Genomic DNA, 111,869 nt, shown 5'->3' with positions numbered 1-111,869 from the left:
ACACGCATCACTCCAACACCGGGCCTGGCGGAGATTCCGGCGGACCGGTCAGTGACCTGCTGCTGCGCGAGGTCGCGATGCTGCCCGGCACCTGGGAGCAGCTCTCTGCTCCCGAGCGGCCGCGCCGCCCGATCAGCTTCAGCGTGGATCGCGGTGCGGCGCTGAAGACCGCACACCTGGCCGCGCCGAGCGACCAGCTCAACGCGGCGGAGGTCAAGGCCGCCCTGCGCGCTCATTTCGACGCCGTCTGCGATCCATTCGGCACGCCGTCGCACCGGCTCTGCGTGATCGACGACGGAGAATCCGCGGCTGTGCGGGACACCGCCGGGTCACCACAGATCGTCATCGGCTCCGACCACGCCCACGTCGACGCCTGGTCCCTGCTGGTGCTGGTGCGGGACTTCAACGCCGTTCTGAACAACCTGCGGGCCGGCCGTCCCGCGGCACATGAGCTCCCGGTGCCGGAGTCCTTCGCGGCGCACACCATGGCGATGGAGGCCAAGCCGTTTCCCCCAGAGGAGATCGTCACCCGGTGGCGAGAAATCCTGGAGGCCGGAGGTGGAGTGATGCCGACCTTCCCGCTGCCGCTGGGGGATATCTCGCTGCCGGTGAGTGAGAAGGTCGAGGTCCGCGACGTGCTGGACTCCGCGGAGCTCAACAAGCTCGAGGCCCATGCCAGGGAAGAGGGGGTCAGGCTGATCGCCGTCGCGGTCTCGGTGATGACCCGGATCTTCCGCGAGCTGGGCGACCAGCCGCTGCGCACGGTCTTCCCGGTGCACAGCCGCGATGAGCCGCGCTGGTTCGACTCGGTGGGCTGGTTCATCACCAATGCGGTCCTGGAGAACGAAGACGACAGCCTGCGCGGCAGCTATCAGGCGGTCAAGGAGGCGATCCGGCTGGGCTCGCATCCGATGGCACCGATCATGCGGCCCTACGGCGGGATGCCCGCCGAGCCGGGGATGTTCGCGATGAGCTGGCTGGATCATCGCCGACTGCCGATCAATGTGGACGAGGCGCTCAATGCTCAGCACGTCTCCGCGGTGGTCCAGACCGACGGGGTGATGATCTGGTTCGTGGTCAACGAGACAGGACTGCATCTGCGCTGCCGCTATCCCGATACTCCACAGGCTCGCGAGACGATGCGCACCTGGCTGGATGCGGTGGTCGAAGGACTGCGTGCACCGAGTATCGTGGAGGGGTGACTACCGAGCTCTACAACACCGGATCCCCCGCGGGGGTGGACTCCCGCACGCCCCCGCAGGACATGGTGGCGGAGCAGTCAGTGCTCGGCGGCATGATGCTCTCCAAGGACGCCATCGCCGACGTCGTGGAGGTTCTGCGCGGCTCGGACTTCTACCGACCCGCGCATGAGCTGATCTACGACGCGATCATCGATCTCTACGGCCGCGGCGAGCCCGCCGACGTGGTCACCATCTCGGATCACCTGACCAAGCGCGGCGAACTTCAGCGCATCGGCGGCCCGGCGTACCTGCACAACCTGGCCCAGTCGGTGCCCACCGCGGCGAACGCCGGCTTCTACGCGGAGATCGTGCGCGAGCGCGCCATCCTGCGCCGACTCGTCGACGCCGGCACCAAGATCGTCCAGCTCGGACACACCGCCGACGGTGAGGTCGAGGGCATCGTCAACCAGGCGCAGTCTGAGATCTACAACGTGGCGGAGAACCGGCAGAGCGAGGACTATGTCTCACTCTCCGAGATCCTGGGCCCCACGATCGACGAGATCGAGACCAACTCCGCCCACGACGGGGGACTCACCGGCATCCCCACCGGGTTCCGCGAACTCGATGACCTGACCCATGGCTTCCACGGCGGACAGATGATCATCATCGCCGCTCGTCCGGCCATGGGTAAGTCCACCCTGGCGCTGGACTTCGCCCGCGCCGCCGCGGTGAACAACAAGATGACCGCAGCCTTCTTCTCCCTGGAGATGGGGCGCAACGAGATCGCGATGCGTCTGCTCTCCGCAGAGTCCCGGATCCTGTTCTCCGACCTGCGCAAGGGCAATATCCGTGATGAGGACTGGGAGAAGATGTCCGAGGCGGTGGACCGGCTCAATGACGTGCCGCTGTTCATCGATGACTCCCCGAACATGTCGCTGATGGAGATCCGGGCCAAGTGCCGCCGGCTCAAGCAGCGTCACAACCTCAAGCTCGTGGTGCTGGACTATCTGCAGCTGCTCTCCTCGGGCAAACGTGTCGAGTCGCGCCAGCAGGAGGTCAGCGAGTTCTCCCGTACCTTGAAGCTGCTCGCCAAGGAGCTTGATGTCCCGATCATCGCCCTCTCCCAGCTGAACCGCGGGTCCGAGTCCCGTCCGGACAAGAAGCCGCAGGTCTCCGATCTGCGTGAATCCGGTTCGATCGAGCAGGATGCGGACATGGTCATGCTGCTGCACCGCCCTGAGGTCTATGACAAGGAGACCGAGCGCGCCGGCGAGGCCGACATCATCGTGGCGAAGAACCGTAACGGTCCCACCCGGGACATCACGGTGGCGTTCCAGGGCCACTATGCCCGCTTCCAGGACATGGCCCGCGACTTCTAGCGGTACTGCGAGGCCTCGAGCTGTGCGGCGTCGGTGGTCTCCATCTCCGTGATGAAGCTCCAGGCGTCTGGCCGGGACCCATCGACGTCGGTCAGCTCATAGTGCTGAGCCAGCTCGAAGGAACTGGTCGACCTGGTGTTCCACCCGGCCCGCGCCGGGTCTGCGGCCAGGGCCGTGATGCCGCGGGCGAGCATCGCCGGGGTCTCAGAGATGACGAACTCATACGGCGGCACCACCTCGGTCTTCCCGCGGTTGGCCTCTGCGGCGGCGCGCCAGGTCTGCTCGGTCACCCCGAAACCGTCGAGCATCATCTCTGAACGCAGCCAGCCGGGGGAGACCGAGACGGCCGTCCCGCCATGGGGCGCCAGCTCATGGCCCTGGGCGAAAGCCAGTCGATCCACTGCGGTCTTGGTCAGGTCGAGGAAGGCGTTCTCCCGGAAGTGGGAGGCGTTGTAGCGGCGGGTCCCGTCGGTGACCTCCACCACCAGGCCGCCGGGATTGCGGATGAGCAGCGGCAGGGCGCTGTGGCTGGTGTTCAGATGAGTGGTGAATCCGGTGTCGAAGAGCTTCTTCCCCGCCGCGAGGTCGTAGTCCCACAGCGCCTTGCCGAACTCCACATAGGCTTCCCCGCCGATGTCATTGACCAGGATGTCCAGACGCCCGTGATTCTCGTCGATCCGCGCGATCAGGGCGCGGACCGCCTCGATCTCGAGGTGATCCACGATCACCGGATGCGCCGTCCCGCCGGCGTCGGAGATCAGCCGCGCAGTCTCCTCCACGGTCTCGGAACGGCCGTAGTCAGACGGCGCCTCTGGGGACGAGCGGCCGGTGCAGTAGAGAACGGCCCCGGCGCCGGCGAGCTCACGAGCGATTGCGCGTCCGGCGCCACGAGTGGCCCCGGTGACCAGCGCGACCCGCCCGGAGAGGTCGAACCGTGGGGATGCAGCAGCCGATGTGGATCGTGCGGACATGACGGGCCTCCCGGAGAAGTGATCTGGTGACTTTCAGGGTCTCAGGGATTCCCGAGATTCTCCGCCGAGGGTTCTGCTGACTCGGACGAGGATTCAGAAGGAGCCGAGGATGACGTCGATGAAGGTGAATCCCAGCGTGCCGTAGAGCAGTCCGATCCACAGTGAATGGGTTAGGGACTTCCAGAACTGGCCGGTGGCGATGAGCAGTCCGAAGGCGGCCGGGGTGCAGGCCATCGCGTAGCCGCCCACCAACATCCAGAGGCCGGTGAACTCACCCAGGGCCAGCATGTAGAAGCCCACCCCGATGGTCCAGATCATGGTGAACTCGAAGAGCAGCGCGGCGATGACCACGGTGACGACCACTGCCCAGAGATACCGGCCCCAGTCCCCGGCGATGCGCCGCAGGGCGCTGGGCTGCTTCCGCTGTGCGGACGCGGACCGGGTCCTGCCGGTTGACCGGGGGCCGCGGTTGGGCCTCGGGCTGCCGTTGGGTCGGGTGCTGCGGGAGCCGGACTTCCCCGAGGGCCGAGACGGAGCACGGGATGACCCGCCGCGCGAGCCCGCACTGCGCGAGCTCACACCGTTTCGCGAGGCTGTGCCGGCCCGTGATCCTTTGCCGGCCCGGGGAGCGGGAGAGGAGGGTCGTCGCGCCGTCGTCGCGCTCTTCTTCCTGGTCGGAACCGAGGATCTGCCGACAGGCTTCTTGGCCGCGGACTTCTTGCTGGTGCTCACAGCCTGTCAGCGTACCGGCAGTCAGGCGCGACCAGGGGACTCTCCGAAGCGGCGAGGTGAATCCACCGGGATCCTCGGGGATTCACAGCGGCTGCCCGGCGCTGGGTCAGATGCCGCCGAGGTAGGGCAGGACCAGGAGAAAGACGATCACCCCGATGCCGACGCCCAAGGTGATCGCTACGGTGGCGTCGGAATTGGACCGTCCGAGTTCAGGGGCGCGCGCGGATGCGGGTTCGGGGGCCGGGTGATCCAGCTCCCGGTGAGTGGGACGTGCGGGATGAGATGACATTCGTGCACCTCGCTTGGCAGAGCCGTACCGGGTGGATGGGAAATGCGTCCTGACCTGGAGTCTAGGAAGTATCTCTGAAAATGAGCTGGGCAGGAGGTAAACCCTGGCCGGGCAGCGCCGGAGCTCAGTGCAGCAGGCCGGCGTGCACCTGGAGATCGGGTCCCTGGTGCAGCGACTCGGTGATGAGCAGGTCCACGGCTCGCGCGGCCTGCGCGCGGCTCACCGGAGATCCCGCGCGGGACAGATCCGGGACATGGACGAAGCCGGCGGGCACGGATGCCGGGGCCGCGTGCAGCAGCGTATAGAGCAGGCTGTTGCACACGAAGCTGCCCGCGCTGAGCGAGAGCGCCACGGGGATTCCTGCGCCGCTGATCGCGGCGTGGGCGGCCTTGAGCCGCAGGGTGGCGAACAAGGCCGGAGGCCCGCCCGGCACGACGGGCTCCTCGGTGGGCTGATGCCCGGCGTTATCCGGTATCCGGGCGTCGCGCAGATTCAGGCCGACCCGCTCCAGCCGCACCGCCTCCGTGCCGGCTGCCAGGCCCACGGAGATCACCAGGTCCGGTGCGGCGACGGCCATCTGTTCGAGCAGGAGCTCGGCGCTGACGTGGAACTCCACCGGCAGCAGCGCCGTGCGCACCGTGACGTCGCCGTGGACCTCCTGGGCCCGCAGAGCGCCTCGCCCAGCGGCCTCGGAGAGCTCGGCGACCACGTCCCAGGAGGGGTTGTGGTCCATCCCGGCGAAGGGCTCGAAACCGGTCAGCAGCACCGTGCGCGTGGAGTTCATCGGGCGCACGGATCAGCGGCGCGACCGGCGATTCCGGTGCTGCGGGCGGTCTGGGGCGAGGTCACAGCGCCTGGGCGGCGGCGGAGGGTGCGACGTCGAGCAGCCGGATGCGGCGGCTGATGCGCTCCAGCGCCGCGGTGAGCTTGGGGATCGCCGCGGGGGTGATCAGCACCAGCACCGAGCCGCCGAAGCCACCGCCGATCAGCCGGGCGCCTTCGGCGCCCTGGGCCAGCGCGGTCTCCACCACGAGGTCGGCGATGTCGAAGGAGACCTCCGCGTCGTCGCGCATGCTCATATGTCCGGCAGTGAGGATGTCTCCGACCGTGGAGGCGATGTGACGCACGCCGTAGGCCTCCCCCGAGAGCAGGTGATGCAGCTTCTCGGATCGCACCATCTCGGTCAGGGCATGGTGAAGCCGACGCCGGCAGGCCTCGACGCTGCGACCGTCGAGGGTCTCCAGCTGTTCCGCGAGCCGATCGAACTCCTCGAGCACGTGGGAGACATCGGCCTTGCGCGGCTGCTCGGGCAGCGCATCACGGAGCCGGTCGAGACCCAGCAGGCGCGTCGCGGCCTCGGCGTCTGCCCGACGATCCCCGAACTGGCCGTCGGCAAGCCGATGCGCCTCTCCGGTGTCCACCGCGATCAGTCGGTAGCCGCGCAGGATGCAGCCGATGTCCAGCGGGGTGACGCTGAAGTCCCGGCAGTCCAGCGAGAGCACCTTGCCCGGGCGGGCGCGCATCGCAGCGGTCTGATCGAGGCCTCCGGTGCCGGCGCCGACGACCTCCACCTCGGCCCGCACGCAGGCGGCGGCCAGGTCCTTGCGGTTCTCCCGGGTCAGCGCGGCGTTGAGATCCTGCAGAGGATTGTCCTGGCCGAACGGAGTGCCCAGAGCGAGGAACGCGAGGATCGAGGCACATTCAAGGGCAGCCGAGGAGGAGAGCCCTCCGCCGATGGGCAGCGTGGACACCACCAGCAGATCGGCGCCGAAGTCCGCATCGACCGCAAATGCCGGCTGGGACCTGCCCAGTTCGCGCAGCGCCCAGAGCACCCCGGAGACGTAGTGGCTCCAATGCCCTGAAGCATCCCGTCCGGAGGCGGCCGCGGCGGGTCCGATCTGGTCCGGGGTCACCGTGGTGATCCCGTCGTCGAGTGAGGCGTCCAGCGTGCGCAGCCGAAGCTGGCCGTCGGTGCGCGGAGCCGCGGCGACGTAGGTGCCGTGGGCCAGGGCCATCGGCAGGCAGCGGCCGGCGTGGAAATCGATGTGCTCGCCGTTGAGATTGGCTCGGCCCGGGGCGAACCAGGTACCAGAAGCTGCCCGGCCATACTCCTGCTGGAAGCGGCTGACCAGGTCAGATTGGATCTCTTGTGGCTCGCCAGGAGCAAGCCAGACGGCATCGGTAGTTCGCACGGTGTTCCATTGTGCCAGTAACAGTGGCTTGGTGTTCCATGGGGATGACCGGCGGTGCCGCGGATTCGCCGCGGCAGCCGGAGGCGATCGCGGAGAAGGCCCACGCCTTCTGCCCCTGTTCCAAGGCCGCCCGCGGCAACACCAAGGTCGAGGTCACCGTCACCGACGACTGACGCCCTGCGCCTGGAGCGGAAACTCTGGGCTTATTGATTCAATATTGAAATACTCGACTTCGAACCCGGTCATCAGGATGAGGAGACGGCGATGAGCACCACCGAGCGCGAGCCCCAGGAACAGGTCTGCATCAACGGGCCCTACACCTTCGAGGGTCTGCGTGACGGTGTGACCCGCGCCCAGGACGGAGTCGAGATGCTCGAGCCGCGCACGGTCCCGCTGGGCGGACCGCGGGCGATGACCGTGCGCCGCACCCTGCCGCAGCGAGCCCGCTCACTCGTCGGGGCCTGGTGCTTCCTTGACTTCTACGGCCCCGACGATCTCACCGAGGCCACGCCCATGCGGGTGCCGCGGCATCCGCACACCGGGCTGGCCACCCTCTCCTGGCTCTTCGAAGGCCGGATCGACCACATGGACTCCGCCGGAAACTGGGCCACCGTGCGCCCCGGCGAAGTGGCGCTGATGAACGCCGGCAGCGGGATCAGCCATTCGGAGTACTCCTCTGCGGACACCGCAGTCCTGCACGGCGCCCAGCTCTGGTACGCCTTCCCCGATGCGCATCGATTCGTGGAGCCGTCGCTGGAGACCCATCGCCCGGAGCCGGTCCAAGGGCCGGGCTGGGAGGCTCAGGTGTTCCTCGGTGAGCTGCTGGGCCGGCGCTCGCCGGTGAAGACCTATATCCCGCTGACCGGGGCCCAGCTGCGGCTCGAGCCCGGCACGGTGCTTCAGATCGAGGTTCCCGCGGCCCACGAGCACGGACTGCTGCGGATCTCTGGCGCGGTCCGGCTCAACGGCGCCCTGGTGGGGGAGGATCATCTGGCGGTGACCGAGGTCGGGAGCACCACGCTGCGGGTGGAGGCCCTGGACGAGCCGGTCCTGGCCCTGCTCATCGGCGGAGAACCCCTGGGCGAGCAGATCGTGATGTGGTGGAACTTCGTCGGGCGCAGCCACGAGGAGATCGCGGCCTTCCGCAGCGCCTACCAGGCCGAGATGGGCTTCGAGCCACCGGCGGAGGGTTCACCGCTGCGCGACCAGGTGGGTGCGGCTGAACACGCTCCCGACGGTGACGACACAGGGGGCGACGCAGGTGACGACACAGGCGGCGCCACGGAGGGCGGCACCACTGAACGGGCGGCCCGGGCCGATGGTTCGGAGCACCAGATCCCGGTTCCCGCCGGGGCGCTGGGGAACCCGGTGCACGGGAGGCTCCGCGATGCGCTGGCCGAGGCCCACTACGACGACGGCCGGATGTTCCCGCAGTTCGGGGACTTTCCACCCGGTCAGGCTGCGCCGCTGCCGGCCCCGGAGCTGCCCAGCACGCGGATGAAGCCGCGCGGCTGAACCGGCAGGCTCAGGCGCGACAGGGTCTATCGAGCACCATCTGCTGGCGGCGCAGACGCGCCCGAGAGGCCCAGGCCGGGAAGCGGCTCAGCACGCACATGGTGAACATCGTCGACCGCGAGGCTGTGGACGAGCTTCCCGGACTCATCACTCAGGCCCATGGGCCCGTGGACGGGCTGATCAACGTGGCCGGGATCATCCAGCCCTCCGTCCCCGTGGAGGACCTCGACCTCGAGGTCATCGAACGCGTCATGGACGTGAACTTCTGGGGCACTCTGCACATGGTCAAGGCCTTCCTGCGCGGGCTCAAGGCCCGCCCCGAGAAGGGGGATCGCGATGATCGCCAAGAAGATGAATCACCTCGTGGTGGAGGGGTCCGTGAAGGCCGGCGTCTGAACCAGACAGCGCGGTCGGGGCTCTCGCCGCTGTGAAAGACTTGGGCTCGCCGACGCAGTGATGCAGCACCAGGACCAGCGAGCAGGAGGCTCAGTGAGCCAAGACCCCTTGAGCGAGGATCAACCACGGGGACGACTGAGTTCTCGCCTGCTGGCACACGGCCAGGAGCCAGACCCACGCTTCACCCTCGCCAACGAACGCACCTTCCTGGCCTGGATCCGCACCGCCCTGGCGTTCCTCGCCGGAGGCGTGGCTGTGGAGGCCTTCGCCGCCGATGTATTCGCCGATCCCTACCGCACCGTGGTCTCGGTGCTGACGATCAGCGTGGGACTGCTGATCAGCGTGGGCGCGGCGATGCGCTGGCTCAACGTGGAGCGCAGCATGCGTCTGGGGCATCCGCTGCCGATGCCGCTGATCATCCCGCTGCTGAGCTTCGCCTCCGGGGTCGCCATGGCTGTGGTCATCGTGCTGGTGGTGCTGGACTGATGTCCCCGGCGGCGCCGATGCACGCGGATCCGGGCCTGCAGCCCGAGCGCACGGTGCTCTCCTGGGGCCGGACGATGATGCTCTTCGCGCTGGTCGGAGCGGTCTTCCTGCGCTGGCTGCCGCACTACGGGTTCTGGACCGTGGGGTTGACGCTGAGCTGCGCCGTCGTCGCCGGCGCCATCTACCTCACCCAGCGGCGGCGGTATTCGCGGCAGTCCCGGGGCATCGCGGCGGAGCGGGTGGAGGCGGACGTGCCGGCGGTGCTGGTCACGACGCTGGCCGTTGTGGTGCTCGGCATCCTGGGCCTCCTCGCGGTGCTGGCCTGAGCCGGACGCCTGACCTGGACCTTCATCGTCGGCCTGAACTCCAGCTGAGTACAGGCTGGTCCCGGCGTTGGGCTGCGCGTGCTACGTTTCGCGCTCGACTACCAATGAGGAGGTCCTTGCCTTGTCGATGAAGATGATCACCACAGGTTTCGCCCTGGCCGGCGTGCTGGCCCTGGCCGCATGCAGTGATGCACCCGCCGCAGAGAACGACGATGCGAGCGCGCAGGAGCAGAGCGCCGAAGCGGGCGCCGAGAGCCCGGAGCAGGGCGCCGACGGCGAGCAGCCCGAGCTGCCTGAGGCTGACACCTCTGACGTTCCGGAGGTCGTGGCCGAGGTCAACGGCGAAGAGATCACCGGCGAGGACTTCACCGTGCTCTATGAGTCCCAGTTCCAGCAGATGGCGATGGAGTCCCAGATGACCGGCGAGGAGCCGGACCAGGATCAGCTCAAGGAGCAGACTCTGGAATCGATGATCGGCAACGAGCTTCTGCTCCAGGACGCCGAGGACGAGGGCTACGAGGCCTCTGAGGAGGAGATCGACGCGCTCATCGCCGACGCCGCCGAGACCGCAGGCATGGGCTCCTCCGAAGAGTTCATCGAGGCCTATGAAGAGCAGGGCATGGACGAGGAGCAGCTGACCGAGGACGCCGAGAGCCAGGTCCTGATCAACCAGGTGCTCGCGCAGCTGGAGGTCCCGGAGCCCTCAGAGGAGGAGCTCCGCGAGACCTATGACGAGGCCGTCGCCGCCCAGGAAGGCGCAGAAGGCGCTGAGGGTGCTGAAGGCGCCGAGGGTGAGGAAGCGGCCGAGATCCCACCTTTCGACGAGGTGCGCGATGACCTCGAGGCGGACGCCACCGATCAGGCCCGCAATGAGGCAGCCCTGGACCATGTCGAAGATCTCCGCGCCGAGGCAGACGTCCAGACACACCTGTGATCTGAGCCGGACGCCGCCTCCAGGCGCACCTGCGCCTCAGCGAAGACGGGGTCTCACGAAAGGCTGTGACTCAGCAGCCCGCAGGCCTGGGCCGCCGTGTCTTCGATCAGCTCCGGTGCTCGGCGCAGCAGATCCTGCAGCGAGGCCGCGCCCGGGGCGATCGAGAACGCGGCCGTCAGCCCCGCGGCGCGGCACTGCTCCGCGCTGAGCTGGACTGCGCCGGCGATCACCAGCACCGCCGCGTCGTGCGGGGCATAGCCGCGCACCGCCTGGACCACCTTCCCGTCGAGGGACTGTGCGTCCAGGGAGCCTTCTCCGGTGATGATCAGATCGGCCCGGGCGAGGGTCTCCTGCAGGTCCAGCGCCTCGGCCACCATCTGCGCGCCGGGAAGGACCTCGGCACCGAGCAGCACGGCCAGGCACACCGGCGTTCCGCCGGCGGCGCCGAAGCCAGGGGTCTCGCGCAGCCGCTGAGGCTCCGCGCCGCTCATCTCGCCCAGCACCTGGGCGAGGTGGCTCAGACCGGCGTCCAGGAGGCCGACCTCCGCTGCCGTCGCGCCCTTCTGGGGCCCGAACACCGTCGCGGCCCCGCGCTCGCCGGTCAGCGGGTTCTCCACATCCACGGCGATCCGCCAGCCCACCTGGCTCGCCCTGGTGTCCAGCCCGCTGAGGTCCACGGCGCTGATCTTCCCCAGGCCCGCACCGCCGGGAGCCACCGGGGCTCCAGCGGCGTCGAGGAATTCGGCGCCCAGAGCGCGCAGCAGCCCCGTGCCGCCGTCGGTGCTCGCCGATCCGCCGATGCAGAGCAGGATCTCGGTACAGGCAGGATCGGCCAGCAGTTCCCGAGCGATGAGCCCGACCCCGAAGGTGTCGGCCCGCAGCGGCTGCAGCGCCACGTCGGAGACCTGCGGGAGCCCGTTGCCCTGGGCCGCCTCGATCACTCCGGTGCGTCCGTCGGCGGAGCGTCCATACTGCGCGGTCGCCGGTCGACCCAGCGCGTCACGGACCTCCATGGTCTCCGGCGCGCGCCCCCACGCGGCGAGCAGCGCCTCCAAGGTGCCCTCGCCGCCGTCGGCGAAGGGCAGCTCGAGGATCTCTGCCGCACCGAAGACCTGGCGTGCTCCGCGGGCCATCGCCGCGGCGGCCTGCGCCGCGCTGACGGAGCCCTTGAAGGAGTCGGGGACGCAGACGATGCGCTGCACGGCAGGCACGGTGGAACTCATGGCGTGCTGATCTGTGCTGGTCCGCCGTTCTCAGTCGCCATACGTATTGGCGATGTAGACGTCGCAGCCTGCGGTGTGGGACACCGAATTCGCCACGCTGCCCAGAACGCGACGGGCGCCGCGCATGCGCTGATTGCCCACCACGATCAGCTGCGCGCCGGCCTTCTCTGCGTAGTCGATGAGCGCCTCCGCGGGCTTGCCCTGAGCTGACCCCGCGCTGATCTTCAACCCCGGAGTGCGCAGACCCCGGACCACCTGCTCGGCGATGTAGAGCGCGTTGTCGGTGCCCGAGACCACCCACTGGTCCGAGCCGCTGTTCACGTGCTCGATGGTGGCATCGGTGTGTGCGGACACGACGTGCAGCGCGACATCGAGCTTCAGCGCGAGATCGCGGGCCTTCTGGGCAGCGCGCTGGGCTGTCGGACTTCCGTCCACACCGACGACGATCGGACCTGCCATGATGTTCTCCTTCTACGAATGGTGAGCGTGACCACGGATCAGCGTACTGGAGCCTCGTTCCGAGCAGGGAGCGTCGACTGGACGTGGGGCGGGTCGACCCGGTGCGCGGATGTGGCAGGATCATCTCGAGCAGGGGGAGAGGAGCCGCTGGGTGAACGGGGCGAAGCGCAAAGGTGCCAGGCGGCCTTCGATGATCGACGTCGCCAAGCATGCCGGTGTCTCGCACCAGACCGTCTCCCGCGTGCTCAACGCCCCGGAGACGGTGCACCCGGACACCCGGGAGCGGATCGAACGTTCCATGCAGGCCCTGGGGTACCGGCGCAACAGCCAGGCCCGGGCGCTGAAGACCCAGAGCACCGGGCTGATCGGCGTGGTCAGCCAGGGCGACACCGACTTCGGGCCCACCCGGATGACCTGGGCCATCGAGAACGCGGCACGGCAGCGCGGCTACGCCACCGCGCTCAGCGTGGTCCGCGATCAGCGCGCCGAGACGGTGGACTCCACGCTGGACTTCTTCCTCAGCCACGGGATCGAGGGGATCGTGGTGATCACCCCGGTGCCGGCCCTGGCCGAGGCGGCCAAGCAGCTCTCCACCCGGGTCCCGCTGGTGCTGGTCACCTCCGGGCTGTGGCCCGCCGGGAACATGAACGTCGCCGGCATCGACCAGGAACTCGGCGCGCGCCGCGCCACCCAGCACCTGATCGATCGCGGGCACAAGTCGATCGCGCATATCGCCGGACCCATGGACTGGTTCGACGCCCGCGGTCGCGTGGTCGGGTGGCGGCAGGCGCTCGCCGTCGCGGATCTCAGCGCACCACGGATGATCCGGTCCTCCGGCTGGACAGCGGAGGCCGGCTACGACGCCGCCCAGCAGCTCTTCAGCGAGGCTCGACTGCCCGACGCGATCTTCGCCTCCAACGACTTCATCGCGCTGGGCCTGATCCGCGCGCTGGCCGAGCGCGGGCTCTCGGTGCCGGGGGACATCTCGGTGGTCGGGTTCGACGACGTCGACGCCGCCGGGTACTTCTCGCCGCCGCTGACCACGGTGCGCCAGCCCTTCGAAGAAGCCGGACGTGCGGCCCTGGAGCTGCTCCTCGACGTCAGCGACGGGCTGACCCACGTGCCGAACTTCATCTCCCCGGAGCTGATCACACGCGGTTCGACCGCCTTCCGCGACTGAGATAAAAATTTTGAGAAGGTCTTGACGCGCAAGGCGATGTTAACGTTAACATTGCTGAGACGTAGATCACGTGACTCAGGTCATGTTCACGTGCAGCTCGCGGCCATGCCCGGCCCGGAGCCAGATCCAGTGCAAGGAAGAACGGTGTTCCATGTCTGCTGCGGACGCGGTCGTCATCGGTGTCGACTACGGCACGCTCTCGGGACGGGCCCTGGTGGTCCGGGTCAGCGACGGCGCAGAGCTCGGCTCCGCCGTTCATGACTACGGCCACGCGGTCATGGACAGCCGACTCACCGCGCACCGCGGGGAGCCGCTGCCCCCGGAATGGGCGCTGCAGGTGCCCGGTGACTACGTCGACGTGCTGAAGACCGCGGTGCCTGAGGCGCTGCGCCAGGCCGGGGTCGCGGCCGAGAAGGTCATCGGCATCGCCACCGACTTCACCGCCTGCACCATGGTGCCCACCACGACCGAGGGCACCCCGCTGAGCGAGCTGCCCGAGTACGCCGACCGGCCCCACGCCTACGTGAAGCTCTGGAAGCACCACGCCGCCCAGGCCCAGGCCGACCGGATCAATGAGCTGGCCCATTCTCGCGGGGAATCCTGGATCCGACGCTACGGCGGATTCATCTCCTCCGAATGGGAGTTCGCCAAGGGTCTGCAGGTCCTCGAGGAGGACCCCGAGATCTACGCAGCGATGGACCACTGGGTGGAAGCCGCCGACTGGATCGTCTGGCAGCTGACCGGGGAATACGTGCGCAATGCCTGCACCGCCGGCTACAAGGGCATCTACCAGGACGGGACCTACCCGGACGCCGGCTTCCTCGCCGCCCTGAACCCGGAGTTCTCCGGCTTCGTGGCAGAGAAGCTCGACCACCGCATCGGCCAGCTCGGCGAGCGTGCCGGTGGGCTGAGCGCCACCGCGGCGGAGTGGACCGGGCTGCCCGAGGGCATCGCCGTCGCCGTCGGGAATGTGGACGCCCACGTCACTGCTCCGGCCGCCGACGCTGTGGCGCCCGGGCAGATGGTCGCGATCATGGGCACCTCCACCTGTCACGTGATGAACGGAGACCACCTGGCCGAGGTGCCGGGCATGTGCGGCGCCGTCCACGGCGGCATCACCGACGGGCTCTGGGGCTATGAGGCAGGACAGTCCGGCGTCGGCGACATCTTCGCCTGGTACGTGGAGAACCAGGTGCCGGGAAGTGTCAGCGCCGAGGCCGAGACCCGCGGCTTGAGCGTCCACGAGCTGCTCACCGAGAAGGCTGCGGCCCAGCCGGTCGGCGCCCATGGACTGGTCGCCCTGGACTGGCATTCGGGCAACCGCTCGGTGCTGGTGGATCACGAGCTCTCCGGGCTGGTGCTCGGCCAGACCCTGGCCACCAAGCCGGAGGACGGCTACCGCGCCCTGCTGGAGTCCACCGCCTTCGGCACCCGCACCATCATCGAGGCATTCAACGCTTCCGGCGTCCCGGTGACCGAGCTCGTCGTCGCCGGGGGACTGCTGCGCAACTCCTTCCTGATGCAGCTCTACGCCGACATCACCGGGCTTCCGATCTCGACCATCGTCTCCACCCAGGGGCCCGCGCTGGGCTCGGCCATCCACGCCGCGGTCGCCGCGGGCGCCTACCCGGACGCCTCCGCCGCCGGCGCCGTCATGGGCGGCCGCCGAAAGAACGCCTACACCCCACAGCCGGAGGCGGCCGCCGCATATGACGAGCTCTACGCCGAATACCGCGCGCTGCACGACCACTTCGGCCGCGGCGGCAACGACGTGATGCGCCGGCTCAAGGCCATCCGGCGCCGGGCACACCACCAGGAGGTCAGCGCATGAACGCCCTGCATCTGAACGCCTTCTCGGCCTCGGCCAGGGAGGCCATCGCTTCAGCCCGGGAGACCGTGGCCGGCCTGCATGCCGAGCTGCCCCGCAATGACCTGGTGGCCTGGACCGCGGGCAACGTCTCGGCGCGGGTGGACCTCTCTGAAGAGGCCGAAGAGCTCGCCGCCCACGCCTCGGAGCACGTCTCAGGTGAGACCTCGGGACTCTTCGTGATCAAACCCTCCGGGGTCAGCTATGACGAGCTGAGCCCGGGGAACATGGTGGTCTGCACTCTGGACGGGGTCAAGGTCGACGACGACACCTCCATCGGGCTCAGCCCCTCCTCCGACACCGCCGCCCACGCCTATGTGTACCGGCACATGCCCCACATCGGCGGGGTGGTCCACACCCATTCCCCGTATGCGACCTCCTGGGCCGCCCGGGGCGAAGCGATCCCGTGCGTGCTGACCATGATGGCCGATGAGTTCGGCGGAGACGTCCCCGTCGGGCCCTTCGCACTGATCGGGGACGACTCCATCGGCCGCGGCATCGTGGAGACCCTCCAGGCCTCCCGGTCGAAGGCGGTGCTGATGGACCGCCACGGTCCCTTCACCATCGGCGGTGATGCCAAGGAAGCGGTGAAGGCGGCGGTGCTCTGTGAAGAGGTCGCGCGCACCGTGCACCTCGCCCGCGCCTACGGGGAGCCGCAGCGGATCGCCCAGCACCAGATCGACGCGCTCTACGCGCGGTATCAGAACGTCTATGGACAGAAGGACCACGCATGAGCTTCCACACCCCGGCTTCCTCGCCTTTCGAGGGCAGGTCCATCTGGTTCCTCACCGGCTCCCAGGGCCTCTACGGGCCCGAGACCCTGGATCAGGTCGCCGAGCAGTCCCAGCAGGTCAGCGCCGCCCTCGACGGCGCGGACCAGATCCCGGTGGAGATCGTGTGGAAGCCGGTGCTCACCGAGCGCGACGCGATCCGCACCGCCGCGTTGGCGGCCAACGCCGATGAGAACTGCCTCGGGGTGATCGTGTGGATGCACACATTCTCCCCGGCGAAGATGTGGATCGCCGGGCTCGAGGCGCTGGCCAAGCCGCTGCTGCACTTCCATACCCAGGCGAACATGGCGCTGCCCTGGGGGCAGATCGACATGGACTTCATGAACCTGAACCAGGCCGCCCACGGGGACCGCGAGTTCGGCTACATCGCGACCCGCACCGGGGTGCGTCGGAAGACCGTGGTCGGACACAGCACCGACCCCCGGGTCCAGACCGAGGTGGGCACCTGGGCGCGCGCCGCCGCCGGGTGGAACGCGCTTCAGAACATGCGGGTGTGCCGGTTCGGGGACAACATGCGAAACGTCGCGGTCACCGAGGGGGACAAGACCGAGGCCGAGATCCGGCTGGGCACCTCGATCAACACCTGGGCGGTCAACGACCTGGTGACACGCGTCGAGGCCGTGTCCGAAGAAGAGGTGCAGGCGCTGCTGGCCGAGTATGACGCCCACTACGACGTCGCCGCTGAACTCCAGGCCGGCGGTGAGCGTCGGGAGTCGCTGGCCTACGCGGCCCGCCAGGAGGCCGGGATGCGCTCCTTCCTCCAAGAGGGCGGGTTCTCCGCGTTCACCACCAACTTCGAAGACCTCGGCGGGCTGCGCCAGCTTCCCGGGCTGGCCGTGCAGCGGCTGATGTCGGCCGGCTACGGCTTCGGCGCGGAGGGGGACTGGAAGACCGCCCTGCTGGTCCGCGCGGCGAAGGTCATGGGGCACGGTCTGCCCGGGGGCGCCTCGCTGATGGAGGACTACACCTACGAGATGACCCCGGGGAAGGAGAAGATCCTCGGTGCGCACATGCTCGAGATCTGCCCCTCGCTGACCACGTCGACCCCGCGGATCGAGATCCACCCGCTGGGCATCGGGGGCCGGGAGGACCCGGTGCGGATGGTCTTCGACACCGATCCAGGCGAGGGCCTCGTCGTCGCCATGTCTGATCTGCGCGAACGCTTCCGGCTCACCGCGAACCTGGTGGACCTGGTTCCCCCGGACGAGCCGCTGCCGAATCTTCCGGTGGCCCGTGCGGTGTGGGAGCCGCGTCCAGATTTCGCGACCTCTGCGACCTGCTGGCTCACCGCCGGGGCTGCGCACCACACGGTGCTCTCCACCGGCGCCGGAGTCCAGGCCTTCGAGGATCTGGCCGAGATCGCTGGGATGGAGCTGGCGATCATCGATGCGGCCACCACCGCCCGCGGGTTCGCCAAAGAGCTGCGCTTCAACGCCGCCTACCACCGACTTGCGCAGGGACTCTAGCCCAGCGCGCACATGACCCACTCATTCGCACCACGTGTCTACCGCAGGGGCAGGCACGAAACCCAGGAGGAAAAAATCATGCAGAACCGATCAATGAAGATGCTGGGCGTCTCGGCCGCCCTGGTTTTGGGTCTCACCGCATGTGCGGGAGGCGGCGCTGGCAGTGAAGGCGGAGACGACACCGGCGGCGGAGACGCCGCACCCGAGGACATGACCGTCGGCGTGTCGATGCCGACGCAGACCTACGAGCGCTGGCTCAACGACGGCGCGGCCGTGGAGGACGGCCTGGAAGAGCTCGGCTACAACGCGGACCTGCAGTACGCCGACGACGACATCCCCACCCAGCAGCAGCAGATCGACCAGATGATCACCCAGGACATGGACGCGCTGATCATCGCCTCCATCGACGGCTCGGCGCTGACCAGCCAGCTCGACGCCGCCGATGCCGCGGGGATCCCGGTGATCTCCTACGACCGACTGCTCACCAACAGCGAGAACGTCGACTTCTACGTCACCTTCGACAACTTCGCCGTGGGCCAGGAGCAGGCCAATGCGCTGCTCTACGGCCTCGGAATCCTGGATGAGGACTTCGAGCCCGCCGATGACGCCCCGGAGGAGACGCTGAACGTCGAGCTCTTCGCCGGCTCCCTCGATGACAACAACGCGCGGTTCTTCTGGGACGGCGCGATGGACGTGCTCGAGCCCTATATCGAGGATGAGACCATCGCTGTTCCCTCGGGTCAGACCACGATCGACCAGGCGGCCACCCAGCGCTGGGAGCAGGAGACCGCCCAGGAGCGCATGGAGAACCTGCTCACGAGCACCTACCGCGGTGAGGAGGAGCTGCACGGCGTGCTCTCCCCGGCGGATCCGCTCTCCCGCGGCATCATCAACGCCCTGCGCAGCGACGGGCTGGGAGACACCATCGAAGACGGTCTGCCGATCGTGACCGGTCAGGACGCCGAGATCGCCACGGTCTCGCTGATCGCCGAAGGCGTGCAGCACTCCACCATCTTCAAGGACACCCGCCTGCTCGCCGAGCAGGCCGTCAACGCGGCGGACACCTTCCTCAACGGGGAAGAGCCCGAGGCCAATGACACCGAGAGCTACGACAACGGCTCCGCCGTCATCCCCTCCTACCTGCTGCCGGTGGAGATGATCCTGCAGGAGAACTACGAGGAGATCCTCGTGGACTCCGAGTACTACACCGAGGAGCAGGTCGAGTCCGGCCAGCAGTGACCCTGATGTGGCGCTGAGCCCGATCTACCACTGAGCTGAGCACCGCTCAGCAGTCTCACCGGTCGGGTCCGGGGTGGAAGCCCCGGGCCCGACCTTCTGCAGAGGTCCTAAGGAGGGCCCATGAACGAGAACATCCTCGAGATGCGCTCCATCACCAAGACGTTCCCAGGGGTGGTGGCGCTGGACGACGTGAACCTTCAGGTGCGTCGGGGGGAGATCCACGCGGTCTGTGGCGAGAACGGCGCAGGAAAGTCCACCCTGATGAAGGTGCTCTCCGGGGTCCACCCGGCGGGGACCTACGAGGGCGAGATCCACTTCGAGTCCAAACAGGTGAGCTTCGCCTCGCTCAACGAGTCCGAGGCTCTCGGCATCGTCATCATCCACCAGGAGCTCGCGCTGGTGCCGCATCTCTCCGTGGCGGAGAACATCTTCCTGGGCAACGAGAAGAGCCGCGCAGGAATCATCAACTGGCACGAGGTCAATCTGGAGGCTGCGGCCCTGCTGGACAAGGTCGGTCTGCGTGAGAACCCGGTCACCCCTGTGGGCCACCTCGGCGTGGGCAAGCAGCAGCTGGTGGAGATCGCCAAGGCACTGAGCAAGAACGTCAAGCTGCTGATCCTCGACGAGCCCACGGCGGCATTGAACGACGATGACTCCGCCCACCTGCTCGGTCTCATCCGAGATCTGCGGGAGGAAGGTGTCACCTGCATCATCATCTCGCACAAGCTCGGCGAGATCGCGGCGGTGGCCGACTCCACCACCGTGATCCGTGATGGCAGCACCGTGGAGACCATCGACATGGCCGAAGCCACTCGCAACGGTGAGGATCTCACTCGCCGGATCATCCGCGGCATGGTCGGCCGGGACATGGAGAACATGTACCCGGGGCGCGATGTGACGCTGGGCGAGGAGGTCTTTCGAGTGGAGGACTGGCACGTCAGCCACCCGACGCAGCGGGAACGCAAGGTCGTCGACGGTGCCTCGCTGAACGTCCGCGCCGGGGAGGTCGTCGGCATCGCCGGCCTCATGGGCGCCGGCCGCACCGAGCTGGCGATGAGCGTCTTCGGGAAGTCCTACGGGCGCGACATCAGCGGCACCGTCTATATGCACAAGAAGCCGGTCAAGGTGGACAGCGTCGCGGACGCGATCAAGGCGGGCATCGCCTACGTCAGCGAGGATCGCAAGCGCTACGGGCTCAACCTGATCGATGACATTCGCCGCAATATCACCGCGGCGGCACTGAAGCGGGTCGCCCCGCGAGGGTGGATCAACGACAACGAGGAGATCGCGGTCGCCGAGCGCTACCGCACCTCGATGAACATCAAGGCACCGACTGTCATGTCGGTCATCGGCAAGCTCTCCGGAGGCAACCAGCAGAAGGTGGTGCTGAGCAAGTGGCTCTACACCGAGCCCGAGCTGCTGATCCTGGACGAGCCGACCCGAGGCATCGACGTCGGCGCGAAGTACGAGATCTATTCGATCATCAACAAACTGGCCGCCTCGGGGAAGGCGATCATCGTCATCTCCTCAGAGCTGCCCGAGGTGCTGGGCATGTGTGACCGCGTCTACACGCTGTCCGCAGGCCGCATCACCGGGCAGCTTCCCGTGGAAGACGCCACCCAGGAGCGCCTCATGGAGCTCATGACTATGGAGAGGGACTGAGGCATGACCGGTACATCTAATCTCATCGAGCTCATGACGCGGAATCTGCGTCAGAGCGGCATCTACATCGCCTTCGTGTTCATCGTCCTGCTCTTTACGGTGCTCACCGGTGGCACGCTGCTGAGCCCTGGGAACATCACGAACCTTGTGCTGCAGTACTCGTACATCCTGATCCTGGCGATCGGCATGGTGATGATCATCGTCGCCGGTCACATCGACCTCTCCGTAGGTTCGGTGGTGGCGCTCACCGGGGCGGTGGCCGCCGTCGTCGTGATCCGTGAGGGAATGCCCTGGTGGGTCGGCATCATCGCCGCACTCATCACCGGTGTCCTGGTGGGCATCTGGCAGGGCTTCTGGGTGGCGATCGTGGGGATCCCGGCGTTCATCGTGACCCTGGCCGGCATGCTGATCTTCCGCGGGCTCGCCATGCAGGTGCTGGACAACGTCTCGCTCTCCCCGTTCCCCAACGAGTACCGGCAGATCTCCGGCGGCTTCCTCAACGGCCTGCTCGGTGGTCCCGGCTATGACGTGTTCACCCTGCTGATCTTCGCGCTGGCAGCAGTCGGCTTCGGCGTCCAGCAGTGGCGGGTGCGGATGCGCAAGCTCGAGTACAAGCAGCCTGTGGAGGCGCTGTGGCTCTTCGCCGTGAAGGTGCTCCTGGTGACTGCTGTGATCATGGCCTTCGGCTGGCAGCTGGCCAATGCGCGCGGCATGCCGATCGTGCTGATCCTGCTCGCCGCACTGGTGCTGATCTACGGATTCGTCACCCAGCGCACCGTCTTCGGGCGCCACATCTACGCCATGGGCGGCAACCTCGAGGCCGCCAAGCTCTCCGGCGTGAAGACCAAGCGGGTGAACTTCATGCTCTTCGTCAACATGGGCGTGCTGGCGGCCATCGCCGGCATCGTCTACTCGGCGCGGTCCAACTCGGCGCAGCCGGCGGCTGGCAACATGTTCGAGCTCGACGCGATCGCTGCGGCGTTCATCGGCGGCGCGGCGGTCACCGGCGGCGTCGGCAAGGTCCAGGGCGCCATTATCGGCGGCCTGATCATGGCCGTGATGTCCAACGGCATGCAGATCCTGGGGATCGACCAGTCCACCCAGAACGTCGTCCGCGGCGTGGTGCTGGTGCTGGCCGTGGCCTTCGACGTCTGGAGCAAGAAGCGGTCATCTGTGAGCAGCTGACGCCGCTCGGAGGTAGACCCGGTGAGGCCATCGAGTGTGCGATCTGGGCAGGTCTTCCGGCCGGTCAGGCCCGGGGCAGGCCCCAAACCAACCAAAACCGCGGCAGGGCGGGGGGGGTTGGGGGGCCGTTCTCCCGGCGTGTCGGGCGGTTCCGGCCCCTGCCCCCACACTCGACGGCGACTGGGCGAGGTGCCTCACTGTGACGCCGCCTGCTTCTGGAAGTATGAGGGAATGAACATCGATTCCGCACGGCACACATCGGTAGTAGTCAGCGGTTGGGCCCCGGTCGACGAGCGGCGACTCTTCCTCGGCGAGGGCGCGCGCTTCCTGGAGACCGGCATCAGCCCGGTCCCGCAGCAGGAGCAGCCGGGCACCGCCCAGCACCCCTTCGTGCTGGTCGACATCATGGACGGCTGCCTGTACTCCACCTCGGCCGAACCCGGCGCCGGACTGACCCTGCAGGGGCGTGTCCAGGAGCCGCTCGGCGCGGTGGCCCCGGTGCGTCAGCACAGCTGCGCCCCCGACGGCCGCTGGGTCGCCGCGCTCGGCAAGGGCCTGGCCCTGCTGGATCGCTCAGCCACCGGTGAGCTGGAGGTCGTCGAAACGCTGGGTCAACCTGCCGCGGACCGGTCCTCGGTGCCGCTGCGGATGAACGACGCCGTCGCCGACCCGCACGGCCGCTTCTGGGCCGGCGCCATGGCCTATGACGGCGAGGCCGGGCAGGGCTTCCTGCTGCGCCTGGACCCCGATGGGTCCATCCACATCGTGCTCGAGGACCTGGCCATTCCCAACGGGCCGGCCTTCAGCGCCGACGGCAAGACCATGTACCTCTCCGACACCCCCACCGGGTGGATCCGCCGCTACCGGGTGGACATCTCCACCGGTGAGCTCGACGCCGGCGAGGACTTCATCCACATCAGCGAGGGCGGCCCCGACGGGATGACCGTCGACGCCGAGGACTGCCTCTGGTCCGCCGTCTGGGGCGCCTCCGCCCTGCACCGCTACTCCGCGGAGGGGGAGCTGCTCGAACGGATCCCGGTCCCGGTGCGGCAGCCCACCAGCATCGCGCTCAGCGCGGCACCGCCGTACCGGGTGATGGTCACCTCCGCCACCGAAGGCCTGGAAGAACCCGCCGACCACGACGGCCGAGTGATCACCGCCGAGGTCAGCGTGGCAGGCCGCCCCGCAGTCAGCCATCTGCGCAGCTCCGCGCAGGAGCCCCAGGTCAACTGGGCCGGGAACCTGACGTACTCCGCGGCCCGGTTGGAACGTCCACGCTCCCTGGAGGAGCTTGCCCGTCTGGTCGCTGAGTCTGCACAGGTCAAGGCCTTGGGCAGCCGGCACAGCTTCAGCTCCGTGGCAGACACCACCGGCACCCTGATCGAGCTCACTGCCATGCCGCGGATCTTCACCCTGGACGCGCAGGCGCGCACCGTCACCTTCGACGCGGCCACCCGCTACGGAGACCTCGCCGCCGCGCTGCAGGCCGAGGGATGGGCACTGCCGAACATGGCCTCGCTGCCGCACATCACCGTGGCCGGCTCGGTGGCCACCGGCACGCACGGTTCCGGTGACCGCAACCCGCCGCTGGCCTCCTCGGTGCGCAGCCTGGACCTGGTCCTCGCCGACGGCAGCGTGCACACCTTCAGCCGCGGCGACGCAGACTTCGACGGCGCGGTGGTCAGCCTCGGTGCCCTGGGCGTGGTCACCACGCTGACCCTCGACGTCGTCCCCAGCTTTGAGGTGCGCCAGGACATCTATGACGGGGTCAGCTGGGAGGGCGTGCTGGAGAACTTCGAGGAGCTCACCAAGGCGGCCTACAGCGTGAGCCTGTTCACCCGCTGGGCCGGAGAGGACTTCGGACTGGTCTGGATGAAGTCCACCGAAGAGCCTCCGGCGGAGGTGCTCGGCGTCGCCGCCCGGCGCGAGGACATCGGGCTGGCCGGAGGGCCCCCGGAGTTCGCCACCGAGCAGGGTGGGCGGTGGGGCAGCTGGGACCAGCGCCTGCCGCACTTCCGGCTGGACTTCACCCCCAGCAACGGCGATGAGCTGCAGAGCGAGTACCTGCTTCCACGCGAGCACGCCGTGGAGGGGCTGCGCAGGATGCGCGCCCTCGCCGCGGAGATCGAGCCGCTGCTGCTGATCAGCGAGATCCGCACGATGACAGCCGATGAGCAGTGGATGAGCGGCGCCTCAGGCCGGGAGACCGTCGGGTTCCACTTCACCTGGCTCCAGCGTGAAGCGGAGGTGGCCGCGCTGCTGCCACGCCTGGAGGAGCAGCTGCTGCCGCTCGGAGCCCGGCCGCACTGGGGCAAACGCTTCGCCACCACCGACATCGCCAGCTTCTACCCGCGGGTCGGGGACTTCACGCGCCTGGCTGAGAGGCTCGACCCGCAGGGCACGTTCCGCAATGCGTTCCTGAACGAGCTGCTCTTCGGCTCGGAGCCGCGCAGCTAGGACATCACCGACCGCAGGGCACCAGCCAACCAGGGCGTCGCCGACGCCGGAGAGTGAGACGCACATGTGGTTCGATACGTGGTCAGACCTGGGCCGGGTGCTGCTGATCGGCATGGCCGCCTACGCGGTGCTGATCCTGGTGATCCGCCTGTCGGGGAAGCGGACGCTGAGCCAGCTCAATGCCTTCGACTTCATCGTCACGGTGGCTCTCGGCTCCGTGCTGGCGACCATCCTGCTCAGCAGCGACGTCTCCTGGTCCGAAGGTGCGCTGGCGCTGGTTCTGCTCGCGAGTCTGCAGTTCGTCCTTGCCTGGATCTCTGCCCGAGCCCCGAAGTTCCGGACGCTCATCACGGCCCGTCCCGCCGTGGTGTTCCACGAGGGGCAGATGCAGCAGGAAGAGCTGCGCCGGAACCGGCTCTCGGCCTCGGAGGTGCACCAGGCCATTCGCAGCAGCGGCTCGGGAGACCTGAGCAGCATCGCCGCCGTCGTGCTCGAGACCAACGGCACGCTCAGTGTGATCTCGACGCAGAACATCGGTGACAGCTCAGCCCTGAGCGACCTTGACTGAGCACCCGCGCGGAACCTCCGGGTCGAAGCACCCGGGCCGAGCCGGGCCCCCGGAAGGTTCAAATGGCATTCGTTGCGCGGTGACGCAGCGCGCATTCAGGTGCCGCCGAGGAGCCCGGTTGACCGATTCGACCGAAGTTCACCAGCCCAGCTTGCGGCCTGCCGGCCGCCCCGATCGAGGTCCACGGCACCGAAGGCTCGATCGCGGTCCCACGCTCGGCCGCGCCCTGGGTCTGCATGTGCTCGAAGTGATGGCCGGGGTGTTCACCGCCGCTGAGACCGAAGCACCGGTGAACATCGCCTCCCGGGCGGATCGCCCGAGTGCGGTCCCGCTGGATCTTCGATGAGCGGGTGTCGTACTGAGGGGGGTCACCTGTAGATGACCAGGTGGTGGGCTTCTGGCCGGTTCGGTGGCATCGTGAGAGCCAAGTACGACATCAGATGCGCGTCATCACGTACCGCCCACAGTCCTGAGACCGGCCTAGGAGCATTCAATGGTTCAGCGTCAACTGCCCAAGCCGCGCGACATCGCGCCGCTGATGAAGTTCAAGAAGTTCGACTTCAACGCCTCCCGCCGACGGCTCGCCGCGGCGCTGACCATCGAGGATCTGCACAAGATCGCCAAGCGGCGCACCCCGAAGGCCGCATTCGACTACACCGACGGCGCCGCCGAAGGCGAGTTCTCGCTGACCCGGGCGCGGGAGGCGTTCCAGGACATCGAGTTCAACCCTTCGATCCTGCGCGATGTCTCGCAGGTCGACACCTCCTGTGAGATCTTCGGCGGGACCTCCGCGCTGCCCTTCGGGATCGCCCCGACCGGGTTCACCCGGCTGATGCAGACCGAGGGCGAGATCGCCGGGGCCACCGCGGCCGGGGCGGCGGGGATCCCGTTCACCCTCTCCACGCTGGGCACCACGTCCATCGAGGCGGTCAAAGAGGCGAACCCGCACGGACGCAACTGGTTCCAGCTCTATGTGATGAAGGACCGGGAGATCTCTTATGACCTCACCGAACGCGCTGGCAAGGCCGGGTTCGACACGCTGTTCTTCACCGTGGACACCCCGGTGGCCGGGGCCCGGCTCCGGGACAAGCGCAACGGGTTCTCGATCCCGCCGCAGCTGAGCCTGGGCACCGTTCTCAACGCGATCCCGCGGCCCTGGTGGTGGTATGACTTCCTGACCACCCCGCCGCTGGAGTTCGCCTCGCTGACCTCCACCGGGGGCACGGTGGGGGAGATGCTGGACAAGGCGATGGACCCCTCGATCAGCTTCGATGACCTGAAGATCATCCGCGACCTGTTCCCCGGCAAGCTGGTGGTCAAGGGGGTCCAGAACGTCGAAGACGCGAAGAAGCTCGCGGGCCTCGGGGTGGACGGGATCGTGCTCTCGAACCACGGTGGCCGGCAGCTGGACCGAGCCCCGGTGCCGTTCCACCTGTTGCCCGAGGTGGTGCGCGAGGTCGGGGAGGATCTCGAGGTGACCATCGACACCGGGATCATGAACGGCGCGGACATCGTGGCCTCGATCGCTTTGGGCGCGAAGTTCACCCTGATCGGGCGGGCGTATCTCTACGGACTGATGGCCGGTGGTCGGGCCGGGGTGGATCGGACGATCGAGATCCTGGCTGATCAGGTCGAGCGCACCATGAAGCTGCTGGAGGTGCCGAACCTCGCGGAGCTCCAGCCCAAGCACGTGACCCAGCTCGAACGCCTGGTCCCCCGCGCCCGCTGATGCTGCCCACCCTTCCCGGGTGGTTGAGTTCTCCGGTGGTTATGTTGCGACCGGATTACTCAACCGCCCGGGAGGAGTGGGGGCTCAGCGCTTGGACTTGCGGTACCCGGCGTTGCGGGCGGCGGCTTCGGTTGCGAAGCACTCCTCGGGCTTGGTCCGGGTGTAGTAGGCCCCGCTGGGCACGTGGTAGATCCCGGAGTCCGCGTTGCCCTTGACCGGGTAGCCCTTCGGGCAGTGGAAGGTCGAGGACGTGATCTGCACGCTGGTCGCCTTCTTCACCGCCGCGGTCGACGCCGAGGTGCGGGTCAGGGTGGTGTGCCCGGACTTCTTGCCGGTCACCCGCACCGAGAGCTTCTTGCCCTGGTGGGCGTTGGCGACCTTATAGGTCCGGCTGGTCGCCCCCTTGATCGAGGTGCCGTCGGCGCGCCACTGGTAGGAGAACGACGTCGAGGGCGTCCAGGTCCCGACGCTGGCCGAGACGGTCTTCCCGGTGACGGCCGAGCCGGTCACCCGAGGGGCGGAGGATCGCGCCACCTTCAGCGTGGCCGCCGAGGTCTTCGACGCCGTGGCGTATCCGGAGCGCTTTCCGGTCACCTGCACGGTGATCCGTTTTCCCTGCTGCGCGGTGCTCGGGGTGAAGGTGCTTCGCGTCGCGCCGCTGATCGCCCTGTCCTCGGCGTGCCAGCGGTAGCTCAGCGAGGTCCCGCTGGTCCAGGCGCCCGGCCTCGCGATGAGCTTCGTACCCACGGCGGCCGCACCGGAGATCGCAGGAGTGGGAGCCCGCAGGGTCTTCGCCGCGGGGCGGCTCGTGGTGGGCGCGACGGCGGGCGCGGCTGAGATCATCGACGACGCCGGGGCCCCGGTCACCTGGACCGCTGCCGGCGCGGAGGCGCTGAGCACGGAGTGGGTGAGCTGCGTCGTCGTCGCTGGGGGCGGCGCGGAGGCGCCGATCAGAGTGGCGGCCAATACGGTGGTGGTCAGGACCGTGGTGATGGTCCGCCAATGCTGGGAGGTCCCCATGGCATTCGTCTCCAGTGTGAGGCGTCCACTGCGCGGAACGGGGCGGCACCCGGATCTGCTCCTGAACAGAGTGATCATATAGTCAAACAAGCCGATATCCACCCGCCCGTGGACCCCAATCCCTCCCGGCTGGTTGAGTTTTCTGGCGGGAACGTATCCACCGGAGAACTCAACCACCCAGGATGGTGGGGCGGGCGGGGTTCTAGGCCGGTGTCGCAGGGCTTCACGACCCTGCCAGGAACCGCGTTTCATGCGACCATGGACAAGGTCTGATACTCCACACATTTCGAGAGTGAGGCGGGAGCACCGCATGGTGAATGCACCCCTGCACATCATCACCCTGGTCAAATGGGTCCCCGATGCCCAGCTGGAGCGCCGGTACGACGCCGAGGGGCGCATCGACCGCTCCGAGGGCGTGCTCAGCGAACTGGATGAATACCCGCTGGAGGCCGCGCTGCAGCTGCGCGAGGCCGCCCAGGACCGTGAGGTCCGGGTCACCGCGCTGACCATGGGCCCCGCCGGATCCAGCACCGCCGTGAAGAAGGCCCTGCAGATCGGCGCCGACGACGCCTACCAGCTCACCGACGAGGCCCTGATCGGGGCAGACATCTGGGCCAGCTCCGTGGCGCTGAAGGCCGCCGTGGAGGCCGTCGCGGGAGCCGGCGAGTTCGACTCCGGCGAGCCCGAGTACCTGGTGCTCACCGGCATGGCCTCCGAGGAGGGTGAGTCCGGCGCGATCCCCGCCCAGCTGGCTGAACGTCTTGGCGCCCACGTGGTCACCTACGCCACCAGCCTCGAGCTGGCGCCGGACCGGCTGCTCGTCACCCGCTCCGGCGGCACCGAGTCGCAGAAGGTCGCGGTGCGGATGCCCGCCGTCGTCTCGGTCACCGATCAGGCCAACGACCCGCGCTACCCCAACTTCAAGGCCATCATGGCGGCGAAGAAGAAGCCGCTGACCCGATGGAACCTCGCCGACATCGGGCTGCGCCCCGAGGAGGTCACCGCGAAGGTCCGCGTGCTGACCACCACGGCGCGCCCGCCGCGCACAGCGGGAGAGATCATCATCGATGAAGGGGACGCCGGCCTGAAGGTCGTCGAATTCCTGGCGAAGGAGCGTCTGCTGTGAGCAATGTCCTGGTCTTCTTCGATGAGCTCGGCGACGCGCTGAGCCCGGCACAGCGCGAGCTGATCGCCCAGGCGCAGTCGCTGGGCGATGTCCATGTGGCCGTCGGCGCCTACCAGGGGGATCCCACCCCGGCGCTGGCGATCAGCGACATCGGCGAGGTCTACTTCGCCGAGAGCAGCCTGCCCGCCCCCGAGGTCGCCGTGGTGGACCTGCTCGAGACCGCCGTCGCCGAATGCGGCGCCGAGGTCATCCTGGGCTCCTCCACCGCAGACATCACCGACGCCCTGGCCCGACTCGCCGTCCGGCTGGACACCGGGATCATCTGCGGCGTCGGGGCGCTCAACGGCGAGCTGGTCGCCACGAAGTCCGAGCTGGCCGGCTCCTACACCACGATGTCCCAGCTCATCCCCGCCCCGGGCCGGCCGCTCGTCGCGACCTTCAAGCCGAACAACCTCGACCCGCAGCGCGTCGACGCGCTCCTGCACGCCGGGGATCAGCCCGACGGCACGGTGCTGCCGGTGCGGCCCTCCGTCGGCGGCGTCGAGATCCTCGAACGCACCGCTCTGAGCGTCTCCGCACGCCCCGCCCTGGCCGAGGCGCGCGTGGTCGTCGCCGGCGGCCGCGGCGTCGAAGGTGACTTCACCGCGTTGGAGGAGCTCGCGGACGAGCTCGGCGCGGGACTGGGCGCCTCTCGCGCAGCCACCGACGCCGGCTGGATCGAACACGCCGCCCAGGTGGGCCAGACCGGGGTCACCGTCTCCCCGCAGCTCTACATCTCCGCAGGCATCTCCGGGGCGATCCAGCAGCGCGCCGGCATGCAGACCGCGGGCACCATCGTGGCGATCAACAAGGATGAGGACGCCCCGGTCTTCGAGATCGCCGACTTCGGCGTGGTGGGGGACCTGCATGATGTCATCCCGCAGATGATCGAGGAGCTGCGCCGGCGCAGGGGATGACCCCGCGCGGCCGCACCGCACCAGAGCCGGCCTCACGGGAGTCCCGGCACGCCCACGCTCACCACGCCGATCACGCTCGGAGAAGACACATGCCTCACCCCACCAAGGCTCGCTTCGCGCTGGGCCCCGCCCTGATGTTCTGCCCGGCCAGTCGCCCCGAGTTCTTCGTGAAGGCCGCCGGGTCTGCTGACGCCGTGATCATCGATCTCGAGGATGCCGTGATCTCCGGGGAGAAGGACATCGCCCGGAACAACATGGTGCAGGCGCTGAACTGGGGAGACCAGTCTCTCGACCCGCGGCGGACCCTGGTGCGGGTCAACGCGCCGGCCTCGGGCGAGCTGGAGGAGGACCTGCGCGCGATCTCCGGCACCGAGATCAGCCATGTGGTCATCGCCAAGGCCGAACGGACCGAGGTCCTCGACCAGGTCGCCGCAGCGCTGCCCGGCGTCGGGCTGATCCCGCAGATCGAGACCCCGGTGGGGGTGCTCAACGACCTGGCCCTGGCCCAGCACCCGGCCACCGTGGCGCTGCTCTGGGGGACCGAGGACCTGATCGCCGGCATCGGCGGGACCACCTCGCGCAACAACGACGGCTCGCAGCGCGAGATCATCCGCTTCACCCGCAACCGGCTGCTGCTCACCGCCGGCGCCGTGGGGGTGCCGATCATCGACGCCGTCTTCACCCGGGTCCCTGACCTGCAGCGCCTGGCCGTGGAGACCGAGGACGCCTGCGCCTCCGGGTTCATCGGCAAGGCCTGCATCCACCCCAAGCAGATCGCCCCGATCCGCAAGGCCTATACGCCCACCGCCAGCGACCTGGAATGGGCCAAAGGCGTCATCGCCGCCTTCGAGAACGCCGCCGGACTGGCACCCGGCGCCGGGCATCGGGCGGACCCGGAGCTCGCCGGCGCGTTCAGCTTCCGCGGTGAGATGATCGACATGCCGGTGATCATCCAGGTCCAGCGCATCCTCACCCGCTTCGAGTCCATCGGCAAAGTCGCCTGAGCCTCGCCGCACCGCACCGCCCGCCTCGCCCCACCCGCCCGCTCGCCTGAGTCTCAGCGCAGGCTCCCCGCACCGCCCGAAAGGTGACCCGCCCACGATGTTTGCAGGTTTCTACGAGGAGATCCACGAGGAGTTCCGCGAGGTGGTGCGCGAATTCGTCGCCCGCGAGGTCACCCCGCATCACCACGGCTGGGAGTCCGCGCACATGATCGACCGCTCGCTGTGGCTCGCCGCCGCGGAGAACGGGCTGCTGGGGCTCGCTGTGGACGAGGAGCACGGGGGCATGGGGCTCGGCGACTACCGGTTCCGGATGATCCTCGATGAGGAGCTGGCCCGCGCCGACGCGCTCGCGGTTTCGCTGGCCCTCCACCTCCACGACGACTGGGTGCTCCCGGCGCTGCTGAAGTTCGGCTCCGCCGATCAGCAGGCGGCCTGGCTGCCCCGCTTCATGGACGGATCCTTCGTCTCCTCGGTGGCGTTCACCGAGCCCGGCGCCGGATCAGACCTGCGCGCGGTGCGCACCAGGGCAGTCAAGAACGACGACGGCGGCTGGACCCTCGACGGGCAGAAGACCTTCATCGGCAACGGGATCTCCGGCGACGGCGCCCTGGTGCTGGCCCGCACCGACGGCTCCGATGTCCGCCAGCGCGGGACCGAGAGCTCCTTCAGCCTGTTCCTGGTCGAGAAGCAGGACAACCCCGGATACCAGCCCGGACGCCAGCTCGAGAAGATGGGGCTCAAGGCCTCCGACACCGCCGAGCTGTTCTTCGCCGGGGTGCAGATCCCCGCGGCGAACCTGATCGGTGAAGCGGGCCGGGGGCTGCAGCACGCCAAGGCGATCCTGCCCCAGGGCCGGCTCGGCATCGCCACCTCAGCCGCGGTGATCACCGCCGAGGTGCTGCGCCAGACCCGCGGCTACGTCGCCGAGCGGCAGACCTTCGGCCAGCCGGTGAGCGAATATCAGCACACCCGGTTCCAGCTCGCCGAGCTGCAGGTGGGACTCGAAGCCACCCAGCGCTATGTCGCCGCGGCCGTGGCGGACTTCAATGCCGGAGAGCTGGACCTGATCAACGCGTCGAAGGCGAAGCTCTGGGCCAGCGAGCAGGCCAAGACAGCGGTGGATGCGTGCCTGCAGCTCCACGGCGGCTACGGCTACATCCTGGACTACCCGGTGGCGCAGGCCTACCTCGCGGTGCGGCTGCTCACGATCTTCGGCGGGACCAGCGAGATCCTCAAGGAGACCATCGCCTCAGAACCGCGGTGACTCAGAACCGCGCTGATCAGCCCAGCATCCGGGTCATGAACACGCTGTTCGGATCCGGCACGTAGCTGCCAAACGGCGGGCACTCGGTGAACCCGTGCCGCCGGTAGAGCCTGCGCGCGGCGGCGAAATAGTCCTCCACGCCGGTCTCCAGGCTCAGCCTGGCGTAGCCGCGAGCACTCGCCACGCTCACCAGATGCTCCACCATCGTGTCGGCCACGCCCCGCCCGCGCGCCGCGGCGCAGGTGCGCATCGTCTTGATCTCCCCGTGCGCGGGATCCAGCTCCTTGAGCGCGGCGCACCCGGCAAGCACCTCCTCGGGGTCGAACCACGCGCTCCAGAACGTCATCCCGGGCCCGGTCAGGGCATCGAGGTCCAGCGCATGGATGCTCTCCGGCGGGGAGGTGGCATGCATATCGCGCAGGTGCTCGGCGATGAGCTCCCGCACAGCCGGATGATCCAGGGTCCCCTCGGTGATGCGCATGCTCGACATTCTGCCACCGGTGGCTTCGCAGACTAGTCTGACTTGCGTTCCATGCGCAGGTCAGCGCCTGGGACCTGGAGCACAGCAGCAGAACGGAACAGCATGAGCACAGCAGCACCCACGGCCACGCAGCGACGCCGAGGCTCCACCCTGATCTATCTCTTCGGCGCCCTCGGCGGACTGAACTGGGGCTATGACACCGGAGTGATCTCCGCGGCGCTGGTATACCTGCGCCGGGACTTCGAGCTCAGCAGCTGGGCTGAAGGCGGGATCGTCACCGGCCTGATGGTCGGCGCCGCCATCGGCGCCTGCCTCGGCGGTCAGCTCTCCGACCGCTACGGCAGACGAGCCGTGCTGCTGGTCACCGCTGCGCTGTTCCTGATCGCCCCGCTGGGCATGGCCTTCGCACCCAACGCTGAGGTGCTGTTCGCCGCCCGGCTCGTGGTCGGGCTGGGCACTGGTCTGGCCGCCGTCGTACTCCCGGTGTATCTCTCCGAGATCGCTCCGGCGCGGATCCGCGGACGAGTCACCGCCTCCTATGTGCTGGCGATCGTGATCGGTCAGTTCCTCGGGTTCGTCGTCGGAGTGGCCTTCGCCCCGGTGGAGTCCTGGCGCTGGATGCTGGGACTCTCGGTGATCCCCTCGGTGCTCTTCGCGCTGGGACTGACCGTGGTGCGCGAGACCCCGCGCTGGCTGGTCCACCGCGGCCGGGAGGCCGAGGCCGAAACGATGCTGCTGCGCGACCGCACTCCCGAGGAGGCCCGCCGGGAACTCGGTGAGATCCACGAGGTCCATGAGGCGGAGAAGCGCGACGGCGTCTCAGGCCTGCGCGCGCTGCGCCGCCCCTGGGTGCTCTCGATCCTCGGGGTGGGGTTCGGGCTGGGGGTCTATCAGCAGGTCATGGGCATCAACGCGGTGCTCTACTACGCGCCCACCACGCTGCAGAACGTCGGCTTCTCCGATGAGGGAGCGATCGGCTCCAACCTGATCATCGGTGCGCTCAACATCGCCGCGGTCTGGGTCGCGATCACCTACACCGACCGCTGGGGGCGCCGCCCGATGCTGCTGGTCGGCGCGCTGGGCACCTCGCTGGCGCTCGCGGTGCTCGCCGTGGTGAACCTGGTCATGCCGGCTCCCGACGGACTCGGCGCGCTGGGCATCGCCACCCTGTCCTGCCTGGCGGTGTTCATCTTCATGTTCCAGGTCAGCTGGGGCGCCCTGGTCTGGGTGGTGCTCGGGGAGATCTTCCCGCTGGGCGTGCGCGCGGCCGCGATGGGCGTGGTGACCACCGCGCACTGGCTGGCCAACGGCCTGGTCTCGCTGCTGTTCCCCACGGCGCTCGCCGCCTTCGGGGTGGGCTGGATCTTCGCCGGGTTCGCCGTCATCTGCTTCACCGCCTTCATCTTCACCTGGAAGAAGGTCCCTGAGACCAAGGAGCGCACGCTGGAGCAGATCGAGACCGCGTTCCGCCGAGCGGGCTGAACGGTGCAGGAAACGGTCAGGGTGATCGGCGCTGACCAGGACTGAAGGCAATCAACACCACTGCCTCGAACCGGCAAACCCTTGACAGTCGATGTGGTTCCCGCCACATAATGGCCCTCGGACAGCTGTCCGAAGTTTGCGGCGCCCTCACAGCGTCTGCAGTCCTGACGCCGCCGCGGGAGAAGAGACCACATGACCATGAGCTTCAGCCACCATACGCTGGGTCAGCGGGTGCACTTCGGCGCCGGGAACCTGACCGCCGATGTGCGCAGCGAGACGAAGCGGATGGGCGCCCAGCAGATTCTGCTCATCGCCTCGGGCAGCGCCGAGGTCGCCGCCGACGCGCTCCATGCCACGCTGCGGATCGCCCACCGGCTCGACGGCGCCCGTCAGCACGTCCCGGTGGAGGACGTGGAGCGGGCCTGCGACGCCGCGACACAGGCCCAGGCCGATCTGATCCTCTGCGTCGGCGGCGGCTCCGCCATCGGGCTCGGCAAGGCGGTCGCCCTGAAGACCCGCGCCCCGATCATCGCGGTGCCCACCACCTACGCCGGCTCGGAGGCGACCAATATCTGGGGCGTCACCGAGACCGGGCTCAAGGCCACCGGCACCGACGACGTGGTCCTGCCCCGAAGCGTGGTCTACGACGTCGAGCTGGTCCGTGATCTTCCGGCCGAGCTGGCCAGCGCCTCCGGGATGAATGCGCTGGCCCATTGCATCGACTCCTTCTGGGCCCCCCGCGCGGATCCGTTGAACAGCCTCTGGTCCGCAGAAGCCATCCGCGCCCTGAATCGGGGGATGGCGCAGCTCGCCGAGGGGTCGATCCACAGCCCCGAGGGGAGCCAGCAGCTCCAGTACGGCGCGTATCTCGCCGCCACGGCCTTCGCCTCAGCGGGCTCAGGCCTGCACCACAAGATCTGCCACGTGCTGGGGGGATCCTTCGGCCTGCCCCACGCCCAGACCCACGCCGTGATGCTGCCCTACGTGCTCGCGTTCAACCTGCCGTCAGCACCTGAGGCTGGGGAGCGCATCGCGGCGGCGCTCGGTGTCGCGGACCCGACCGCCGGACTGGAACGGCTGCGCAGCAGGGTCGACGCCCCGCGTGCGCTGCGCGAACACGGACTGAAGGAAGCGGACCTTGGACGTGCTGCTGAGCTGATCCTCGGCGTCGTCCCGGCGAGCAACCCGCGCGCGATGACTCCAGACGACGCCGTCCGGCTGATCCGCGCCGCGTGGGCCGGCGATGATCCCGCCACGCTGGCCGGGCCCGTCCAGCGCGACGACGACGCCAGATCACTCCAGTCCCAGATCAACTCAGTCCCAGATCGCAGCGGTCACCTCCATGGAAGGGCATCATCATGACGTATCTGCTCGGCTCCCACCACGTGACGCTCTCCGTCGGCAGGGCGCAGGAGGATGTGGACTTCCACACCAAGGTCTTAGGCATGCGCTTCATCAAGAAGACGGTGCTCTACGACGGCTCCATCCCGATCTACCACCTCTATTACTCCAACGCCGACGGCGACCCCTCCGCCGTGGTCACCACCTTCCCCTGGGCGCAGCAGGGCCGCTTCGGCACTCGCGGCACCAACCAGGCCCGCGAGGTGATGCTCGCGGTGCCCGCCGGCTCGATGGACTTCTGGGTGCGGCGACTGAGCTCCATGCAGATCGAACACCAGCAGTCGGAGCTCTTCGGCGAGCGGCGCCTGGCGTTCAACCACCCCTGTGGGCTCGAATACGTGCTCGTGGGCGTCCACGGCGACTCCCGCGTGGGCCACCCCGGCCACGGGGTGCCGCCGGAGCACGCGGTGCACGGGATCTACGGCATGGGCATCCACGTCTATGACCAGGACCGGATGGTGGACTTCGCCAAGGACGTGTTCTTCCTCGGCGGGGAGATCGCCGAAGCCGGCGACGTCGCCCGGTTCAAGGTCGGCTCCGATGAGTTCGGCAACTGGGTGCAGCTGCGCGGCAATCGCACCGATGATCAGGGCACCTGGCGCTTCGCGGCAGGAACTTATCACCACTTCGCCTGGAACTTCGACACCCTGGAGAACCAGGAGGCCTCGAAGTTCGAGATCGAGGGCGCCGGCTACACCGACATCTCCGAGCTGAAGGACCGCACCTACTTCAAGTCCCACTACGTGCGCACACCCGGTGGGGCGCTGTTCGAGCTCGCGGTCACCCACGCCGACGGCGGCTGGGACTGCGACGAGTCCCCCGAGGAGCTGGGCCGGAAGTTCATGCTGCCCGCGCAGTTCGAGCACGAGCGCGAGCACATCATGTCCCAGCTCGAGCCGCTGCGCGTGGACGACTGATCCGCCGTGGCCACCCATGACCAGATGGACCTCGTGCACCACGGCGTCGCCGCCGAGGCCGCACGGCTGGTGGTGTACGGGGTGCACGGCCGCACCCAGAGCCCGCAGCTCTTCATCGACCTCGCCGCGCGCCTGTCACTGGAGGGCATCTGCTGGTGGCTGCCGACGGCGGCTGAGCACTCCTGGTACCCGGGGAGGTTCATGGAACCCCGCGAGTCCAATCAGCCGCAGCTGGACCAGGCACTGGGGGTGCTGGAGGCTCAGCTCGCCGAACTCCTCCAGACACGCGGCGCAGGCGGCGCCCCGGTGATCGTCTTCGGCTTCTCCCAGGGCGCCTGCCTGCTGGCCGAGCACCTCCTCACGGTCCAGCCGGCGGTGGACGGCGCCCTGCTGCACACCGGCGGATATCTGGGCCCCCGGCCGCGCAGCTTCACCCGGGCGGCAGCACCTGGGCTGAGCGGGCTCGCGGTGGAGCTCTTCTGCGCCGATGAGGATCCCTGGGTGCCGCTGCACCGGGTGAAGGACACCGCCGCGGCGTTCGAGGGACTGGTCGGGGTGACCACGCTGAACGTCTACCGCGACGAGGAGCATCACATCACCGACGACGCCGCCGCCCGGATCCGCGAATACCTCCGCCGGCACGCACGGGACTGAGCAGCGCCGCTGCGTCAGCTCAGCTCGTGCGCCAGGCGTTGGATCGCTGCCCGGCCCACCAGGTCGCCGGAGAGCAGCGGCAGCGTGTCCACCGGGACCCCGGGGAGCAGCTCGGTCAGCGAGTCGAGGTGGCGCTGTTCCTGCTGCCGCCGCTGGGCCAGGTACTCCCCGGCGTCGGTGGGGGAGAGGCGGTTGACCACCAGACCGCCGACGTCGACGCCGGCCTCACGCAGCTGTGCGCAGAGCTCCGTGGACTCCAGCACCGGAAGTCGCTCGGGGGTCAGCACGATCACGAAGCTGCAGGCCCTGGGGTCGGCGAGGACCTCGCGCATCATCTCGAAGCGCGCCTTGCGGCGGGTCAGCACCTGCCGGATCCGCTGGTCGCGATTCGTCGGAGAGGTCTTCGCCGGGTCGTCGTCACCGTCGAGGACCCGCACCGCCGCGCCGAAGCGCTCGGCCTTGCTGCGCCGGGTCAGCAGGCCCGACATCCAGGTGGACATGATCTCTGGCAGTGCCATCAGCCGGGCTGTGTGGCCGGAGGGGGCGGTGTCGAACACGATGAGGTCGTGGGAGTCCAGGCCGTACTCGATGAGCACCGCGATCCGCTCCAGGATGGCTGATTCATGGGTGCCCGGCGAGTGGGCGGAGAGCTTCAGGTGAGCGGCCACCTGGGGGTGGAGGTGTTCGGGCATGAAGTCCCGCAGGTTGGCTCCGACCTCTGCCAGGTGCTCATCGATGGTGCGCTGGGGATCGATCTCGACGCCGCGCAGCACTCCGCCGCTGGCGTCATCGCGGTAGAGCTCCACCGGGTCATCACCCACGGCCTGGTCCCACAGGTGGCCCAGGTTGTGCGCGGGGTCGGTGGAGACCAGCAGCACCCGCCTGCCGGCGGTGGCCTGGTGCAGCGCCGCTGCCGAGGCGGTGACGGTCTTGCCGACTCCGCCCTTGCCGCCGAGAAAGATCACGCGGCGTCGTTCAATCAGGTCCAGCAGCATCTGTACCGAGTCCTTTCAGCAGCAGCCGAGTCCGTCCATCGGGGAGTGGTCCAGTCCCTGACGGGTGTGCCATTCATGCATCCGGTCCAGCATCTCGGGCAGCAGCTCCAGCGTCATCCCGGAGGCGGGGTTCGGCAGGCCCAGCGCCTCGGAGAGCACCAGCATCATGAACAGGTCTTCCTCATCGCGCTTGGCGCGGGCGAAGACCCGCCGGTAGGGGGCCACGTAGAACTCGTGGAGTCCGGCGTTGAACCGCTTCCACAGACTTGCCGGCTCGGTGGCACGGGGGTCATGGGCGCGGGGATCCTGTTCGGCTGAGCTTGTGACGGTGTCCCCCTTCCTCGCATGACTGGGTCATCTCGTGTGAGGCACCTCATGTTACGCGAGAGCAGCCGCGACGTGCCGAGGCCCTTGACGAGGCAGGCCTGCCGGACGACACTGACTTTAGCGGACACTCGTCCGCCCGATGAAAGGTGATCATGGAGATCGGTCTGCTTCTGCTGCGCCTGGTGCTGGCGCTGGTCCTCTTCACCCACGCCACCCAGAAGCTCGCGGGCTGGTTCGGCGGCCAGGGTCTGCACCGCCAGGGGGAGATCTTCGCCAGCCTGGGGCTGCATCCGGGCCGCGGCATGGTGCTCGCGGCCGGGCTCTCCGAGCTGATCGCCGCATCCCTGCTGCTGTTCGGCTTCCTCACCCCGGTCGGGGCGCTGCTGGCGGCCGGGACCATGGTGGTCGCCGGGGTGACCCTGCAGCTGAACTCCGGGAAGTTCTGGAACATCGCCGGCGGCGGGGAGTACCCCTACGTGTTGGCAGCGGCCGCCGCGGTGCTGGGCTTCACCGGCGCCGGGGCCTATTCGCTGGACGCCCAGCTCTCCGGAGAGGCCTGGACCACGCTGATCCATGAGCCTGCCAGCTGGGTGGGGGTCCTCATCGTGCTCGCGGCACTGGCGGCGGCGGTGCCCTTTGCGCTGGTGGTCCGGCGCGCCGCGGCCCGATGAGCCTCGCCACCCTCGATGCACACGACTGGGGCTGCGCTCCCCTCGAGCGCAGCCCCAGTCTTGCCCGCACGTGATCGGCGCGAAGGATCACGTGCGGGCACTGCGCCCCCTCAGGCGTCAGGACCCCGCCCCTGCGCGGCATGGGTCTTCTCGGTGCGATATTCGGTGTAGGTGTACGGGTTGTCCAGGATCTTGGTCTCGGGAACCTCGGGGCTCATCCCGGCCTCCCATTCCTGCTGGCCCAGCTCCGAGGCGATGTGCTCCACGGTCGCCTCCACGGTGCGGCGCACCTTGGCGAGATCCACATCCACCAGCTTGTGCTGGTGCTTCACGATCCGGCCGTTGACCATCACGGTGTGCACATCCCCGCGCTGGGCCTGGAAGACCACGTGTCCGTGCGGGTTCAGGATCGGGAACATCGCAGGGGAGTCGTCGTTCTTGATCAGCACGATGTCGGCCTTCTTGCCGACCTCGAGGGAGCCGATGGACTTCTCCATCCCCAGCGCCTCGGCCCCACCATGGGTGGCCCAGCCGACCACCTGGTCGGCGCGCAGGCCGAGATTGGTGCAGGTCTCACCGGTGGCATGGTGCTCGAAGTGCTCCCGCGCCCGGTCCGAGCTCAGCGTGGAGCGCATCGCCGCGAACGGATCCGCGCTCCACCAGACCGAGGTGTCCACCGAGAGGGAGACCGGGATGCCATGCTTGCGCAGCTGCCAGGAGGAGGGATAGCCCTGCCCGCAGCTGGACTCGGACTCCGCCGAGACCGAGGCCGCGCCTCCGGTGGCTGCAATGCGCTGATAGGAGTCCTGGTTCAGCGTCGCCGCGTGGACGTAGACGGTCTTCTCGTTCATGAACCCGTGCTCGTGCATGAGCCGGATGCCGTCGTCGTTCGTCGCGCCCCAGACGCCGGCGTGGGTGGTGACGCCCACGCCCAGGTCCCGGGCGACCTCGAAGGCCTTCTTCTCGGGGAACTCCGGGTCGCCCGTGACGTCGAAGGCCATTTGGAAGCCGAGCATGTCATCGCCGAGCTGGCCGCCGGAGCGAGGGATCCGGCGGTCTACGAAGTCGTGGAACTCCGGCGAGGCGGACCACTCCCAGGGCCCGGCGTGGATGTTGCCGTAGGCGAAGACGAAGCGGCCGGCGACCTCTTCGAGGGCGTCCACGGCCGCGTCGGCATGATCCACGGTGGAGAGCCCGTGGGACCAGTCCACCGAGGTGGTGACCCCGGAGTCGATGGCTTCCACGGCGGAGAGCAGATTGCCGGCGTAGATGTCCTCGGGGCGGAACTTCTTGCCATGCTCGAGGTAGTTCCAGACGAAGTACTGGGTCAGCGTCCAGTCGGCCCCGTAGCCCCGCATGGCGGTCTGCCACATGTGCCGATGCGTGTCGATGAAGCCGGGGGTGATCATCCCGCCCGCGGCGTCGATCACCTGGGCGTGCTCAGGCACTTCGAGATCAGGGCCGATGGCCGCGATGGTGTCACCCAGCACCAGGACGTCGCCCCTGGTCAAGACGCTGTGCTGCTTGTCCATGGTCAGCACGATCCCGTTCTTGAAGAGAACGGGCGCGCCAGTGCCGTTGGATGCGGCTTCAGAACTCATGTCAGCCTCCTGTGAAGATCTCTGTGATGGCCCTCACGATAGCGCGCGTTCGCACAGTGGACAAGAGTCCGATTACTTTGTGACTCCGATCTCACGGACCCCGCTCGAGGGGATCTCGACCAGGCGCGCCCGGGGTTGACGGCCCCGCCCAAGCGGTGTGAAACTGGCCAGGAGATAAGCGGACGGGTGTCCGCATGACGACACGCAGGGTGGTGACGCGGCCTGGGTGGGAATCGCAGAAAGGGGACTCCGTGATGAGCCAGCACCATCCAGATGAGACCAGCGCCCTGGGCGCGCAGCCCGGAAGCGAGGAGGCCGCGCAGGCCCCGCGGGGAGGCGGCCGGCTTCCGCTGGACGGGATCCTGATCGCTGACTTCTCCCGGGTGCTCGCGGGACCCTACGCCACCATGCTGCTGGCAGACCTCGGCGCCGAGGTGATCAAGGTCGAGGGCACCGGCGGAGATGACACGCGCACCTGGGTCCCGCCGCGTCGCCCGGACGGGGTCTCCACCTATTACGCGGCGATCAACCGCAACAAGAAGTCGATCGTGCTGGACTTCAAGGACGGCGACGATCTCTGCGTTGCGCAGCGTCTGGCCGGGCGCGCCGACGTCGTCATCGAGAACTTCAAGCCCGGCGGACTCAAGAAGTTCGGGCTGGACTACGACTCGGTGTCGAAGACCAACCCCAGCGTCGTCTACTCCTCCATCACCGGCTTCGGCACCCAGGGCGAGGGTGCCAAGTACCCCGGCTATGACCTGATCGTGCAGGCGATGTCGGGGCTGATGAGCCTCACCGGGTCCCCGGACGGCCCGCCCTACCGCGCCGGGATCAGCGTGTTCGACGTGATGGCCGGACTGCATTCGACCATCGGCATCCTCGCTGCGCTGCGACAGCGCGACCACACCGGCGACGGCGCCCATGTGGAGGCTTCCCTGATGGCCTCGGCGATGTCCGGTCTGGTGAACCAGACCCACGCCTATGTGGGCGGCGGCACCACCCCGATGCGGATGGGCAACGCCCACCCCTCGCTCTATCCCTACGAGGCCATGCCCACCGCCGATGACGACGTGATCATCGCCGCCGGCAACAACACCCAGTTCGGCAGGCTCTGCAAGGTGCTGGGGATCCCGCAGATCGCCGAGGACGAGCGCTTCGCCGACGTCGGGGACCGCACCGACCGCCGCGACGAGCTCCGCCCGATCCTGGAGGCGGAGCTGGCCAAGCACACCGCCCAGGAGCTCTTCGAGAAGCTCAACGACGTCGGCGTGCCCTGCGGCCCGATCAACTCCATCAGACAGGGGGTCGAATACGCGGAAGCGCTGGGCCTGGAGCCGGTGGTGCAGGTGGGCAGCGGCGACAGCGCCGTTCCTGGGGTCCGGCACCCGCTGAGCTTCAACACCATGACCCCGCGCTATGAGCTGGCTCCGCCGAAGCTCGGCGAACACACCGAGGAGATCAAAGCCTGGCTGACGACCGAAGAAGGGACGCAGCGATGAGCGCCGCCGAGAACACGAATCAGACGCCCAGCTACCCCACCTCGCTGGGGACCTCCACCACCGAAGAGATCAGCCTCATGGGCCAGTCCCTCTCCGAGGACCTGATGGGCAAGGTCGGGTTCGCCGAGCTGGCGTTCTGGATGACCGCCACCCGCCGGCCCACCCCCGGTGAGCTGCGGACCTTCGAGGCGGTGCTGGTCGCGCTGGCCGATCATGGCTTCACCCCCACCGCGATCGCCGCCCGGCTGACCTACCTCTCAGCCCCGGAGTCCATCCAGGGCGCGATCGCCGCGGGTCTGCTCGGCGGCGGCTCCCGCTTCCTCGGCGTCACCGAGGACACCGGCAGGTTCCTGCACCAGGTCCTGGAAGCGGACGACGGCGAGCGCAGCACCGACGCCGACTTCGACTCTCTGGCGCGGGAGGCCATCACCCGGGCGCGGGCCGCCAAGCAGATCGTCCCCGGCCTGGGCCATCCGGTGCACAAGCAGGGAGACCCACGCACCCCGCGGCTGATCCAGATCGCCGAAGAGGGCGGCACCCGCGGGGAGCACCTGCGCCTGTTCGAGGCCATGGGCCGGGTCAGCGAAGAGGTGCTGGGCAAGAAGCTTCCGCTCAACGGCGCCGGGGTCTGCGGGGCAGCCCTGGCTGACCTGGGGCTTCCGGTGGACTTCCTGCGCGGGTTCGCCCTGCTCGCCCGCACCGCCGGGCTGCTGGGGCAGATCGCGGAGGAGCGGCGGAACCCGATCGCCAACGACATCTACATGCACGTGGACCGGAATGCGACGTTCGTTCCGCTGACCCCGGACGATTCCAAGGAGAACTGAGCATGGCAGAGCTGACAGCGGTGCTGGCGAGCACCCACCACCCGTTCTACTACAAGGCCACCACCTCCCCTCAGGATCAGCGCCCGCCCTATGCCGCCGACTGGCAGCGCAAGGTCGAGGCCTACCGGGAGACGCTCACCGCCGCGGAGCCGGACATCCTGGTGATGGTCGGTGCGGATCACTTCCACCAGCTCTGGCTGGACAACTATCCGCAGTTCCTGATCGGCAAGCAGGAGACCTATGACGCCACCTTCTACAACGAGGAGCGCGAGTTCGGGATCCCGAAGTACACCCTGGCCGGAGACCTTGAGCTCTCTCGCTACATGCACGAGGAGCTGCTGGTCAAGGAATTCGACTTCTCGGTCAGTCATGAGCTGAAGATCGATCACTCCATCATCTGCCCGATCATCACGGTCCGTCCCCAGGCGGATCTGCCGATCGTGCCGATCTACACGAACATCTTCGTGCCCCCGCTGCCCTCCCCGCGCCGCTTCTACCAGGTGGGACGGGCGATCAGGGAGATCATCGACAGCTTCCCCAGCGACAAGAAGGTCGCCGCCATCGGCACCGGGCACCTCTCGCTGGAGCTCGGCGGGCCGCGCCAGTTCGGCGAGCACGGGCCGGATCCGCTCTTCGACGCCGATGCCATCGAATGGCTCTCCACCGGCAACATCGACGCGATCCTTGCCAACGTCACCCATGAGTCGATGGCCGGGGCGGGCAACGCGACCCATGGCTTCATGGACCTGCTGCTCATGATGGGCATCGCCGGTCCCGGAGTCCACGCCGACTACGTCGATCACCTGGACCTGTTCCACACCCGGGAGATGTACATGACCTGGTACCCGAACAGGACCCAGGACCAGCTCGACGCCGCCGCCCGGGCGGCCCAGACCGCCCAGGCCAGCACCGGGCCGATCTACGCCACCGATCCGGCCTGGGAGCAGTTCCGCACAGAACACACTGCCCCGGCCGTCGGCGCCTGAACGAGGAGCGAGCATGAGCAAGTACTACGTCAACAAGTTTCTCTTCACCATCGACCGGGACCCCGAGTGGGTGGCCAGCTATCGGGATGATCCACGGGCCACCGTGGAGCGCTGGGAGAAGGACGTCGGGCGCTGGCTGAACCCCGTGGAGCAGACCAGCTGGTTGGAGTTCACCGCTGAGGAGCGCGAGGCGCTGGCCACCCATGACTACGTGTGGCTCTTCGAGCACGGCGCCCACTTCTTCTTGAACCTCACCCTGTTCATCGCGCTCTTCGACGAGGAGTACGCCGCCGCCAGAGGCCCCTTGGCGTTCCAGACCGAGATGGCGCAGAAGCTGGACCACTGGACCGGACGGGACTACCCCTCCGTGGCGATGTGACCCGTGCGCAACCCTCCCCGCACAGCGGCTCACCACTGGCAGTTCAGGCCGAGTCGATCAGGCCTCCGGTGAGGCCAGCAGCGGGAGCCGTCCGACGTCGGCGGCGTCGCGCTCGCGGGTGTGGCTGGGCAGCGACTGCCAGCGGGTCCAGTCCTCGGTGACTGCGGCCGCCGCCTCGCGCAGCGGCGGCAGGTGCTTCGTCAGCAGGGTCTCCACGCTGGTCTCGGCGGCGTGCACCGTGGTGTTCATCGACGCCAGCACCCGGCCGTGGGCATCGCGGACCGGCACGGCGATCGAGCGGATGCCGCGGGCCAGCTCTTCATCGGCCAGCGCATAGCCCTGCCGCTGCACGCGGTCCAGCTCCTCCAGGAATGACTTCTGGTCCCACTGCACCACAGGGATGACCGAGGAGCGGGAGGGTTCCGAGAGTCGCTGCAGGATCGCCCGGCGCTCCATGTCCGCGAGGAGCACCTTGCCCTGGGAGGTCGGCGGGGCCGGGAAGCGGGTGCCGATGTCCACCCGCAGGCCGATCAGCTTGGGCACCGCCACCCGGGCCACATAGACGATGTCGGGACCGTCCAGCTGAGACATCGAGGCCGATTCGTGGGTGTGGGTGACCAGCGCCTCCAGGTGGGGCTTGGCCACGTCCCAGAGCCCCAGGGAGCTCACGTAGGCCATGCCCAGCTCCATCACCCGCGGGGTCAGGGCGAACAGGCCGTTCTCCGCTCGGACATATTCCAGCTCCTGCAGCGTCATCAGGATCCGCCGTGCGGTGGGACGCGCCAGATCGGTGGCCTTGGCCACCTGGCTCAGGGTCAGGCTGGGGTATTCAGGGGTGAATGCCGTGATGACGGACAACCCGCGTGAGATGGCCTCGATGAATTCGGGACTTCGCTCCGGTGACATCTGGTTCCTTTCAGTGGAGCTGGGTCTGGGCGTGATCGGCGCGGGCTTCGCGCAGTCTGGTCCAGGTCTGCACGAGCTGGCTGAACTCCTTGACCTGCACCAAGACGTGGTCCCGGGCGGTGTCCTCCGCAGTCTCACCATCTCCGGTGCCGATCGCGTTCACGATCGCGAGGTGCTCGGCCAGAGAGCGGCGCATGCGGTCCGGGGCGCGGAGCTGGAGCCGCCGGTAGGGCTGCAGCACCCGGCGCAGGTCGTGCGCCTGCTGCCGCAGATACCCGTTGCCGCAGGAGTCGTAGATGATCCCGTGGAACCAGGCGTTGGCGTAGTAGTAGCCATCCGCGTCCCCCAGAGCCTCGAAGCGCTCACATTCTCTCAGCGCCTCGCCCAGCTCCGCCAGGGGCTCGCGCTCGATGCGTCGTGACGCCAGCCGTGCGGCCATGCCCTCGAGCTCAGCCATCAGCTCAAAGCGCTCGGCCAGCTCGGGCAGGCTCAGCTCGGTCACATAGGTGCCCTGCTTGGGGCGGATTCGCACCAGTCCGGAGCGCTCGAGCGCCTGCAGCGCCTCGCGCACCGGGGTGCGCGAACAGCCGAATTCCTGCTGCAGCTTGGCAGGGTCCAGCCGCTCGCCGGGACCGTATTGTCCATCGACGATGGCGTTCTCCAGCGCATCACGCACACGCTGGGATTCCGGGACTCTGACCATGACACCTCCTGCGACGAGCATATCGCCAGGAGCAAATTGTGGCGTGGATCACGTTCATGCCCTATAGTCCCTGTTATATACATCACAGTCATTGATATACACGTAGGGAGGGATCATGGCGACCACTCAAGGCTGGCTCCTGGCCGATCTGCTGCGCAGCCTCGGCGGGCACAAGACCCAGCAGGGCGCCGAAGCACCAGCGTCCGCACCCCTCGAGCAGCTCACCGCTGCCTGCGCAGCGCTGATGGGGGACCTGGGCGAGGCGTCCATGCGAGCCGTGGCCGAACGGGCCCTGGCCACATACCGCGAACTCGACGACGACGCCCGGACCGAGTTCTTCGCGCATATGCTCCATGCCTATGCAGTGGAGCCAGACGCGCTGCGCCGCGCCTACGCGAAGTGGGACTCCAGCGAGGGTCAGGTCGAGCTGGCCGATCTGTTCGAGGCCAGCGAACCGCGGCGCCAGGCGCTGCTGCGCCGGCTCAACCACGCCCCCGACGGCACCCTGCACCTGGTCAACATGCGCGCCGACCTGCGCCGGATCCTGCGAGACCGCGCGGATCTCACGCCTCTGGACCGAGACTTCCGGCACCTGCTGAGCTCCTGGTTCAATCGCGGGTTCCTGCGCATGGAACAGGTCGGCTGGGACGCCTCGCGGGAGATGAAGAACCACCTGCTGCGCTACGAGAAGGTCCACCCCATGCGGGACCTCAACGAGCTCAAGCGACGTCTCCGTCCCAAGGACCGCACCTGCTACGCGTTCTTCCACCCCGCCACCGGGGACCTCCCGCTGATCTTCGTCGAAGTGGCGCTGGTCAAGGGGGTGCCCGGTGCCGTCGAGCCGCTGCTGACCCCGACCGAGGCGCTCTCCCCGGCCAAGGCCGACACCGCGGTGCTGTACTCGATCAACAACTCCCTGGATGGCCTGGCCGGCATCTCCTTCGGCAGCCTGCTGATCAAGCAGGTCATCGACCAGGTCTCCACCGAGCTGCCGCATCTGGAGCATTTCGTCACGCTCTCACCGATCCCCGGTTTCCGGCGCTGGCTGCGCGAGCAGGCCCGCACCGCGACATCCGCTGAGCTCGCCGCGCTTCACGTCGACCTTGCGGAGCTCACGGGACCGGCAGATGCGCGCGGCGCAGCGAGCATGAGGGGTGCGTCCAGCCCGGGCGAGCCCGCCGCCGCGGAGCTGCGCGAGCGGCTCTGCGCAGCGCTGGCACGCTACATCGCCGTCGAACGCCGGTCGGATGGGCAGCCGCTGGATCCGGTGGCCCGCTTCCACCTGGGCAACGGCGCCACGGCCTGGCAGCTGCACTGGCCGGCCAGCGGCGCGGACTACATGTGGGACCAGTCCTACGGGGCGATGATCAACTACCGCTACGAACCATCCCTGGTGGAGCAGCGCCACGAGAACTACGTCCGGCACGGGGTGATCGCCCTGGGTGACCACGTCACGGCGCTGCTTCCAGACAGCACAGACCTGAACAGCCCACACACCAGCAAAGCCACCACCAGCACAGACAGCAGCAGAGAAGACAACCGCAGCGAGAAGGGAACCTCACCAGTGGACAACCACCCCGACGGCATCTACCAGAGCTTCATCCAGCAGGCGCAGGCGCACCCGGAGAAGCCGCTCTTCCATCTTCCAGGTGGGCGCACGCTCACCTACGCGCAGGTGCTCCACACCTCGCGCCGGATCGCCACGAAGCTGATCGGCGACGGCGTCGTCCCCGGTGACCGGGTGGCCGCGCAGGTGGAGAAGTCCCCGCAGGCCATCGCGCTCTATCTGGCCACGCTGCAGGTGGGCGGGGTGTACCTGCCGCTGAACACCGCCTACACCGGGGCCGAGATGGACTACTTCATGTCCGACGCCGCCCCGCGGGTGCTCGTCTGTGACCCGAGTCAGACCGCCGAGCATGAACAGCGCGGCAAGGACGGCATCGTCGTCGAGACCCTCGGCACGTCCGGGGAGGGCACGCTGCTCGCCGCCGAGCAGGAGCACGCCGAGATCACCCAGATGCGCCCTTCAGACCCCGGCGCGATCCTCTACACCTCCGGGACCACCGGCCGCTCCAAGGGTGCGGTGCTGACCCAGGGCAATCTCGCGGCGAACTGCGCCTCACTGATCCAGTCCTGGGAGTACACCGGAGAAGACGTGCTGATCCACGCGCTGCCGATCTTCCACATCCACGGGCTCTTCGTGGCGGTCAACATGACCCTGGTCTCGGGAGCCTCGATGATCTGGCTGCCCAAGTTCGACGCCGACGCGGTGCTCGACGCGATGCCGGGCGCCACCGTGCTGATGGGCGTGCCCACCTTCTACACCCGGCTGCTCAGCACGGACCGGCTCAGCGCGGAAGCCTGCTCCGGGATCCGGCTCTTCGTCTCCGGCTCCGCTCCGCTGCTGGCCAGCGATCACGAGGCCTTCGAGGCCCGCACCGGCCACGCCATCCTCGAGCGCTACGGGATGACCGAGACCGGGATGAACACCTCGAACCCCTACCGCGGGGGACCGCGACGCCCCGGCACCGTGGGGCATCCGCTGCCCGGCGTCGAGGTGCGGATCGTGGACCGGGAGACCCAGGCGACGCTGCCTCAGGGCGAGGTCGGCATCATCGAGGTCCGCGGCCCCAACGTCTTCGTCGGGTACTGGAACATGCCGGAGAAGACCGCCGAGGAGCTCCGCGAGGACGGCTTCTTCATCACCGGCGACCTCGGAGTGATCGATGACCAGGGCTACCTGAGCATCGTGGGCCGCGACAAGGATCTGGTCATCTCCGGAGGGTTCAACATCTACCCCAAAGAGGTGGAGGGACTCATCGATGACCACCCCGGCGTCACCGAATCCGCCGTGATCGGGGTGCCCCACCCGGATCTGGGCGAGGGCCTGGTCGCCGTGGTGGTCCCCGCCGGAGGCGACGCCCCCGATGAGGCGAAGATCCTGCAGTCGCTCGCCGGCGAGCTGGCCCGCTTCAAGCAGCCCCGCGCCGTCCGCTTCGTGGAGGAACTGCCGCGCAACGTGATGGGCAAGGTCCAGAAGGCCGAGCTGCGCAAGCAGTACACAGACCTCTTCAGCAGCTGAATGCTCGCTCAAGAAACTTCAACCGCAAGTCAGGAGTAGACGATGGTTCTCTATGGAGTCGCAGCGCTGGCGCTGTGCATGCTCGTGGGAATGCTGATCGGTGACACCCTCGGGGTCGCAGTAGGGGTCGACGCCAATGTCGGCGGTGTGGGCTTCGCCATGATCCTGCTCGTCGTGGCCACCGACAGGCTGCGCAAACGAGGCCTGTTCCCCAAGCCGACCGAACAGGGAGTGCTGTTCTGGTCCGCCCTGTACATCCCGATCGTGATCGCCATGGCGGCCACCCAGAACGTCGCCGAAGCGATCGGCGGCGGACCGATGGCAGCGCTCGCGGGCCTGGGCGCGCTCGCCGCAGGTGCCGCGCTGGTGCCGGTGATCTCGCGCATCGGAGGACAGTCTGAACCGCTGCCCGCGATGACCGAGGCAGAGAAGCAGGAGGCCTGACATGGACATCATTGCTGATGTGCTCGAACGCAACGGACTGCTCTTCGCCTTCGTGGTGGTCGGCGCGCTGATGATGATCTCGGGCTGGCTGTCCAAGACGCTGACCCGAGGACGCCTGCAGGGCTCCGCCATCGCGATCATGCTCGGCCTGGTGCTCGCCTACTTCGGCGGCATCAACACCGGCGGCGAGGCCGGCATGGCCGATATCGCCATCTTCAGCGGACTGGGCCTGATGGGCGGTGCGATGCTGCGCGACTTCGCCATCGTGGCCACCGCCTACGGCGTGGACCTGGACGAGATCAAGAAGGCAGGTGCGGCCGGCGTGCTGGCCCTGCTGGCAGGCATCGTCGTCTCCTTCGTGGTGGGCGCCGCCGTGGCCGCCGCGTTCGGCTACACCGATCCGGCATCGATGGCGACCATCGGATCCGGCGCCGCGACCTACATCGTGGGACCGGTCACCGGCACCGCGGTGGGCGCCAGCTCCGAGGTGATCGCACTCTCGGTGGCCGCCGGACTGATCAAGGCCGTGGTGGTCATGGTGGGCACCCCGATGATCGCGCCGTTCATCGGGCTGAACAACCCGAAGTCGGCGATGGCCTACGGCGGGCTGATGGGCACCACCTCGGGGGTGGCCGGAGGACTGGCTGCCACCGATAAGCGCCTGGTCCCCTACGGGGCGATGACCGCGACGTTCTACACCGGCCTGGGATGCCTGCTCGGCCCCTCGGTCTTCTACTTCGCCCTGGTCGGCCTCTTCGGCTGATCGACCTCTGCAACACAGACGACGGCGGCCGCGCACCTGGAACCAGGTGGGCGGCCGCCGTCGTCGTGCTTGAAGCTCTACCTCGAAAGCTACTTGTACCCGTCCACCATGGCAGCGGCGATGTTCATATACGCCCGGCGGGTCTCCGCCTGGAGCATGTCCAGGTTGATCCGGTCCCCGTCCACCACGGCGCGGTCGAAGGGCACCACCACCAGCTTGCCGCAGTAGCCGCGCAGGCTCTCCTGGATGGCCTGCTTGTCCACCCGGTCTGAGACGCGCTCCTTGTCGGTGATCACCACGATGGATTCCCGGGCCAGCTGCTGATAACCGTGGTTCGCCAGCCAGTTCAGCGTCTGCAGCGCGCGCTGGGCCCCGGAGACCGCGAAGCCCGCGGCGATGACGATGTTGTCCGCGGTGTGCAGGATCCCCTCCATGGCGTTGTGGGTGACCCCGGTCCCGCAGTCGGTGACGACCACCGAATAGTACTTCGCGAACTCCGCATGGATCCTGCGCCATTCCTCGGCGGTGAGGCTGTCCGAGAGGGCCGGGTCCTGCTCCCCGGCGAGCACGTGCAGCCGCCCGGCCTGCTGCAGGTACCCCTGCAGCGCGGTCAGCGAGTTGACGTGGTCGAGGTTCTCCAGCAGATCGGTGATGCTCGGCGGCTGGTGCGCCTGGGTGGCACGTTCGCCCAGGGCGCGCTCCACCAGGTCCCCGGAATCCGGGTTGGCGTCGATGGCGCAGGGGATGTCGCCGCGGTGGTGCGCCAGGGTCATGCCGATCCCCACCGTGGTGGAGGTCTTTCCGATGCCGCCCTTGAGCGAGAGCACGGCGGTGTTGTGACTGCCCTGCAGCGGCCGGGCGATCCGCTCGATCAGCTCCTGCTCCTGGAGCTCCTTCTGGCTGGGCCCGATGTTGATCACCCCGCCCGTGGCCGTATAGAGGAATCTGCGCAGTCCGCCCTGCGGCTTCTCCGGCGCCACGGCGATGAAGGGTCGTCCCGCTTCGGCGAGACGACGGCGCTCAGCCCGGGTCGGAAGGTCCCTGGCGTCGGTGCCGAGCTGTGGCGGGGCGATCACCTCAGGGGCGAGGTCAGCGTCGCCGGGGTGCTCGGCCGGACTTCGTGACTCAGCCGGACTCTGTGACTCAGCCGGACTCTGTTTCATGGGAACCCTCCTGTTCAAGGATGAGACGCCTGAGGATTCCCTGCCCGCGCATTCTGCTGGACCCTGTGCCGCATAGTGCAAGCAGGCTGCGGCGTGGTTTGAACAGTTGCACAAACGCAGTAGAACCTGTCCATACAATACGGGATCTCGTGGTTTCTGGAAGGGGTCCGAGGAGGATTTCTGGTCTGCTCAACATGCCCGGGACGTCGCGAAGAACGACGACGGCCCACCCGGGAGAACCGGGTGGGCCGACGTCTTTGTTCCTCGTGTTCTATATTCCCAGCGGCTCAGACCTCGGCGGGCTGGCGCTGATGCACTCGTGCGGAGTGCGCCAGCTTCACCGTCCAGGTCTCACCCGGGGCCATGGTCTTCGGGGTGCCCTCGACGTTGACGTCGATCGGCTCGGCCGAGCCCTCGGAGAGCTTGAGCTCGACGACCTCGTGGTTGATCGAGACCACGATGGGCTGGTTGCGATAGCGCATCCGGAAGGTCAGCGCGGGCAGCTCATCGGGCAGCAGCGGGTGCAGCCACAGCGCGTCGGCGCGGGTCTCCACGCCGCCATAGCAGCGCAGCACCATGTCCACGGTGCCCGCCATCGCGCCCAGGTGCACGCCCTCGCGGGTGGTGCCGCCCTGGGTGTCGGCGAGGTCGGCCTCCAGCGCCTCCTTGAACAGGTTCCAGGAGCCGGAGCGGTCGAACCGGGCCGCCACCCAGCCGTGGACCAGCCGGGAGAGCGTGGAGCCGTGGGAAGACCGGGCCAGGTAGTACTCGACCGTGCGGCCGAAGTCTTCCATGGAGAGCTCATAGCCCATGTGGTTCAGCGTCTCGATGAGCTCATCGGCGGAGAAGATGTAGCAGAGCATGAGCACGTCGGCCTGCTTGGAGAGCTTGTACCGGTTGGTCGAGTCACCTTCGGCCTGCAGGATCAGGTCCAGCCGCCCGATGTTGCCGTATCTGGCGCGGTAGCCCTCCCAGTCGAACTCCTCCAGCGCCTCGTAGCCCTCGAACTGGCTGATCACGTTGTCCTCGTGGAAGGGAACGTGCAGCCGCTTGGCGATGTGCTCCCAGTGGTCCAGCTCGTCTTCGAAGATGTCGAGCCATTCCGAGAGCGGATCGTCGCGGCCGTCGAGATCGCGCACCAGTCGTGAGGTGTGGCGCAGCATCCAGGAGGTCAGCACGTTGGTGTACGCGTTGTCGCGCAGACCCGTGCCGGGCGCCTCGGCGGTGCCGTCGTGGTATTCGTCGGGGCCCATCACGCCGTCGATGCTGAACCGGTCGGACTCGGCGTCGTAGGTGGTCATGGACACGAAGAACCGGGAGATCTCCACCAGGATCTCAGCCCCATAGTCGGCCAGGAAGGTGTAGTCCTGCGTGGTCTCGAAGTACTGCAGCACCGAGTAGGCGATGGCCAGGGAGACGTGGCGCTGACGGTGGGAGTTGTCCGGCATCCACATTCCGGAGCGCGGGTTCCACAGCTCGCTGGGGGTCTCCTCGCGGCCGTCAGAGCCGGCCTGCCAGGGGAACATGGCGCCGTCGTAGCCCTCGCTGCGGGCCATCGCGCGGGCCTCGCTGAGCCGCCGGTAGCGGTAGAGCAGCAGCCCACGGGTCAGTTCGGGTCGGCGCAGGGTGAGCATCGGGTACATGAACATCTCGTCCCAGAAGAGATGTCCGCGGTAGCCCTCGCCGGTGAGCCCGCGCGCGGGCAGGGTCGCGTCCAGATCGTGGCGGGCGCCGAAGGCGGTCTGCAGCACGTGGAAGGTGTGCAGGTTCAGCGCCATCTGCTGGCGGGAGGGGTTCGCCCCGATGGATACGGCGAAGCGGTGCCAGAGCACGCCCCACATCTCCTCGTGGTAGGTCAGCATGGTGCGGAAGCTCGAGGCCCGCTGGACCTTCTTGACCGCGTTGTGCCACACGGTGGAGATCGCCTGGTCGTGGGAGTTCGAGACCGCCGCGATCTTCTCCAGGATCACCGGCCTGCCGGATTCCAGCGCCAGCGAGATGTCGTGGCCTGCGACGAGTTCACCCTCGTGGATCGCCCGACGCATCGGGTTGCTGGACCCGGAGGTGGTCACGGAGGTGCGGGTCGCCAGGGCGATGCGCACCTCGGACTGGTTCGTCTGGGTCTCCAGCAGCACCGTCTCGCCGTCGACCTCGCGGGACTGCACCGGATCCAGGTGGTTGCCGGCGAGCTCGCGGTCGGCGTCGACGTTGCGGTTGGCCACCCGGCCGTCGATCATCGAGCGCACATTGACGTTGCCGGACCAGTTCTCGGCCTCGATCTTCATCTCCAGCGCGGCGATCTGCACGCCGGCCAGGGACTGGAACTGGCGCATGGTCACCTTGGTGCGGCGTCCATGGAGGTCCTGATAGCGGGCGATCCTGGTGGCCACACCGCGGCGCATGTCGAGTTCCTGGTGGTAGTGGATCAGCTCGGGGGAGCCCGGCAGCAGCGGGGTGCCGGCATCCGGGGTCACCTGCAGGAAGGTCCAGTCCGGCACATTGACCATGTGCTCGGTCTCCACGGTCTTGCCCATCAGGTCGGTCTTGAGCCGGTTGAACACCCCGGCGATGTAGCTGCCCGGGTAGTGGGTGGCGTCTGCCGCGGTGCCCGGGTAGTGCCCGCGGGTGCCCCAGTAGCCGTTGGCCATCGCCATCAGGACCTCGCGGGTGGGTTCCAGCTTCGGATCGAAGCCGTCATAGGAGAGCACCCAGTCCGAGTCATAGGGGCGGGTGGTGCGGGAGGAGAGGTTCATCACGGCGAGATCGGTGATCACGACGTCGGCGCCGGCCTCCTTCAGCCGGGCCGGGTCATCGCCGCGGTTGAGCCCCACGACCATGCCGAAGTCCCCGGCGCGTCCGGCCTGGACCCCGGAGGCCGCATCCTCGACCACGATGGTGTCCTGGGGCTCCACGCGCAGCAGCTCTGCGGCGTGGAGGAACATATGCGGGTTGGGCTTGCCCGGCAGGCCCAGCTCCAACGCGTCGGAGCCGTCGACGATCACGGTGAACGCGTCGAGCAGCCCGGCGATGGTGAGCACCTCGCGGCCATTGCGCGAGGAGGTCACCAGGGCGGTGGGGATCCCGTCCTTGCGCAGCTGTTCGATCAGTTCCACGGTGGTGTGAAAGACCTCCACACCGTCCCTGGCGAGCACGGATTCGAAGTAGCCCTGCTTGCGCGCGGCGAGCCCGTTCACCGTCAGCCTGTCGGGGGCATCATCGAGGCTGCCCTCGGGCACGTCGAGATTGCGTGCGTTCAGCAGCGACCGCACGCCGTCCTCGCGGGGTCGGCCGTCGACGAAGTTCAGGTAGTCCTCTTCGGTGAACTCCGGCTGCGGGGAGCCGGCGATCTCCGGCAGAGCCGTGTCGAAGAGTTCCTTCCATGCGCGCGTGTGCACCCCGGCGGTGTCGGTGACGACCCCGTCCATATCGAAGATCACGGCACGGAAATGACGCAGCGCGTGGCGTTTAGCTTCGGCGCTGTGTCGGAACGGATTCTCAAAGGGGTGCATATCTGCCTCACGCTGAGATGGTTCTAGGGTCGGATGGCGGCCCAATGACGGGGGCGTCTCCGATTGGGCACGGTGCCCCATCCTAGGTCTCTAGGGTCCACGATATACACCCGCGCGGTGACCACCTATGGCGCGGGTCTCGCACGCGGGGGTGCTAGCGTCGTGGTCATGGCGCGGCGAAGCAGCATCGAACTGACATTTCGAGAGGTGGCGGGCACCTCCCCGGACTCCTTCGTGGCCGCTGGCACGGTGGTGGACTGGATCGACAAGACCGCCTACGCCTGTGCGGCCTCCTGGACCCGGACCGACTGCGTGACCTCCTATGTGGGGAACATGCACTTCACCGTGCCGGTCCCACGCGAGACTCCGGTCACCGTGCAGGCCCGGGTGGTCCACACCGGGCGCACCTCGGTGCACATCCAGACCCGGGTGCTGATCCGCAAGGATGAGGGCTGGGTGGTCTGCACCGAGTGCTTCATGATCTATGTCGCCGTGGGCGACGACGGCGAGCCCGCTGCCGCCGCCGCCTTCGAGCCGCAGACCGAGCTGGAGCGACGGCGCGACCTCGACGCCTCCCAGCGGATGGTCTACCGCCGGCAGATGGAAGAGACCATCCAGTCCCTGCCCGAGGGCATGGGCAGCTCCGAGGCGCTGACCATGCGCTTCCTCGCCGACACCGACGAGCGGTACCCCGATGGCAAGATCCGGGGCGGCGCGGTGATGAAGTGGATCGACAAGACCGCGGAGATCTGCGCGGAGCGGTACAGCGGCCATGAGGTCGCGGCGGTGCTCACCGGCGGAGTCCGCTTCTACCGGCCGGTGACCGTCGGGGACCTCGTAGAGGTCGACGCCCGGCTGGTGCTCACCGGTTCCAAATCCATGCACGTGCTGGTCCGTGTCCGCGCCGGGGACCGCCGCGAGAAGCACCCCGCGGTGGTGGCCTACGGGCTGCCGGTGATGGTCGCCCCGGACGGCACCGGCTCGGCGCGGACGATCGCCCCCTGGGAGCCGATCACCGACGAGGACCACGCGGTGGCGGCCCAGGCGCGCAAGCTGCGTGACCTGCGCAACGCCACCCTGCTGACGCCCAGCCCCATCACCTCGCAGAACTGACCAGATCACCGCGCAGAACTAAACTGGTACGTGATGACTCAGCCTCCGCATAACCCCTATGGCCATGATCCGCGCTACCCGGCGCCCGATGTCTACGGTCCTCAGCCCGGTCTTCATGGCGGACCGCCGCAGCACTACGGCCAGCCGGTCCACCCCTACGGCGAGCCGCCTCACCAGCACGCCCAATCGCTGCAGCCCGGTCAGCAGCCCGGCCAGCCGCCGCAGGGCGGGTGGCCGCCGGCGTCGCACCCGCCGCGCAAGCGGCAGCGCGACGCCGAGCCTGGCCGCTTCATCTGGGGTGATCTCATCGCGGTGCTGGTCTATGTGATCGTGATGCTCGTCGGCGGCGTGAGCCTGCTGGCCCTGCTGCCGCCCTTCTCCACCATGCTGGGCTCCGGGGTCGAGCAGCAGGAGCAGCAGGCGCTGTTCCTGATCAACGTCATCGGCTACGCGGTGATGGTGGTCATCGCTCTCGCGCTCTCCGCCAAGGCGTTGTGGCGCTCGGTGCGCGCCTTCGGCTACCTGTGGTGGCTGAAGCTGCTGCTGGTGCCCGTGGCCTGGGTGGTCACGCTGATCCTCACCGCCCTGCTGGTGCTGAGCCTGGGCGGGGAGCCGGAGACCTCGCAGAACCAGCTGGCGATCGAGTCCATGCTGGCGTTCGTGCCGTTCCTCGCCGCAGTGCTGGTGATGGGACTGCTGGGCCCCTATGTGGAGGAATACTTCTTCCGCCACCTGCTCATCGGGAAGCTCTCCCGCTATATCAACATCTGGATCTGCGGGGCGATCTCGGTGATCACCTTCCCGCTGCTGCACTTCATCCCGGCGCTGGTGGCGATGCTCGCCAGTCCCGGCGCGGCCACGGACCTCACCGTGGTCTCGGTGGTGCCCTACGTGGTGATGGGCTCGGTGTTCACCGTGGCCTACATCCTCACCGGGCGCTCGCTGGTCTACGCCTGGCTGCTGCACGCCTTCAACAACGTCATGGCGCTGGTGATGGCCTACTTCGTCCAGCCCCAGCTCGAGCAGTTCCTCGAGGACAGCGGGATCGACGACCTCGGCGGTCTGGTCTGGCACACCGGCGCGGTGCTGCGCGTGCTCACCGAGACGACCCTGGCGCTGGCCGGGGGCAAGTGAACCAGCTGCACCTGAGCCGGCGCGCAGGTCACCGGCGCCAGGGTCCGCGCTGATGGCGGCGAGACCGGCACCGGAGTCTGTGCCGTCCCGCGATCCGCGGCCGATGGGCCGGCAGATCCTCGCCCTGGCGGTCCCCGCCCTCGGGGCGCTGGTGGCCGAGCCGCTGTTCCTGCTGGCGGACACCGCGATCATCGGCCGGCTGGGCGTCGACGAGCTCGCCGGAGCGGCGCTGGGGATCACCGTGATGCACACCGTCACCGGACTGATGATCTTCCTGGCCTATTCGACCACCCCGGCGGTGGCGCGCTTCGTCGGCGCCGGTCGGCTCTCCCGGGCGCTCGCCGCGGGCCGCGACGGGCTCTGGCTCGCGGTGATGCTCGGGGCGGTGCTGGCCTTCGCCGGACTGGCGTTCGGTGAGCAGCTGCTCCTGGCCATGGGCAGCTCCGCAGACATGCAGGTCCACGCCTGGAACTACCTGCTCTGGTCGCTGCCCGGGGTCCCGGCGATCCTGCTGGTCTTCGCCGCCGTCGGAATGCTGCGCGGGCTGCAGGACACCAGGACCCCGCTGGTGGTGGCCGCCGTCGGCTTCGGCGCGAACATCGTGCTGAACCTGATCCTGGTGCACCCGCTGGGGCTGGGCACCGCCGGAGCCGCCCTCGGCACCTCCATCGCCCAGTGGGGGATGGCGATCACCTATCTGGTGATGCTGATCCCCAGGATGCGGGCAGCCGGAGTGCCCCTGGGCGTGGACCCGATAGCGCTGCGCCAGGCGGCCAGCGTGGGGTCCTGGATGATGCTGCGCACGGTCTCGCTGCGCGCGGCCATCGTGGCCACGGTCCTGATCGCCACCGATCTCGGACCGCACACCCTCGCCGCGCACCAGGTGGCCTTCACCATCTTCTCCACCCTGGCCTTCGTGCTCGACGCCCTGGCCATCGCCGCGCAGGCACTCATCGGCAAGGAGCTCGGCGCCTCCCGGGTGCAGGAGGCCAAGGCGATGACCCGCACGATGACCCGCTGGGGACTCGGGTTCGGCGTGATCACCGGCGGGCTGATCGCGCTGGCGGCGCCCTTCGCCCCGGCCCTGTTCACCCCGGACGATCGCGTCGCCGCCGGCGTCACCGCCGCGCTGCTGGTCATGGCCGCGGCCCAGCCGCTCGCCGGCTTCGTCTTCGTGCTCGACGGCGTGCTCATGGGCGCCGGCGATGTGCGCTACCTCGCCGTCGTCGGGCTGCTGAACCTCGCGGTGTACCTGCCGCTGCTCTGGTGGATCTCCAGCGCCGGTTTCAGCGGCACCGAGGCGATCGTCTGGCTCTGGGCCGGATTCGCCGTGGTGTTCATGGGTGCCCGCGGGGTCACGCTCGGGGTCCGGGCCTACGGGGAGCGCTGGATGATCGCCGGCGAGCAGCGCTGAGCCGCACCGCTGGGCCGGGCACCCTGCCTGGGTCGGGCCGCCGGGCCGCAGCGGTAGACTCTGCTGCGTGCCTGTGAAGAAGATCCCCGCCGCCACCGCCGAAGAGCTGACCCGACCGGTCTGGCTCCGCGCGGTCATCACCGTGATCTTTGCCGTGGTCGCGATCTTCTGGCAGGAAGAGACCGTCACGCTGTTGAAGATTTCCATCGCCGGGTTCTTCGTACTCGGCGCCACGGCCGTCTGGGACTACGCCAAGGTCGAGGCGGTGCCGATCAGCCTGCGCGGACCGCTGGCCATGGGCGCCGCGGCCTGGGTGCTCTCCGGGGTCGCTGTGATCTTCGTCAACACCGCCGCCGCGGCCGCCGTGATCGCGGCCATCGGGTTCGCGGCGATGGGCGTGGCCGAGCTCGTCGGAGGATTCAGGGCCCGGCATGACTTCGTCCCGGCGCGGGATCAGATCATCCTGGGTGCCGTGGGCGTGCTCACCGCGCTCGGTCTCGCGATCGGCCTCCAGCTGGACCCCCATGGGATTCTCGGGGTCGCTGGGATGGGCGTGGTCATCATGGCGGTGGTGCTGCTGATCAGCGGCGCCGGACTGCTCCATGACGCCAAACGGGGGCGTGCGTCGACTCAGTGAGTCGCTGAATCGTCGCCGTTCTACTACAGGACGTAGAATTGACCTGGTGGTGCCACGCCGCAGGCGCAGCCCACCCGAGACCAGATACCGATGCTCAGGAACGAGGAACTCCCAGTGGCTGAAGACGATAAGGGGCGCCGATCTCTGCTCGAGACGGTCAAGGCTCCGCTGATCTTCTCCTTCGCCATGGGATTCGTGGCGGGATTCGTCACGCTGATCACCTCCTCCGGCGGCACCGACAACCCGGCACGGCTTGACCTGGGGCTGATCGCGTTCGGGATCGGCTTCATCGCCACGCTGCTGGTGATCTCGATGCTGCACCTGGCCTCGCGGGACAACCCGGAGCACCTCTCGGAGGGCTCGGGTGTGAATCGGAACTCCGAGGAGCTCTACCGCCAGCAGGTGGCGACGCGCCGCGAAAAGGCCCGCCGCAAGAAGGCTGACGAAGCGGCCCAGGCCCGGCGCGACGCCGGGGAGCCCGAGGACGGCGACGAGCCGACCTACGGGCGTCGCGACGACCGCCGCTGATCCTCGACCTCCACCAGGTCTGGCCGCGCTGCCCCCTTAGGAGGGCACTCGACGCTTCGAGGCGCGCTGCGCCCCATCGGGCACGCCGTCACATCTCGGATGCTCGAATCTGGGCACGCATGAACCCCGCACCCGCCGAGTCCGGCGCAGCAGCGCCTTCCTCGGCCGGCCCGGGGTTCATGCCCCCGACTGACAAGCACGTCACAGCCTCCTGTTTTCCGTGACGGTCCCTCAGTCGTGCGGCTACGTCTTGGCCTTCTTCTTCTCCTTCTTCAGCTTCTTGGCTGATTTCTTGTCACGCTTCTCCATCAGCTCATCACGCATCCGGTCGCGGAACTCCTTGGCCGCCCTGGCGGACTGAGAGGTGGGCACTTCGATCTGTGCCGCCTTCTCTGCCGCGCTCGGCTTGACCAGTCGCGGACTGTCCAGCGTGTCCGAATGCGCTACAGCGTGCCGACTCGAGTGTGCGACGGGGGCCGCCGCCTCGGGTGCGGTGGAGAACGTCTTGCGGTGTGCTGCCTGACGGGCCCGGTAGGCCCGCACATGGGCGCGGTTGGCGCAGTTGCCGAAGTCGCAGAACAGCCTCGAGCGATTGCGGGTGAGGTCGATGATGACCGCATCACAGCCTTCGCCCTTGCAGGTGCGCATCCGCGCCGTCTCATCCCGCACCACCAGGTGCTGGATGGCGGTGGCCATACTCGCCGTCATCACATCTGCGAGCTCCTTCGACGCCGGCACCGGCTCAGCGCGGTACTCGCCATCTGAGCCGCGGGCGACCTTCAGTCCCACGCCGCGCAGGAGCTCGTTGAGCACCTGGATCGGGGCGTCGGATTTGATCGGGGTCGCGCTCCAGATCTGCTGGACCTTCTCACGCAGGTGCTGGATCTTCTCCAGCTGCGTCCGGTCAGCGCCGGAGGGTGGCCAGCGCAGGGCCGGATCCCGCGAACTCAGATACTCCTTGAGCTGCGTCACCGTGGTGAGCTGATCCAGACCGGGCGTGGCGCTGCGCAGTCCTTCGCCGGTGTTGACCAGGTCGGCTGCCGCTACGAGGGTTCGGTCAGTATCCACATCGAACATGCATCTCCTCTCCCGAGGTCATAGCACCCGGCCGAGATCCGCGGCCTCGCGGCGGCGGGCGCTGGTGTGCCGCTAATGTTAGTCCATGTGGGGTCAGGGCCGGGGGTCCTTCCGCCGGGCTGAGGGACGTTCAGTCGTCAGGGCCGAACCGTTTCTGCAGCCTGGAGAGTGAGGCCTCGATCCCTCGACCGTTGCGGGAGTAGACCTTCGACGCCGTCAGGGCCGCTCGCATGAGTCGGTTCTGAGCACGTGCGTCGTAGGACTCGGTGACCAAGGTGCTGTCCGTGCCCGGCCGGATCGGAGTCATCTCCCAGCGCCACCGGTGCCCTGTGGGCTGGACCCATTCCAGCACCCCCGGTCGCTGCGCCGTCGGCCACTGTGAGGTCAGCACCCGAAGCGGCAGCGTATAGGGGACCCCGAAGACGCGCATCCGGACGCTGAAGCGATCGCCGGTCTTCAGCTGATGCGGCCCGATCGCCTGGCTCTGGACGGTGCCGGATCCGTCGATCTCGTGGTGACGATGCGGATCTGCGACCAGTGCGAAGATCTCCTGCGCCGAGGCGGCGACTTCGGCGCTGAAGGCCACCACGTGGACGCCGCGGTCTACCTGCTCGGGTGGGCGCGGAACGTTTCGGGGGTCAGATGGTGAGGATGCGGGTGTGCTCATGGGCCTCAAGTCTAGGCCGGCGGTCCTGACAGCAGAGGTCCGTTCGCCGGGAGTTCACCGCACCAGCTTGCAAGAAGCTCCCCCTGCGGCAAGGCTTGGGCGGTGATCAACTCCACCTCCACCCACGGCACAGCTCGCCGGCTCGCGGCGCAGGCCGCGGTGGAGGAGGCCTCCCATCCGGCGGAGACCACCCGTTCCCAGGCTGAGACGCAGGCCCGGCTTCAGGTGCTGATCGAGTCGCGCGCCATCTGGTGCGCCATCGGAGGGGCGCTCATCGGGCTGGGAGCTGGATTCTTCGTCTTCACCGATCATCGGCCGCCGCTGGCCGGAGACGGGTCGATCCAGGTGTATGGATCCATCGTCGGCGGGGTCACCGCCGGGCTCGCCTTCCTGCTGGGCTTCTCGCTGAACACCAGACTGGCCAACATCTGGCTGGGGCAGCGGCCACGGATCCGCCAGGTGATGGACACCTTGGCGCTGCTGGTGGTCCATTCCTCGATCGCGGTGATGGTCGCGCTGGGACTCTTCCGGGTCTTCCAGGAGGCGTTCATCGGGCTGACCGTGGACTACATCGCCGGTGCCGTGCTGCTGGCGATCGTCGGCGGCACTTCGGGGTACTTCAGCTTCAACTCCGGCGCGCGGATCAATGCGTTCACGCTCTCCACGCTGCTTGCGCTCTTCACCGCCTCAGGGGTGCTGGTCTCGATGATCTTCGCCGAGAACCCCTTCTGGTGGCATGTGATGTTCTCCGAGCTGGGCACCGGCCAGGCCGGGCTCACCTCCTTCTGGACCTTCAACACCACGCTGGTGGTCTCCGGGACGATCATCACCACACTCACCGCGTTCATCACCCGCGACCTGGAGATCTGGTCTGACCACATCACCAGCACCCGCGAGCAGGAGCTGCAGCGGCGGCAGGAGGAACGCCGCCGGCGCAGCGGCAGGCTGCCGGTGGGGGCGCGGCTCGCCGCCGCGATGACCCGACACGTCTGGCGGCCGCGGATCGGGATGCTGCGAACGGTGATGATCAGCATGGGCGTCTCGCTCGCCGGGGTCGGACTGGTGCCGATCAGCCTGCACCATGACATCCACGTGGTCTTCACCGCCGGCTTCGGACTGTCCTTCTTGATCTTGCTGATCGGCATGCCCTATCTGCTGCCCGGCTTCCCGCGCACCTTCTACCTGATCAGCTACCTCGCCGCGGCGGCCGTGCTCTTCGCCGTCGCCCTGTGGGAGCCCATCGGCTATTACAACCTGACCTCCCTGGAGCTGATCGGAGCCGCTGTGCTCTTCTCCTGGATGGTCGTTTTCATCCGCAACATCGCCGCCCTGGTCGCCCAGCTGAAAGGTCCCCACACATGAAGCGAGCCGCCGTCGTCGGGTCAGGTCCGAACGGACTGACCGCCGCCTGCCTGCTGGCCCAAGCCGGATGGGAGGTCACCGTCTACGAGGCCGCCGCCGCACCCGGGGGCGCCATGCGCTCGGCCGAGCTCTTCGCCGGGGAGCTCGGCGGCGCGGTGCCCGGCGGGGAGGGCGTGATCAGTGACCTCGGGGCCAGCGTGTTCCCCTTCGGCCCGCCGCCGGTCCCCGGCGTCATGCGCCACGGCCTGGAGTACGTCCACGCCTCGATCCCCGCCGCCCACGGGCTCGACGACGGCGCCCCTCCAGCCCTGCTGGAGACCTCGGTGCGTGCCACCGCCGCCGGGCTCGGCCCCGACGGTGCCGCCTGGACCCGAGTCTTCGGACCGGTGGCCCGGGACTGGGACCAGGTGCTGCGCGCAGGGATGACCCCGATCACCGCGCCGTGGACCAACCTGCAGTCCGACTCGGCAGCGCGTCGACTGCAGTCGCTGCTGCAGATCGGTGCCCGCGGCGCCTGGCCCTCGACCTGGCTGCAGCAGATCTTCGCCGAGGCGCCGGCAAAGGCGCTCTTCGCCGGTCTCGCCGGGCATGCGACCACCGACCTGCGCAGGCCGCTGACCTCAGCCTTCGGGCTGCTGCTGGGGACCGCCGCGCAGGTGACCGGCTGGCCGATGGCGCGCGGAGGCTCCGGCGCGGTGGTGCGCGCCCTGGTCGCGGAGCTTGAATCCCACGGCGGCACCGTGGTCACCGGCCGCCGGATCCTCGGCCTGGAGGATCTGCGCGAGCCCGGCAGCACCGGTCCCGGCGGACACGTCCCCGACGCGGTGCTGCTGGACCTGACTCCGCGCCAGCTGCGCAGCTTCAGCGGCCTGCGGCTGCCGCGCGGATATTCGCGGGCGCTGAGCAGCTGGAACTACGGCACCGGCATCGTGAAGATCGACTATCTGCTCGAGGGTCCGATCCCGTGGCGGCACGAGTCGATGGGCCGGGCCAGCACGGTCCACCTCGGCGGCGGCGCGTCCCAGATGGCGGCTTCGGAGGCCGCAGCTGTGCGCGGCACCCTGCCCGGGCGGCCCTATGTGCTGCTGACCCAGCCCGCCGCCGCCGATCCCTCCCGGACCCCTGATGAGCGGACCGTGGCCTGGGCCTACGCCCATGTCCCCGGCGGGCTCTCCGGGTCTGCGGTGCCCCGCGCCGCGAAGATGATCGAAGCCGAGATCGAAGCTCAGGCCCCCGGGTTCGGTGCGTCGGTGCAGGCACGCAAGCTCTGGAGCCCCGCGGATCTGCAGGAGTGGAACCCGAACCTGGTGGGCGGCTCCATCAGCGCCGGTGCGCCGACGCTGCGACAGTTCCTGGCCCGGCCGGTGCTGCGCGCAGATCCCTACCGGGTGCCCCAGGCCGGTGGCGAGGCGCCGGGAACTCCCGGGCTGGCACGCTCCGGCGGCCCAGGACCCGAGGTCTACCTCTGCTCCGCCTCGACACCTCCGGGCGGAGGCGCCCACGGGATGGCCGGGTTCCACGCGGCCCAGTCAGTTCTGCGCCGGCACTGACCGGGTAGCACTGACTGGGCAGCGCTGACTGGGCGCGGGATCAGAAGCCGCTGAAGGCCAGCAGCCCCGCGACCACGACCATGATGGCACCGACGAAGATGTCGAGCACCTGCCAGGTGCGCGGCCGGTTGAGCCACTTGGAGAGCACCGCCCCGCCGAGGGCCAGCGAGCTGAACCAGACGATCGAGGCGATCACCGCACCGGCGGCGAAGAGCCAGCGCTGATCCCCGAAGGTGTTCGCCATGGTGCCCAGCACCACCATCGTGTCGACCCAGGCGTGCGGATTGAGGATGCTCACGCTGAGCCCGGTGGCGGCGATCGAGGAGATCCGGGTGACCTGGACCTGCTGCGCCTGCTTCACGGCGGTGCCGCCTGCGCCGGAGGAGCCGGGCGCGCCATCGTCGTCGGCGTCCTGGCTGGAGAGTTCGACATGGACCCCGGGCTTCAGCGCCTGCCCCGCGCGGCGGGCCGAGCGGAAGGAGCGGTAGGCGAACCAGGTCAGGTAGGACACGCCCAGCCAGCGCAGCACCTCCATCAGCCACGGCGCGTGATCGAGCACCGCGCCGACGCCTGCGGTGCCCAGCGCGATCAGCAGGATGTCGCCGAAGACGCAGCAGGCCACCGCCAGCAGCACGCGATCGCGACGCAGGCCCTGGCGCAGCAGCCAGGCGCTCTGCGGGCCGATCGCGACGATGAGGGCCAGGCAGGTCAGGAGTCCGGTGAGGAAGATGGTCATGGCTCCATCTTGGAGTCTGTACCATCATCCGCACCAGCTCAGGATCCTTCACTATCTGAAGCAATGCTTCAGATATGCCGGTAGACTTGACCCATGAACACTGATCACCTGCGAGCCTTCGTCGCGGCGGTGGATGAGGGGACCTTCGAGTCCGCCGCCGCGCTGCTGCAGATCTCCGGATCCGCCTTCTCCCAGCGGATCAAGGCGCTGGAGAAGGAGGTGGGCCACGTGCTCGTCACCCGCACGGTCCCGGTGGTGCCGACCGAATCCGGGGCGGAGCTGCTGCGGATCGCCCGGCAGACCGTGATGCTGGAGGACGAGGCGCGACGCAGCCTCGGCTTCCACCGGATCCCCGGCGAGGCGGCGCCCACGGTGACCCTCTCTGTGGCGGTGAACGCGGATTCCCTGGCCAGCTGGTTCCTGCGGGTGCTGCAGGAGGCCGCCACCTGGGACGACGTGGAGCTGCACTTCTACGCCGAGGACCAGGAGCACACCCACGAGCTGCTGCGCAACGGCACGGTGGCCGCCGCGGTGGCGGAGAATCCCTCGCCGGTCTCCGGGTGCCGCTCCACCGTGCTGGGGGTCATGCGCTACTGGCCGGTGGCCAGCACCGAGCTGCTGGACCGGCACCGCTCCGCGGCAGGGGTGGTGGACTGGCAGCGGGTCCCGCTGGTGGAATACGGCATCCGGGATTCGCTGCAGCGCACCGGTCTGCGCCGACTTGGGGTCTCCGGAACCCCGACGACCCATATGGTCCCCTCGGTGGAGGCCTATAACGCAGCCGTCGGCTATGGGCTGGGCTGGGGGATGATTCCCGAGTCGATGATGCCGCCCGGGGTGATGGAGGGGACGCACCGGGATCTGGTGATCGTCGAGGAGATCGGACTGCAGGAGACCACCCTGCACTGGCAGCACTGGTCCAGCACCACCTCGGCGATGGATCGACTGACCGCCGCGGTGCGCCGGGCCGCCGCGCGCATGAGCTGAGCGTCCCGGCCCGGAGGTGCTGAGGGTTCCGGCCTTGAGGCGCTGAGCCGCGAGGGATCCAACAACCTCTAAGTCTTTAAAATTTTGAGGAATGGAGCGGGAATGAGTGGTGTTGCACCAGCCATGAGCATCAGCACAGAGCGCCACAGCGACCAGTTCGAACTCGGCCTGCACACCTTCGGAGACGTCACCAAGACCCTCGACGGTGAGCAGGATGTCCCGCAGCCTCAGGTGCTGCGCAATGTCCTGGCAGAGGCCAGGATGGCCGACGCCTCGGGGGTCGACGTCATCGGCATCGGCGAGCACCACCGCCCGGACTATGCGATCTCGGCACCCGATGTGGTGCTCTCCGCGATCGGCGCCGCCACCGAACGGATCAAGCTCACCTCTGCGGTCACCGTGCTCTCCTCCGACGACCCGGTGCGGGTCTACCAGCGCTTCGCCACCATCGACGGGCTCACCAATGGCCGTGCCGAGGTCTCGCTGGGCCGCGGCTCCTTCATCGAGTCCTACCCGCTCTTCGGCTATGACCTCTCCGATTACGAGCAGCTCTTCGAGGAGAAGGTCGAGCTCTTCACCCGGCTGCGCTCCGAGACCGCGATCAGCTGGCAGGGCAGCACCCGCGGCCCGCTGAAGAACCAGGAGATCTACCCCAAGACCGATCACGAGCACGGTCTGCCCACCTGGATCGCCGTGGGCGGCACCCCCAATTCGGTGGTCCGGGCCGCACGGCATGGCCTGGGACTGGAGCTGGCGATCATCGGCGGCGCCCCGGAGCGTTTCCGCCCGCTGGCCCAGCTCTATCAGAAGGCGCTCGATGAGTTTGGTCACAGCGGCAACCGTCGCATCGCCGTTCACTCCCACGGATTCGTGGCGCCCACCGACGAGGAGGCGCTCGACGTCTTCTACCCGTCCTGGGCCGAATCGATGGCGAAGCTCGGCCGTGAGCGCGGCTGGGGCAACGGTCATCCGTCCCGGGCGCAGTTCGAGCAGGAGGTCCACCAGGGAGCCCTGTATGTAGGCTCCCCAGAGACCGTGGCCAAGAAGATCGCGCGCACCCAGAAGCTGCTGGGCAACAGCCGCTTCGGCATGAAGTACGGCAATGCCAGCCTGGCGCACGAACACATGATGAGCGCCGTCGAGCTCTACGGCACCCGGGTCAAACCTCTGGTGCTGGACATGCTCAGCGACTCCTGAGCACGCCGAGGCAGTGTCAGCGCGCCGCGAGCGCGCTGACACTGCCTCGGAGCCGAACGGTACTGTGATGACATGGCATCGCAGGAGACGTACGAAGACACGCATGAGGAACACAGCACGGGAACGGCGCCAGGGGAGCAGGACACGCAGAACCAGGGCCAGGTCGACCAGTACAGCGGAACTGATCTGCCCGTCCGTGACGGCAGCATCGTGGTCTACTCCGACCCCGGCCGCACCTCGCTGCTCGTGCGCAAGATGCTCCAGCAGCCCCAGCGCGGCCGCAACTCCGGCTGGGCGCGCGGCGCAGAGGTCACCCAGGAGCAGGTGCTGATCCCGCTGCGCGAGGATGCCACATTGGACCTCGTCGTGGCCAAGCGCTGGGCCCGCGAGGCCGAGGCCGATATGACGGTCATCGTCACCGAGATCCCCCGCATGGCCGGGGAGCGGCCCAAGACGGCGGAGCTGCACTTCGCGGACAGGCTCGCCATCATCTCGCTGCCCGCGCTGGGACCGGCGTTCATCATGCATTCGCTGCGACGGGAGCTGCATCGAGTGGTCACCGCGCTGTTGAACGAGTCGGTGGATGCCGCGCGCCAGTACGGCGGCTACTACGCCCATGTCGAGGAGCAGAAGGGCGACGACACGTTCTTCATCTCCCCAGGGATGCTGTTCCCCGGGCGGCTCTGGATGACCTTGGGCATGGTTGCGGCCAACGAGCCGCTCTGGTCCCTGCCCAAACTCTCCGGCGTCTTCGCCGCCGCCGCCGCCACCGGCGCGTTCGGCATCTTCTTCACCACGATCTGGGAGATGGCGAGCTTCCTGCCGCACTGGCGGCTGGCCATCGTCTCGGTGGCCGCGGTCGGCATCGTCAGCGCCTGGCTGATCATCAGCAACCGGCTCTGGGACCGGTCCGCCGTCGTCGGCGGTGCCCGGGAAGCGGCCATGTACAACATCTCCACCGTGGTGAGCCTGCTGACCAGCGTCACCGCGCTGTACTTCGTGCTGTTCGTCTCGATCCTGGTGGTCGGGCTGCTGCTGATCGAACCCGGGTTCATGGCCGACGTCCTCAGGCAGGAGACCGGCTTCATGAACTACGTGGAGATCGCCTGGCTCTCGGCCTCGCTGGGCACCTTCGCCGGCGCCATCGGGGCCAACTTCGACGACAGCGTGAACCTGAAGAACCTCACCCAGGGATCCCGAGAGCTGCAGCGCTACCCCAAGGACGCGGAGCAGCGCTGAGGTGCTTCCGGTCTCTGCGCTGGGCTCCCTAGGCGATGAGGGTGAGTCCCCAGACGGTGAGCAGCGCGAACCCGGCGCCCCAGAGGATGACCGAGACCAGCATCCAGGCCATCACCGCGTGACGTGAGGCGCCGAAGGACACCATCAGCGGGGCCGTGAACTGGCTCGGCAGCGCGAGCGGCCCGAGGATCGAGACCCCTGGCACGCCGAAGCGATCAAAGATCCGCCGGACCTTCTCGCGCTTGGCGGACTTCTCCGGGTCCATCTGCTGCGGGCGCTTGTGCAGGATCGCGGTGCGCACCCAGTGGGCGACGTAGACGACCAGGATCAGCGAGAGCATATTGCCGACGACGGCGGCGATGAGCGCCACCGCCGGGTGCATGCCCGCGAGGATTCCGATCGGAGCTCCGAAGAACGACTCCACAAAGGGAATGGCGGAGACCAGGATGACGCCGAGCCACTGAAGTGCCGCTGGCAGGCCCTGGGTCCAGTTCTGCAGGCCTGCGACCCAGCTGTCCCCGTCCACGGTGGTGGCGACGTCGGTGGCAAGTGTGAGTGATTCGAGCATTGCCTCAGTATTTCGGAGTATCGCCCGGGCTGCGTCAGCCCGAGGGGTGATCCGTGGAGAGTCTTGTCCGCATCTCCTTGCACTTGTGCAAAGTTGTATCGGTGCATAAGATGCACTAGTGCAAGAAAATCTGACGCAGCGCAGGCGCAATCAGCGCGACACCTGGAACGCCATCCACCAGGCCGCCTTCGCCCTGGCCTCGTCCGAGGGACCCGGCGCAGTCACCGTGGATGAGATCTCCGCCAGGGCGGGCGTCTCCCGCCGAACGTTCTTCAACTACTTCCCGGTGAAGGAGGACGCGGTGTTGGGGACCCGATCAGCGGAGCTGGACCCGGCCGTCGTCGAACGCTTCCAGGCCTCCACCGAGGATGAACTCACCCGCGTGGTGCATCTCTTCGTGTCCGTGGTGCGCACCTGCCTGCCCGAGGAGACCGCCGCGCAGCGCCGGGCGATCATCGCGGAGCACCCGCAGCTGCGCGCCAGGCTCGCCGAGCTGCTCGCGCAGGTGGAGCGGCTCGTGTATTCGGCCGTGCACGCCGAGGCAGACCAGGGCGGGATGCGCCTGCCCGAGGGAGCAGGCACCCACGCCTTCGAGGCGCTGCTCGCGCTCGCCGGCGGCATCACCAAGTTCGCCTTCACCCGTTATCACGAGGCCGGCGCGGAGAGCCTGGATCCCTTCATCGGCGAGAGCATCGCCCTGTTCAGACAAGTCGTGGAGACCACCCGATGACCAGCCCCGAGACCTCTTCGACGCCGAAGCTCACCCCGCCGTCCGAGGCGAGTGCCACCGCCGAGGCCGCGGCGCCCACCGGTGCTGCGGAGCCCGACGCGGCCGGCGCCGACGCCAGCTCCCCGCCCGAGACCGGACACCTGAAGTGGATCTTCAGCGCCCTGATCCTCGCCATGCTGATGGCCGCACTGGGTCAGACCGTGCTGGCCACCGCGCTGCCGACCATCGTCGGTGAGCTCGACGGCGTGGAGCACATGGCCTGGGTGATCACCGCGTTCATCCTCGCCTCGACGGTGATGATGCCGGTCTACGGCAAGCTCGGAGACATGTTCGGGCGCAAGCCGCTGTTCATCTTCGCGATCATCGCCTTCGTCATCGGCTCCGCGCTTGGGGGCGCGGCGGACAGCATGGCCCAGCTCGTCGGGGCCCGGGTGATCCAGGGGATCGGCGGCGGTGGACTGATGATCCTCTCCCAGGCGACCATCGCCGACGTCGTCCCGGCGCGGGAGCGCGGCCGCTATATGGGCGTGATGGGCGGGGTCTTCGCATTCGCCTCGGTCGCCGGGCCGCTGCTGGGCGGCTGGCTCACCGACGGTCCAGGCTGGCGCTGGACGCTGTGGATGAACGTGCCGCTCGGCGCGCTCGCGCTGATCGGGATCGTGCTGCTGCTGAAGCTGCCGCCGCGACCCCCCGAGGCGCGCGGCCGGATCGACGTGTGGGGGATGGCGCTGCTGGGAGTGGCCACCACCGCCGTCGTGCTGATCGCGACCTGGGGCGGGGGAGAGTTCGCCTGGACCTCGCCGATGATCCTGGGCCTGCTCGCCGCGATGGTCGTCTCGGGGCTGCTCTTCACCTGGATCGAATACCGGACCCCCGAACCGATCCTGCCGCTGATGCTCTTCCGCAACCGCAACTTCGTGCTCACCATGGTCGCCGGACTGATCACCGGTGTGGCGATGTTCGGCGCGCTGGGATATATGCCCACCTACCTGCAGATGGTCACCGGCTACACCCCGGCCCAGGCGGGGATGCTGATGATCCCGATGATGGGCACGCTGCTGGTGGCCTCGGTCGTCGTCGGCCGCAGGGTGAGCAAGTCCGGGCGGTATAAGCGCACGATGGTGGTGGGCAGCGTGATCACCGCGCTGGGCCTGGGGCTGCTCTCCACGGTCAGCGCCGACTCCCCGGTGATCCTCGAATGCCTCTACCTCGGCGTGCTTGGGCTCGGGCTGGGCTGCACGATGCAGCTGCTGACCCTGGTCGCGCAGAACTCCTTCGCGCTGCGCCATGTGGGCACCGCGACGGCGGGACAGAACTACTTCCGCCAGGTCGGGGCCACGCTGGGCGCGGCCGTGATCGGCTCGCTCTTCGCGACCCGGCTCACCGAGATGCTCACCGAACGGCTGCCCGCCGACGCCGCCGGCGGGGTGGGCGCGAACTCGCTGACCCCGGAGCTGGTGCGCGGGCTGCCGGACTCGATCCAGGCGGTGGTCGTGGAGTCCTATAACGAGGCGCTGGTGCCGCTGTTCCTCTGGATGGTGCCGCTCGCGCTGATCGCCACCGTGATGCTGCTCTTCGTGGAGGAGAAGCCGCTGGCCACGACGCTGGACCGCTGAAGCAGGCGCTCCTTGCGCCGCCGCGTTTCATCTACTGGGCGATTTGAGGGAGTTTCCGGGTGGGATTCGGTCCGAAAAGCCCCCAAATCGCCCACTAGATGCAGGCTGGGTGGTCAGGGCTGACGCAGCCGGGTCCACCAGCACTCCCGGCCCCCGGCCCACCACCCGAACCAGGCTCCGGCCGAGCCGGGGATCACGAAGGCGGCCCAGGCCAGGAATTGGGAGCGTCTCCCTGGGGGGCCTCGCTGAGGCGATCTCGTCCAGCGGAATCCACCCCCGCCACCCACGCCCCCGAGTTCTACACGCTGTAGTAGACTCGCCCGCATCAGCCGAGGGAAGGGGATCCTGTGGTCAATGCCGCGGACTTCACCCTTTCACCGCGTCCCGTGACCGGTACCGCTCGGCTGACCCGCGGGCTGCTGGCCGCGACCCTGGCCATCGGTTCCGCTGCGATCTCCCACTCGGCCGCAGGCCACCACATGCCGCACTGGATCGTGTTGGTCCTGGCGCTCGCGGTGAGCCTTCCCGTCTGTGCCTCGCTCTCCGCCGTGCGGCTCAGTCGGGCCCGGCTCGGCGCCGCGGTCGGGTTCAGCCAGGCGGTGCTGCACGGTCTCTTCGCGCTCTTGCCTGCCACGGGGGCCTCCGCCAGCGCGACTGTGAACAGCGACGCGGCAGCGCACGCCGGGCATGCGGCTCATGATCACGCCGTCACGGTGGTCGGTGCGGCGCAGACCAGCACGGTCGCTCAGGTGCTGCCTGATGCGCCGATGATCATCGCCCACGTGTGCGCCGCAATCTTCAGCTTCGGGGTGATCCGCCGCGGCGAACTCATTCTCCAGGCGCTTGTCGCCCTGCTGCTGCTGCGCCCGGTCTTGCTGCTGTTCCTGCGTCCGGTCTCGCTGACCGGGCCCCGTGCCATCCGCGCGCACGATTCCTTCTCCACGGTGATCCTGCGGGACCTCTGGCTCGGCGGCGGCGCGCAGACCCTGCGCGGACCGCCGGTCCTCGTGAGCTGACATCGCCATATGGTTTCCACGGCTCGACGCCGGGGACCAGTCACTTCACGACGGAAAGCACTGAACTCGTGTCATCCCGCACCCCCGCACACCGCTCATCCACCACCTGGCGCCAGCGCGCCGGCCGCGTGACCGCACTCTCCGCGACCGCCGCGCTCGGCCTGGCCGTCACCACCATGGCGGCTCCCGCCTGGGCGCACGATTCACTCATCTCATCCTCTCCGGAAGCCGGTGACCTCCTCGAGGCGAGCCCCGAGGAGGTCACCCTCGAGTTCTCCGGCGGCGGACTGACCACCGGTGAGTCCATCACCAACATCATCGCGGTCAGCGATGAGGATGGTGAGAACTGGGAGGGCGAGACCGAGATCGAGGGTGCGACCATGTGGACCGAGCTCCCCGCGGAGCTTCCCGGGGGTGACTACACGGTCGCCTACCGAGTGGTCTACTCCGATGGGCACGCCGAGGAGAGCTCCTTCGACTTCGAAGTGGCTGCGGCAGAGCCGGATCCCGAGCCCACGCCGGAGCCTTCAACTCCCGCTGAGACCGAGACCGAGACCGAGACCGAGACCGAGACCGACGCCGACGCTGAGACCGAGACTGAGGCTGCTGCTCCTGCAGAGGACGACGACGTCGCCGACTCCACCTCCACGGACTCCGCCGAGGCGGATGAACCGGTGACGGGGGACGCGGCTGCGGACACCCAGCAGGACCCCGGCCTGCCGGTCTGGGTCGTCGTGGTCGGTGCTCTCATGGTGCTCGGTCTGCTTGCTGCGATCGCGATGGCTGTTCTGCGCGGGCGCAAGACGCCCCGCGCCTGATCCGCCTGATCCGCCGAGCCCGACCCCGCCGCGCCTCCACGAGCCCGAACGCGCACGCCTGACTCAGCGCTGCCGATGCGCAGCCTCTGATCAGGCTCCCGCCGGCCTGCCGCTTCCCCGCGGTCAGGTCCAGCTGGGGCGACCCGCTTCCCGTGGATCGCTCTCCCCACCCAAGACATCTATGCCCACCGCGCACGAGTGCGCGTTCGGGTTGGAGGGCCCTGCGCCCGGAAGGAACACCACTGTCATGAAGAATCCCATTTGGACTCTCTCTGCCCTGGCGACAGCCGCAACACTGACGCTCACCTCTTGCAGCGAAGGTGGATCAGAAAGCACAGCGTCCGAGAGCCCGCAGACCGAAGCAGCCCAGGCCGAAGCGAAGGAGGATGCGCGCATCCAGAGCAGCCAGGACGACATGTGGGCGCGCGCCACCGATTCCGAGATGACCAGCGTCTTCGGCACCATCGAGAACCTGACCGATCAGGACCTCACGGTGGTGGCCGCCAGCTCCGAGGTCGCGGGAATCACGGAGCTCCACGAGATCGTGGAAGAGGACGGCCGACAGATCATGCAGGAGATCGAGGATGGCTTCATCATCCCGGCCTCCGGCTCCCTGGAGCTGCAGGCCGGGGGCGATCACCTGATGCTCATGGACCTGCAGCAGGAGCTGCTGCCCGGAGAGGTGTTCGACATCTCGCTGGAGTTCGAGGACGGCACGCAGGAGAGCATCAAGGCCATGGTCCGTGACGACGGCGGTCAGGACGAGCCCTACGAGCACGGCGGCGATATGGATCCCATGGACCACGGGAACGGCTCCGAGGGCGACGGCCCCGCGAGCCACGGTGACGCCAGCGGTCATGAACGCGATCACGAGTCCGATGATCATGAACGCTGAGGGGCCGCACGAGACCGACTCTGCGCGGACGGACTCGGGGCTCAGAGGCTCCGACCGAGCAGCCTCCCGGCATGGCTTCTCTCGCCGCGGCCTCCTGCTCGGCGCCGGGGTCGGCGGAGCAGGCGTGGCCGCGGCGGCCAGCATCGGCAGCGGGCTGCGCTGGGGTGACCCTGAGCCCGAGGTGCGCACCAGCAGATACGGCTCCGAGACCGTGCCGTTCTTCGGGGAGCGGCAGGCGGGCATCGACACCCCCGCTCAGGCTCATGCGCTCCTGATCGCGTTTGATCTGAGAGCACCCCGCAATGCCGAAGGCATCCAGCGGCTGCTGCGGCTGCTCAGCGATGACGCCTCCAGGCTGACCGCCGGTCGGCCGGCGCTCGCGGACACCGAGCCGGAGCTCGCTGGTAATCCTGCGAGCATGACGGTCACCTTCGGCTTCGGCCGACGGCTCATCGACAGGCTGGATCCTCGAGCCGCGCCCGCGTGGCTGAAGGATCTGCCGGACTTCGAGATCGACGAGCTCGAGCCTGCGCTGTGCGGCGGAGATCTGCTGCTCCAGCTCTGCGGCAACAACCCGATCTCGCTGGCTCATGCGCGCAGGATCATGCTCAAGAGCGCGCGAAGCGAGGCGCGGCCCCGGTGGATCCAGAACGGTTTTCGTTCAGCACATGGGGCCCAGGAGCAGGGATCGTCCATGCGAAACCTCTTCGGTCAGGTGGATGAGACCGTCCAGCCTGAGCGCGGCGGGGACGGCAACGAGTTCGCCGTCTGGGGCCACCCGCCGTCGGGCTCTGCCGGTGCGCTCACCCCGTGGGTGGAGGGCGGCACATCGCTGGTGATCCGGAGGATCCAGATGGATATGGACGGGTGGGATGAGCTCGCCCGCAGCGGCAAGGAATCCTCGGTGGGGCGGGACCTGAGCGTCGGAGCACCGCTGACCGGCACCCGCGAACACCAGGATCCGGACTTCGAGGCCACCAGTGCGCTGGGCTTCCCGGTGATCGAGGAGTTCGCCCATATCCGTCGCGCCCACCAGGTGGGGCCCGAGGAGCAGATCCTGCGCCGCGGCTACAACTATGACGATCCGGCGTCCGGTGAACAGATCAGCAACAGCGGTCTGATCTTCATCTCCTACCAGGCCGACGTCGACCGCCAGTTCCTGCCCATCCAGAGGCGCCTTTCGGAAGGGGACCGGCTCAACGAGTGGACCACCCCTGTCGGCAGCGCAGTCTTCGCCGTGCCGCCCGGGTGTCAGCCCGGCGGCTTCATCGGCGACTTCCTCATCTGACCTCACCCCGAAGGGGGCATTCAACGACTACCGACATCAGGGCAGTCGAGCTTGCCCAGACCCCCCCCTGCGAGGGAGCCAGGGCGGTGTGCTCAGGGGTCGCTGGGTGTAGAGACGACAAGCGCGAAAGCAGAGCAGGACCGCTGCCCTTCTGAGCGCAGCCGCGGATGCTATTGAATAGTGAGATGAACTCCACGATCTCTACGATTCTCAATGTCATCTGGCTCCTCTTCGGCGGCCTGTGGCTGGCCCTGGGATACTTCATCGCCGGGATCATCTGCTGCCTGCTGATCATCACGATCCCCTTCGGCCTCGCGTCCTTCCGGATCGGGGCCTACGCGCTGTGGCCGTTCGGCCGCACGATCGTTGACCGCAGCCCTCGGGGTGCAGGTCTGTTCACCACCATCGGCAACGTGATCTGGATCCTGGTGGCGGGCATCTGGATCGCCATCGGCCACGTGCTCACCGCGATCCCGATGTTCATCAGCATCATCGGGATCCCGCTGGGCATCGCGAACCTGAAGCTGATCCCGGTCTCGCTGATGCCGCTGGGCAAGGTCATCGTCACCTCCAACGCGGTGCTGCCCACCTACCGCCACGCCTGAGCAGCCGGTTCGGCCTCCGAGTCGGGCAGAAGGCGGGCCGAGGGCGGGCAGCGCGAGCCCGGCGTCAACCCTTGAGCAGGATCCGGCGCATGCCCCAGGAGATCGGTGCCTTCGCGAGCCGGGTCGGATCGAAGCCGGGAAGCTTGCGCAGCACGCCGCGCTCATGGCTGAAGGTCGCCACGCTGTACTCGCCGTGATAGCGGCCCATGCCGCTGGCGCCGACCCCACCGAAAGGCAGGGTGGACACCGCCAGCTGCGTCATCACGGTGTTGAAGGTGATGCCACCGGATGAAGTCCGCTCGAGGAAGTCCTCGCGCACCATAGGGTGCTCGGTGAAGGCGTAGAGCGCCAGCGGCTTCGGCCGCGCGTTGATGAACTCGATGGCCTCGTGGTGGTCCGCCACCGTGAGGATCGGCAGGATCGGACCAAAGATCTCGTCCTGCATGACCGCCGAGTCAGGCTCCACATCCAGCAGCACCGTGGGTGCGATGTACCGGGCAGAGACCTCCGCCGAACCGCCGATGACCGCGCGGCCGGAGCCCAGCAGCCCGGCGAGGCGCTCGGCGTGACGCTCATTGATGATCCGCCCGTAGTTCTCCGCGCGTGCGGGATCGGAGCCGAAGGCGCGGCGCGTGACCCGTGCGATCTGAAGGGCCAGCGGCTCGGCGAGCTCGGGAGTGGTCAGCAGGTAGTCCGGCGCGACGCAGGTCTGGCCGCAGTTGCTGAACTTGCCCCACACCAGCGCCTCAGCCGTGGCGGTGAGATCAGCCGAGGAGTCGATCCAGACCGGGGACTTGCCGCCGAGCTCCAGCGTCACCGGGGTCAGGTGCTTCGCCGCGGCGGCCATCACGATCGAGGCCACCGTGCCGTTGCCGGTGTAGAAGATGTGATCGAAGGGGTGCTCCAGCAGTCGGGTGGTCTCTTCGACTCCGCCCTCGACCACCTGCACGGCCTCGGCGTCGAGGTACTCCGGGATCAGCTCCGCCACGGTCGCCGAGACCGCAGGAGCCAGCTCGCTCGGTTTGAGCACCACCGAGTTTCCGGCCGCCAGCGCGCCGATCAGCGGCATCAGCAACAGGTGGAACGGGTAGTTCCAGGGGCCGATGATCAGCACCGTGCCCAGCGGCTGGCGCTGCACATGTGCGCGAGCGCTGCCCACGATGAACGGGACCGAGGTGCTCCGATCCCGGGTCCAGCGCTCAAGGTTCTTCACCGCGTGCTTGACCTCGGACTTCACCGAGAGGACCTCGGTGAGATGAGCGTCGACGTCGTTCTTCCCCAGATCCGCGGCCATCGCCGCATGGATCTCCGGTGCCCGCTCCTCGAGCAGTCGCAGGATGCCCCTGAGCTGGTCCCGGCGCCAGTCCATCGACCGGGTGCGGCCGCTGTTGAAAGCGGCCCGGGTCCCAGAGACGCAGGCGTCCACGCCGGCAAGGGGGGTGGAGATCTGCTTCGCGGGAGTGCTGCGCACCTCGGCGGGGGTGTATGGCGTCATGGAGTGAACCTCTCAGGTCAGGGCGTCCTCCCCACCCTACAGATCACGAACCCGCCCCGACCTTGGATCAGGAGACGGTGGAGAAACAGCCGTCTCACCTCGTCAGAGGCTGATGACACTGACTCTCATTTTGCGTTAGATCCGTTAATAGTTATACCTTCTAACAGTAAGGTTGATGAAGAGGCAGATGCGTTACTGCAACAGGGGGGCAGCCGCCAAAGGGTCCGGAGAAATCAGATGAGCGCACGAGCATTCCCCAACAGCACGATCACGCCGGGAAACACGACGCCTCAGCCCGTCCCGCGGGAGACGCACGGCCATGTGACCCAGGAAGCGGCCCAGCGAATTCGCTGCATGCGCTACGACCAGATGGCCAAGGCGGCATCCGCCGGCCTCATGGCTCACCCACATGTGGAGTCCGCAATCGTGGAGATCTCCGGCGACGACGCCGGTCTGGTCTTCCAGCTCAGCTGCACCATCAATGCCGACTCTGATCCCTCCGATCTGATGGAGACGATCTCCCAAGGCGTGATCTCGAACATCGAGCGGATGCTCGGCACCGAGTTCGCCTCCCGGCGGCTGCACTTCAATCGAAGCCTCTGCAGCGCCGCCTGAGCGCGGCCACCTCCCATAACAACTCACCGCCACACCTTCTTGAGGAGCCCGCCATGGACACCACGCTGATCCAGACGTTCAATGCATTCTTTCTGGCTGCCGTGGTGCTCGCCGTGCCCGTGCTGATCCTCGCGGGGATCTGGACCGCCACCGTGGAGCTCCGCCGTCCGGTCCCCGCGACGGTGGAGATTCCGGCCGGGAGCCGAGCCGTTCACCAGCCCTGACCTCAGTGCAGAAACTCGGTCTGGGCCACGCTCGGGCCCGCCGGGCCGAGCACGTCGATCAGCATGTCGAGATCCTCATAGCTGCCTTGGACGGCCCAGCCGGGCACCGCCCGCAGGTCGGCCCGGATCTGCTGCGCTGAGCGGAACGCCTGGGCATCGGGGTGGCGCCAATGCACCGACACCAGATGGCCGCCGGACTCCAGGGTCTGCGATGCTCGTGCCAGGACCGCAGCCCACTGGGAGTCGCTGAGGTAATAGGCCAGCTCGCTGATCATGATCAGATCGAGCCTCCCGGCGGGCCAGTCCTCGATGCTGGCGTGCCGGAACGTCACGTTCTCGGCCACGACCCGCTGCGCCGCCACGTGCAGCGCTGAGCCGGAGATATCGGTGGCGAGGACCTCATCGCATCGCTGCGCCAGCAGCTCGGTCACCCCGCCGATGGAGCAGCCCGGCTCGAACGCTCGGCTGTAGCGAGCCCGGGGGAGCACGGCCATGGTCAGCCCGTATTTGCGCTGTTCATACCAGCGGGTCGTGACTCCCCACGGGTCCGATCCCCGCGCATGGAGGCCCTCGAAGTCCAGCGGTGCCCCCGGGAAGACGATCTGCTGATCCCGCAGCACAGTGTCCAGCATGCTCGGGGTGAGCACGGGCTCACCGGGGTTCCGGTCCACCGGCGTGCCATGCTCGGTCCCCAGCTGAGAGGCGAAGGCGGCGACCGCGCGGCCCCGGACCTGCGCAAGCTCGGGGTCGATCGGGATGGAGCGCGCCGCGGTCCACGGAACCTCCGGCGGACGGCCGGGCTCTGACGTCGAGTCCGAAGGTGTGCTGTGCAGCCACAGCCATACCGGGTACTGCACCAGCGCGGCGTTGCGCTGCGCCGCGGCGGCAACAGCCACCTCGCCGCAGGTGTCATGGTCCGGGTGCCCATCCCGAGAGAGCGGAGCCGCTAAGAGGGTGCCGCCGGGCATGTCCTGCAGGGCGGCGCCGATCGCCTCGGCGAGCGGTTCGCGGTGGGCGGCGAGCTCGCCGTCGGGCAGGTGCAGCCGGATGCGCTGCAGACTGCCTGGACCGCGCGGGCCCGGGGTGAGTCCGCGCAGCTCCTCCAAGGCCGCCTCGGATTCGGCGGTGCGGATCTCGGCGAGCTGATCTGCGGGAATGCTGCTGGGAGGATGGGACCCGGTGCCGTCGGTGGCGGCCAGGACCCGCACGGGTGAGCCGCTGCGCAGTCCGGCGGCGATCAGCGCGGCCGCTCCGAGCACCTCATCATCGGGGTGCGGAGCCACAACCAGCAGCCCGGGCAGGTCTTGGGGGATCCAGCGTCCCGCGGCGTCGATCTCGCCGATGCCCCATTCCGGCACGTCCGCGTCATAGTTCACCAGCGCGGCACGGGTGTTGTGCGGCGCCTGAGCGCCGTGGAAGGTCCGCGGGGTCTCACCAGGTGTCATGACCGTCCCCGATCAGGTGGTCCCAGCTCAGCCCGTCCTCGGCCATGACCGCGGGGAGTGCTGCCTCATCGGTCTCCGCGTGGGACTGCCGGATGTAGACGCCGAGATCGGCGACCCGCTGAGCGTGGATCGCATCCGAGGCGAGCGGTCCGGGTCCCAGAGCGCGGCCGGTGCGGTCGATGATCTCGGCGGCCAGGCGGTCGATGTAGGTGCGCACCGCGAAGGCCTGCGCCTTCGCCAGCGGCAGGTTGTGCGGGTCGGCGTCCACGGCGCGGGCGGTGCTGCTCAGCAGCGCCCAGCCAGCGGTCAGTGCGGCGGCTGCAGCCCCGGCGTGGGCCCGCAGGATCGGTGAGGCGCTGGGCGTGGTGGCCCGGGTGAGCAGCGGGGCGGCGACGGCGCGGGCGGCGCCGTACCAGCAGGCGGCCACCCCGATGCCGCCGTGCCAGAAGCCGGCACGGTCAAGGTAGTCGGCATGGGTGCCCAGCGCGGTTGCGGGCACCTGCTCGAAAGACACCCAGCCCGAGTCGCTGGCGGCCATCCCGACCGCCTGCCAGGTGTCGGGCACCGGGGAGACGCCGGGGGAGGAGAGGTCCACCGCGAAGAGCATCTTCTGCGCAGCGCCGCCGGCTGAATCCTGGACTGGACCCGCGGCGTCCGACGCCACGGCCGCGGTGAAGACAGTCGCGGTGACCAGTGCATGGCTGCACAGCGAGGCCCCGGAGCACCAGGGCTTGGTGCCGGTCAGCGTCCAGCCCTGGCCGCTGCGCGTCGCGGTGAGCACCGGGGCCGGTGGCTCTGCGGCCCATACTCCCCAGAGCTCGCCGGCGGAGACCATCTCTGGCCGGCCCAGGTCCGTGCTGATCGCCACAGCATCGGCGTGGGCCTCATAGAGCCTGCCCCCCACCGTGTTCTGCGCGGTGAGCTCTGCGAGTCGGCGCCAGCGCCGGGCGGTCTCACCACGCCCAGGCAGCGGAGGCATGGGCTGGCGGAGGTGGGCGTGCACCTCGCGGAGAAGATCGGTCATGCGTGCAGGGCTCCCAGGGTCTGTGCGAATCCGCGCGGGGCGCGGCCGGTGGTGCGCCGTGAGGTCATCACCGGCATATCGGTGGCGGTGACCACCACGGCGTCGCTGCGGCGCAGCCGGGCCACCAGGTCCACATCCTCGTCATCGGCGAGGCTTCGGAATCCCGCCACTGCCCGGTAGGCGCGGGCGGTGAACGCCAGATTGGCACCGTGGATGTGGCTGTGTCGGCGCCCCGTGATCTTCTCGGCGTATTCGGCGGCCCAGGCCAGGCCCACCGGGTCGGCCCCGGGTACGGGGGCCAGCATCACCGTGCCCACGACGACGTCGGCGCCGCGGTCTCGATGCTCGGCCTGCTTGGCGAACCAGTCCAGTGGGACATGGCTGTCGGCGTCGGTGGTGACCAGCCACTGTTCCGCCCCGAGCGGGGTGTCAGTGACGTCTGCCAGGCCGGTCAGTGCATGCTCGAATCCGGCCGCCCGGGCAGCGCCGACGTTGTTGGCGCCGATCTCGAGCACCTCGACGCCAGCAGAGCGGGCGATCGCGGCCGTGTCGTCCGTGCAGGCGTCGGCGACGACGATCAGCCGCAGCTGAACATCCGCGTGATGTGCTGAAGCGTGGACCGCGGTGAGTGCGGCACCGATGGCTCCAGCCTCATCGTGGGCAGGAATCACGACGATCACGTGCGGGTGCTGAGCGGAGTGGGCTGTCACCAGATTGAGTCTAGGCTCTCCGCGGGGCCGGGTGTCACCGCGATCCGAAGCTTAGGTCCTGGCTCTGCCTCGGCGCCGGTCCTGATCCTCCGGGTCCGGGTGGTGCCGCCGAGAACCAAGATTCATCCCATGAGCCGATCCGACCTGAGGATCAGGGCAGGTGCGCACGCCAGGCGGTGTGCATCGTGTCTAGCTGCCGGGCGCTTCGCGAAGTCTCGGTGCACGCCGACCCGCGTAGAGCACCAGCTTCAGCAGCTCGGTCAGCACCAGGACCACCAGCCCTGCCCCCACGGTGATCAGCAGGTAGAACGGATCCAACACCGCGGTGTCGAAGATCGTGTGCAGCCAGGGCAGGTAGATGAACCCGGCCTGCAGCAGGGTCAGCACCGCGACCATCAACCAGGCGATCTTGTTCTTGAACAGGACCGAGGGTCGCAGGCTGAAGCTCTCCAGCGATTTCACGCTGAAGAGGTAGAAGACCTGACAGACCACCAGCACCGTGGTGGCCAGGGTGCGGGCGACCTCCAGATCGTCACCGACGTCCATGCGCCAGCGGAACACGATGATGGTCACCGCGGCGATCAGCAGTGAGACCACCGCGATCTGCACCACGTGGCGGGCCTCCACGATCCCGGCATTGGGATCCCGCGGCTTGCGCCGCATGATCCCGTCCTCGGCGGGCTCGAAGGCGAACGCGAAGGCCAGCGTGACACCGGTGACCATGTTGACCCAGAGCACCTGCAGCGGGGTCAGCGGAAGGGTCCAGCCGAAGGCCACGGCGAAGAGCACGACTGTGGCCTGGGCGCCGTTGGTGGGCAGCAGAAAGACCAGCGCCTTGCGCAGGTTGTCGTAGATCCTGCGGCCTTCCTCCACCGCGGTCTCGATGCTGGTGAAGTTGTCATCGGCGAGGACCACCTCGGCGGCGTCCTTGGTGACCTCGGTGCCCTTGAGTCCCATGGCGACGCCGACGTCGGCCCGGCGCAGCGCGGGGGCGTCGTTGACGCCGTCGCCGGTCATCGCCACCACCTCGCCCTCGGCCTGCAGGGCGCGGACCAGGCGCAGCTTGTGCTCCGGGGAGGTGCGGGCGAACACGTGATGGCGCTGGGCAAGCTCGCGCAGCGACTCGTCGTCGGTGGCCTCCAGCTGAGTCCCGGAGATGGCCCCCTCACCATTGTCGATCCCCATCTGCCGGGCGATCGCGGTGGCGGTGCCGGCATGATCACCGGTGATCATCTTGACCTGGATCCCGGCGTCGTGACAGACCTTGATCGCGTCGATCGCCTCCTGCCGCGGAGGATCCACGATCCCGACCACCCCGACGAAGATCAGCTCCTCGCCGAGGTCCTCCACGCTCAGGGACTCGCTGTCCTGCGCATGAGCGGGACGGTAGGCGGCCGCGAGGACGCGCAGGCCGTCTGCTGAGAGCGCGTCGATGTGCTCATGCCACGCGGCCGTGTCGAGCTCCTCGGTCTCGCCCTGCGCGGTGAGCTGTGTGGCGGAGCGGGCCAGCAGCCGGTCCGGGGCGCCCTTGATCAGCACGAGGGTCTCGTCCTCGTTCAGCTGTGCGGTGGTGGCCATGAGCTTGTTCTGCGAGCTGAAGGGCAGCGTGGCAAGCCGTGAGCCGGAGGAGTCGTCGAAGCCGAGCTTGCCGGCCAGGGACTTCAGTGCGCCCTCGGTGGGCTCCCCGGCGATCGCCCAGCCGCCGGCGTCGTTGCGGATCAGCTCGGTGTCATTGGTCAGGCTCATGATCTCCACGAACCGACGCAGCCCCGGGTGGTCCAGGCTGATCCGTTCGCCGTCCCGGGTGACCTCACCCACGGGCACGTAACCGGTGCCGGAGATCTCGAGGTTCTCATCGGCGAGGACCACGCGCTCGGCGGTCATCTCGTTCTTGGTCAGCGTGCCGGTCTTGTCCGAACAGATGGTGGTCACGCTGCCCAAGGTCTGCACCGCGGAGAGCTTGCGGGTGATCGCGTTGCGCTTGGCCATGGTCTGCACGCCCAGCGCCAGGGTGATGGTGATCAGCGCCGGGAGTCCCTCGGGGATCGCGGCGACGGCGAATCCGGCGGCGGCCTGGAGCAGCTCGGTGATCGGGGTGCCGTGCAGGCCCCAGCCCAGCCCGACCAGAAGCAGCGTCAGCACCAGCACGCCCAGGGAGAGCACCTTGCCGAAGCGGGCGATCTGTCGGGTCAGCGGGGTCTGAAGGGTCTCGACCTCGGACATCATCGTGTTGATGCGTCCGATCTCGGTGTCCTCCCCGGTGCCGACGACGACGCCGGTCGCGGTGCCGGAGGTGAGCAGGGTGCCGGAGAACGCCATGGAGGTGCGATCCCCCAGCGGTGCGCCCTCCTCACTGGGCTCGGTGGTCTTCTCGGACGGGACGGATTCGCCGGTGAGGGCCGATTCCTCGATCGCGAGGTCGGCGGTGTCGATCAGCCGGACATCGGCGGGGACCTTGTCCCCGGTGCGCAGCCGCACGATGTCGCCGGGGACGACCAGCTCGGCGTCCACCGTGGTCCAGGAACCCTCCCGACGGACATCGGCGCTTGGTGAGAGCATGTTGCGGATGCCCTCCAGGGCGCGTTCGGCGCGGCCCTCCTGCAGGAAGCCCACGACTGCGTTGATCACGACGACCATCAGGATCACGATGGTGTCGGCCCAGTGCTGAAGCAGTGCGGTGAGTCCGGCGGCGCCGATGAGCACGTAGATCAGCACGTCGTGGAAGTGCCTGATGAACCGGATGAACGCGTTGTCCTGATCCGGGTCCGGGAGCCGGTTCGGGCCGTGCTTCTCCAGGCTGGCCGCGGCCGCCTCGGCGCTGAGGCCCTGTTCGGACTCGACCTCCAGACGGCGCAGCACGTCCTGGTGCCCAAGCGCGTAGGCCGAGGCGACATCCTCTGCGGCTGCGGCTGCGGCTGCGGTTGGGGCTGGGGCTGTGTCCGCGGAGGCATCAAGCGTGGACGGGGTCTGGGCGGGTGAGCTCACAACTGTTCCTTCGTTCCCGGGGTCATCGGGTGCTCCCCAGCCTACGGGTGCTGCCTGCGAGCTGCTTGGAGCGATCACCCAGGCAGCCGTTCACCGCCATGACGAACGCCCCGCCGCGCAGGGAGCGCTCTGTGAGCTCCTTGCGCGGCGGGGCGTTCGGTGTGACCCGGCTGTGGTGGCACCCGGGTCGTTCAGTGTGCTCAGGCGGCGTCGGCCTGCTCCAGTGATGCGATGTCGATGACGGCGCGGTAGCGCACGTCACCGGAGACGACCTTCTCGTAGTACTCATCGACCTGGTCGGCGCTGATCAGCTCGATCGTCGAGGTGATGCCGTGCTCGGCGCAGAAGTCCAGCATCTCCTGGGTCTCGGGAAGCCCGCCGACCATGGAGCCGGCGTAGTTGCGGCGCATGGCGAGCAGCGAGAACATCTGGAAGGACTGCTCCTCGCTCGGTGCACCGACGTTGACCATGGTGCCGCCGCGGCCGAGCAGGCCGAGGAAGGAGTCCAGGCTGACCGAGGCGCCGACGGTGTTGATGATCAGGTCGAAGCTGCCGGCGAGATCCTTGAACGCCGAGCCGTCTGCGGTGGCGCGGTAGGCGGTGGCGCCGAAGGCCAGGCCGTCTTCCTTCTTGCTGTCGGTGCGGCTGAGCACGGTGACCTCGGCGCCCATGGCGGCGGCGATCTTCACTGCCACGTGGCCGAGCCCGCCCATGCCGATGACGCCCACGTTGACGCCGGGGCCGGCGCCGTAGCGCTTGAGCGGTGCGTAGGTGGTGATGCCCGCGCAGAGCAGCGGGGTGGTGGATGCGGGGTCCATGCCTTCGGGGATGGTGAGCACGAAGTGGTCGCGCACCACGATCTGCTGGCTGTAGCCGCCGTGGGTGTTCTCACCGAACTTGTCCTGGCCGTTATAGGTGCCGACCACGCCCTGGCTGCAGAACTGCTCCTCGCCGTCCTTGCAGGCCTCGCACTCCATGCAGGAGTCGACGAAGCAGCCCACGCCCACGGTGTCGCCGACGCTGAACTTCGAGACCGACGATCCGACCTCGACGACGTCGCCGACGATCTCGTGGCCCGGGGTGATCGGGAAGGTGGTGCCGCCCCATTCGTCGCGGACCTGGTGGATGTCGGAGTGGCAGATTCCGGCGTAACGGATGGCGATCCGAACGTCATCGGCGGCCAGGCTGCGGCGCTCGAGGGTGCGTGTGGTGAAGCTGGACTCGGCGCTGTCGGCCTGAAGTGCAGTGATCGTCGTGGTCATGAAGGGTGATTCCTTAAAGCTGGTGGAAAGAGAGGTGGACACGGCGCAGGGCCGCGGCGGGCAATGGATGCGCGCCCCGACCCTGCAGCAGTGTGCTGGACCCCAGGAGGTCCTGCCGGGCTCAGCTCTGGAAGGTGGCGTCCAGGGTGATCTCGACTCCGGTGAGCGCCTTGCTGACCGGGCAGCCGGTCTTGGCTTCTTCGGCGGACTTCAGGAAGGTGTCCTCGTCGATGCCGCTGACCTCGCCGTTGACGGTGAGCTTGATCCCGGTCAGCTTGAAGCCGCCCGCAGGATCGGCGCCCAGGGAGACGTCGGCACGGACGTCGAGGGCCTCCACGGTGCCACCGGCGCCGGAGAGCACGGCGGAGAGCTGCATCGCGTAGCAGGAGGTGTGGGCTGCGGCGATGAGCTCCTCCGGGCTGGTGCTGCCGTTGGCCTCGTCGGCCGAGCGCTTGGGGAAGGACACGTCGTAGGTGCCGAGCTTGGAGCTGCTGAGCTCGACCTGGCCGGAGCCCTCTTCGAGTGATCCGTTCCAGGCGGTGCGTGCTGTGCGTGTAGGCATAGTGAGTCTCCTTGAGTGTGGGTGCGCAGGGTGCGTGTCCGCTGAGTTGGTCTGCGCAGGGCTGATGGGTCCAGCGTCAGTCTCGCGGCTGTGTCCGGATGGTTCCTGGACATGTCAGCCGTGGCCGGCACTGACGGGGTTCTGCTCTGGTGGAGGTGATCAGGACCGCAGGAAGGTGAGCAGGTGCTCGTTGACCTCCTGGGCGTGGGTCCAGAGCATGGCATGGGGGGCGTCGTCGATCTCGTGATACTCCGCGCTGGGCAGCGCCTTGTGAAAGACCCGCCCGGTGGAGTCGATCGGCAGGATGTTGTCTGCGGTGCCGTGGACGATCAACGTGGAGACGCCGGAGCGGCCGACGGCGGCGACGTCCTCGCGGAAGTCGGTGAGCCAGGTCGGCTGGGCCCAGACCGAGGCGTGCGGGGAGGCGGCGTAGGCGAGGTTCTTGTGCGCCGCCAGGGCCTCCTCGCTGAGTCGGCTGCCGAGGGTGTCCTTGGTGTTGAAGAAGTCGTCGAAGAACGCTGTGAAGAAGGCGTAGCGATCGGTGCTGACGGCGTCGAGGAGGCCGTCGAAGACCTCCTGCGGCACGCCGGTGGGGTTGTCCTCGGTCTGCAGCAGGAAGGGCTGGAGCGAACCCAGGAAGACCGCCTTGCTCACTCGGTCCGAGCCGTGGTCGGACAGGTAGCGGGCGACCTCGCCGGTGCCCATGGAGAAGCCGACCAGCACGGCGTCGCGCAGGTCCAGTGACTCCATGAGGGTGTTGAGGTCGGCGGCGTAGGTGGTGTAGTCGTGTCCGGTGGTCGGGCGGGAGGACTTCCCGAACCCGCGACGGTCATAGGTGATGGCGCGGCAGCCGGCGTCGAGCAGCGCGGCGGTCTGCTTCTCCCATGAGGAGCCGTCCAAGGGGTAGCCGTGGATGAGCACGACGGGCTGACCCGCGCCGTGATCCTCGTAGTAGAGCGAGATGTCTGTGCTGTTCTCGGTTCCGACGGTGACGCGTGACATGTCAGTTCCTCCTTGAGGTTCGGAGAACGTTCGTTCTCCCTTCGCCTCAGCCTAGGAGAACCACCGTTCTCTGGCAAGTACACTGGGATGAAAGCACCATGAAGAGCACGCAAACGTGCGGGTGCGCAGAACGCTGGGACACCGCAGCGCTGAGACAACCGCAGCGCTGCGACCACGGAACTCTGCGTCACCGAAACTCTATGGGAAGGGCTGCGATGACCCGTCAGGGGGACGCACACCTGCAGAAGTCTGCTGATCCGCTCCGCCGGAGAATCGTCGAGGCGGCGGACGAGCTCTACTACGCCCAGGGTTTCCGCGCCGTGGGCATGGACGCGCTGAGCCAGCGCGCCGGTGTCTCGCTGAAGCGCCTCTACACGGTGTTCCCGTCCAAGGAGTCGATCGTGCTCGCAGTCCTGGACTACCGCCACCGGATGTGGGCCGATGAGATCGCCGCCGCGGTGGCGCAGGAGGCCACGCCGCGCGGCCGGCTGCTGGCGATCTACGACTACCTCGCCGGGTGGTTCCGCTCAGACTCCTTCCGCGGCTGCGTGTTCGTCAACGCCTTCGGCGAGCTGGCCACAGAATCCCCCGCCGTGGCCACCAAGGCGGCGGAACACAAGCGCGACTTCCGGCGCTATATGGAGCGGCTCGCGGTCGAGGCGGGGTTCTCCGAGGAGCTCGGAGATCAGCTGATGCTGCTCGCCGAGGGCGCACAGACCACTGCCGCGATCACCGGAGACTCCTCGATGGCACTCAAGGCCCGCCGCGCCGCCGAAGCGCTGCTCAGCGTCGAAGAACCCGTCCAGACCCAGCCGGTGTGATGAAGAAGCCGACGGCGCTGATCTGGTGCGCAGGTCTGCTCGGCCTGCTCAACGCGGCGCCGAGCTACTACTGGGCCTTCGGTGGTGACGCGCTGCTGGAGACCATCGGGCAGTGGCTGATCACCCTGCGGACCGATATGCCGGTGCTGACCAGCCTCGCGCTGCTCGGGATCGGCCTCGGCAAGACGCTCGCGGTGGTGATCCCGCTCGTGACGGCGCGCCTGCTGACGTCCAGCCCGCTGCCGTCCCAACGGCTGACCTCTCGCAGTCGCCGGCCACGCCCGGCGCTGTGGTGGAACCTCTCCCGGCTGATCGGCGCCGGGCTGATCCTCTATGGCGCCGCCGGACTGGGGATCAATGCCGGACTGCTGCTATGGCCCGGGCTGGATCTGCAGGACCCGACGGCGCGGCTGGGTCAGGCCCTGCTCTGGTATCCGATGCTGCTGGTCTGGGGGCTGGTGCTCGCCGCAGGGCTGCGTCGGCTCAGAGCCAGTGTCGCCGCTTGAAGACCGTCCACAGCGTCAGGCTGAGCCCGACCATCAGCGCCACCGCCACGGGGTAGCCCCAGGCCCAGGACAGCTCCGGCATGTGCCGGAAGTTCATCCCGTAGATCGAGGCGATCAGCGTCGGCGCGAACAGGATCGCCGCCCAGCCGGAGATCTTCTTGCTCTGCTCTCCCTGGGCGTAGGAGGCGTCAGCCAGGCGGCGGGTGGCATCGTTCTGCTCGATGGTCAGCAGCGTCGAATGCAGCGCGACGGCGTTCTCCAGATGCGAGCGGAGCAGCTCCACCCGGTCCCGCATCCGCCGGGTCCGCATGATCAGATCGGTCCAGGTAGAGGACTCCTCCCCGGGCGCACTGGACTCGGCGGCCTCTGCGCCGCGTTCGGTGGCCACCGATTCCAGCGGCCGCATCGCCCAGTCGAAGCGATGCACCTTCTGCAGCAGCTGATAGATCCGATGCGAGAGCGCCGCATCGAGCCGGGCCTCTTGGAACAGGACGCCCTCCATCGCCTCGATGGCATTCTCGAGTTCATCCAGCGCCACCGGGTACTCCCGCAGCACCGCACCGATCAGGCCTGCGATGGCATGGGAGGAGGTCACAGAGACGCTCGGATGGGCCAAGCGGGTGCTCTCCCGCAGCGCCTGCATGCCGAGCGGCGCCTGACCTGGCTCGTCGGCCTGGACTGTCACCACGAGTCCTTCTGCGGCGAGGACGCGCAGCTCCGAGAAGCGGAACCTTGTGACCTGGTTCGGCTCATCGATGGTGGTGGAGACCCGGTGCAGCACGGCGGCCACTGATTCCGCCGAGGCGGCAGGAATGGGCAGACGGCTGCGATTCCCGCAGAGGAACTCGAGCTGTGGTTCGCGCAGCCCCAGCGCGGCGGCGGTGTCCTCGAAATCGGGAATGTCCTCCCCGCTGAGGTCTACCCAGAGCAGCACCGTCGCAGGGCTGGTATCGGGCGCCCCGGTCGGGGACTGCACCTCGGAGCTCGCCCCGTCGGCGGTGAACCGCCGCATGGTGATGGCCATTGCACCCCCTGTGATCCCGGCACGATCAGGACCTGCCCTGATGCCGGACTGGTTCTCAGGGTAGCCCAGCGGGCACTGCTCAGTGCAGAATCAGGCCGCGGTACCGATTGATCGCGGCGTGGATCTCGTGCGGCCGTGGGCGGGCGAGATGGCCGGGATGCCCGCGGCGCGGGGAGAGGGCATCCAGACCTTCAGCGTCGATGCGGTCCACGAGCGCAGCGACCAAGGTGGGGATGTCGCGTTCACCGTCGGCCTGCTCGGCGAGGCGGTCCAGCGCCTTGGCCAGCGCCTCGGTCTGCGCCGGGTCCACCAGCTGGGCCACAGCGGTGAGGTCGACATCCTCGCGGCCGTACTGGATCACCCGGTGCCCGCGGCTGCGGGCGGGCTTGGTCTTCTTCGCCGGATGCAGCGAGGCGCGGCGCGGAACTCGGGGCGGGACGTCGGTGAAGACCGTCTCGACCGGGAGCTCCGCGGCAGGGGGGTCTGTGGCCGCCGCGGAGGTGCTCGAGGCTGCCGGGCGCGCCGTCGTCGTCTGGTGGTCTTCGGCGATGCGGTGCGCCTCGGCGGTGACCTCGCGCAGCGTGTAGTCCTGCAGGGCGATCACCTGGTCGGCGACCTGGAAGAAGGCGCCGGAGCCGCCGGCCACCAGCACGGTGGAGACTCCGCGCTCGGTGAAGAGCGGGCGGACCCGGTCCACGAACGGAGTGATCGGCTCGCGCTCGGCCGGGATCAGCTGGCGCATCCGGTCGTCGCGGATCATGAAGTTCGTCGCCGAGGTGTCCTCATCGATGAGCAGGGCCCGGGCTCCGGCTTCCACGGCCTCGACCAGGTTGGTGGCCTGGGATGTCGAACCCGAGGCGTTGGTGCTGGAGAAGCTGCGGGTGTCCGCACCGGAGGGCAGCCCGGAGATGAAGGGGGAGATGTCGACGCCGGCGGCACTGCGGCCGTCCTCGGCCCGGATCGAGACCGCGGAGGCGCCGGTGATGACCCATTCGCGGCCGTCCCCGGCGATATGCGGATAGACCCCGCGCTCGATGGCGCGCAGCAGGGTCGACTTGCCGTGATAGCCGCCGCCGACGATGACGGTGACACCCTCGGGCACGCCCATTCCGGCGACCTCTCGGCCGCTGGGCAGGGTGAAGCTGCGGCGAAGCGCCTCGGGGCTGGTGAACTCGACCGCGCCGTCGCCGAGCGGCAGGTCGGAATCCCCGGCCTGTCGGGGCAGCACGGAGCCGTCGGCGGCGAAGGAGATCAGCTTGGCCGCGGTGAGCTGCGTGCGCAGGTCCTCCTGATCACGCAGCAGCGTGACGTGGGAGCGCAGCGCGTCCTGGTCCAGGCTGGCGTGCAGCAGCGAGGACTCGGCGAGGCCGGGCAGGGTCTCGGTGAGCAGCCGGGCGGCTTTGCGGCCCAGCGCCTTGCGTCCTGCCGCGGGCAGCGCCACGAAGAGACGTGCTGTGATCAGCTCCTCTGTGATGACCACGCTGGTGCGCTCGAGCACCTGCTGCCCGGGCCGGCCGATGCTGATCCCTTCAGCGGGACTGGCGGCGACGGCGTCGGCGAAGGCGCGGGTGAGGAAGTCGCTGGCGGCGATCCGTCCGAGCCGATCATCGAGCAGCTCTGCCGGCAGTCCGGCGTCGTCGCGGCGGAGGCTGATCCGCATCAGCGAGGGCGGCGCGAACGGGTCCACCTGCACCTTGTCCACGCTCAGGGTGAAGCGGCCCAGGGCGTAGCGGCCGCTCAGCTGCCTATAGGACGCGTACCCCCGGCCGTCGATCGCGGTCAGGGTCTGCTGCAGGGTCTGCTGGTCGTTCATGCGCTCTCCGTGTATTCGCGCTGGCGTTCGCGCTGTCCGTGGGTCAGTCGGCGCAGGTCCACGCCGGAGTCGAAGCTTGATCCGATGGCGCCGGCGAAGACGCCCATCCCGGCGCTGAACCAGGCGATGTTCAGATAGTTGAGCAGGCTGGCCTCGCCGCCGATGATCGTCGCCAGGTATTCGGCGTCGATGATCACCAGCCCGACGAGGAAGATGACCGCCACCAGGAGGAGGTAGAGCATCAGGATGCAGGCCAGCAGGGTGATCGCGGTGGACCCGTTGTAGAGGGTGACCACGGTGGCGAGGCTGCGGTTCTTCGGGCGGTCCCAGAGTCCGTCGCGGATGATCAGCCAGATGATCATGGTGACCACCGCGGCGAGCCCGACCAGCATCAGCCGGGTGGGGCTCAGCGCATCGGCCATCTGCCAGATGGAGCTGTAGAAGATGCCGAAGGCGCCGGTGGCCGCACCTGCGGCCAGCGCGCTGGAGAGCTTCGGGACGGTGCGCAGGGGATCATTGCCCAGCGCCATGCCCAGCACGGTGCGCGGACCGCCGGTGAGGGTGTGGGCGAAGAGGCCCAGGCCCTCTCCGCGTTCGGTGGGCTCCCACTGGCTCCAGCGCTGGTCATACTTCTGCGGATCCGGTCCGGAGCCGGGGGGCAGCAGGCGCAGCAGCGAGCCGGTGAAGACCTTCTGGATGCGGCTCTTGGTGGCCCAGGCGCCCAGGGTCGGGCAGGACACGATCGCGACGTTGTGCTCGGGGAAGATCTCCGAGATCAGCGGGTGCCCCTTGGTGTGGCGGGGGATCTCGGTGAGCATGATGACGGCATCAGCCTCGGCATGATCCGCCTCCATCTCGCGCACCGCGTCGATGTCCAAGGTGGCGTCGGGGCGGATGCGCAGCATCCGGGTCGCACAGGAGACCGTGACCTCCCCGTCGAGGAGCTTGCGTGCCTCCTCGGTGAAGCCTTCCTGGATGGAGTTCACGCGCCGGGTGGGCAGACCGGGATCGGCGAGGAGCCTGATGTGGAACGGTTTCGCGGGTTCAGACACAGCCTCAGGTGCTCCTTCGCTGTTGGTGAAGGGGCCTCATCGTGATGAGGTCACCCTCCCGCTGGGCCGGTGGCCCAGCGGGACATGCCCATGGAGCGGGCGGGCGAACACCTGCTAGGCGAAGAGCGGTGCGAAGCCTGTCGGCAGCTGCGAGCGCAGGTCCTTGATCTCACCCTCGGAGACGGAGTCCGAGAGCGTGGAGAACACTGCTTTGACCTGGGGAAGAGCTTCCTCGGTGCCGAGGCCCTGCTCGAGCTTGCCGGCCACCCGACGCAGGAACTCATCGACATCATCGAGCGTGTCTGTGCCGGCGTTGTCGGTCAGCGGAGCCTTGAGCTCCTCCGGCAGCTGCGCGGCAAGGTTGCTCGCTTCGCCGCCCTTGAGCCGCTTGCCGAGGTCCTCCAGCACCACGTTCACCAGCTGGCTGGCCTGATCGCGATCCGAGGGACCGCCCTTCTCGGCGACGGTCTTCAGAAATTCGTCGTGGCGCATATGTTGCTCCTTCACGTGCTGGGGCCAGCGGGCCTTGCGCGGAAACGACAACGTCCGCTCTCACGTGCCTGCAGGGTTCACACTTGCGCAGGCGGGCCCGACTGACCGGTGCCTCCACGGTAAACATGGGACCCCGGGCCCTGTCGAACCACAGGTCTCAGCCGTGGTCACACCTGTGACTCATCCATGGCGCCGCCCAGATGATCCACGTCTCGACGCGGACGCAGCGGCCTACTCGCCCCGCGCGATGCGCCAGGCGGCACGGACCAGAGGCACCTGCAGCGGAAGCCGCGCCAGGGCGATGTTCCGCGCGCTCGGCCGGTGCCAGTACCTCCGCACCGAATAGATGTTCGCGGGGTAGACGGCGAGCATCAGTGCCGCGGTGCAGACTCCGCCCACCCGGCGGGTCGCCGGGACGGCCAGCAGGGCCGCGCAGCCGAGCTCGGCGACACCGCTGGCGTAGGTGATGCGGCGGCGATTCCCCAGCTGCGGCGGCACGATGGCGTCGAAGGGTTCCGGCCGCAGGAAGTGCATGACCCCGGCGACGCCGAGGAGCCCGGCCATCGATGCTGCGCGCTGCGTGCTGTTCATGGGTCCTCCGAGGGGTGGGATGTCGGGGTGAGAGACTGACCTGATGGCGATCCTGAAAGTGACTCGAGGTCTGTGGGGATCCTCTCATCCCGGACCGACCGTCGTGGTGACGACCCTGACTGCTGCCCTCGCGGTCTCGGCCGGACTCGGTGTCGAGCGCATCCTGTTGCTCGCGCTCGCGGTCTTCCTCGGCCAGCTCTCGGTGGGCATCTCCAATGACGCCTTCGACGCCGAACGGGATCGCGCCGTCGGGCGCAGCGACAAGCCCATCGCGCGCGGAGACCTCAGCGTCCGCGCCGCCTGGGCGGGTGCGATCAGCTGCCTGACGCTGGCGCTGCTGCTCTCCGCGCCGCTGGGGCTCGGGCTGCTCGGCGCCCACCTGGTCTTCCTCGCCGCCTCCTGGGCCTATAACGCCGGGCTGAAGGCCACAGTGTTCTCACTGGCCCCGTTCCTGCTCGCCTTCGGGCTGTTCCCCTCCTTCTCGACCCTCGCGTCCCCGGCCTCGGCGTTCGCCGCACCCTGGGCCTGGTTCGCCGGCGCCGCACTGGGTGCCGCCATCCATCTGACCAACGTGCTCCCAGACCTCGACGACGACGCCCGCACCGGCATCACCGGCCTCCCGCACCGGCTCGGTGCCCGGCCCTCGGCGGGGTTGGCCGCGGCGGCGGTGCTCGCCGGCGGGGTCGCCGTGACCGCAGGCTCCGCCGGGTGGCAGCTGGACCAGGTCCCGGTGATCTCCTGGGTGTTCCTCCTCCTGGTCAGCGCGGTGGCGCTGCTGGCGCTGGGCCTGGCGGCGCGGGCCCGCTCCGGACGGGTGCTCTTCCGGCTGGTGATGCTGGCAGCGCTGCTGCTCGCGGCCCAGCTGGTGGTGGCGGGAGGATCCCTGGCCGGCTGAGATGCCGCTGGTACTCGGCTTGCGGCGCACTGAAGGCGGCCGGCTGAGGCTCAGGCCTCGGCGTCGAATCCCATGGCATAGGCGTGGGCGAAGGCCCGGCCGGCGCCTGGGCCCAGCATCAGCCGCACGCCGCCCCGGCGCGCGGAGTCCGCCGTCGGTGTGAGCGGCCGGCCGAGCCGGGTGTTCAGCGCCGCCAGCTGGGCCGCCCGGCGGGCCGAGCGCAGCCGGGCGCGTTCCCAGCGCCGCAGCTCCGACTCCGGCGCGGCGCCGGTGCGGACCCAGGCGGTGAGCAGCGGGGCCAGGGTGGCGGCATCGAGCAGGCCCAGGTTCATCCCCTGGCCACCGATCGGGCTGACCTCATGGGCGGCGTCGCCGATGACCAGAAGCCGGTGATCGCGCAGCGCCGGCGCGACGAATCGACGCACCCCGAAGCCGCTGACCTGCCCGGTGAGCGGCTGACCGTGGGCGGCCAGCGTGCGTTCCATCCGGTCACGCTGCGCAGCCGGGTCACGAGATGTGGGGTCCGCAGAGCTGGGGTCCTGGGAGGTGCCGAGGGAGTCCCAGGCGACGAACCGGCGTCGTCCCTGCGGCAGCGGGAAGGACTCCAGCACTCCGGCGGGCTCGAGGTGGACGACGGCGGTGCGCGCGTCCTGCTGCTCGAACGCCTGCTCATCAGACACGTCAGCGTCGGTCATCAGGTACCGGTCCGGGTAGGTGTGCGCGAGCGTAGACCGGTAGACCAGCTCCCGGGAGCGCGGACCCCCGGCGAGAACCACCAGCGGTGCCTGACGGGGCCCGGCGCCTGTGTCGACCTCCACGTGTTCAGGCCCTGGGCGCAGCGCGCCGACGCTGACCCCGCGCTGCGGGACCGGGGCAGCCTCGGAGAACACCGCCTCGGTGCCGGACTGGGGGAGGGTGGCGACGAAGGGGAACCGGGCGGGGAGTCGATCAAAGCGCACTTCGCCGAGCACCCGCCCCTGCGCGCGGGCCTCCCCACGGGTCACCCGGACTGCCTGATCAAGCAGCCCTGCGGTCAGCCCGGAGCCCTCCAGAGCGGCGAGCACCGGGGCGTGGACTCCGATGGCGCGGCTGTCACCGCTGCCGTGACCGCGCTGTTCCAGGATCTCCACATCGATCCCGGCTCGGCGCAGCAGGCCACCCATCAGCAGCCCCACCGGGCCGGCGCCGATCACGATCACCTCAGCCAAGGCCGGGCGCTTCCGCGATCAGCCGGAACGGCGACGGAGAGCTCACGGTCCAACCGGAGCCCAGGGCGGCGGAGAGCTCCTCGTGCCGGTAGCTGCGCCGGATCGAGCGCAGCCCATCGGTGCGCAGAAAGGTGCCAGGCGCGAGCGGGGTGATCCCGACGGCGTAGAGGCTGTAGGCGAGCCGGCCGCGGGCGATGTCGCCATGCAGCACGGTGCCGGTGGAGAGCCGCCGCGAGGCGCCGGTGAAGTCGAGCAGGCCAGGCGAGTCAAGGTGGTGGAGCACATGGTTGGACAGGACGACGTCGAAGCTCTCGCCCTGGTCCAGCAGCGCGTCTGCGTCGGCGCACAGGAATCTCACCCGGGGCGGCTGCGGCGGGGTGTCGGAACCGAGCTTCTCCGTGCGCTGGTTCTGGATCCGCTGTTCCTGGGCGTTCTGGGCCGCCTCATGGGCGCGCGGATCAGGATCCGCCCCGGTCCACTGCGCCTCCAGGCCGTCTCGGGCTGCCAGCTGCGCGAGCCGGGTGACGACGTCTCCGCCGCCGGAGCCCAGGTCGAGCACCCGTGCCGGTCTGTCCAGGCTGAGCAGCGTCGGGCGCAGCCGGGTGCGGTAGACCTGGTTCCAGCCCGAGATCAGCCGGTTGATCAGGTGGAATCGTCGCAGGGTCGCGTCGAGGCGGACAGGGTCACAGTCGGGATCATCCATGAGCTCGCGCAGCTGCGCGTCGCGGACGGAGAGGTTGACCCGGCTCATCGGGTCACCGGGTCTTGCACAGCAGGGCGGATTCCACGGTGAGCCCGGGCCCGAAGGCCAGTGCGGCGATGCGGCCGCTGACCGTGGGGTCGGCGAGGAGCTGGCGCAGGATGAACAGGATGGTCGCACTGGACATGTTGCCGTGGTCGCGCAGCACCGCGCGGGAAGCATCGAGGGCTGTGGCCTCAAGCTCCAACCCGGCCTCCACCCGGTCCAGGACGCTGCGGCCTCCCGGGTGGACGGCCCAGCGGGCGGGGGCCCCCTCCTCACCGAGGAAACGGTCGACGGCGGCGCGGATCTCACGGCCGATGATCCTCGGGACCTCGGCGGAGAGTCGCATGTTGAACCCGTGATCCCCGATCGTCCAGACCATGTCGGACTCGCCCTCGCTGGTCAGCGCGGTGGCGAACCGTTCCAGCACGATTCCGCCGGGGGTGCCGAGGCGTTCGTCGGCGGTGACCACTGCGGCAGCGGCGCCGTCGGCGAAGACCGAGGCCGCGACGATCTGCTCGGAGTCCGCGGTGTCGCGGATGTGCAGCGAGCACAGCTCCACGCAGACGACCAGCACCGCGGCCTCGGGCTGCGCGGCGGTGATCTGAGACGCCGTGCGCAGCGCCGGAAGGGCGGCGGCGCAGCCCATGAATCCCAGGTGACTGCGTTCCACGGTCTCGGGCAGGCCGAGGTCGCGGATCAGCCGGAAATCCAGGCCCGGAGCGAAGAATCCGGTGCAGGAGACGGTGACGACGTGAGTGATCTGGCTGGGGGTGAGCGCCGCCTCCGACAGGGCGGAGCGCGCGGCGTCGGCGGCCAGGTCTGGGGCGGTCCGTCGGTAGAGCTCATTGCGAATCCCTGTGGTGGGGGAGAGCAGTCTGGAATCCTCGCCGACGAAGACCCCGTCCGGGGTGCCGCCCAGCCCGGTGAGCACCGAGTGGCGGGTCTCGATGCCGGCGGCGTCGAAGGCTGCCCCGATGAGCCGGCGGGTCAGCCGGCTGGCGTCGGGCTGATCAGCGAAGAAGGCGCGCAGGTCTCCCTGGGGCACAGAGGTCGCCGGCAGTGCCGTGCCGATGGAGATGATGCGCGCGGGCATGTCACCACTAAACCATGACGACGAGCCTCTCCGCCGCCGAGGTCGCGCCGAACGCCATGAAAGCAAGAAAAGGCTTGCCGAAGAGAGATGCCTGGTATTTGATAAACCCGTGACACGAGACTCGGTGCAACCCGCGCGGGACGCCACGATCGACATCGCTAAGGCGCTGGCGATAATCCTGATTGTCCTGGGCCATGTATGGCGAGCCCTGGAGCCGGCGGAGCTGGTGGAGGACCCCCTTCTGACACAGGTCGATTCCGTCATCTACATGTCTCACCTGTCGGTCTTCGCGTTCCTGGCGGGACTCTTCGTCGCCTCGGGGATGCGCCGGGATGGCGCCTGGCACTACGCCCGGGCGCGCTCGGTGACCTTCCTCTGGCTCTATATGCTCTGGTCCACGCTGCAGCTGCTGCTGAAGATCGGCATGGGCTCGGCCGTGAACGACCCGGTGCATCCGGTCGAGCTGCTCATGATCTGGGAGCCGAAGGAGCAGTTCTGGTTCTTCGGCTGGATCACGGTGATGATGCTGCTCGCCGCGGTCGCGAAGCCCTGGCGCAGCCAGCGGGCGGCCGTCGTGACCCTGGGCCTGGCAGCGCTCGGTTCTGCCGTGGTGTGGGGCCTGAACTGGAGGATCCTCGGCGGCGAGGGGCTGGCGCTGACGGTCTTCTTCTTCCTCGGCGTGGTGCTCACCGGGAAGCGCCTGCTCAGCTGGGTGCAGCGGTTCGGGGTCGGCTGGGCGGGCGGCGTCGTGATCGGCGCCGGGGCAGTGTGGGTGGTCCTCGGCTACACGCTGCTGGCCACCCCGCCCACCGCCTATGGCGACATCCGCACGGCGCCCAGCGTGGCACTCGGGTTCATCGGTTCGAGCGCCGGCGTGCTCGCCATCCTGGCAGTGGCGCTGCTGTTGGCACGGATGGGCCACCGGGCCCGGTGGCTCGCCCGCATCGGGGAGCTGTCGTTGGTGATCTTCGTGGCGCACATCTTCTTCACCGCCAGTACACGCATCGTGCTCGGCATGCTCGGCGTGGAGGCCCTCGCGGTGCACGTGGCCCTGCCGACCCTGGGCGGGGTGATCGGACCGTTGATGATCTACGCGGTGGCGCAGCGGCTGGGGCAGGACTGGCTGTTCGAAGCCCCGGAGTGGCTGCGCCAGCTCACCGGAGCCGTGCCGAGCCGCAGCGCGGGTGCCGCCCGTTCAGAGGCTGGCCGACCAGAGGCTGGCCGGCCCGGCGCTCCCGAGCTCGGCGGACCTACGCCTGACGCTGCCCGCCCTGATGCTCCTCACCGTGCTGCTCCGCGACCTGAGGTTCCTCAAACGCGGCAGGACCCATCCCGGTGACGTAGGCGGCCTGGGCGATATGCGCCACCGCGTCCAGCGAGAGGCTGATCAGCCGTGCCCCCCGCGTCACGGGCGGGTGCCACTGGGTGTCGATGACCTCCTCGAGATCGGCCTCGCCCAGGGAGTCCAGATAGGACAGCTGTGCCTCGACGACGGCGCGCAGATGCTCCAGCAGCAGGTCCGGGTCGCTGACCCGGACCCGCCGCGCGTGGGTGCCGGTATGGCCGAACCCCATGTCGTGGGCACCGAGATCCAGGGCGAACCGCTCAGCGAAGCCCTGCACCGTCCAGACCGGTTCCTGCCCGGAGAGGCTGGCAAGCTGCTCGTCGATCTCTCGGGCTGAATGCCAGAGCAGCCAGGCGATGGAGTTGTGATGATGCGGGTGTGCATTGAGCAGCTCTGATGTCAGCGCTGGGCGCAGCGCGTGGACCTCTTCGAGCGGGCGACGCGCGATGTCTTTGAGAATCTCGATGCTGCTCATGGCTCTCCTGAACCTCTCGGCGCCCGGGTGGTGCCTGTCTGCGGGTCAGCCGCGCCGGGACGCGATCGCTTCCCGGCGCCCTGGCCGGGCGTCTCCTGCCGGTGTTCGTGCTCGCTCATGTTCCGGGCCGGTCGCCCAGTGAGTTGATGGCGGTCGCGATGACCTTTGGGTGGGTGAGCATCGGCAGATGGCCCGCACGCACCTCGAAGGTCTCGGTCGGGTGGAGCCGAGCGGCGAAGCGGCGCTGCAGAGCACTCGGGATCTCGGCGTCGTCGGTGGTCACGACGTAGCCCCGTGAAGGAATGGCGAACAGGGCGGCCGGGTCCGCGGCGCGACTGGTGAAGTACTCGCGCGGCTCGGGTGAGAGGTCCGCAACGAGGCGTCGCGTGGTGGTCTCATCGAGGCCCGCGCCGAGGCCCTTCCGGATCGAGGACTCAGGTGGCCTGGTCCCGGCCACCCGCATCACCGCCGGCAGGATGAATCGCTGCGGGAACGGCAGCGAGGAGACGAAGGACGCTCCCGCCCGCGGGATGACGGCTGCGAGGCCAAGCACCCCGGTGATGCGTCCAGGTTCCGCGGAGCGGGCGAGCTCGGCGGCGACCACGCCGCCCGAGGAATGCACGATCAGCGTGAACCTCTCCGCCGGAGCCGCCTCCAGGGCTGCCCGGGCATAATCGCTCACAGTCTCACCGGTCGTCGGGCGCGGGGCGACGCGGGACGGTGCTTCCACGCGGGATCGCACATCGTCCCAGATCCAAGAGGGGAGTCCGGCGCCGGAGAGGAAGAGCAGGGGAGTGGCCATGGGATCGATGCTAGGAACAGACGCCGTGAAGCGGAAGGTTCAGCCGGCCGCGGCTCTCACCGAGTTCGTCGAACAGCTCAGGTCGATAGGCCGCCTGGAATGACGTAGATGCTGGCAGGATCACGATTCTGCCGGTCGCGTGATCTGAGTCGTCCTGCCTCGGGGATGTGGCCGGCCATTTGATCCTCGTTCACCGCCAGGTGACGTTCCGGCCACATCGGTGCGTGAGGGTCGGGGCAGACCTTACAAACACCGAAGGGAACCCCGTGCATCACCTCTCCGCGCCCCGAATGAACTCAGCCGTCTCACTCCTCGCGCTTGCCGCACTGACCCTCACTGCCTGCAGCGGCGACTCCGACGCCGCCGCGTCAGAGCCATCAGGGGAGGGTCAGGAGGCCTGCGGGACCGAGCCGCTGCGCTTCTCCGACACGGGAGTGGAGGGACTGGAGGTTCTCCAGGTGGAGTTCGAGGACTTCCGGGCCGCGTTGGAGGAAGCGACAGAGCTGGACATCGAGTTTCAACCGATGTCCTCCCGCACCGCCGCCGCCACCGCACTGGAATTCGATGACCTCGACGTGCTGCTGACTGGGCCCGCCGAGTACGTGGTGCTCAAGCACGACGCCGATGCTCTTCCCATCGTGGGTGTCACCCGGGAGAACTACCAGGCGGCGATCTTCACCCGCGCGGACTCCGACGTCGAATCGGTCGAGGACCTCGCCGGCGCCCAGATCATCACCAAGGAAGTCGGGTCCACCTCGGGTCACCTCGGCCCGCTGGAGATGCTCGACTCCGCCGGTCTCGACCCCACGGTCGGTGATGTCGATATCGTTCCCCTCTCAGACACCCAGCTGGAGGCCTTCGCAGGCGGCGACGGCGATGCGCTGGGCAGCGGCATCTCTGACTTTGAAGAGCTTCAGGACATGATGGGCGAGGACGAGGTCCGGATGCTTGAGGAAGGCCCGGATCTGCCCAACGACCTCTTCGTCGCCCGGACGGGTCTCGGCGAAGAGTGCGCCGACTATCTCAAGGCATCCCTGTTGGAGAACCAGGATGTGCTCCTGGAGGCCGTCGTGGGGACCGGGGAGAACGACAAATACATCGGCTCAGAGTTCGTCGACGCCCAAGACGGTGACTATGACCCTGTTCGCCGGTCCTTCGAGGCGGCCGGCTTCTCTGACTACTCGCAGCTGCCCGATGAGAACGAACCAGGTGACGCCGACGAAGACGACGGTGAGAACTGATGCCCGTGCGAGATGCCGCTGCTCGAACCCCTGTCCTTGAAGTCTCCAGACTCTCGAAGCGCTTTCCCAACGGCACACAGGCCCTCACCGACATCAACCTCCGGGTCAACGCAGGTGAGACGGTAGTTCTGCTGGGTGCCAATGGTTCAGGCAAGTCCACCCTGCAGAAGTGCCTGACGAAGCTGGTCGAGCCCAGTGATGGTTCGGTCAGGGTTCTCGACACCGAGATCACCACCGCGGGCACCCGTGAGATCACCGCACTGCGCCGCGAGGTGGGCGTCGTGTTCCAGCGGATCAACCTGGTGCGCGAACTCTCGGTGCTCACCAACGTCATCCACGGATCGCTGGGGCGCGTGGGCGGCATGCGGAACTGGTTCGCCATGAGTGCCCGGAAAGACCAACGTGATGAAGCCATGGAGTCACTGGATCGGGTGGGGCTGGCCGATGTGGCTCAGCGCCGAGCCGAGGAGCTGTCCGGGGGTCAGCAGCAGCGTGTCGCCATCGCCCGGATGTTGATGCAGCAGCCCCAGGTGGTTCTCGCAGATGAGCCGGTCGCGGCGCTGGACCCCCGAGCTGGGCGATCAGTGATGGATCTCCTCTGGGAGATCACCGAAGAACGAGGCCTGACCCTGCTCTGCACCTTGCACCAGCTGGAGCTTGCTCGCGCCTATGGTCACCGCGTGATCGCGCTTCGCGACGGGGCCGTGGAGATGGACACGGTCATGTCGGAGGTGGCCGATGAACAGCTTCAGGGCCTCTACACCACCGAAGACCGGGAGGAGTTCCCGTCCCGCGGGATCTTCGAGGGGGCTGCCTGATGATCCGCAGCAGCCCCGATTCGACCTTGCGGAAGCCTCGCACGTCGATCCACCAGGGACCCCCGGCGGCGCCCCCACGAACAAAGCCCCCGCGCTGGTCGACAAGCCTGATCGTGGTGCTCCTCGTGGCGCTGGCCGGCAATGGACTGGTGCGCATGGACATCTCGATAGAGCGCCTGTTCCGAGCGCCGGAGAACGTGTGGAGATTCCTCTCCGGGGCGTTCCCACCGAATGCGCAGCGATTTCCCAACTTCGCCGAGGCGATGCTCGAGACCATCGAGATCGCCCTGATCGGCACCATCATCGGTGTTGTTCTCAGCGTGCCCGCCGCACTGCTGGCCGCGCAGAACACCAGCCCCTGGCGGCCGTTGTCGCACGCGATGCGATTCGTGCTCACCTCGCTTCGGGCGGTGCCCGATCTCGTCTGGGCTCTGATCTTCGTCATGGCCGTCGGCCTCGGACCCCTGGCGGGAATCCTCGCGATCGCCGTGGACGTCCTCGGCTTCGCTGGACGATTCTTCGCCGAGCGGATCGAAGAGGTCGAGCGTGGACCCATCGATGCACTGCGCTCCACCGGCGCCAACGAGATCTCGATCGTGGTCGGTGCAGTGCTGCCAGCCTCGTTCGCCTCGTTCACCGCGACCAGCCTCTACTGCCTGGAGAAATCCATCCGCGGCGCAACCGTGCTGGGCATGGTCGGCGCCGGGGGCATCGGCGGCGAACTCACCACGGCGTTCAGCCTGCGCCAATTCGATACGGCCCTGGCAATCATCCTGATGATCCTCGTGGTGGTGCTGTTCGCCGAACAGCTCAGCGCGATGGTCCGGCGCAGAATGTTGGGAGCAGACCAGCTGACGCGTGCCGTGTGATCGAGGTTCCTGGGCCCGCGGCCCAGCTCGGTGAACGGACCGGCGTCGACGGTCAGCCCCGCGCTCCCGCGAGGATCTCCGCGAGCGCCACCAGGTGCTCGGCCTCGATCTCCGGGGTCCGGAAACAGCTCGGGTACGCAGCCCCGGTGCGGTTGATCCAGGCGGTGCGGAGTCCCGCGGCGGCGGCCCCGTGGATGTCCCAGGGGTGCACCGCGACGAGCATCAGTTCTTCCAGGGGTCGTCCGGTCTGCTGCGCGGCATACGCGTAGGCGTCCCGCGTGGGCTTCCACAACGGTGCGTCGGTGACGCTGAGGCACTGCGAGAAGAGCTCCCGCACGCCGCCGCGTGCAAGCAGAGTCTCCGCGATCGACGCCGAGCCGTTGCTCAGCGTGACCAGCTCCGCGGTCCGGCTCAGCGCGGTGACACCAGGAGTGACGTCGGGGTGCAGGTCGAAGTGCGTGAAGACCTCCAGAATGCGATCGACGTCCTCAGCGTGGTCTCGAGCTCCAGATGCCGCAGCCAGGTGGCGGCGCAGATTGTCCCGGGCGATCGCCACGAAGTCGGGATTCTCGCCGGTGGTGGTCAGCGCGAACCCATCGCGGAGCACCTCCGCGAACCACAGCGGGGCCCCAGCAGCAGGCATCCCTGATTCCTCGAATGCGCTCGCCAGGGGACGCATATCGGACAGCGTCTCGTTGACGTCGAAGAGCACCACAGGCGGCGGGGTAGTCATGGGACCCTTCCTACCACGGGCCGCGCTGTCCACGCCGGAAGTCAGCGCCGGATGATCCATCCCTGAACACTCGGACTCCCGGCTCCAGTACGCTCTCAAGAGTGACTGACCAGGAGCCGGCTCGCCTCAGGTCCGCGGCCCCAGAGGAACCCTCCGCGGCGGCGCAGTCTGGGCGCCGAGCAGCCGTGGCCAAAGCTGCGCTGTTGGTGCTGGCGCTGGGAGTCTTCACCGCCGCGGCTCTCCTGCTTCCGCTCCCGTCGGTGGAGGAGATCCGAAACCTGGTCGCCGGCACGGGCTGGTGGGGTCCGATCGGATTCGGAATCGCCTACGCCGCACTGACCCTGGCCCCAGTGCCGAAGAACGTGCTCTCCATCGGTGCCGGGGTGCTCTTCGGGTTCGGCCCGGGTCTGCTGATCGTCTACACCGCCGCGATGGCCGGAGCCTCCGCTGCGTTCTGGCTGGGCCGCCGGCTGGGCCGCGACGCGGTCGAGCGGTTCACCGGGACCCGGGTCGCAAGGTTCGAAGCCGTCCTGGACCGTCACGGGTTCGCCGCCGTCGTGGGGGTCCGGCTGGTCCCGGTGCTGCCCTTCACCGCGATCAACTACTCGGCCGGATTGACCTCCTTGGGCTGGTGGCCCTACCTTCTGGGCACCCTGATCGGGATCGTCCCCGGCACAGCCAGCTACCTGGCGCTGGGCGCCTTCGGCTTTGAAACGGGCTTCCAGGCCGAGCTGGCATTCGCGGTGCTCGGCGTCCTGACCCTGGCCGGGATCGCCTGCGCGGTGCGTCTCCGCGGGAGCAGCGGCAGAGCCGATGTTTGATGCGCTGCTCCGGTCCGCGCTCGCCCCGACTGCAGACGCTGCTGCCCGCGTGCTGGACGTGCCCTGGGTGACCCCGAACCGGCTCACCGGCCTCAACCTTGCCGCCGGCCTCATCAGCGCGGTGCTCGCGGCGACGCAGCAATGGATCCCGGCGCTGATCCTGTGGCTGCTCTGCCGAGTCGCCGACGGGCTGGACGGCCCGCTGGCCCGGCGCAGGGCCGGCGGGTCCTCCCCGGCTTCCGGGCAGGGCGGCTTCTGGGACATCTGCGCAGACTTCATCGTCTATGGCGCGACGGTGGTGGGCGTGGCCATCGGTGCGAGCGCGGCCTTCGACGCCCCGTGGCTGCCGTTCCTGCTGGTGCTCTTCGCCTACTACGTCAACGGGGGCGCCTTCCTCGCGTTCTCCTCCATCGCGGAGAAGGACGGCAGGCAGCTTGACGACGGCCGGTCGCTCTCCTTCATCGGTGGCCTGGCGGAGGGGGCCGAGACCGCGCTGGTGCACAGCCTGTGGCTGATCTTCCCCGTCGCGGCCGCCCCGATCGCGGCTGTGTGGGCGCTGCTGGTCGGCCTGAGTGCGGCGCACCGCGTGGTCGTCGGCTACCGGGCGCTGGGCTGAGACTCAGGGCCGCGGCGTCGTCGTCGGACCAGGGCAGCCAGCGCGCTGGTCGCCGTGCTGACCACGGGGGAGTCCAGTCCGTCGCGGGCATGGGCGATCGCGGCGTCCCAGAGCGCATCGTTGTAGGTCGGGTAGGCGTGGGTGATTCCCGCGAGCTGCCGGGTGCTCAGCTTCTGTGCGACCGCGAGGGTCAGCTCTCCCAGTGACTCACCTGCCCGGGGACCCACGAGGGTGCCGCCGAGGATTCGGCCGCGCCGGCCGATCACCAGTCGGGCGAATCCTTCTGGTGAGTCCTCGGTCAGCGCCCGGTCGGTGTGCTCCAGTGAGACCGTCGAGGTGGTCATGCCCGGGCCGGAGACAGCGGTGAGGCCCACGGCGGCGACCTCCGGGGAGGTGTAGGTGATCCGCGGGACCGTGCGGCTGACTCGGCGCCGCAGGCCGAGGACCGCATTGGAGGCGGCGGTGCTGGCGTGGACCGCTGCCAGGTGGGTGAACTTCGGGTGCGGGGTGACATCCCCGGCGGCCCAGATGGAGCGGTTCGAGGTGCGCATCGTGTCGTCCACGAGCACGTGTCCGGCCTCGTCACATTCCACCCCGAGCTGCTCCAGACCCAGGCCTGCGCTCCGCGGGGTCCGCCCGGTGGCGACCAGGACGACGTCGGCCTCCAGCCGCCGGCCTGCCGAGGTGGTGACCATGTGTCCGTCCGCACCGTCGGCCCCTTCGGCTTCGTCAGATCGACGGTGGACGCGGGCGGGCTCCTCATTGACAAGCACGGTGGCGCCATCGCGTTCCAGGCTCGCCTGCACCAGGGCGGCGGCGTCGGGGTCCTCCTTGGGGAGCAGTCCCGAACGGGCCAGCACCGTCACGTCTGAGCCGAGCCGCGCGAAGGCCTGGCCCAGCTCACAGGCGATCGGGCCGCCGCCGATCACCACCAGACGCGGCGGCAGCTGCGTCAGCTCCCAGATCGTGTCGGAGGTGACGTGCCCGGCGTCCTTCAAACCTGGGATCTCGGGCACCGAAGGGAAGCTGCCGGTGACGATGAGGGCCTGACGGAAGCGGATCCGCTCGCCCGCGCCCCCGGACACCCCAGAGATCTGGGCAACCCCGGGGGCGGTGAACCGGGCGATTCCATGCAGCACCGTCACCCCAGCGGCTTCCAGGGTCTCCGCCGAATCGTCGGGTTCGATCGTGCTGATGGTCGCGCGGATCCGCTTCCTGACCTGGGTGAAATCGGGCTCGGTGTCGGCGGCCTCGCGGACCAGGGAGGCGTGGGCGGCCGCCGAGAGGATGGTCTTCGAAGGCACGCATCCGGTCCAGAGACAGTCGCCGCCGGTGCGGTGCTGCTCGACCAGGACGGTGCGTGCACCCAGGCGCGCTACCGTCTTAGCCCCCACGATCCCCGCCGTGCCCCCGCCGATGACCAGCAGATCGATCAGACCATCCACGGTGAACTCCTTCAACGGCGGCGAGAGGGGTCGGCGTCAGCGTCAGCGCATACCCTGGGAGGTGCTGTGCATAGCGTACGCGGGAGAGGAGCCGGGCCTTGCAGAAGGACAGCGCCGAGAGATACACCCGCGAGAAGTACACGGCCTTCGCCCCGTTCTACGATCTGCTCTCCGCCGAGCAACCCGTCTACGGCGCCGGACGACGACGGCTCATCGAGTCACTCGCACTGCGCGAGGGAGACCAGGTTCTCGACCTCGGGTGCGGCACCGGCCTGAACTTCGGGCCGCTGCAGAACCGGGTGGGCCTGCGCGGGGTCATCGTGGGCATCGATCGCAGCGCCCAGATGCTCGTCCAGGCCAGGAAGCGGGCGCAGCGTCACGGCTGGGACAACGTGATCCTGATCCAGGCCGACGCCACCACCATGGTCGCCGCCGAGGTCTCAGAGGAGATGACGCAGGCTGGTGGGAGCGGGCTCTCACGCGTCGGGCTGGCGACGTACTCGCTGTCTCTGATGGACCCGTGGGTGCGAGCCTGGGGAAACATGTGGCAGCTGACGGAGCCCGAGGCGGAGCTGGGGGTGCTGGACATGCAGCGGCCCAGCGGAGTCAGCGCGCTGCTGAGCCCGCTGGCCAGGGCTGCGTGCCGACTGGGCGGGGCGGATATCGAGGCGCACCCGTGGGCCGCGGTGGAACGTGACTGCGCAGACCTCCGGTCCGCTTCGGCGCGCGGCGGCCACCTGCAGGTCCGCGTGGGGGTCAAGCCCGCGGGTCGACGATGATCTTGACGTGCTGCTCGTTGTTGTTGATCAGCTGCTCAAACCCCTCGGAGACCAGCCCGTCGAGGCCGATCCTGCCGGTGATGAACGGACCGAGGTCGATCTTGCCGTCCTCGACGAGTTCGATCACGCGTCGGTGATCGTTGGCGTAGCCGATGGTGCCCAGCAGGGCGATCTCCTTGAGCACCAGCTTCGGCATGTCGACGGCGGGCTTGTGCCCCCAGATGGAGACGTTGACGATGACTCCGGCGGGACGCACCGCATCGAGGAGCATGTCCAGGACCACCGGGACCGAGGAGCATTCGAAGCCGACGTCGGCTCCACGGCCGTCGGTGCGGCGGCGCACCTCCGCTGCCACGTCGACTTCGCGGGGATCGAAGACCTCGTCGGCGACGCCGGTCTCCCGGGCCTTGGCCTTGCGGGCCTCGGAGAGCTCGGAGATGAAGACGGTGAGGCCTTCCGCCTTCAGCACCGCGGCGGTGAGCAGACCGATCGGGCCTGCGCCGCCGACCACCGCGACGCCACCGGCCTTGCCGCCGGATCGGACGAAGGCGTGGTGGCCTACCGCGAGAGGTTCGATCAGTGCGGCGTGATCGAGGGCGACGTGATCCGCGATCGGGTGGACCCAGCGGCGTTCGACCACGATCTTCTCGCTGAGCCCGCCCCCGCGACCGCCGAGGCCGATGAAGTTCATGTCCGGGGAGAGCTGATAATCGACCCCGGGCTTGACCTCCACGTCCTCGCGGATGATGTAGGGCTCGACCACCACTTTCTGGCCGGACGTGAGGTCGCTGACGTCGTCGGCGACTGCCGTGACGGTCCCGGAGAACTCGTGTCCGAGAGTGACCGGTGCGGACTCACCGGAGATGGGGTGCGGGTGTCCGTGGGCCGGGACGAAGATCGGGCCTTCGAGGTATTCGTGGAGGTCGGTGCCGCAGATGCCGCACCAGGCGACGTCGATGGCCACGTGTCCCGGCTTCAGCTGAGGTTCGTCGATCTCTTCGATGCGGATGTCTTTGCGATCGTAGTAACGAGCTGCGCGCATGATGGCAATCTCCTGGTAGCTGGTTCGAGCAGGTAGAGACGTTCGCAGACTACTCCTGGCACCGGGACAAAGCACGGGGTCTCAGTCAGCCGGATGAAAGGTCACCGACAGTGGTGGCCACCCGGCTTGGTCCGCGTCCCCGCCCTGTCATCACCGGTGCAGGCGCGACGGCCCGCTCAGCTCTGGGTGTAGGCCTGAACCGCTGCGAGGGCCAGACGACGGCCACCCTCGATCGGCGACCGAGGGTGGCCGCGCAGGAACGCGGTCAAGGTCCCGTCGTAGGCCAGGAGCACTCCTTCGGCAAGATCCTTGGCTCGATCACCTGCCAGGGGGCGGGAGAGGTGAAGCAGCCGTGTGCGCAACAAGGCTGTGTCCGCGTCCAGGACGTCCCTGATCTCTCCGGCTTCCGGCATCAGCTCAGTGGCGGCTGCGAGGAACGCGCACCAGCGTGATGGGTGCTGCCGGTCCTCCCTGTAGGCGGCCAAGGCGTCGAAGACGGCCAGCAGCCGCTCGGTGTCATTGTTCGCGGAGATCACCTGCTCGTCCCAGCTGCTCCGCCAGTCAGCGAAACGGATCCGCAGGGCCTCCGCGGTCAACGCGTCCTTGCTGCCGAAGTGTGAGTACAAGGTGGCTGGAGACGCGCGCGCCCGACGGAGGATCTCGTCCACGGGCGTGGCGCGGATGCCGTCTTCGAAGAGTATGTGGTCAGCAGCCTGGAGCAGCCGCGTGCGCGCTGGGACCTGCTGGGCGGTGCTCATCATGTCATTCTAGTCAGAGTTAACCGACATATCGTTGTACATATAAATAACGTACGTTATATGTCAGTAACATGTGTGATGATCGTGGATCACGGAAGGGTGCTATGACGAGTAAGTCGTCCCGGTGACCCTCCAGCAGCGTAAGGGCTCCCTCGACCCGACTGAGCTGGATCTCTTCCAGATCAACGAAGCCTTCGCCGCAGTCGGTCTGGCGTCGGCCAGGGCGAGGCCCTGCTGATCCAGGACTCCCAGAACTGAACACACGAGGAGACTTCTATGGCGTACTTCGAACGGATCGACGAGACACGGTTTCAGGCCACCGAACATGCGAGTGGAGCCTGGGATGAAGACATGCAGCACATCGCGCCTGCGCTGGGGCTGATGGCACATGTCATGGAGCAAGACAGAGATCAACGCCGTGAGGACTCGCTGCGCATCACGGGGCTGCACTACGACATCCTGGGACCGTTGCCGGTGGGTGAGGTCGACGTCGTCGCCCGCGTGCTGCGTCCCGGCAAGACCATTGAGCTGGTGGAGGTCGAGCTGAGGCATGACTCGCGTCCGGCGGTGCTCCTGCGCGGCTGGCTGCTGGCTCAGTTCGACACCGCCCGGCTGGAGGGAACCGCGTTGGCGGAGATTCCCGGACCGGCGACCTTTGAACCGTGGGATGCGAGCACAGTCTGGCCCGGAGGGCTCATCCGCTCGATCGAATCCAAGCGCCGCGTCCTGGGCGAAGGGCGCTCCCAGGCCTGGATCCGCACCCCCCACTCCCTCGTCGCGGACGAACGGGTGAGCGATCTGTCTCGCTTCGTCGGACTGTTCGACGTCGCGAACGGGGTCGCCGTCCGCTCAGACCCAGGTGACGTGCTCTTCCCCAACGTGGAGCTCTCCACCCAGATCTTCCGTGCTCCAGAAGGGGAGTGGGTGGGCTATGACACGACGGTCTCCTTCGGACCCGATGGGCGCGGACTGACACAGTCCATCATTCATGACCTCAAGGGACCCGTCGGCTCAGCGACCCAGGCGCTCACGGTCCGACCCAGGCAGTGACGTGTCCGAGCCCGTTGCTCTGCGATGTGCCGGTGCCGGTCAGGTCTTGAGCGGCGCTGGCACGTACCTTCTCATCAACCCGTGATCCGCCGGACCCCGTCGAGGATCGCCTTGTGCGCCCGAGCATCGCTCAGCGGCAGGAAATGTCCCCGCGTCTCCAGCTGCACATTGTGTGCACCTTCGAGGCGGCTCCCGCCGGGGATGTGGGGGTCGAAGCGACCGTAGATCGAGATGATGTCCGCATCCACGTCCCGGCTGGCGCCCAGTTCGGCCAGCTCCGGGGAGCGTGGCAGGAACAGCCGCAGCGCGGGCAGCGGCAGCAGTCGGGCCAGCTGTGACCCTTCGAACGGGGTGTTCAGCGTGACCAGCCCCAAGACCGGGTCGGCGTCACTCTGCCGGGTGAGCAGCAGCTTGCCGATCAGCCCGCCCTTGCTGTGGGCCACCAGCACACACCGTTGAACGCCCTCACGGCGGATGTAGTCATCCACCAGGTCTGCCATGTCCTCGATGGTGCCGCCGTTGTACCCCAGGTCCACGACGGCGTGCACGTCATAGCCCTGCTCCCGCAGCACGTTGGCCACCGGGAGCATGAAGGCCCAGGTCTCATAGATCCCCGGCAGCAGCAGCACGGCGGGCTTCCCTGACTCGGGCCGGCGGTAGGCCTTCGGATCAGGCCCACGCAGCAGTCCGGACGCCTGCCGGCGCAGCGCGTAGGCGTAGTCGTGGACCCAGGCGCCGAGGTTGCGGCCAAGCTCGGATGCCCCTCGCAGACGCTCCCGCGCGCCGGAGGAAGGGGTGGCCGAAGCCGGGAGGCTGGTCACGCGCGGGGCGCCGTCGTCTGCGGGCCCGGGCGCTCGCCGTCGACGGCTGCCAGAAACGGGGCACACGCGGAGGCGAGCTCCTTCGGCCGGTGGATCTGGAGCGCATGCGGAGCGTCGGGGATCTCCACCAGGTTCGCGTCGGGGGCGAGGTCCACCAGCTGCCGCGCCCACTCGGCCGAGGCGATCGGATCATTCCCGCCGCGGACCACCAGGCCCGGAATCGTGCAGCGCTGGATGGACTCCTCAGTCCGATCGGCAAGCATGTGTCGGACCGTGCGCAGGTAGCGCAGCGGGCCCATCCGCACATAGTTGCGGAACACTATGAAGTTGTTCCGTGGGGGTTCGCGCAGGGTGTCGCGCATCAGCCGTGAGCTCTGGGCGAGAAAGCTGCGCGCGGACGGGTCCACTGTCGGCCCGATCAGCACGTAGCCGGCGAACATCTCCGGGTGGGTGGCGACGGCGTCGGCGACGATCTGGCATCCCATCGAGTGACCGACGAGGACGGGGGAGTCCAGCTCCAGCGTGGTGACCACCCCGGCCACCACCTCGCTCAGCTTCGAGATGCTCAGCGCCCGCTCCGGATTGGGCGTCTTGCCGTACCCCGGCAGATCCAGCGCGTAGACATCGTGGGTGGCCGCGAGCACGTCGGTCAGGGGCTGGAAGTACTCGCCGGACATGCCGAGTCCATGCACCAACAGGACCTGGGGTCGCTGCGGAGCGAAGGTCCCGTGAACATCCACGGCGTGGTCGCCGACCTGCAGGCGCCTCGTGCGGGACCCGGCTGCGGATACGGTCCTCCAGAACATGGGCCCCTTCTCGATCCGTCGTATGAACCTGGGGCGAGCGCTGCGTGGCCCGCCTCAGATCGACCATGGTATCGAGGCTGGCTGTATGTCCCGGTGGGGGTCCTCCCAGATTCTCCCCTCGCCGCCCTATGCGCCGTGGTCGGTGACCTCCGGAGTGCTCGCCCCAGGGGAGAGGTCAAGGCGGCGGAGCAGCTGGGCGTTGAGAGCAACCACCACGGTGGAGGCAGACATCAGGATCGCGCCGATGCTCATCGGGAGCACAAATCCGAGGGGCGCCAGCACGCCCGCGGCGAGCGGCACCGCGGCGATGTTGTATCCGGCGG

Annotated in this window: 110 protein-coding genes (2 of these 110 only partly in view); 65 read left to right on the top strand and 45 right to left on the bottom strand. The window is 68.4% G+C overall.

The window, feature by feature from the left end; all coding sequences use genetic code 11:
- Together LTH93_RS09295 and dnaB are read left to right on the top strand one after the other, a co-directional pair.
- A protein-coding gene (locus LTH93_RS09295; RefSeq protein WP_241470786.1) for a peptide synthetase crosses the window boundary here: on the top strand, nt 1-1,202 show its 3' portion. Its footprint begins 364 nt before the window's first position; 1,202 of the gene's 1,566 nt are visible here — the last part of the coding sequence; the start codon falls outside the window, past its left edge; its stop codon occupies nt 1,200-1,202.
- Nucleotides 1,199-2,560: a replicative DNA helicase gene (gene dnaB / locus LTH93_RS09290; RefSeq protein WP_342357750.1), complete on the top strand. Its 1,362-nt coding sequence runs from the start codon at nt 1,199-1,201 to the stop codon at nt 2,558-2,560. Before LTH93_RS09295 ends, dnaB begins: the two co-directional genes overlap by 4 nt.
- Here dnaB and LTH93_RS09285 read toward each other — a convergent pair.
- The 5 genes from LTH93_RS09285 to LTH93_RS09265 all read right to left on the bottom strand — a co-directional run bounded on the left by LTH93_RS09285 (nt 2,557) and on the right by LTH93_RS09265 (nt 6,744).
- Entirely contained in the window at nt 2,557-3,531 is a 975-nt protein-coding gene (locus LTH93_RS09285) for an SDR family oxidoreductase (protein WP_241465705.1), read from the bottom strand. The two genes, dnaB and LTH93_RS09285, sit on opposite strands and share 4 nt — an antisense overlap.
- 93 nt (nt 3,532-3,624) lie before the next feature.
- Nucleotides 3,625-4,263 carry a hypothetical protein gene (locus tag LTH93_RS09280; RefSeq protein WP_241470785.1) on the bottom strand — a complete coding sequence of 213 codons (639 nt, stop codon included), beginning with the start codon at nt 4,261-4,263 and terminating at the stop codon, nt 3,625-3,627.
- A 106-nt stretch (nt 4,264-4,369) separates the two neighbouring features.
- Nucleotides 4,370-4,552 (bottom strand): hypothetical protein, encoded by a 183-nt coding sequence (locus LTH93_RS09275; RefSeq protein ID WP_241465708.1) that lies wholly within the window; start codon nt 4,550-4,552, stop codon nt 4,370-4,372.
- 124 nt (nt 4,553-4,676) lie between these two features.
- Nucleotides 4,677-5,336, bottom strand: coding sequence for a pyroglutamyl-peptidase I family protein (locus LTH93_RS09270; protein ID WP_241470784.1), 660 nt, complete (start codon nt 5,334-5,336; stop codon nt 4,677-4,679).
- 61 nt (nt 5,337-5,397) lie between these two features.
- Entirely contained in the window at nt 5,398-6,744 is a 1,347-nt protein-coding gene (locus LTH93_RS09265; RefSeq protein WP_241470783.1) for a galactokinase, read from the bottom strand.
- A 38-nt stretch (nt 6,745-6,782) separates the two neighbouring features.
- Between LTH93_RS09265 and LTH93_RS09260 the strand changes: the two genes are divergently transcribed.
- The 6 genes from LTH93_RS09260 to LTH93_RS09235 all read left to right on the top strand — a co-directional run bounded on the left by LTH93_RS09260 (nt 6,783) and on the right by LTH93_RS09235 (nt 10,401).
- Nucleotides 6,783-6,917, top strand: a complete 135-nt coding sequence (locus tag LTH93_RS09260; RefSeq protein WP_304653871.1) for a hypothetical protein — start codon at nt 6,783-6,785, stop codon at nt 6,915-6,917.
- A gap of 91 nt (nt 6,918-7,008) precedes the next feature.
- Nucleotides 7,009-8,259: a pirin family protein gene (locus LTH93_RS09255; protein ID WP_241470782.1), complete on the top strand. Its 1,251-nt coding sequence runs from the start codon at nt 7,009-7,011 to the stop codon at nt 8,257-8,259.
- Nucleotides 8,256-8,690, top strand: a complete 435-nt coding sequence (locus tag LTH93_RS09250) for an SDR family NAD(P)-dependent oxidoreductase (RefSeq protein WP_255727495.1) — start codon at nt 8,256-8,258, stop codon at nt 8,688-8,690. The genes LTH93_RS09255 and LTH93_RS09250 overlap by 4 nt, the downstream gene beginning before the upstream one ends.
- 58 nt (nt 8,691-8,748) lie before the next feature.
- Entirely contained in the window at nt 8,749-9,141 is a 393-nt protein-coding gene (locus tag LTH93_RS09245; protein ID WP_241470780.1) for a YidH family protein, read from the top strand.
- Nucleotides 9,141-9,467 carry a DUF202 domain-containing protein gene (locus tag LTH93_RS09240; protein ID WP_241465713.1) on the top strand — a complete coding sequence of 109 codons (327 nt, stop codon included), beginning with the start codon at nt 9,141-9,143 and terminating at the stop codon, nt 9,465-9,467. The genes LTH93_RS09245 and LTH93_RS09240 overlap by 1 nt, the downstream gene beginning before the upstream one ends.
- A 127-nt stretch (nt 9,468-9,594) precedes the next feature.
- A complete protein-coding gene (locus tag LTH93_RS09235; protein WP_241470911.1) occupies nt 9,595-10,401 on the top strand; it encodes a SurA N-terminal domain-containing protein in 807 nt (268 codons plus the stop codon).
- Nucleotides 10,402-10,454: 53 nt separating this feature from the next.
- Here the strand turns inward: LTH93_RS09235 and LTH93_RS09230 are convergent, their stop codons facing one another.
- Nucleotides 10,455-11,624 carry a glycerate kinase gene (locus LTH93_RS09230; RefSeq protein ID WP_241470779.1) on the bottom strand — a complete coding sequence of 390 codons (1,170 nt, stop codon included), beginning with the start codon at nt 11,622-11,624 and terminating at the stop codon, nt 10,455-10,457.
- Between the two features lie 30 nt (nt 11,625-11,654).
- Entirely contained in the window at nt 11,655-12,083 is a 429-nt protein-coding gene (locus LTH93_RS09225; protein ID WP_241465716.1) for a universal stress protein, read from the bottom strand.
- A 151-nt stretch (nt 12,084-12,234) separates the two neighbouring features.
- Between LTH93_RS09225 and LTH93_RS09220 the strand changes: the two genes are divergently transcribed.
- The 11 genes from LTH93_RS09220 to LTH93_RS09165 all read left to right on the top strand — a co-directional run bounded on the left by LTH93_RS09220 (nt 12,235) and on the right by LTH93_RS09165 (nt 26,227).
- A complete protein-coding gene (locus LTH93_RS09220; protein WP_241470778.1) occupies nt 12,235-13,263 on the top strand; it encodes a LacI family DNA-binding transcriptional regulator in 1,029 nt (342 codons plus the stop codon).
- Nucleotides 13,264-13,414: 151 nt separating this feature from the next.
- Entirely contained in the window at nt 13,415-15,094 is a 1,680-nt protein-coding gene (gene araB / locus LTH93_RS09215) for a ribulokinase (protein ID WP_241465718.1), read from the top strand.
- Nucleotides 15,091-15,864, top strand: coding sequence for an L-ribulose-5-phosphate 4-epimerase (locus tag LTH93_RS09210; protein ID WP_241465719.1), 774 nt, complete (start codon nt 15,091-15,093; stop codon nt 15,862-15,864). The genes araB and LTH93_RS09210 overlap by 4 nt, the downstream gene beginning before the upstream one ends.
- On the top strand, nt 15,861-17,387 hold the full coding sequence (araA, locus tag LTH93_RS09205; protein ID WP_241470777.1) for an L-arabinose isomerase: 1,527 nt from the start codon (nt 15,861-15,863) through the stop codon (nt 17,385-17,387). Before LTH93_RS09210 ends, araA begins: the two co-directional genes overlap by 4 nt.
- A gap of 78 nt (nt 17,388-17,465) precedes the next feature.
- Nucleotides 17,466-18,626, top strand: coding sequence for a multiple monosaccharide ABC transporter substrate-binding protein (gene chvE / locus LTH93_RS09200; RefSeq protein ID WP_241470776.1), 1,161 nt, complete (start codon nt 17,466-17,468; stop codon nt 18,624-18,626).
- 120 nt (nt 18,627-18,746) lie between these two features.
- Nucleotides 18,747-20,288 (top strand): multiple monosaccharide ABC transporter ATP-binding protein, encoded by a 1,542-nt coding sequence (gene mmsA, locus LTH93_RS09195; RefSeq protein ID WP_241470775.1) that lies wholly within the window; start codon nt 18,747-18,749, stop codon nt 20,286-20,288.
- A 3-nt stretch (nt 20,289-20,291) separates the two neighbouring features.
- Nucleotides 20,292-21,473 (top strand): multiple monosaccharide ABC transporter permease, encoded by a 1,182-nt coding sequence (mmsB, locus tag LTH93_RS09190; protein WP_241470774.1) that lies wholly within the window; start codon nt 20,292-20,294, stop codon nt 21,471-21,473.
- A 231-nt stretch (nt 21,474-21,704) separates the two neighbouring features.
- Nucleotides 21,705-23,930: an SMP-30/gluconolactonase/LRE family protein gene (locus LTH93_RS13505; protein WP_370642737.1), complete on the top strand. Its 2,226-nt coding sequence runs from the start codon at nt 21,705-21,707 to the stop codon at nt 23,928-23,930.
- Between the two features lie 64 nt (nt 23,931-23,994).
- Nucleotides 23,995-24,498 (top strand): DUF421 domain-containing protein, encoded by a 504-nt coding sequence (locus LTH93_RS09175; protein WP_241470773.1) that lies wholly within the window; start codon nt 23,995-23,997, stop codon nt 24,496-24,498.
- Between the two features lie 118 nt (nt 24,499-24,616).
- Nucleotides 24,617-24,844 (top strand): hypothetical protein, encoded by a 228-nt coding sequence (locus LTH93_RS09170; protein WP_241470772.1) that lies wholly within the window; start codon nt 24,617-24,619, stop codon nt 24,842-24,844.
- Nucleotides 24,845-24,991: 147 nt separating this feature from the next.
- Nucleotides 24,992-26,227, top strand: a complete 1,236-nt coding sequence (locus tag LTH93_RS09165) for an alpha-hydroxy acid oxidase (protein WP_241470771.1) — start codon at nt 24,992-24,994, stop codon at nt 26,225-26,227.
- A gap of 84 nt (nt 26,228-26,311) precedes the next feature.
- Here the strand turns inward: LTH93_RS09165 and LTH93_RS09160 are convergent, their stop codons facing one another.
- Nucleotides 26,312-27,247 carry a sunset domain-containing protein gene (locus LTH93_RS09160; protein ID WP_241470770.1) on the bottom strand — a complete coding sequence of 312 codons (936 nt, stop codon included), beginning with the start codon at nt 27,245-27,247 and terminating at the stop codon, nt 26,312-26,314.
- 310 nt (nt 27,248-27,557) lie between these two features.
- Between LTH93_RS09160 and LTH93_RS09155 the strand changes: the two genes are divergently transcribed.
- The 4 genes from LTH93_RS09155 to LTH93_RS09140 all read left to right on the top strand — a co-directional run bounded on the left by LTH93_RS09155 (nt 27,558) and on the right by LTH93_RS09140 (nt 31,597).
- Nucleotides 27,558-28,373, top strand: coding sequence for an electron transfer flavoprotein subunit beta/FixA family protein (locus tag LTH93_RS09155; RefSeq protein WP_241465728.1), 816 nt, complete (start codon nt 27,558-27,560; stop codon nt 28,371-28,373).
- Nucleotides 28,370-29,329 carry an electron transfer flavoprotein subunit alpha/FixB family protein gene (locus LTH93_RS09150; protein WP_241465730.1) on the top strand — a complete coding sequence of 320 codons (960 nt, stop codon included), beginning with the start codon at nt 28,370-28,372 and terminating at the stop codon, nt 29,327-29,329. The genes LTH93_RS09155 and LTH93_RS09150 overlap by 4 nt, the downstream gene beginning before the upstream one ends.
- 89 nt (nt 29,330-29,418) lie before the next feature.
- A complete protein-coding gene (locus LTH93_RS09145; protein ID WP_241465731.1) occupies nt 29,419-30,333 on the top strand; it encodes an HpcH/HpaI aldolase/citrate lyase family protein in 915 nt (304 codons plus the stop codon).
- 97 nt (nt 30,334-30,430) lie between these two features.
- Nucleotides 30,431-31,597 (top strand): acyl-CoA dehydrogenase family protein, encoded by a 1,167-nt coding sequence (locus LTH93_RS09140; RefSeq protein WP_241470769.1) that lies wholly within the window; start codon nt 30,431-30,433, stop codon nt 31,595-31,597.
- 16 nt (nt 31,598-31,613) lie between these two features.
- On the opposite strand, the gene LTH93_RS09135 is transcribed toward LTH93_RS09140, so the two are convergent.
- Nucleotides 31,614-32,078, bottom strand: a complete 465-nt coding sequence (locus tag LTH93_RS09135; protein ID WP_241465734.1) for a GNAT family N-acetyltransferase — start codon at nt 32,076-32,078, stop codon at nt 31,614-31,616.
- A 102-nt stretch (nt 32,079-32,180) separates the two neighbouring features.
- Here LTH93_RS09135 and LTH93_RS09130 point away from each other — a divergent pair, with 102 nt between their 5' ends.
- The 4 genes from LTH93_RS09130 to LTH93_RS09115 all read left to right on the top strand — a co-directional run bounded on the left by LTH93_RS09130 (nt 32,181) and on the right by LTH93_RS09115 (nt 36,532).
- A complete protein-coding gene (locus LTH93_RS09130; protein WP_241465735.1) occupies nt 32,181-33,560 on the top strand; it encodes a sugar porter family MFS transporter in 1,380 nt (459 codons plus the stop codon).
- Nucleotides 33,561-33,752: 192 nt separating this feature from the next.
- Nucleotides 33,753-34,922 (top strand): maleylacetate reductase, encoded by a 1,170-nt coding sequence (locus LTH93_RS09125; RefSeq protein WP_241470768.1) that lies wholly within the window; start codon nt 33,753-33,755, stop codon nt 34,920-34,922.
- Nucleotides 34,919-35,878 (top strand): VOC family protein, encoded by a 960-nt coding sequence (locus LTH93_RS09120; RefSeq protein WP_241470767.1) that lies wholly within the window; start codon nt 34,919-34,921, stop codon nt 35,876-35,878. The genes LTH93_RS09125 and LTH93_RS09120 overlap by 4 nt, the downstream gene beginning before the upstream one ends.
- 6 nt (nt 35,879-35,884) lie before the next feature.
- Complete coding sequence (locus LTH93_RS09115; RefSeq protein ID WP_241470766.1) at nt 35,885-36,532, top strand: alpha/beta hydrolase; 648 nt, start codon at nt 35,885-35,887, stop codon at nt 36,530-36,532.
- 14 nt (nt 36,533-36,546) lie between these two features.
- On the opposite strand, the gene LTH93_RS09110 is transcribed toward LTH93_RS09115, so the two are convergent.
- Both LTH93_RS09110 and LTH93_RS09105 read right to left on the bottom strand, forming a co-directional pair.
- Entirely contained in the window at nt 36,547-37,527 is a 981-nt protein-coding gene (locus LTH93_RS09110) for an ArsA family ATPase (RefSeq protein WP_241470765.1), read from the bottom strand.
- Nucleotides 37,528-37,542: 15 nt separating this feature from the next.
- On the bottom strand, nt 37,543-37,791 hold the full coding sequence (locus LTH93_RS09105) for a cory-CC-star protein (protein WP_241465795.1): 249 nt from the start codon (nt 37,789-37,791) through the stop codon (nt 37,543-37,545).
- Nucleotides 37,792-38,006: 215 nt separating this feature from the next.
- On the opposite strand from LTH93_RS09105, the gene LTH93_RS09100 reads away from it, so the two are divergent.
- Entirely contained in the window at nt 38,007-38,525 is a 519-nt protein-coding gene (locus LTH93_RS09100; protein WP_241465741.1) for a DoxX family protein, read from the top strand.
- 110 nt (nt 38,526-38,635) lie between these two features.
- Here LTH93_RS09100 and LTH93_RS09095 read toward each other — a convergent pair whose 3' ends face one another.
- The gene (locus tag LTH93_RS09095) at nt 38,636-40,126 is read right to left on the bottom strand and encodes an amidohydrolase family protein (RefSeq protein WP_241465742.1); all 1,491 of its coding nucleotides are present in this window, start codon (nt 40,124-40,126) and stop codon (nt 38,636-38,638) included.
- A gap of 254 nt (nt 40,127-40,380) precedes the next feature.
- Here LTH93_RS09095 and LTH93_RS09090 point away from each other — a divergent pair, with 254 nt between their 5' ends.
- Genes LTH93_RS09090 through LTH93_RS09075 form a run of 4 tightly spaced genes read left to right on the top strand, consistent with a single transcriptional unit; the run spans nt 40,381 to nt 43,814 of the window.
- Complete coding sequence (locus LTH93_RS09090; RefSeq protein ID WP_241470764.1) at nt 40,381-41,625, top strand: CaiB/BaiF CoA transferase family protein; 1,245 nt, start codon at nt 40,381-40,383, stop codon at nt 41,623-41,625.
- Entirely contained in the window at nt 41,622-42,449 is an 828-nt protein-coding gene (locus tag LTH93_RS09085) for a citryl-CoA lyase (protein WP_241470763.1), read from the top strand. Before LTH93_RS09090 ends, LTH93_RS09085 begins: the two co-directional genes overlap by 4 nt.
- Before the next feature lie 2 nt (nt 42,450-42,451).
- Nucleotides 42,452-43,435: a hypothetical protein gene (locus LTH93_RS09080; RefSeq protein WP_241465746.1), complete on the top strand. Its 984-nt coding sequence runs from the start codon at nt 42,452-42,454 to the stop codon at nt 43,433-43,435.
- Nucleotides 43,436-43,448: 13 nt separating this feature from the next.
- Complete coding sequence (locus tag LTH93_RS09075) at nt 43,449-43,814, top strand: hypothetical protein (protein WP_241465747.1); 366 nt, start codon at nt 43,449-43,451, stop codon at nt 43,812-43,814.
- 57 nt (nt 43,815-43,871) lie between these two features.
- Here LTH93_RS09075 and LTH93_RS09070 read toward each other — a convergent pair whose 3' ends face one another.
- Nucleotides 43,872-44,720 (bottom strand): IclR family transcriptional regulator domain-containing protein, encoded by an 849-nt coding sequence (locus tag LTH93_RS09070; protein ID WP_241465748.1) that lies wholly within the window; start codon nt 44,718-44,720, stop codon nt 43,872-43,874.
- Between the two features lie 10 nt (nt 44,721-44,730).
- On the bottom strand, nt 44,731-45,423 hold the full coding sequence (locus LTH93_RS09065) for a GntR family transcriptional regulator (RefSeq protein WP_241465749.1): 693 nt from the start codon (nt 45,421-45,423) through the stop codon (nt 44,731-44,733).
- Between the two features lie 115 nt (nt 45,424-45,538).
- On the opposite strand from LTH93_RS09065, the gene LTH93_RS09060 reads away from it, so the two are divergent.
- From LTH93_RS09060 to madM, 3 genes are read left to right on the top strand one after another with little or no spacing between them, the layout of a single operon-like run.
- On the top strand, nt 45,539-48,505 hold the full coding sequence (locus LTH93_RS09060; RefSeq protein WP_241470762.1) for an AMP-binding protein: 2,967 nt from the start codon (nt 45,539-45,541) through the stop codon (nt 48,503-48,505).
- Between the two features lie 42 nt (nt 48,506-48,547).
- The gene (madL, locus tag LTH93_RS09055; protein ID WP_241470761.1) at nt 48,548-48,949 is read left to right on the top strand and encodes a malonate transporter subunit MadL; all 402 of its coding nucleotides are present in this window, start codon (nt 48,548-48,550) and stop codon (nt 48,947-48,949) included.
- Nucleotide 48,950: 1 nt separating this feature from the next.
- Nucleotides 48,951-49,712, top strand: coding sequence for a malonate transporter subunit MadM (gene madM, locus LTH93_RS09050; protein ID WP_241470760.1), 762 nt, complete (start codon nt 48,951-48,953; stop codon nt 49,710-49,712).
- A gap of 89 nt (nt 49,713-49,801) precedes the next feature.
- On the opposite strand, the gene LTH93_RS09045 is transcribed toward madM, so the two are convergent.
- Together LTH93_RS09045 and LTH93_RS09040 are read right to left on the bottom strand one after the other, a co-directional pair.
- The gene (locus tag LTH93_RS09045) at nt 49,802-50,875 is read right to left on the bottom strand and encodes a MinD/ParA family ATP-binding protein (protein ID WP_241470759.1); all 1,074 of its coding nucleotides are present in this window, start codon (nt 50,873-50,875) and stop codon (nt 49,802-49,804) included.
- A gap of 287 nt (nt 50,876-51,162) precedes the next feature.
- Nucleotides 51,163-54,384: a beta-phosphoglucomutase family hydrolase gene (locus LTH93_RS09040; protein WP_241465755.1), complete on the bottom strand. Its 3,222-nt coding sequence runs from the start codon at nt 54,382-54,384 to the stop codon at nt 51,163-51,165.
- A gap of 168 nt (nt 54,385-54,552) precedes the next feature.
- On the opposite strand from LTH93_RS09040, the gene LTH93_RS09035 reads away from it, so the two are divergent.
- The 5 genes from LTH93_RS09035 (at nt 54,553) to LTH93_RS09015 (ending at nt 59,210) form a co-directional block, all read left to right on the top strand.
- Nucleotides 54,553-55,497, top strand: a complete 945-nt coding sequence (locus LTH93_RS09035) for an acyl-CoA thioesterase (RefSeq protein WP_241465756.1) — start codon at nt 54,553-54,555, stop codon at nt 55,495-55,497.
- A gap of 33 nt (nt 55,498-55,530) precedes the next feature.
- Nucleotides 55,531-56,631 (top strand): CPBP family glutamic-type intramembrane protease, encoded by a 1,101-nt coding sequence (locus LTH93_RS09030; protein WP_241470758.1) that lies wholly within the window; start codon nt 55,531-55,533, stop codon nt 56,629-56,631.
- A gap of 52 nt (nt 56,632-56,683) precedes the next feature.
- Nucleotides 56,684-58,045, top strand: a complete 1,362-nt coding sequence (locus LTH93_RS09025) for an MATE family efflux transporter (protein WP_241465759.1) — start codon at nt 56,684-56,686, stop codon at nt 58,043-58,045.
- 67 nt (nt 58,046-58,112) lie between these two features.
- Nucleotides 58,113-58,682, top strand: a complete 570-nt coding sequence (locus LTH93_RS09020) for a hypothetical protein (protein WP_241465760.1) — start codon at nt 58,113-58,115, stop codon at nt 58,680-58,682.
- 114 nt (nt 58,683-58,796) lie between these two features.
- Nucleotides 58,797-59,210 carry a hypothetical protein gene (locus LTH93_RS09015; RefSeq protein ID WP_241465761.1) on the top strand — a complete coding sequence of 138 codons (414 nt, stop codon included), beginning with the start codon at nt 58,797-58,799 and terminating at the stop codon, nt 59,208-59,210.
- Nucleotides 59,211-59,453: 243 nt separating this feature from the next.
- Here the strand turns inward: LTH93_RS09015 and LTH93_RS09010 are convergent, their stop codons facing one another.
- Together LTH93_RS09010 and LTH93_RS09005 are read right to left on the bottom strand one after the other, a co-directional pair.
- A complete protein-coding gene (locus LTH93_RS09010; RefSeq protein ID WP_241465763.1) occupies nt 59,454-60,287 on the bottom strand; it encodes a CGNR zinc finger domain-containing protein in 834 nt (277 codons plus the stop codon).
- 130 nt (nt 60,288-60,417) lie between these two features.
- Nucleotides 60,418-60,954, bottom strand: a complete 537-nt coding sequence (locus LTH93_RS09005; protein ID WP_241470757.1) for an SRPBCC family protein — start codon at nt 60,952-60,954, stop codon at nt 60,418-60,420.
- 102 nt (nt 60,955-61,056) lie between these two features.
- On the opposite strand from LTH93_RS09005, the gene LTH93_RS09000 reads away from it, so the two are divergent.
- Together LTH93_RS09000 and LTH93_RS08995 are read left to right on the top strand one after the other, a co-directional pair.
- Nucleotides 61,057-62,316 (top strand): hypothetical protein, encoded by a 1,260-nt coding sequence (locus LTH93_RS09000; protein ID WP_241465766.1) that lies wholly within the window; start codon nt 61,057-61,059, stop codon nt 62,314-62,316.
- The gene (locus LTH93_RS08995; protein ID WP_241465767.1) at nt 62,313-63,866 is read left to right on the top strand and encodes a phytoene desaturase family protein; all 1,554 of its coding nucleotides are present in this window, start codon (nt 62,313-62,315) and stop codon (nt 63,864-63,866) included. Before LTH93_RS09000 ends, LTH93_RS08995 begins: the two co-directional genes overlap by 4 nt.
- 40 nt (nt 63,867-63,906) lie before the next feature.
- Here the strand turns inward: LTH93_RS08995 and LTH93_RS08990 are convergent, their stop codons facing one another.
- Nucleotides 63,907-64,602, bottom strand: a complete 696-nt coding sequence (locus LTH93_RS08990) for a LysE/ArgO family amino acid transporter (RefSeq protein ID WP_241470756.1) — start codon at nt 64,600-64,602, stop codon at nt 63,907-63,909.
- 93 nt (nt 64,603-64,695) lie between these two features.
- On the opposite strand from LTH93_RS08990, the gene LTH93_RS08985 reads away from it, so the two are divergent.
- From LTH93_RS08985 to LTH93_RS08975, 3 genes are all read left to right on the top strand, one after another.
- Nucleotides 64,696-65,589 carry an ArgP/LysG family DNA-binding transcriptional regulator gene (locus tag LTH93_RS08985; RefSeq protein ID WP_241465770.1) on the top strand — a complete coding sequence of 298 codons (894 nt, stop codon included), beginning with the start codon at nt 64,696-64,698 and terminating at the stop codon, nt 65,587-65,589.
- A 123-nt stretch (nt 65,590-65,712) separates the two neighbouring features.
- Entirely contained in the window at nt 65,713-66,786 is a 1,074-nt protein-coding gene (locus LTH93_RS08980) for an LLM class flavin-dependent oxidoreductase (RefSeq protein ID WP_241465772.1), read from the top strand.
- A gap of 72 nt (nt 66,787-66,858) precedes the next feature.
- Nucleotides 66,859-68,025: a hypothetical protein gene (locus LTH93_RS08975; RefSeq protein ID WP_241470755.1), complete on the top strand. Its 1,167-nt coding sequence runs from the start codon at nt 66,859-66,861 to the stop codon at nt 68,023-68,025.
- Nucleotides 68,026-68,053: 28 nt separating this feature from the next.
- Here LTH93_RS08975 and LTH93_RS08970 read toward each other — a convergent pair whose 3' ends face one another.
- On the bottom strand, nt 68,054-68,593 hold the full coding sequence (locus LTH93_RS08970) for a small multi-drug export protein (protein WP_241465775.1): 540 nt from the start codon (nt 68,591-68,593) through the stop codon (nt 68,054-68,056).
- 118 nt (nt 68,594-68,711) lie between these two features.
- On the opposite strand from LTH93_RS08970, the gene LTH93_RS08965 reads away from it, so the two are divergent.
- The 7 genes from LTH93_RS08965 (at nt 68,712) to LTH93_RS08935 (ending at nt 75,561) form a co-directional block, all read left to right on the top strand.
- Entirely contained in the window at nt 68,712-69,323 is a 612-nt protein-coding gene (locus tag LTH93_RS08965; protein WP_241470754.1) for a TetR family transcriptional regulator, read from the top strand.
- Complete coding sequence (locus tag LTH93_RS08960) at nt 69,320-70,939, top strand: MDR family MFS transporter (RefSeq protein ID WP_241470753.1); 1,620 nt, start codon at nt 69,320-69,322, stop codon at nt 70,937-70,939. Before LTH93_RS08965 ends, LTH93_RS08960 begins: the two co-directional genes overlap by 4 nt.
- 386 nt (nt 70,940-71,325) lie before the next feature.
- The gene (locus LTH93_RS08955) at nt 71,326-71,955 is read left to right on the top strand and encodes a hypothetical protein (RefSeq protein ID WP_241470752.1); all 630 of its coding nucleotides are present in this window, start codon (nt 71,326-71,328) and stop codon (nt 71,953-71,955) included.
- A 68-nt stretch (nt 71,956-72,023) separates the two neighbouring features.
- The gene (locus tag LTH93_RS08950; RefSeq protein WP_241470751.1) at nt 72,024-72,773 is read left to right on the top strand and encodes a copper resistance CopC family protein; all 750 of its coding nucleotides are present in this window, start codon (nt 72,024-72,026) and stop codon (nt 72,771-72,773) included.
- Between the two features lie 247 nt (nt 72,774-73,020).
- The gene (locus LTH93_RS08945) at nt 73,021-73,668 is read left to right on the top strand and encodes a copper chaperone PCu(A)C (protein WP_241470750.1); all 648 of its coding nucleotides are present in this window, start codon (nt 73,021-73,023) and stop codon (nt 73,666-73,668) included.
- Entirely contained in the window at nt 73,658-74,956 is a 1,299-nt protein-coding gene (locus LTH93_RS08940; RefSeq protein WP_370642752.1) for a Dyp-type peroxidase, read from the top strand. The genes LTH93_RS08945 and LTH93_RS08940 overlap by 11 nt, the downstream gene beginning before the upstream one ends.
- A gap of 197 nt (nt 74,957-75,153) precedes the next feature.
- A complete protein-coding gene (locus LTH93_RS08935) occupies nt 75,154-75,561 on the top strand; it encodes a YccF domain-containing protein (RefSeq protein ID WP_241466045.1) in 408 nt (135 codons plus the stop codon).
- A 64-nt stretch (nt 75,562-75,625) separates the two neighbouring features.
- On the opposite strand, the gene LTH93_RS08930 is transcribed toward LTH93_RS08935, so the two are convergent.
- Nucleotides 75,626-77,056 (bottom strand): aldehyde dehydrogenase family protein, encoded by a 1,431-nt coding sequence (locus tag LTH93_RS08930; protein ID WP_241465803.1) that lies wholly within the window; start codon nt 77,054-77,056, stop codon nt 75,626-75,628.
- Between the two features lie 237 nt (nt 77,057-77,293).
- Here LTH93_RS08930 and LTH93_RS08925 point away from each other — a divergent pair, with 237 nt between their 5' ends.
- Entirely contained in the window at nt 77,294-77,671 is a 378-nt protein-coding gene (locus LTH93_RS08925) for a hypothetical protein (RefSeq protein ID WP_241470748.1), read from the top strand.
- Between the two features lie 53 nt (nt 77,672-77,724).
- Nucleotides 77,725-77,895, top strand: coding sequence for a hypothetical protein (locus LTH93_RS08920; protein WP_241470747.1), 171 nt, complete (start codon nt 77,725-77,727; stop codon nt 77,893-77,895).
- Nucleotides 77,896-77,897: 2 nt separating this feature from the next.
- Here LTH93_RS08920 and LTH93_RS08915 read toward each other — a convergent pair whose 3' ends face one another.
- From LTH93_RS08915 to LTH93_RS08885, 7 genes are all read right to left on the bottom strand, one after another.
- Nucleotides 77,898-79,340, bottom strand: coding sequence for a bifunctional PIG-L family deacetylase/class I SAM-dependent methyltransferase (locus LTH93_RS08915; RefSeq protein ID WP_241470746.1), 1,443 nt, complete (start codon nt 79,338-79,340; stop codon nt 77,898-77,900).
- Nucleotides 79,327-80,364, bottom strand: coding sequence for an acyl-CoA dehydrogenase family protein (locus LTH93_RS08910; protein ID WP_241470745.1), 1,038 nt, complete (start codon nt 80,362-80,364; stop codon nt 79,327-79,329). The genes LTH93_RS08915 and LTH93_RS08910 overlap by 14 nt, the downstream gene beginning before the upstream one ends.
- The gene (locus tag LTH93_RS08905) at nt 80,361-81,074 is read right to left on the bottom strand and encodes a glycosyltransferase (protein ID WP_241470744.1); all 714 of its coding nucleotides are present in this window, start codon (nt 81,072-81,074) and stop codon (nt 80,361-80,363) included. Before LTH93_RS08905 ends, LTH93_RS08910 begins: the two co-directional genes overlap by 4 nt.
- 189 nt (nt 81,075-81,263) lie before the next feature.
- The gene (locus LTH93_RS08900) at nt 81,264-84,059 is read right to left on the bottom strand and encodes an HAD-IC family P-type ATPase (RefSeq protein ID WP_241470743.1); all 2,796 of its coding nucleotides are present in this window, start codon (nt 84,057-84,059) and stop codon (nt 81,264-81,266) included.
- Nucleotides 84,060-84,259: 200 nt separating this feature from the next.
- Nucleotides 84,260-85,321: an NAD(P)-dependent alcohol dehydrogenase gene (locus LTH93_RS08895; protein WP_241465811.1), complete on the bottom strand. Its 1,062-nt coding sequence runs from the start codon at nt 85,319-85,321 to the stop codon at nt 84,260-84,262.
- Nucleotides 85,322-85,442: 121 nt separating this feature from the next.
- A complete protein-coding gene (locus tag LTH93_RS08890) occupies nt 85,443-85,883 on the bottom strand; it encodes an OsmC family peroxiredoxin (protein WP_241465812.1) in 441 nt (146 codons plus the stop codon).
- A gap of 159 nt (nt 85,884-86,042) precedes the next feature.
- Nucleotides 86,043-86,885 (bottom strand): alpha/beta fold hydrolase, encoded by an 843-nt coding sequence (locus LTH93_RS08885; protein ID WP_241470742.1) that lies wholly within the window; start codon nt 86,883-86,885, stop codon nt 86,043-86,045.
- A gap of 215 nt (nt 86,886-87,100) precedes the next feature.
- Between LTH93_RS08885 and LTH93_RS08880 the strand changes: the two genes are divergently transcribed.
- Together LTH93_RS08880 and LTH93_RS08875 are read left to right on the top strand one after the other, a co-directional pair.
- The gene (locus tag LTH93_RS08880; RefSeq protein ID WP_241465814.1) at nt 87,101-87,706 is read left to right on the top strand and encodes a TetR/AcrR family transcriptional regulator; all 606 of its coding nucleotides are present in this window, start codon (nt 87,101-87,103) and stop codon (nt 87,704-87,706) included.
- Nucleotides 87,703-88,212, top strand: a complete 510-nt coding sequence (locus LTH93_RS08875) for a DUF3995 domain-containing protein (protein WP_241470741.1) — start codon at nt 87,703-87,705, stop codon at nt 88,210-88,212. Before LTH93_RS08880 ends, LTH93_RS08875 begins: the two co-directional genes overlap by 4 nt.
- Here the strand turns inward: LTH93_RS08875 and LTH93_RS08870 are convergent.
- From LTH93_RS08870 to LTH93_RS08850, 5 genes are all read right to left on the bottom strand, one after another.
- Nucleotides 88,190-89,236, bottom strand: coding sequence for a CorA family divalent cation transporter (locus LTH93_RS08870; RefSeq protein WP_241470740.1), 1,047 nt, complete (start codon nt 89,234-89,236; stop codon nt 88,190-88,192). The genes LTH93_RS08875 and LTH93_RS08870 overlap by 23 nt on opposite strands.
- A gap of 79 nt (nt 89,237-89,315) precedes the next feature.
- Nucleotides 89,316-91,049 carry an ABC-ATPase domain-containing protein gene (locus LTH93_RS08865; protein ID WP_241470739.1) on the bottom strand — a complete coding sequence of 578 codons (1,734 nt, stop codon included), beginning with the start codon at nt 91,047-91,049 and terminating at the stop codon, nt 89,316-89,318.
- Complete coding sequence (locus tag LTH93_RS08860; protein WP_241470738.1) at nt 91,046-92,101, bottom strand: hypothetical protein; 1,056 nt, start codon at nt 92,099-92,101, stop codon at nt 91,046-91,048. The genes LTH93_RS08865 and LTH93_RS08860 overlap by 4 nt, the downstream gene beginning before the upstream one ends.
- A gap of 114 nt (nt 92,102-92,215) precedes the next feature.
- Nucleotides 92,216-92,593 carry a DUF2267 domain-containing protein gene (locus tag LTH93_RS08855; protein WP_241470737.1) on the bottom strand — a complete coding sequence of 126 codons (378 nt, stop codon included), beginning with the start codon at nt 92,591-92,593 and terminating at the stop codon, nt 92,216-92,218.
- A 231-nt stretch (nt 92,594-92,824) separates the two neighbouring features.
- The gene (locus LTH93_RS08850) at nt 92,825-93,184 is read right to left on the bottom strand and encodes a DoxX family protein (protein ID WP_241470736.1); all 360 of its coding nucleotides are present in this window, start codon (nt 93,182-93,184) and stop codon (nt 92,825-92,827) included.
- A 43-nt stretch (nt 93,185-93,227) separates the two neighbouring features.
- Here LTH93_RS08850 and LTH93_RS08845 point away from each other — a divergent pair, with 43 nt between their 5' ends.
- Nucleotides 93,228-94,079, top strand: a complete 852-nt coding sequence (locus LTH93_RS08845; RefSeq protein ID WP_241470735.1) for a UbiA family prenyltransferase — start codon at nt 93,228-93,230, stop codon at nt 94,077-94,079.
- A 50-nt stretch (nt 94,080-94,129) separates the two neighbouring features.
- Here the strand turns inward: LTH93_RS08845 and LTH93_RS08840 are convergent, their stop codons facing one another.
- Genes LTH93_RS08840 through LTH93_RS08830 form a run of 3 tightly spaced genes read right to left on the bottom strand, consistent with a single transcriptional unit; the run spans nt 94,130 to nt 97,125 of the window.
- A complete protein-coding gene (locus LTH93_RS08840; protein WP_241470909.1) occupies nt 94,130-95,278 on the bottom strand; it encodes an FAD-dependent oxidoreductase in 1,149 nt (382 codons plus the stop codon).
- Nucleotide 95,279: 1 nt separating this feature from the next.
- On the bottom strand, nt 95,280-96,038 hold the full coding sequence (locus tag LTH93_RS08835; protein ID WP_241470734.1) for a methyltransferase domain-containing protein: 759 nt from the start codon (nt 96,036-96,038) through the stop codon (nt 95,280-95,282).
- A 4-nt stretch (nt 96,039-96,042) separates the two neighbouring features.
- Nucleotides 96,043-97,125 (bottom strand): type III polyketide synthase, encoded by a 1,083-nt coding sequence (locus LTH93_RS08830; RefSeq protein ID WP_241470733.1) that lies wholly within the window; start codon nt 97,123-97,125, stop codon nt 96,043-96,045.
- A gap of 109 nt (nt 97,126-97,234) precedes the next feature.
- Between LTH93_RS08830 and LTH93_RS08825 the strand changes: the two genes are divergently transcribed.
- A complete protein-coding gene (locus LTH93_RS08825; RefSeq protein ID WP_241470732.1) occupies nt 97,235-98,464 on the top strand; it encodes an acyltransferase family protein in 1,230 nt (409 codons plus the stop codon).
- Here LTH93_RS08825 and LTH93_RS08820 read toward each other — a convergent pair.
- Both LTH93_RS08820 and LTH93_RS08815 read right to left on the bottom strand, forming a co-directional pair.
- Nucleotides 98,376-98,945, bottom strand: coding sequence for a mycothiol transferase (locus tag LTH93_RS08820; protein ID WP_241470731.1), 570 nt, complete (start codon nt 98,943-98,945; stop codon nt 98,376-98,378). The two genes, LTH93_RS08825 and LTH93_RS08820, sit on opposite strands and share 89 nt — an antisense overlap.
- 115 nt (nt 98,946-99,060) lie before the next feature.
- Nucleotides 99,061-99,747, bottom strand: a complete 687-nt coding sequence (locus tag LTH93_RS08815; RefSeq protein WP_241470730.1) for an alpha/beta fold hydrolase — start codon at nt 99,745-99,747, stop codon at nt 99,061-99,063.
- A 290-nt stretch (nt 99,748-100,037) separates the two neighbouring features.
- On the opposite strand from LTH93_RS08815, the gene LTH93_RS08810 reads away from it, so the two are divergent.
- From LTH93_RS08810 to phnE, 3 genes are read left to right on the top strand one after another with little or no spacing between them, the layout of a single operon-like run.
- Nucleotides 100,038-100,988: a PhnD/SsuA/transferrin family substrate-binding protein gene (locus LTH93_RS08810; RefSeq protein WP_241470729.1), complete on the top strand. Its 951-nt coding sequence runs from the start codon at nt 100,038-100,040 to the stop codon at nt 100,986-100,988.
- The gene (phnC, locus tag LTH93_RS08805) at nt 100,988-101,806 is read left to right on the top strand and encodes a phosphonate ABC transporter ATP-binding protein (protein WP_241470728.1); all 819 of its coding nucleotides are present in this window, start codon (nt 100,988-100,990) and stop codon (nt 101,804-101,806) included. The genes LTH93_RS08810 and phnC overlap by 1 nt, the downstream gene beginning before the upstream one ends.
- The gene (gene phnE / locus LTH93_RS08800; protein ID WP_255727455.1) at nt 101,806-102,675 is read left to right on the top strand and encodes a phosphonate ABC transporter, permease protein PhnE; all 870 of its coding nucleotides are present in this window, start codon (nt 101,806-101,808) and stop codon (nt 102,673-102,675) included. The genes phnC and phnE overlap by 1 nt, the downstream gene beginning before the upstream one ends.
- A gap of 52 nt (nt 102,676-102,727) precedes the next feature.
- Here the strand turns inward: phnE and LTH93_RS08795 are convergent, their stop codons facing one another.
- Complete coding sequence (locus LTH93_RS08795) at nt 102,728-103,408, bottom strand: haloacid dehalogenase type II (protein WP_241470726.1); 681 nt, start codon at nt 103,406-103,408, stop codon at nt 102,728-102,730.
- Nucleotides 103,409-103,509: 101 nt separating this feature from the next.
- Here LTH93_RS08795 and LTH93_RS08790 point away from each other — a divergent pair, with 101 nt between their 5' ends.
- Nucleotides 103,510-104,229 carry a TVP38/TMEM64 family protein gene (locus LTH93_RS08790; RefSeq protein ID WP_241470725.1) on the top strand — a complete coding sequence of 240 codons (720 nt, stop codon included), beginning with the start codon at nt 103,510-103,512 and terminating at the stop codon, nt 104,227-104,229.
- Nucleotides 104,222-104,845, top strand: coding sequence for a CDP-alcohol phosphatidyltransferase family protein (locus tag LTH93_RS08785; RefSeq protein ID WP_241470724.1), 624 nt, complete (start codon nt 104,222-104,224; stop codon nt 104,843-104,845). The genes LTH93_RS08790 and LTH93_RS08785 overlap by 8 nt, the downstream gene beginning before the upstream one ends.
- Here the strand turns inward: LTH93_RS08785 and LTH93_RS08780 are convergent.
- Entirely contained in the window at nt 104,827-106,290 is a 1,464-nt protein-coding gene (locus LTH93_RS08780) for a dihydrolipoyl dehydrogenase family protein (protein ID WP_241470723.1), read from the bottom strand. The genes LTH93_RS08785 and LTH93_RS08780 overlap by 19 nt on opposite strands.
- A gap of 98 nt (nt 106,291-106,388) precedes the next feature.
- On the opposite strand from LTH93_RS08780, the gene LTH93_RS08775 reads away from it, so the two are divergent.
- Nucleotides 106,389-107,069 (top strand): class I SAM-dependent methyltransferase, encoded by a 681-nt coding sequence (locus LTH93_RS08775; RefSeq protein WP_241470722.1) that lies wholly within the window; start codon nt 106,389-106,391, stop codon nt 107,067-107,069.
- Here the strand turns inward: LTH93_RS08775 and LTH93_RS08770 are convergent.
- Both LTH93_RS08770 and LTH93_RS08765 read right to left on the bottom strand, forming a co-directional pair.
- Nucleotides 107,047-108,111, bottom strand: a complete 1,065-nt coding sequence (locus tag LTH93_RS08770) for a 2,3-butanediol dehydrogenase (RefSeq protein WP_241465839.1) — start codon at nt 108,109-108,111, stop codon at nt 107,047-107,049. The genes LTH93_RS08775 and LTH93_RS08770 overlap by 23 nt on opposite strands.
- Before the next feature lie 176 nt (nt 108,112-108,287).
- Nucleotides 108,288-108,869 (bottom strand): TetR/AcrR family transcriptional regulator, encoded by a 582-nt coding sequence (locus LTH93_RS08765; RefSeq protein WP_241470721.1) that lies wholly within the window; start codon nt 108,867-108,869, stop codon nt 108,288-108,290.
- A 276-nt stretch (nt 108,870-109,145) separates the two neighbouring features.
- Between LTH93_RS08765 and LTH93_RS08760 the strand changes: the two genes are divergently transcribed.
- Entirely contained in the window at nt 109,146-109,919 is a 774-nt protein-coding gene (locus LTH93_RS08760) for a thioesterase family protein (RefSeq protein WP_241470720.1), read from the top strand.
- A gap of 74 nt (nt 109,920-109,993) precedes the next feature.
- Here the strand turns inward: LTH93_RS08760 and LTH93_RS08755 are convergent, their stop codons facing one another.
- The 3 genes from LTH93_RS08755 to LTH93_RS08745 form a co-directional block, all read right to left on the bottom strand.
- Nucleotides 109,994-110,740 carry an esterase/lipase family protein gene (locus tag LTH93_RS08755; RefSeq protein WP_241465844.1) on the bottom strand — a complete coding sequence of 249 codons (747 nt, stop codon included), beginning with the start codon at nt 110,738-110,740 and terminating at the stop codon, nt 109,994-109,996.
- Nucleotides 110,737-111,546 carry an alpha/beta fold hydrolase gene (locus LTH93_RS08750; protein WP_241470719.1) on the bottom strand — a complete coding sequence of 270 codons (810 nt, stop codon included), beginning with the start codon at nt 111,544-111,546 and terminating at the stop codon, nt 110,737-110,739. The genes LTH93_RS08755 and LTH93_RS08750 overlap by 4 nt, the downstream gene beginning before the upstream one ends.
- 126 nt (nt 111,547-111,672) lie before the next feature.
- Nucleotides 111,673-111,869: the end of a heavy metal translocating P-type ATPase gene (locus tag LTH93_RS08745; protein ID WP_370642731.1), read on the bottom strand. Its footprint extends 1,942 nt past the window's final position; only the last 197 of its 2,139 coding nucleotides appear in the window; its start codon lies beyond the right edge, outside the window; it ends in the stop codon at nt 111,673-111,675.

It is taken from the genome of Nesterenkonia sp. DZ6 (assembly GCF_022565835.1).
GTDB lineage: Bacteria > Actinomycetota > Actinomycetes > Actinomycetales > Micrococcaceae > Nesterenkonia.
This window is presented reverse-complemented; position numbering and strand designations above follow the sequence as displayed.

Bases quoted from the DNA above. Each gene is read 5' to 3' on its own strand.
- LTH93_RS08995 (WP_241465767.1), top strand. From the start codon at position 62,313: ATGAAGCGAGCCGCCGTCGTCGGGTCAGGTCCGAACGGACTGACCGCC.
- LTH93_RS08940 (WP_370642752.1), top strand. From the start codon at position 73,658: ATGAACGCTGAGGGGCCGCACGAGACCGACTCTGCGCGGACGGACTCG.
- LTH93_RS08925 (WP_241470748.1), top strand. From the start codon at position 77,294: ATGAGCGCACGAGCATTCCCCAACAGCACGATCACGCCGGGAAACACG.
- LTH93_RS09005 (WP_241470757.1), bottom strand. From the start codon at position 60,954: ATGAGCACACCCGCATCCTCACCATCTGACCCCCGAAACGTTCCGCGC.
- LTH93_RS08895 (WP_241465811.1), bottom strand. From the start codon at position 85,321: ATGACCACGACGATCACTGCACTTCAGGCCGACAGCGCCGAGTCCAGC.
- LTH93_RS08845 (WP_241470735.1), top strand. From the start codon at position 93,228: ATGGCGATCCTGAAAGTGACTCGAGGTCTGTGGGGATCCTCTCATCCC.
- phnC (WP_241470728.1), top strand. From the start codon at position 100,988: ATGCCCGTGCGAGATGCCGCTGCTCGAACCCCTGTCCTTGAAGTCTCC.
- LTH93_RS08855 (WP_241470737.1), bottom strand. From the start codon at position 92,593: ATGCGCCACGACGAATTTCTGAAGACCGTCGCCGAGAAGGGCGGTCCC.
- LTH93_RS08915 (WP_241470746.1), bottom strand. From the start codon at position 79,340: ATGACACCTGGTGAGACCCCGCGGACCTTCCACGGCGCTCAGGCGCCG.
- LTH93_RS08760 (WP_241470720.1), top strand. From the start codon at position 109,146: ATGGCGTACTTCGAACGGATCGACGAGACACGGTTTCAGGCCACCGAA.
- LTH93_RS08885 (WP_241470742.1), bottom strand. From the start codon at position 86,885: ATGTCACGCGTCACCGTCGGAACCGAGAACAGCACAGACATCTCGCTC.
- LTH93_RS08865 (WP_241470739.1), bottom strand. From the start codon at position 91,049: ATGAACGACCAGCAGACCCTGCAGCAGACCCTGACCGCGATCGACGGC.
- LTH93_RS09060 (WP_241470762.1), top strand. From the start codon at position 45,539: ATGGCGACCACTCAAGGCTGGCTCCTGGCCGATCTGCTGCGCAGCCTC.
- LTH93_RS08820 (WP_241470731.1), bottom strand. From the start codon at position 98,945: ATGAGCAGCATCGAGATTCTCAAAGACATCGCGCGTCGCCCGCTCGAA.
- LTH93_RS09175 (WP_241470773.1), top strand. From the start codon at position 23,995: ATGTGGTTCGATACGTGGTCAGACCTGGGCCGGGTGCTGCTGATCGGC.
- LTH93_RS08910 (WP_241470745.1), bottom strand. From the start codon at position 80,364: ATGACCGATCTTCTCCGCGAGGTGCACGCCCACCTCCGCCAGCCCATG.
- LTH93_RS09080 (WP_241465746.1), top strand. From the start codon at position 42,452: ATGGCAGAGCTGACAGCGGTGCTGGCGAGCACCCACCACCCGTTCTAC.
- LTH93_RS09110 (WP_241470765.1), bottom strand. From the start codon at position 37,527: ATGCTGCTGGACCTGATTGAACGACGCCGCGTGATCTTTCTCGGCGGC.
- LTH93_RS08985 (WP_241465770.1), top strand. From the start codon at position 64,696: ATGAACACTGATCACCTGCGAGCCTTCGTCGCGGCGGTGGATGAGGGG.
- LTH93_RS09065 (WP_241465749.1), bottom strand. From the start codon at position 45,423: ATGGTCAGAGTCCCGGAATCCCAGCGTGTGCGTGATGCGCTGGAGAAC.
- LTH93_RS09090 (WP_241470764.1), top strand. From the start codon at position 40,381: ATGAGCCAGCACCATCCAGATGAGACCAGCGCCCTGGGCGCGCAGCCC.
- LTH93_RS08930 (WP_241465803.1), bottom strand. From the start codon at position 77,056: ATGACGCCATACACCCCCGCCGAGGTGCGCAGCACTCCCGCGAAGCAG.
- LTH93_RS09010 (WP_241465763.1), bottom strand. From the start codon at position 60,287: ATGTTCGATGTGGATACTGACCGAACCCTCGTAGCGGCAGCCGACCTG.
- LTH93_RS08890 (WP_241465812.1), bottom strand. From the start codon at position 85,883: ATGCCTACACGCACAGCACGCACCGCCTGGAACGGATCACTCGAAGAG.
- LTH93_RS08850 (WP_241470736.1), bottom strand. From the start codon at position 93,184: ATGAACAGCACGCAGCGCGCAGCATCGATGGCCGGGCTCCTCGGCGTC.
- LTH93_RS08960 (WP_241470753.1), top strand. From the start codon at position 69,320: ATGACCAGCCCCGAGACCTCTTCGACGCCGAAGCTCACCCCGCCGTCC.
- LTH93_RS09085 (WP_241470763.1), top strand. From the start codon at position 41,622: ATGAGCGCCGCCGAGAACACGAATCAGACGCCCAGCTACCCCACCTCG.
- LTH93_RS09270 (WP_241470784.1), bottom strand. From the start codon at position 5,336: ATGAACTCCACGCGCACGGTGCTGCTGACCGGTTTCGAGCCCTTCGCC.
- araA (WP_241470777.1), top strand. From the start codon at position 15,861: ATGAGCTTCCACACCCCGGCTTCCTCGCCTTTCGAGGGCAGGTCCATC.
- madL (WP_241470761.1), top strand. From the start codon at position 48,548: ATGGTTCTCTATGGAGTCGCAGCGCTGGCGCTGTGCATGCTCGTGGGA.
- LTH93_RS08750 (WP_241470719.1), bottom strand. From the start codon at position 111,546: ATGTTCTGGAGGACCGTATCCGCAGCCGGGTCCCGCACGAGGCGCCTG.
- LTH93_RS08810 (WP_241470729.1), top strand. From the start codon at position 100,038: ATGAACTCAGCCGTCTCACTCCTCGCGCTTGCCGCACTGACCCTCACT.
- LTH93_RS09145 (WP_241465731.1), top strand. From the start codon at position 29,419: ATGCCTCACCCCACCAAGGCTCGCTTCGCGCTGGGCCCCGCCCTGATG.
- mmsB (WP_241470774.1), top strand. From the start codon at position 20,292: ATGACCGGTACATCTAATCTCATCGAGCTCATGACGCGGAATCTGCGT.
- LTH93_RS08920 (WP_241470747.1), top strand. From the start codon at position 77,725: ATGGACACCACGCTGATCCAGACGTTCAATGCATTCTTTCTGGCTGCC.
- LTH93_RS13505 (WP_370642737.1), top strand. From the start codon at position 21,705: ATGAACATCGATTCCGCACGGCACACATCGGTAGTAGTCAGCGGTTGG.
- LTH93_RS09140 (WP_241470769.1), top strand. From the start codon at position 30,431: ATGTTTGCAGGTTTCTACGAGGAGATCCACGAGGAGTTCCGCGAGGTG.
- LTH93_RS08980 (WP_241465772.1), top strand. From the start codon at position 65,713: ATGAGCATCAGCACAGAGCGCCACAGCGACCAGTTCGAACTCGGCCTG.
- LTH93_RS09120 (WP_241470767.1), top strand. From the start codon at position 34,919: ATGACGTATCTGCTCGGCTCCCACCACGTGACGCTCTCCGTCGGCAGG.
- LTH93_RS08835 (WP_241470734.1), bottom strand. From the start codon at position 96,038: ATGAGCCGGGTCAACCTCTCCGTCCGCGACGCGCAGCTGCGCGAGCTC.
- mmsA (WP_241470775.1), top strand. From the start codon at position 18,747: ATGAACGAGAACATCCTCGAGATGCGCTCCATCACCAAGACGTTCCCA.
- LTH93_RS08815 (WP_241470730.1), bottom strand. From the start codon at position 99,747: ATGGCCACTCCCCTGCTCTTCCTCTCCGGCGCCGGACTCCCCTCTTGG.
- LTH93_RS09045 (WP_241470759.1), bottom strand. From the start codon at position 50,875: ATGAAACAGAGTCCGGCTGAGTCACAGAGTCCGGCTGAGTCACGAAGT.
- LTH93_RS09275 (WP_241465708.1), bottom strand. From the start codon at position 4,552: ATGTCATCTCATCCCGCACGTCCCACTCACCGGGAGCTGGATCACCCG.
- madM (WP_241470760.1), top strand. From the start codon at position 48,951: ATGGACATCATTGCTGATGTGCTCGAACGCAACGGACTGCTCTTCGCC.
- LTH93_RS08880 (WP_241465814.1), top strand. From the start codon at position 87,101: ATGACCCGTCAGGGGGACGCACACCTGCAGAAGTCTGCTGATCCGCTC.
- LTH93_RS09240 (WP_241465713.1), top strand. From the start codon at position 9,141: ATGTCCCCGGCGGCGCCGATGCACGCGGATCCGGGCCTGCAGCCCGAG.
- LTH93_RS09040 (WP_241465755.1), bottom strand. From the start codon at position 54,384: ATGCACCCCTTTGAGAATCCGTTCCGACACAGCGCCGAAGCTAAACGC.
- LTH93_RS08945 (WP_241470750.1), top strand. From the start codon at position 73,021: ATGAAGAATCCCATTTGGACTCTCTCTGCCCTGGCGACAGCCGCAACA.
- LTH93_RS08870 (WP_241470740.1), bottom strand. From the start codon at position 89,236: ATGGCCATCACCATGCGGCGGTTCACCGCCGACGGGGCGAGCTCCGAG.
- LTH93_RS09230 (WP_241470779.1), bottom strand. From the start codon at position 11,624: ATGAGTTCCACCGTGCCTGCCGTGCAGCGCATCGTCTGCGTCCCCGAC.
- LTH93_RS08765 (WP_241470721.1), bottom strand. From the start codon at position 108,869: ATGAGCACCGCCCAGCAGGTCCCAGCGCGCACGCGGCTGCTCCAGGCT.
- LTH93_RS09210 (WP_241465719.1), top strand. From the start codon at position 15,091: ATGAACGCCCTGCATCTGAACGCCTTCTCGGCCTCGGCCAGGGAGGCC.
- LTH93_RS09070 (WP_241465748.1), bottom strand. From the start codon at position 44,720: ATGTCACCGGAGCGAAGTCCCGAATTCATCGAGGCCATCTCACGCGGG.
- LTH93_RS09165 (WP_241470771.1), top strand. From the start codon at position 24,992: ATGGTTCAGCGTCAACTGCCCAAGCCGCGCGACATCGCGCCGCTGATG.
- phnE (WP_255727455.1), top strand. From the start codon at position 101,806: ATGATCCGCAGCAGCCCCGATTCGACCTTGCGGAAGCCTCGCACGTCG.
- LTH93_RS08990 (WP_241470756.1), bottom strand. From the start codon at position 64,602: ATGACCATCTTCCTCACCGGACTCCTGACCTGCCTGGCCCTCATCGTC.
- chvE (WP_241470776.1), top strand. From the start codon at position 17,466: ATGCAGAACCGATCAATGAAGATGCTGGGCGTCTCGGCCGCCCTGGTT.
- araB (WP_241465718.1), top strand. From the start codon at position 13,415: ATGTCTGCTGCGGACGCGGTCGTCATCGGTGTCGACTACGGCACGCTC.
- LTH93_RS08970 (WP_241465775.1), bottom strand. From the start codon at position 68,593: ATGCTCGAATCACTCACACTTGCCACCGACGTCGCCACCACCGTGGAC.
- LTH93_RS08770 (WP_241465839.1), bottom strand. From the start codon at position 108,111: ATGCGCGCAGCTCGTTACTACGATCGCAAAGACATCCGCATCGAAGAG.
- LTH93_RS09160 (WP_241470770.1), bottom strand. From the start codon at position 27,247: ATGGGGACCTCCCAGCATTGGCGGACCATCACCACGGTCCTGACCACC.
- LTH93_RS09035 (WP_241465756.1), top strand. From the start codon at position 54,553: ATGGCGCGGCGAAGCAGCATCGAACTGACATTTCGAGAGGTGGCGGGC.
- LTH93_RS09235 (WP_241470911.1), top strand. From the start codon at position 9,595: ATGAAGATGATCACCACAGGTTTCGCCCTGGCCGGCGTGCTGGCCCTG.
- LTH93_RS08795 (WP_241470726.1), bottom strand. From the start codon at position 103,408: ATGACTACCCCGCCGCCTGTGGTGCTCTTCGACGTCAACGAGACGCTG.
- LTH93_RS09100 (WP_241465741.1), top strand. From the start codon at position 38,007: ATGGAGATCGGTCTGCTTCTGCTGCGCCTGGTGCTGGCGCTGGTCCTC.
- LTH93_RS09285 (WP_241465705.1), bottom strand. From the start codon at position 3,531: ATGTCCGCACGATCCACATCGGCTGCTGCATCCCCACGGTTCGACCTC.
- LTH93_RS09155 (WP_241465728.1), top strand. From the start codon at position 27,558: ATGGTGAATGCACCCCTGCACATCATCACCCTGGTCAAATGGGTCCCC.
- LTH93_RS08785 (WP_241470724.1), top strand. From the start codon at position 104,222: ATGTTTGATGCGCTGCTCCGGTCCGCGCTCGCCCCGACTGCAGACGCT.
- LTH93_RS09135 (WP_241465734.1), bottom strand. From the start codon at position 32,078: ATGCGCATCACCGAGGGGACCCTGGATCATCCGGCTGTGCGGGAGCTC.
- LTH93_RS09255 (WP_241470782.1), top strand. From the start codon at position 7,009: ATGAGCACCACCGAGCGCGAGCCCCAGGAACAGGTCTGCATCAACGGG.
- LTH93_RS08830 (WP_241470733.1), bottom strand. From the start codon at position 97,125: ATGCCCGCGCGCATCATCTCCATCGGCACGGCACTGCCGGCGACCTCT.
- LTH93_RS09095 (WP_241465742.1), bottom strand. From the start codon at position 40,126: ATGAGTTCTGAAGCCGCATCCAACGGCACTGGCGCGCCCGTTCTCTTC.
- LTH93_RS09025 (WP_241465759.1), top strand. From the start codon at position 56,684: ATGGCGGCGAGACCGGCACCGGAGTCTGTGCCGTCCCGCGATCCGCGG.
- LTH93_RS09260 (WP_304653871.1), top strand. From the start codon at position 6,783: ATGGGGATGACCGGCGGTGCCGCGGATTCGCCGCGGCAGCCGGAGGCG.
- LTH93_RS09125 (WP_241470768.1), top strand. From the start codon at position 33,753: ATGACCATGAGCTTCAGCCACCATACGCTGGGTCAGCGGGTGCACTTC.
- LTH93_RS09130 (WP_241465735.1), top strand. From the start codon at position 32,181: ATGAGCACAGCAGCACCCACGGCCACGCAGCGACGCCGAGGCTCCACC.
- LTH93_RS09225 (WP_241465716.1), bottom strand. From the start codon at position 12,083: ATGGCAGGTCCGATCGTCGTCGGTGTGGACGGAAGTCCGACAGCCCAG.
- LTH93_RS09075 (WP_241465747.1), top strand. From the start codon at position 43,449: ATGAGCAAGTACTACGTCAACAAGTTTCTCTTCACCATCGACCGGGAC.
- LTH93_RS09030 (WP_241470758.1), top strand. From the start codon at position 55,531: ATGACTCAGCCTCCGCATAACCCCTATGGCCATGATCCGCGCTACCCG.
- LTH93_RS08975 (WP_241470755.1), top strand. From the start codon at position 66,859: ATGGCATCGCAGGAGACGTACGAAGACACGCATGAGGAACACAGCACG.